92 protein-coding genes (2 of these 92 running past the window's edge) are annotated in these 115,343 nt (G+C 57.3%); 29 read left to right on the top strand and 63 right to left on the bottom strand.

What is annotated here, in order from left to right:
• The 7 genes from hscA to trmJ form a co-directional block, all read right to left on the bottom strand.
• Nucleotides 1-1,123, bottom strand: the 5' portion of a protein-coding gene (hscA, locus tag LC093_RS04555) for a Fe-S protein assembly chaperone HscA (protein WP_226662671.1). 758 nt of this gene lie to the left of the window's left edge; only the first 1,123 of its 1,881 coding nucleotides appear in the window; its start codon is at nt 1,121-1,123; its stop codon lies beyond the left edge, outside the window.
• Nucleotides 1,124-1,145: 22 nt separating this feature from the next.
• A complete protein-coding gene (hscB, locus tag LC093_RS04560) occupies nt 1,146-1,670 on the bottom strand; it encodes a Fe-S protein assembly co-chaperone HscB (protein ID WP_226662673.1) in 525 nt (174 codons plus the stop codon).
• Between the two features lie 75 nt (nt 1,671-1,745).
• Nucleotides 1,746-2,069: an iron-sulfur cluster assembly protein IscA gene (gene iscA / locus LC093_RS04565; protein WP_226662675.1), complete on the bottom strand. Its 324-nt coding sequence runs from the start codon at nt 2,067-2,069 to the stop codon at nt 1,746-1,748.
• A 36-nt stretch (nt 2,070-2,105) separates the two neighbouring features.
• Nucleotides 2,106-2,510 carry a Fe-S cluster assembly scaffold IscU gene (gene iscU / locus LC093_RS04570; protein ID WP_226662676.1) on the bottom strand — a complete coding sequence of 135 codons (405 nt, stop codon included), beginning with the start codon at nt 2,508-2,510 and terminating at the stop codon, nt 2,106-2,108.
• Nucleotides 2,511-2,608: 98 nt separating this feature from the next.
• Complete coding sequence (locus tag LC093_RS04575; protein WP_226662679.1) at nt 2,609-3,823, bottom strand: IscS subfamily cysteine desulfurase; 1,215 nt, start codon at nt 3,821-3,823, stop codon at nt 2,609-2,611.
• A gap of 120 nt (nt 3,824-3,943) precedes the next feature.
• Nucleotides 3,944-4,423, bottom strand: a complete 480-nt coding sequence (gene iscR, locus LC093_RS04580; RefSeq protein WP_226662681.1) for a Fe-S cluster assembly transcriptional regulator IscR — start codon at nt 4,421-4,423, stop codon at nt 3,944-3,946.
• Nucleotides 4,424-4,600: 177 nt separating this feature from the next.
• Nucleotides 4,601-5,422, bottom strand: coding sequence for a tRNA (cytosine(32)/uridine(32)-2'-O)-methyltransferase TrmJ (gene trmJ / locus LC093_RS04585; protein WP_226662683.1), 822 nt, complete (start codon nt 5,420-5,422; stop codon nt 4,601-4,603).
• Between the two features lie 170 nt (nt 5,423-5,592).
• Here trmJ and LC093_RS04590 point away from each other — a divergent pair, with 170 nt between their 5' ends.
• On the top strand, nt 5,593-6,399 hold the full coding sequence (locus LC093_RS04590) for an inositol monophosphatase family protein (protein ID WP_226662684.1): 807 nt from the start codon (nt 5,593-5,595) through the stop codon (nt 6,397-6,399).
• 39 nt (nt 6,400-6,438) lie between these two features.
• On the opposite strand, the gene LC093_RS04595 is transcribed toward LC093_RS04590, so the two are convergent.
• On the bottom strand, nt 6,439-9,867 hold the full coding sequence (locus LC093_RS04595) for an EAL domain-containing protein (protein ID WP_226662686.1): 3,429 nt from the start codon (nt 9,865-9,867) through the stop codon (nt 6,439-6,441).
• Nucleotides 9,868-9,942: 75 nt separating this feature from the next.
• The gene (locus LC093_RS04600; RefSeq protein WP_226662689.1) at nt 9,943-11,940 is read right to left on the bottom strand and encodes an ATP-binding protein; all 1,998 of its coding nucleotides are present in this window, start codon (nt 11,938-11,940) and stop codon (nt 9,943-9,945) included.
• 608 nt (nt 11,941-12,548) lie between these two features.
• On the opposite strand from LC093_RS04600, the gene LC093_RS04605 reads away from it, so the two are divergent.
• Nucleotides 12,549-13,694, top strand: a complete 1,146-nt coding sequence (locus tag LC093_RS04605; RefSeq protein ID WP_226662697.1) for an acyl-CoA desaturase — start codon at nt 12,549-12,551, stop codon at nt 13,692-13,694.
• Between the two features lie 57 nt (nt 13,695-13,751).
• On the opposite strand, the gene LC093_RS04610 is transcribed toward LC093_RS04605, so the two are convergent.
• From LC093_RS04610 to LC093_RS04640, 7 genes are all read right to left on the bottom strand, one after another.
• Nucleotides 13,752-15,890: a TonB-dependent receptor gene (locus LC093_RS04610; protein ID WP_226662699.1), complete on the bottom strand. Its 2,139-nt coding sequence runs from the start codon at nt 15,888-15,890 to the stop codon at nt 13,752-13,754.
• Between the two features lie 117 nt (nt 15,891-16,007).
• Nucleotides 16,008-16,994: an alpha-L-glutamate ligase-like protein gene (locus LC093_RS04615; RefSeq protein ID WP_226662701.1), complete on the bottom strand. Its 987-nt coding sequence runs from the start codon at nt 16,992-16,994 to the stop codon at nt 16,008-16,010.
• Nucleotides 16,994-18,526, bottom strand: a complete 1,533-nt coding sequence (locus LC093_RS04620; protein ID WP_226662703.1) for an inactive transglutaminase family protein — start codon at nt 18,524-18,526, stop codon at nt 16,994-16,996. The genes LC093_RS04615 and LC093_RS04620 overlap by 1 nt, the downstream gene beginning before the upstream one ends.
• Nucleotides 18,527-18,704: 178 nt before the next feature.
• Nucleotides 18,705-19,388 carry an ATP-dependent zinc protease gene (locus tag LC093_RS04625; protein ID WP_226662705.1) on the bottom strand — a complete coding sequence of 228 codons (684 nt, stop codon included), beginning with the start codon at nt 19,386-19,388 and terminating at the stop codon, nt 18,705-18,707.
• A 292-nt stretch (nt 19,389-19,680) separates the two neighbouring features.
• Complete coding sequence (locus tag LC093_RS04630; protein WP_226662707.1) at nt 19,681-20,007, bottom strand: YqcC family protein; 327 nt, start codon at nt 20,005-20,007, stop codon at nt 19,681-19,683.
• A 47-nt stretch (nt 20,008-20,054) separates the two neighbouring features.
• Complete coding sequence (gene dinG / locus LC093_RS04635) at nt 20,055-22,190, bottom strand: ATP-dependent DNA helicase DinG (protein ID WP_226662709.1); 2,136 nt, start codon at nt 22,188-22,190, stop codon at nt 20,055-20,057.
• Between the two features lie 113 nt (nt 22,191-22,303).
• Nucleotides 22,304-23,479 carry a 1-acyl-sn-glycerol-3-phosphate acyltransferase gene (locus LC093_RS04640; RefSeq protein ID WP_226662716.1) on the bottom strand — a complete coding sequence of 392 codons (1,176 nt, stop codon included), beginning with the start codon at nt 23,477-23,479 and terminating at the stop codon, nt 22,304-22,306.
• 433 nt (nt 23,480-23,912) lie between these two features.
• Here LC093_RS04640 and nhaC point away from each other — a divergent pair, with 433 nt between their 5' ends.
• The 3 genes from nhaC to pgi all read left to right on the top strand — a co-directional run bounded on the left by nhaC (nt 23,913) and on the right by pgi (nt 29,158).
• Nucleotides 23,913-25,397, top strand: coding sequence for a Na+/H+ antiporter NhaC (gene nhaC / locus LC093_RS04645; RefSeq protein WP_226662718.1), 1,485 nt, complete (start codon nt 23,913-23,915; stop codon nt 25,395-25,397).
• 126 nt (nt 25,398-25,523) lie between these two features.
• A complete protein-coding gene (locus LC093_RS04650) occupies nt 25,524-26,603 on the top strand; it encodes a DUF3549 family protein (RefSeq protein WP_226662720.1) in 1,080 nt (359 codons plus the stop codon).
• Nucleotides 26,604-27,544: 941 nt separating this feature from the next.
• On the top strand, nt 27,545-29,158 hold the full coding sequence (pgi, locus tag LC093_RS04655) for a glucose-6-phosphate isomerase (RefSeq protein WP_226662722.1): 1,614 nt from the start codon (nt 27,545-27,547) through the stop codon (nt 29,156-29,158).
• Nucleotides 29,159-29,621: 463 nt separating this feature from the next.
• Here pgi and LC093_RS04660 read toward each other — a convergent pair whose 3' ends face one another.
• From LC093_RS04660 to LC093_RS04690, 7 genes are all read right to left on the bottom strand, one after another.
• Complete coding sequence (locus LC093_RS04660; RefSeq protein WP_226662724.1) at nt 29,622-30,383, bottom strand: slipin family protein; 762 nt, start codon at nt 30,381-30,383, stop codon at nt 29,622-29,624.
• 37 nt (nt 30,384-30,420) lie between these two features.
• Nucleotides 30,421-31,863: an NfeD family protein gene (locus tag LC093_RS04665; protein ID WP_226662725.1), complete on the bottom strand. Its 1,443-nt coding sequence runs from the start codon at nt 31,861-31,863 to the stop codon at nt 30,421-30,423.
• A 105-nt stretch (nt 31,864-31,968) separates the two neighbouring features.
• Nucleotides 31,969-33,654 (bottom strand): lysophospholipid acyltransferase family protein, encoded by a 1,686-nt coding sequence (locus LC093_RS04670; RefSeq protein ID WP_226662727.1) that lies wholly within the window; start codon nt 33,652-33,654, stop codon nt 31,969-31,971.
• Nucleotides 33,651-34,442: a UDP-2,3-diacylglucosamine diphosphatase gene (locus LC093_RS04675; RefSeq protein ID WP_226662729.1), complete on the bottom strand. Its 792-nt coding sequence runs from the start codon at nt 34,440-34,442 to the stop codon at nt 33,651-33,653. The genes LC093_RS04670 and LC093_RS04675 overlap by 4 nt, the downstream gene beginning before the upstream one ends.
• 140 nt (nt 34,443-34,582) lie before the next feature.
• The gene (locus tag LC093_RS04680; protein WP_226662731.1) at nt 34,583-35,368 is read right to left on the bottom strand and encodes a hypothetical protein; all 786 of its coding nucleotides are present in this window, start codon (nt 35,366-35,368) and stop codon (nt 34,583-34,585) included.
• Nucleotides 35,368-36,741 carry a hypothetical protein gene (locus LC093_RS04685; protein ID WP_226662732.1) on the bottom strand — a complete coding sequence of 458 codons (1,374 nt, stop codon included), beginning with the start codon at nt 36,739-36,741 and terminating at the stop codon, nt 35,368-35,370. Before LC093_RS04685 ends, LC093_RS04680 begins: the two co-directional genes overlap by 1 nt.
• Nucleotides 36,742-37,100: 359 nt before the next feature.
• The gene (locus LC093_RS04690; protein WP_226662734.1) at nt 37,101-37,433 is read right to left on the bottom strand and encodes a DUF1820 family protein; all 333 of its coding nucleotides are present in this window, start codon (nt 37,431-37,433) and stop codon (nt 37,101-37,103) included.
• A gap of 182 nt (nt 37,434-37,615) precedes the next feature.
• On the opposite strand from LC093_RS04690, the gene miaB reads away from it, so the two are divergent.
• The 6 genes from miaB to LC093_RS04720 all read left to right on the top strand — a co-directional run bounded on the left by miaB (nt 37,616) and on the right by LC093_RS04720 (nt 45,124).
• On the top strand, nt 37,616-38,998 hold the full coding sequence (gene miaB / locus LC093_RS04695) for a tRNA (N6-isopentenyl adenosine(37)-C2)-methylthiotransferase MiaB (protein WP_226662736.1): 1,383 nt from the start codon (nt 37,616-37,618) through the stop codon (nt 38,996-38,998).
• 723 nt (nt 38,999-39,721) lie between these two features.
• Nucleotides 39,722-40,786, top strand: a complete 1,065-nt coding sequence (locus LC093_RS04700; RefSeq protein ID WP_226662739.1) for a PhoH family protein — start codon at nt 39,722-39,724, stop codon at nt 40,784-40,786.
• A gap of 73 nt (nt 40,787-40,859) precedes the next feature.
• Entirely contained in the window at nt 40,860-41,381 is a 522-nt protein-coding gene (gene ybeY / locus LC093_RS04705; protein WP_226662896.1) for an rRNA maturation RNase YbeY, read from the top strand.
• A gap of 8 nt (nt 41,382-41,389) precedes the next feature.
• Nucleotides 41,390-42,286, top strand: a complete 897-nt coding sequence (locus tag LC093_RS04710) for an HlyC/CorC family transporter (protein WP_226662741.1) — start codon at nt 41,390-41,392, stop codon at nt 42,284-42,286.
• Between the two features lie 84 nt (nt 42,287-42,370).
• On the top strand, nt 42,371-43,942 hold the full coding sequence (gene lnt / locus LC093_RS04715) for an apolipoprotein N-acyltransferase (RefSeq protein WP_226662743.1): 1,572 nt from the start codon (nt 42,371-42,373) through the stop codon (nt 43,940-43,942).
• Nucleotides 43,943-44,194: 252 nt separating this feature from the next.
• Nucleotides 44,195-45,124: a TIGR01777 family oxidoreductase gene (locus LC093_RS04720; protein WP_226662746.1), complete on the top strand. Its 930-nt coding sequence runs from the start codon at nt 44,195-44,197 to the stop codon at nt 45,122-45,124.
• A gap of 62 nt (nt 45,125-45,186) precedes the next feature.
• Here LC093_RS04720 and LC093_RS04725 read toward each other — a convergent pair whose 3' ends face one another.
• The 3 genes from LC093_RS04725 to LC093_RS04735 all read right to left on the bottom strand — a co-directional run bounded on the left by LC093_RS04725 (nt 45,187) and on the right by LC093_RS04735 (nt 47,186).
• Nucleotides 45,187-45,576 carry a hypothetical protein gene (locus LC093_RS04725; protein ID WP_226662748.1) on the bottom strand — a complete coding sequence of 130 codons (390 nt, stop codon included), beginning with the start codon at nt 45,574-45,576 and terminating at the stop codon, nt 45,187-45,189.
• Nucleotides 45,577-45,807: 231 nt separating this feature from the next.
• Nucleotides 45,808-46,590: a YdcF family protein gene (locus LC093_RS04730; protein ID WP_226662750.1), complete on the bottom strand. Its 783-nt coding sequence runs from the start codon at nt 46,588-46,590 to the stop codon at nt 45,808-45,810.
• A gap of 86 nt (nt 46,591-46,676) precedes the next feature.
• Complete coding sequence (locus LC093_RS04735) at nt 46,677-47,186, bottom strand: zinc ribbon-containing protein (RefSeq protein ID WP_226662752.1); 510 nt, start codon at nt 47,184-47,186, stop codon at nt 46,677-46,679.
• Between the two features lie 100 nt (nt 47,187-47,286).
• On the opposite strand from LC093_RS04735, the gene leuS reads away from it, so the two are divergent.
• From leuS to holA, 3 genes are all read left to right on the top strand, one after another.
• Nucleotides 47,287-49,884 (top strand): leucine--tRNA ligase, encoded by a 2,598-nt coding sequence (gene leuS, locus LC093_RS04740; RefSeq protein ID WP_226662754.1) that lies wholly within the window; start codon nt 47,287-47,289, stop codon nt 49,882-49,884.
• Nucleotides 49,885-50,084: 200 nt separating this feature from the next.
• Complete coding sequence (gene lptE, locus LC093_RS04745) at nt 50,085-50,603, top strand: LPS assembly lipoprotein LptE (protein WP_226662756.1); 519 nt, start codon at nt 50,085-50,087, stop codon at nt 50,601-50,603.
• A 13-nt stretch (nt 50,604-50,616) separates the two neighbouring features.
• Nucleotides 50,617-51,621 (top strand): DNA polymerase III subunit delta, encoded by a 1,005-nt coding sequence (holA, locus tag LC093_RS04750; protein ID WP_226662758.1) that lies wholly within the window; start codon nt 50,617-50,619, stop codon nt 51,619-51,621.
• Between the two features lie 128 nt (nt 51,622-51,749).
• Here holA and LC093_RS04755 read toward each other — a convergent pair whose 3' ends face one another.
• On the bottom strand, nt 51,750-52,949 hold the full coding sequence (locus LC093_RS04755) for a glycoside hydrolase family 18 protein (protein WP_226662759.1): 1,200 nt from the start codon (nt 52,947-52,949) through the stop codon (nt 51,750-51,752).
• A gap of 277 nt (nt 52,950-53,226) precedes the next feature.
• On the opposite strand from LC093_RS04755, the gene LC093_RS04760 reads away from it, so the two are divergent.
• On the top strand, nt 53,227-54,885 hold the full coding sequence (locus LC093_RS04760; RefSeq protein ID WP_226662761.1) for an acyl-CoA dehydrogenase family protein: 1,659 nt from the start codon (nt 53,227-53,229) through the stop codon (nt 54,883-54,885).
• A gap of 9 nt (nt 54,886-54,894) precedes the next feature.
• On the opposite strand, the gene LC093_RS04765 is transcribed toward LC093_RS04760, so the two are convergent.
• Genes LC093_RS04765 through LC093_RS04775 form a run of 3 tightly spaced genes read right to left on the bottom strand, consistent with a single transcriptional unit; the run spans nt 54,895 to nt 57,204 of the window.
• Nucleotides 54,895-55,866 carry a ribose-phosphate diphosphokinase gene (locus tag LC093_RS04765; RefSeq protein WP_226662763.1) on the bottom strand — a complete coding sequence of 324 codons (972 nt, stop codon included), beginning with the start codon at nt 55,864-55,866 and terminating at the stop codon, nt 54,895-54,897.
• Entirely contained in the window at nt 55,866-56,540 is a 675-nt protein-coding gene (locus tag LC093_RS04770; RefSeq protein ID WP_226662765.1) for a prolyl oligopeptidase family serine peptidase, read from the bottom strand. Before LC093_RS04770 ends, LC093_RS04765 begins: the two co-directional genes overlap by 1 nt.
• Nucleotides 56,533-57,204 carry a phosphoribosyltransferase gene (locus tag LC093_RS04775; protein WP_226662767.1) on the bottom strand — a complete coding sequence of 224 codons (672 nt, stop codon included), beginning with the start codon at nt 57,202-57,204 and terminating at the stop codon, nt 56,533-56,535. Before LC093_RS04775 ends, LC093_RS04770 begins: the two co-directional genes overlap by 8 nt.
• An 80-nt stretch (nt 57,205-57,284) precedes the next feature.
• Between LC093_RS04775 and LC093_RS04780 the strand changes: the two genes are divergently transcribed.
• Entirely contained in the window at nt 57,285-58,310 is a 1,026-nt protein-coding gene (locus tag LC093_RS04780; protein WP_226662769.1) for a hypothetical protein, read from the top strand.
• 136 nt (nt 58,311-58,446) lie between these two features.
• Here LC093_RS04780 and LC093_RS04785 read toward each other — a convergent pair whose 3' ends face one another.
• From LC093_RS04785 to LC093_RS04800, 4 genes are all read right to left on the bottom strand, one after another.
• Nucleotides 58,447-60,078, bottom strand: coding sequence for a PepSY-associated TM helix domain-containing protein (locus LC093_RS04785; RefSeq protein WP_226662770.1), 1,632 nt, complete (start codon nt 60,076-60,078; stop codon nt 58,447-58,449).
• Between the two features lie 22 nt (nt 60,079-60,100).
• Complete coding sequence (locus LC093_RS04790; RefSeq protein ID WP_226662772.1) at nt 60,101-60,412, bottom strand: hypothetical protein; 312 nt, start codon at nt 60,410-60,412, stop codon at nt 60,101-60,103.
• Complete coding sequence (locus LC093_RS04795) at nt 60,409-60,690, bottom strand: hypothetical protein (RefSeq protein ID WP_226662774.1); 282 nt, start codon at nt 60,688-60,690, stop codon at nt 60,409-60,411. The genes LC093_RS04790 and LC093_RS04795 overlap by 4 nt, the downstream gene beginning before the upstream one ends.
• Before the next feature lie 332 nt (nt 60,691-61,022).
• Nucleotides 61,023-63,269: a TonB-dependent siderophore receptor gene (locus LC093_RS04800; RefSeq protein WP_226662775.1), complete on the bottom strand. Its 2,247-nt coding sequence runs from the start codon at nt 63,267-63,269 to the stop codon at nt 61,023-61,025.
• 265 nt (nt 63,270-63,534) lie between these two features.
• Here LC093_RS04800 and LC093_RS04805 point away from each other — a divergent pair, with 265 nt between their 5' ends.
• Nucleotides 63,535-64,566, top strand: a complete 1,032-nt coding sequence (locus LC093_RS04805; protein ID WP_226662784.1) for a helix-turn-helix transcriptional regulator — start codon at nt 63,535-63,537, stop codon at nt 64,564-64,566.
• On the opposite strand, the gene LC093_RS04810 is transcribed toward LC093_RS04805, so the two are convergent.
• The 6 genes from LC093_RS04810 to LC093_RS04835 form a co-directional block, all read right to left on the bottom strand.
• Complete coding sequence (locus tag LC093_RS04810; RefSeq protein ID WP_226662786.1) at nt 64,563-65,336, bottom strand: ATP-binding protein; 774 nt, start codon at nt 65,334-65,336, stop codon at nt 64,563-64,565. The two genes, LC093_RS04805 and LC093_RS04810, sit on opposite strands and share 4 nt — an antisense overlap.
• Before the next feature lie 16 nt (nt 65,337-65,352).
• Nucleotides 65,353-66,093: an SDR family oxidoreductase gene (locus LC093_RS04815; protein WP_226662788.1), complete on the bottom strand. Its 741-nt coding sequence runs from the start codon at nt 66,091-66,093 to the stop codon at nt 65,353-65,355.
• A 35-nt stretch (nt 66,094-66,128) separates the two neighbouring features.
• Nucleotides 66,129-68,141: an aminotransferase class I/II-fold pyridoxal phosphate-dependent enzyme gene (locus LC093_RS04820; RefSeq protein WP_226662796.1), complete on the bottom strand. Its 2,013-nt coding sequence runs from the start codon at nt 68,139-68,141 to the stop codon at nt 66,129-66,131.
• A 139-nt stretch (nt 68,142-68,280) separates the two neighbouring features.
• The gene (locus LC093_RS04825; RefSeq protein WP_226662798.1) at nt 68,281-68,685 is read right to left on the bottom strand and encodes an NUDIX hydrolase; all 405 of its coding nucleotides are present in this window, start codon (nt 68,683-68,685) and stop codon (nt 68,281-68,283) included.
• 62 nt (nt 68,686-68,747) lie between these two features.
• Nucleotides 68,748-69,884: a phospholipase A gene (locus tag LC093_RS04830; protein ID WP_226662800.1), complete on the bottom strand. Its 1,137-nt coding sequence runs from the start codon at nt 69,882-69,884 to the stop codon at nt 68,748-68,750.
• 185 nt (nt 69,885-70,069) lie between these two features.
• Nucleotides 70,070-70,807, bottom strand: coding sequence for a hypothetical protein (locus LC093_RS04835; RefSeq protein WP_226662802.1), 738 nt, complete (start codon nt 70,805-70,807; stop codon nt 70,070-70,072).
• Between the two features lie 266 nt (nt 70,808-71,073).
• Between LC093_RS04835 and LC093_RS04840 the strand changes: the two genes are divergently transcribed.
• Both LC093_RS04840 and LC093_RS04845 read left to right on the top strand, forming a co-directional pair.
• Nucleotides 71,074-71,535 (top strand): NfeD family protein, encoded by a 462-nt coding sequence (locus LC093_RS04840; protein ID WP_226662804.1) that lies wholly within the window; start codon nt 71,074-71,076, stop codon nt 71,533-71,535.
• Nucleotides 71,536-71,627: 92 nt separating this feature from the next.
• Nucleotides 71,628-72,473 (top strand): SPFH domain-containing protein, encoded by an 846-nt coding sequence (locus tag LC093_RS04845; RefSeq protein WP_226662806.1) that lies wholly within the window; start codon nt 71,628-71,630, stop codon nt 72,471-72,473.
• A gap of 17 nt (nt 72,474-72,490) precedes the next feature.
• Here LC093_RS04845 and LC093_RS04850 read toward each other — a convergent pair whose 3' ends face one another.
• The gene (locus LC093_RS04850; RefSeq protein ID WP_226662807.1) at nt 72,491-73,021 is read right to left on the bottom strand and encodes a GNAT family N-acetyltransferase; all 531 of its coding nucleotides are present in this window, start codon (nt 73,019-73,021) and stop codon (nt 72,491-72,493) included.
• Nucleotides 73,022-73,387: 366 nt separating this feature from the next.
• On the opposite strand from LC093_RS04850, the gene can reads away from it, so the two are divergent.
• The 4 genes from can (at nt 73,388) to LC093_RS04870 (ending at nt 77,536) form a co-directional block, all read left to right on the top strand.
• Nucleotides 73,388-74,047 (top strand): carbonate dehydratase, encoded by a 660-nt coding sequence (can, locus tag LC093_RS04855; RefSeq protein WP_226662809.1) that lies wholly within the window; start codon nt 73,388-73,390, stop codon nt 74,045-74,047.
• A gap of 154 nt (nt 74,048-74,201) precedes the next feature.
• On the top strand, nt 74,202-75,857 hold the full coding sequence (locus tag LC093_RS04860; protein WP_226662811.1) for an FAD-dependent oxidoreductase: 1,656 nt from the start codon (nt 74,202-74,204) through the stop codon (nt 75,855-75,857).
• A 140-nt stretch (nt 75,858-75,997) separates the two neighbouring features.
• Nucleotides 75,998-76,528, top strand: coding sequence for a flavin reductase family protein (locus tag LC093_RS04865; RefSeq protein ID WP_226662812.1), 531 nt, complete (start codon nt 75,998-76,000; stop codon nt 76,526-76,528).
• A gap of 225 nt (nt 76,529-76,753) precedes the next feature.
• Nucleotides 76,754-77,536, top strand: a complete 783-nt coding sequence (locus LC093_RS04870) for a glycerophosphodiester phosphodiesterase (RefSeq protein ID WP_226662814.1) — start codon at nt 76,754-76,756, stop codon at nt 77,534-77,536.
• Between the two features lie 114 nt (nt 77,537-77,650).
• Here LC093_RS04870 and LC093_RS04875 read toward each other — a convergent pair whose 3' ends face one another.
• The 7 genes from LC093_RS04875 to arfB all read right to left on the bottom strand — a co-directional run bounded on the left by LC093_RS04875 (nt 77,651) and on the right by arfB (nt 88,583).
• Nucleotides 77,651-80,281: a TonB-dependent receptor plug domain-containing protein gene (locus tag LC093_RS04875; protein ID WP_226662815.1), complete on the bottom strand. Its 2,631-nt coding sequence runs from the start codon at nt 80,279-80,281 to the stop codon at nt 77,651-77,653.
• A 309-nt stretch (nt 80,282-80,590) separates the two neighbouring features.
• Nucleotides 80,591-81,799 carry a pyridoxal phosphate-dependent aminotransferase gene (locus LC093_RS04880; protein WP_226662817.1) on the bottom strand — a complete coding sequence of 403 codons (1,209 nt, stop codon included), beginning with the start codon at nt 81,797-81,799 and terminating at the stop codon, nt 80,591-80,593.
• Nucleotides 81,796-83,238: an amidase gene (locus LC093_RS04885; RefSeq protein WP_226662818.1), complete on the bottom strand. Its 1,443-nt coding sequence runs from the start codon at nt 83,236-83,238 to the stop codon at nt 81,796-81,798. Before LC093_RS04885 ends, LC093_RS04880 begins: the two co-directional genes overlap by 4 nt.
• Before the next feature lie 150 nt (nt 83,239-83,388).
• Nucleotides 83,389-84,279: a hypothetical protein gene (locus LC093_RS04890; RefSeq protein WP_226662820.1), complete on the bottom strand. Its 891-nt coding sequence runs from the start codon at nt 84,277-84,279 to the stop codon at nt 83,389-83,391.
• Between the two features lie 62 nt (nt 84,280-84,341).
• The gene (locus LC093_RS04895) at nt 84,342-86,924 is read right to left on the bottom strand and encodes a TonB-dependent receptor (RefSeq protein ID WP_226662822.1); all 2,583 of its coding nucleotides are present in this window, start codon (nt 86,922-86,924) and stop codon (nt 84,342-84,344) included.
• Nucleotides 86,925-87,062: 138 nt separating this feature from the next.
• Nucleotides 87,063-88,118 carry an Ldh family oxidoreductase gene (locus LC093_RS04900; RefSeq protein WP_226662824.1) on the bottom strand — a complete coding sequence of 352 codons (1,056 nt, stop codon included), beginning with the start codon at nt 88,116-88,118 and terminating at the stop codon, nt 87,063-87,065.
• A 48-nt stretch (nt 88,119-88,166) separates the two neighbouring features.
• Nucleotides 88,167-88,583 carry an alternative ribosome rescue aminoacyl-tRNA hydrolase ArfB gene (arfB, locus tag LC093_RS04905; protein WP_226662826.1) on the bottom strand — a complete coding sequence of 139 codons (417 nt, stop codon included), beginning with the start codon at nt 88,581-88,583 and terminating at the stop codon, nt 88,167-88,169.
• A gap of 124 nt (nt 88,584-88,707) precedes the next feature.
• On the opposite strand from arfB, the gene LC093_RS04910 reads away from it, so the two are divergent.
• Complete coding sequence (locus LC093_RS04910; RefSeq protein ID WP_226662828.1) at nt 88,708-90,693, top strand: BCCT family transporter; 1,986 nt, start codon at nt 88,708-88,710, stop codon at nt 90,691-90,693.
• A 38-nt stretch (nt 90,694-90,731) separates the two neighbouring features.
• Nucleotides 90,732-91,253 carry a GNAT family N-acetyltransferase gene (locus LC093_RS04915; protein WP_226662830.1) on the top strand — a complete coding sequence of 174 codons (522 nt, stop codon included), beginning with the start codon at nt 90,732-90,734 and terminating at the stop codon, nt 91,251-91,253.
• A gap of 145 nt (nt 91,254-91,398) precedes the next feature.
• On the opposite strand, the gene LC093_RS04920 is transcribed toward LC093_RS04915, so the two are convergent.
• The 3 genes from LC093_RS04920 to LC093_RS04930 are packed head-to-tail and all read right to left on the bottom strand — an operon-like array spanning nt 91,399 to nt 94,793.
• Nucleotides 91,399-93,105, bottom strand: a complete 1,707-nt coding sequence (locus tag LC093_RS04920) for a sodium:solute symporter family protein (RefSeq protein ID WP_226662832.1) — start codon at nt 93,103-93,105, stop codon at nt 91,399-91,401.
• Between the two features lie 9 nt (nt 93,106-93,114).
• Nucleotides 93,115-93,432: a DUF4212 domain-containing protein gene (locus LC093_RS04925; RefSeq protein WP_226662833.1), complete on the bottom strand. Its 318-nt coding sequence runs from the start codon at nt 93,430-93,432 to the stop codon at nt 93,115-93,117.
• A 29-nt stretch (nt 93,433-93,461) separates the two neighbouring features.
• Nucleotides 93,462-94,793 (bottom strand): DcaP family trimeric outer membrane transporter, encoded by a 1,332-nt coding sequence (locus LC093_RS04930; protein WP_226662835.1) that lies wholly within the window; start codon nt 94,791-94,793, stop codon nt 93,462-93,464.
• 238 nt (nt 94,794-95,031) lie between these two features.
• On the opposite strand from LC093_RS04930, the gene acs reads away from it, so the two are divergent.
• Both acs and LC093_RS04940 read left to right on the top strand, forming a co-directional pair.
• Nucleotides 95,032-97,002: an acetate--CoA ligase gene (gene acs / locus LC093_RS04935; RefSeq protein WP_226662838.1), complete on the top strand. Its 1,971-nt coding sequence runs from the start codon at nt 95,032-95,034 to the stop codon at nt 97,000-97,002.
• A 212-nt stretch (nt 97,003-97,214) separates the two neighbouring features.
• Nucleotides 97,215-97,943, top strand: a complete 729-nt coding sequence (locus tag LC093_RS04940) for a response regulator transcription factor (RefSeq protein ID WP_226662839.1) — start codon at nt 97,215-97,217, stop codon at nt 97,941-97,943.
• A gap of 77 nt (nt 97,944-98,020) precedes the next feature.
• Here the strand turns inward: LC093_RS04940 and LC093_RS04945 are convergent, their stop codons facing one another.
• Nucleotides 98,021-99,490: a catalase gene (locus LC093_RS04945; RefSeq protein ID WP_226662840.1), complete on the bottom strand. Its 1,470-nt coding sequence runs from the start codon at nt 99,488-99,490 to the stop codon at nt 98,021-98,023.
• 201 nt (nt 99,491-99,691) lie between these two features.
• Nucleotides 99,692-103,219 carry a PAS-domain containing protein gene (locus tag LC093_RS04950; protein ID WP_226662842.1) on the bottom strand — a complete coding sequence of 1,176 codons (3,528 nt, stop codon included), beginning with the start codon at nt 103,217-103,219 and terminating at the stop codon, nt 99,692-99,694.
• A gap of 240 nt (nt 103,220-103,459) precedes the next feature.
• Here LC093_RS04950 and LC093_RS04955 point away from each other — a divergent pair, with 240 nt between their 5' ends.
• Both LC093_RS04955 and LC093_RS04960 read left to right on the top strand, forming a co-directional pair.
• Entirely contained in the window at nt 103,460-103,750 is a 291-nt protein-coding gene (locus tag LC093_RS04955) for a DUF1540 domain-containing protein (RefSeq protein WP_226662845.1), read from the top strand.
• Nucleotides 103,751-103,865: 115 nt separating this feature from the next.
• Nucleotides 103,866-104,582 (top strand): 4'-phosphopantetheinyl transferase family protein, encoded by a 717-nt coding sequence (locus LC093_RS04960; protein WP_226662846.1) that lies wholly within the window; start codon nt 103,866-103,868, stop codon nt 104,580-104,582.
• Between the two features lie 115 nt (nt 104,583-104,697).
• Here the strand turns inward: LC093_RS04960 and LC093_RS04965 are convergent, their stop codons facing one another.
• The 10 genes from LC093_RS04965 to rodA form a co-directional block, all read right to left on the bottom strand.
• Nucleotides 104,698-105,945, bottom strand: coding sequence for a sugar MFS transporter (locus LC093_RS04965; RefSeq protein WP_226662848.1), 1,248 nt, complete (start codon nt 105,943-105,945; stop codon nt 104,698-104,700).
• Between the two features lie 302 nt (nt 105,946-106,247).
• Entirely contained in the window at nt 106,248-108,428 is a 2,181-nt protein-coding gene (locus LC093_RS04970) for a prolyl oligopeptidase family serine peptidase (RefSeq protein WP_226662850.1), read from the bottom strand.
• 187 nt (nt 108,429-108,615) lie between these two features.
• Entirely contained in the window at nt 108,616-109,470 is an 855-nt protein-coding gene (locus tag LC093_RS04975; protein WP_226662851.1) for a DMT family transporter, read from the bottom strand.
• Nucleotides 109,471-109,691: 221 nt separating this feature from the next.
• Nucleotides 109,692-110,699: a lipoyl synthase gene (gene lipA, locus LC093_RS04980; protein WP_226662853.1), complete on the bottom strand. Its 1,008-nt coding sequence runs from the start codon at nt 110,697-110,699 to the stop codon at nt 109,692-109,694.
• Nucleotides 110,692-111,402, bottom strand: coding sequence for a lipoyl(octanoyl) transferase LipB (gene lipB / locus LC093_RS04985; RefSeq protein ID WP_226662854.1), 711 nt, complete (start codon nt 111,400-111,402; stop codon nt 110,692-110,694). The genes lipA and lipB overlap by 8 nt, the downstream gene beginning before the upstream one ends.
• A complete protein-coding gene (locus tag LC093_RS04990; protein ID WP_226662856.1) occupies nt 111,402-111,677 on the bottom strand; it encodes a YbeD family protein in 276 nt (91 codons plus the stop codon). Before LC093_RS04990 ends, lipB begins: the two co-directional genes overlap by 1 nt.
• A 184-nt stretch (nt 111,678-111,861) precedes the next feature.
• Nucleotides 111,862-113,010 (bottom strand): D-alanyl-D-alanine carboxypeptidase family protein, encoded by a 1,149-nt coding sequence (locus LC093_RS04995; protein WP_226662858.1) that lies wholly within the window; start codon nt 113,008-113,010, stop codon nt 111,862-111,864.
• Nucleotides 113,011-113,131: 121 nt separating this feature from the next.
• Nucleotides 113,132-114,037 carry a septal ring lytic transglycosylase RlpA family protein gene (locus LC093_RS05000; RefSeq protein WP_319004905.1) on the bottom strand — a complete coding sequence of 302 codons (906 nt, stop codon included), beginning with the start codon at nt 114,035-114,037 and terminating at the stop codon, nt 113,132-113,134.
• A gap of 141 nt (nt 114,038-114,178) precedes the next feature.
• Nucleotides 114,179-115,168, bottom strand: a complete 990-nt coding sequence (gene mltB, locus LC093_RS05005) for a lytic murein transglycosylase B (protein ID WP_226662859.1) — start codon at nt 115,166-115,168, stop codon at nt 114,179-114,181.
• Between the two features lie 109 nt (nt 115,169-115,277).
• Nucleotides 115,278-115,343, bottom strand: partial view of a rod shape-determining protein RodA gene (rodA, locus tag LC093_RS05010; protein ID WP_226662861.1) — the 3' portion only. It continues 1,080 nt past the right edge of the window; the window shows 66 of its 1,146 coding nt (coding positions 1,081-1,146); its start codon lies off the right edge, out of view — the gene reads right to left on this strand; it ends in the stop codon at nt 115,278-115,280.

Here is a 115,343-nt window from a genome sequence, read left to right on the forward strand (position 1 = left end):
CAATCGCCACCACCTGATCGGGATCGATATCCGCATGGGGCTTGCGCCCGAAAAACTCTTCAACCTTTTCCCGCACTCGCAACGTACGTGTAGAACCGCCCACCAGAACCACCTCAGCAATATCTTCAGCGGTCAGGCCGGCGTCGCGTAATGCGCGCTTGCAGGCGCGCAGGGTCTTGCTGATGAGTGGGTCCAGTAGCTCGGCCAGCTTTTCGCGGCTCAGCGCACCGGACCAGCTACCGTATTCAATGGCGATGGAGTCGGCCTCTGCCAACGCTTCTTTCGCAGCACAGGCCGTATTCAGCAGTTTGCGCTGGGTGGCAGCGTCGAGATCGGACCCCAGGCCAGCCTCTGCCGCGATCCATTCACCCACTGCACGGTCAAAATCGTCCCCGCCGAGGGCGCTGTCGCCACCAGTGGAGAGCACTTCGAATACACCACGGGACAGCCGCAGGATCGAAATATCGAAGGTGCCACCGCCAAGGTCATAGACAGCCACGGTCCGATCGGCAACATCGCCGCCTTCGTCAGACTTGTCCAGCCCGTAGGCCACGGCTGCGGCCGTGGGCTCATTCAGCAGGCGCAGTACTTTGAGGCCTGCCAGCTTGGCCGCATCCTTGGTTGCCTGGCGCTGGGCATCGTCGAAATAGGCAGGCACAGTGATCACTGCACCATCCAGCTCGCCCCCAAGAGAGTCGGCGCCGCGCTTGGCCAGCACCTTCAGGATCTCGGCAGAAACCTGCACAGGGTTCACAGCCCCTGCGACGGTCTCGATAGAGGGCATACCGCCGGTATCTTCGCCAAAGTGATACGGCAACTGGTCGCCGAAACTTTTCACATCGGCCAGGCCACGCCCCATCAGGCGTTTGATGGAGATGAGGGTGTTGAACGGATCGTCGCCGGCAGCGGCGCGCGCAGCCAATCCGACTTGCACACCAGACTCGGTGTAGCGCACCGCCGAAGGCAGGATGACACTGCCATCTTCCGCCGGCAGGGCTTCCGCGGAACCACTGCGCACGGACGCCACCAGCGAGTTGGTGGTTCCCAGGTCGATCCCTACCGCACGCTTGCTCTGGTGGGGCTCGGGTGTCTGACCGGGTTCAGAAATCTGCAGTAAAGCCATAGTCATCAATCAACATTAACAATCAGTCAAATAAATCTTCTTCCAGCGCTTCAAGCTGGGACTGGAGCTTGGCGAGAAACTGCAATTTCAGCAGTGCACCCTTGGCCTCGTCCAGCGCATTGGCAGCCAGTGCCGAGGAGAAAGCCTGCTCTTGCGCTTTCAACAGCTCACCGGCTTCAACGGAAAGCACCTCGAGCTCTGACTCCGGATTCGACGCATCGCGTACCTCTTCCAGACGTTCGCGCAGGATCATCTGCTGCATCAGGAATTCGCCGTCGGCCGTGGTCTGCTCGGGGTTAATTTCCACCCCGGCCAACTGCAGTAAGTAGGCGGCCCGCTGAACAGGATCCTTGAGGGTGTTGTTCGCCTCGTTGATCTGTGCAGCGTACTGCATGGAGAGCATCTGCTCACGCTCCGACTTTGCAGCAAAGCGGTCCGGATGGAATTCCTGCTGCAGCTCCCGGTAGCGCTTTGCCAATGCCTGGCGATCTACCTCGAAGGCTACCGGCAGACCAAAAATCTCGAAGTGATTTTGTTGCAGTTTCATTCCGCTCGCCCAGATAACAAAAAGGCCGGTATGCACTCGCGCACCCGGCCCTTCACTGCCAGCATACATTCACGCTTATACGTGAAAGCTCTCGCCGCAGCCGCATTCATTTTTGACATTGGGGTTTTTGAATGCAAAACCTTCATTCAACCCCTCTTTGACAAAGTCCAGCTCAGTGCCATCGAGATAGGCGAGACTCTTTGGGTCGACGATCAGTTTCACCGCCCCGGCCTCGAATACCTGATCTTCAGGGTCTGCCTGATCCACAAACTCCAGAACATAGGCCATACCCGAGCAACCGGCGGTTCTCACACCAACGCGAATGCCGATTCCTTTGCCGCGACTGGCCAGCTGCTTGGCAACGTGGGCCCGGGCCGCTTCGGTCATGGTAATTGCCATGTCGATCGCTACTCCTTACCGCTCCAGAGGTCGCGCTTAGCCCGCGGCCTCTTCAGTCTTTTCACCACGTTTTTCACGAACATTGCGCACGGCAGCCTTGATCGCATCTTCCGCCAGCACAGAACAGTGAATCTTTACTGGTGGCAGCGCCAATTCTTCGGCGATTTCGGTGTTTTTGATCTGCGCAGCCTCATCCAGGGTCTTACCCTTCACCCACTCGGTGAGCAGGGAGCTGGACGCAATCGCAGAACCACAACCGTAAGTCTTGAACTTGGCGTCTTCGATAATGCCGCTATCGTTCACCTGGATCTGCAGACGCATAACGTCACCGCAAGCCGGTGCGCCAACCATGCCGGTCCCCACATTGTCCGATTTCTCGTCCAGGCGACCCACATTGCGCGGATGTTCATAGTGGTCAATTACTTTATCGCTATAGGCCATGACTGTACCCTCTATTCAATTCTCTATTTCCGTCCACGAGCGCTTTTGTTTGACTAAAGCGTCGCGAGCGGGCGCCGCCAGACGCACGCGCAGTAGCTTTAATGCGCCGCCCATTCGATGGTGCTCAGATCAACGCCATCTTTGTACATATCCCAAAGCGGGGACAGTTCACGCAGTTTTTCCACTGCCTGCCTTACTTCTTTGGCCGCAATATCCACATCCTGTTCCGTAGTGAAACGACCAAAACTGAAGCGCAGGGAGCTGTGTGCCAGCTCATCGTTCACACCCAGCGCACGCAGTACGTAGCTCGGCTCCAGACTCGCGGAAGTACAGGCGGAACCCGATGAGATTGCCAGATCCCTTAGGGACATGATCAGACTTTCACCTTCAACAAATGCGAAACTCACATTCAGGTTACCCGGTACACGCTGCTCAACCGAGCCGTTGATATGCACCTCTTCCATATCCTTGATCTGGTCCCAGAAGCGGTCGCGCAGCGCGATCAGACGCTTGCCCTCGTCGACCATTTCTTCCTTTGCAATACGGAAAGCTTCGCCCATACCCACAATCTGGTGGGTCGGCAGGGTACCGGAACGCATACCGCGCTCGTGACCACCACCGTGCATCTGGGCTTCAATACGCACGCGCGGCTTGCGGCGCACGTACAGCGCACCAATCCCCTTGGGACCGTAAACCTTGTGTGCAGAAAAGGACATCAGGTCGACCTTGAGTTCAGCCAGGTCGATTTCGATTTTGCCAGCACTCTGCGCCGCGTCGACATGGAAAACGATTTTGCGTTCACGGCACAGCTCGCCGATCGCGGCAATATCGTTGATCACGCCAATCTCGTTATTCACGTGCATCAGGCTCACCAGAATGGTGTCCTCGCGCAGGGCCTCAAGCACCTGCTCCGGATAGACGATACCGTCTTCTTTCGGATTCAGGTAGGTGACCTCGAAGCCTTCGCGCTCCAGCTGACGGCAGGTATCGAGCACCGCTTTGTGCTCGATCTTGGAGGTAATGATGTGCTTGCCCTTACCCTGGTAGAAGTGCGCCGCACCCTTGATTGCCAGGTTATCGGATTCGGTGGCACCGCTGGTCCAGACAATTTCACGGGGATCCGCGTTCACCAGCTCTGCAACCTGGCGACGAGCCTCTTCAACCGCCTCTTCCGCTTTCCAGCCGAACAGGTGGGAGCGGGACGCCGGGTTCCCGAAATTGCCGTCCATGGTCAGCTGCTCCGCCATTTTGCTGGCGACGCGCGGGTCCACCGGGCAAGTTGCCGAATAATCCAGATAAATGGGAAGCTTCATAATCTCTTGTCTCCACTCGCTGGCTACCCGCCAGCACCTTACTGCAATACGCTTGATCGCCACTCTTGATGCCGGTATGGCCGTCAATTTCGCGCCACACCCGACCGAGCGGCCGGCACCTTACTGCAAGCCGCCGATAATCGCTACTTTCTCTTCTGCCCCGCCGCGGATGTCCTGCCGGCGAGCTACCTCCTGCACCTCGGCGCGTTGCACCAGATCGGCGAGGGTAATGCCATTGAGAAAACTGTGAATCTGGCGGCTCAGGTCCGTCCACAGGTAGTGGGTCAGACACTGCTCGCCGCCGGAGCAGTCACTGTTGCCACCACAACTGGTGGCATCCACAGATTCATTGACTGCATCAATGATTTCCGCCACGCAAATCTCAGCGCCGGAACGCGCGAGGCGATATCCGCCCCCGGGACCACGCACACTGGAAACGAGGCTGGATTGACGGAGACGGGAAAACAGCTGCTCAAGATACGACAGCGAAATATCCTGGCGCTTTGAAATATCCGCCAGACTGATAGGGCCGCGCTCAGCGTGCAACGCCAGATCCAGCATAGCTGTCACTGCATACCGCCCTTTAGTTGTTAAACGCATATTCCCCTCCTCCCAGGCCCCGGTTGCGGGCCGGGTGGCACCCTCTGGTACCACTGAATCGGGGCGCGAGTATGAAATAACCCACTACTTCAGTCAAGTATATAGCCGAGCATTCTGGTCGGGTATTGGACCGGGAACCCTCACCAAGGACTCAATCCTCTTACCTTCCGGGCGCCCTTATTCCGAACGATCCTGATCCGGGCGACCCTGGTCCGGGCGACCCTGCCCACCAGTCCGGTGGATATGATTCTGAATCGCAGTCAGCATGCCGCGCAGAATACCCAGTTCCATGTCGTCCGGGCGGACCCGACTGAACAGTCGACGCAGGCGGGTCATAGTCTGACGGGGATTGTCGGGGTCGAGAAAGCCGAGCTCGGCCAACGCCAGCTGCAAATGCTCATAATACATTTCCATGTCACTGGCTTTTGCCGGAGGCCTGTCCCAGTCCGAATAGCTCAGCGAACCGCCCTTCTCCGCTTCCAGCGCCGCCATACGCGCCTCATAGACCAACACCTGCACCGCTGTGGCCAGGTTGAGCGAGCTGTACTCCGGGTTTGAGGGGATGTGCACATGGAAGTTACATGCCTGCAACTCTTCATTGGTCAGCCCGCGGTCTTCACGGCCGAAGACCAGCGCAACCGGATGCGTCTGGGCTTCTACCACAGCGCGCTGACCACATTCGCGGGGTGTCAGCAAGGGCCAGGGTATACGGCGCTCACGGGCACTGGTAGCGACTACCAGTCCACAGTCTGCCACCGCCTCCTCGAGGGTTTCCACCACAACCGCGCTATCCAGCAGCTCAGCGGCCCCAGCCGCTCGCCACACCGCGTTGGCCGCCGGGAATTCACGCGGTTGCACCAGATAAAGCTGGCTTAAGCCCATATTTTTCAGGGCCCGGGCGGCACCACCGATATTGCCCGGGTGGGCACTATTTACCAGCACCACACGAATATTGTTCAGTGCCTGCAGGGGAGTCGAGTCAGTCGCAGAAGTAGACATGTACGATATTTCCGGATCGAGTGGAGATGACTGTCATCACCACCCTACACTAGCCAGTTACAAAACGGTCGCGGAGTGTAGCAAAATTGCATTGAAATCCCTACAATCGCGACCGCCCGGCAAGCCCGGCACTGCTTTTTAGAAAAACTCAACTGATCCGCGGAATCGCTATGGAACCCATGCTGAATATTGCCCTGCGCGCGGCGCGCAAGGCCGGTGAACTGATCGAGCGCGCCTGGGAGCGCGGCGACCTGATGAAGTTCGAAGAGAAGAGTCGTAACGATTACGTGACCGAGGTTGATCGCGCCAGTGAGCAGGAGATCATCTATCACCTGCGCAAGGCGTTCCCGAAGCACAGTATTCGCGCTGAAGAGAGCGGCCTACAGGAAGGCGCAGAGCCCGAGTACGAGTGGATCATTGACCCCCTCGACGGCACCACCAATTTTATCCACGGCTGCCCGCATTTCGCCGTATCCATCGCCTGCCGCTACCGCGGCCAGATCGAGCATGCGGTTGTACTGGACCCGATCAAGCGCGAAGAATTCACCGCGAGTCGCGGCCGCGGCGCGGCACTCAATGGTCGCCGTATTCGCGTATCCAAACGCCAGGGCCTTAACGGCGCGCTGATTGGCACCGGCATCCCCTTCAACGGCGACTCTCTGGAAAATATCGACGCCTATCTGGCAGCGATGAAGGAGATTGCCGGGCAGACCGCGGGCATTCGTCGCCCGGGCGCAGCGGCGCTGGATCTGGCCTATGTCGCAGCTGGTCGTTTCGATGGTTTCTGGGAAATGTACCTGAACACCTGGGATATCGCGGCCGGCTCACTGCTGGTTAAAGAAGCCGGCGGCTTGATCAGTGATTTCCGCGGTGGTAACGATTACCTGGATTCAGGCAATCTGGTATGCGCCACGCCCAAAACCTTCAAACCTCTGTTGCAGATTGTCGGCAAACACCTGGGCAAAATCCGTCAGTAAGCCGCTTTCTCGCAACCACCGAAGCAGCGGCCCTTCCCGCTAGACTTCGACTTCCAACGGCCGCGCGTCGAGCGGCCGCTTGTCACCGGGTGGCAACACCCGGTTGCCACCCGGTGACAACACCTCATCCAGGGGCTTAGGCCTGCCAATGTAGTATCCCTGTACGAAATCGACGCCGATAGCGTTAAGTCGCACTGCAGTCGCTTCATCTTCCACAAACTCGGCAATCGTACGGGCGTTGAGTCGATGGGCAACCTGGTTGATCGACTCCACTATCATCAAGTCGACGAAGTTAGACTCTACGTCCCGCACAAAGCTGCCATCAATTTTGATGTAATCTATCGAGAATGCTTTGAGATAGTTGAACGAGCTGAGGCCATTGCCAAAATCATCCAGGGCGACGCTGCAACCCATGCTCCTGAGATCTGAGACAAACTGGCTGGCACTCTCCATCTGGTTGACCATCGCCGTCTCGGTAATTTCAAAACCGAGCCGCGCGGCCGGCATCGGGGAGTCGTTAAGCTCGGAGATCAGCTGACGCTGAAACGCCTTGTCCCCCAATGCATCAGCAGAAATATTGAGCGCGAAACTCAAACCGCTTGCCGCCGCCCGACTGCCCCAGCGGCGGAAAAATTCCTGAGTAACCCATTGGTCCACCTGCAGCATCAAACCATACCGCTCTGCAGCAGGTATGAATGCGCCAGGCAAAATCAAATTTCCCTCGGTATCCACCATCCGCACCAGCAACTCAAAATGACTGATACGCTGCACATCGCCAGCGCGCACAATCGGCTGGGCAAACAGTTTCAACCGGTTTTCATCCAACGCCTCACGAATAGTGGACGCCATATAAATCTGCCGGTGCTGGTCGGCCGCGGCGCTACTGTCCATCTCATAGATCACCACCGCTCCGCGACCGGCGTGCTTGGCGGAATAACAGGCCACGTCCACTTGACTCATCAGGTCTGCCAGGCGGTTGTTGTTCCGATGAATTTCCGTGATTCCCACACTGGCACCGACATCAAACACGCGTTTGTTCCAGCGAAAGCGTAATGCACCGACCTGCCGCACCAGTTGTTCACAGCGCAGGCGAGCCTGGTCCTTGCCACAGTCACGCAACAACAACCCGAACTCATCGCCACCCAGCCGCGCCACACTATCGGTGGTACGCAATTGGTCGCGGAGGAACTTGGCCACGATCTTCAGGAGCGCATCGCCCGCCTGATGCCCGGCACTGTCATTGATCACCTTGAAGCGGTCGAGATCAATGTAGGCCAGAACATGCACGTCATCGCTATCCCGAACGCTCTCCACCGCCTCGTTGATTTCCCAGCGAAACGCCTCACGATTCGGCAGATGTGTCAGGTCATCGTGACTGGCCTTGTAGCGCAATTGCTTAATCAACTGCCTGGTTTCGGTAACATCCTGAAATACGAGAACACATCCGAGTAGCTGCCCAGTACCCGCCCGTAGCGGCGATGCGGAGCACTTGATGTCGTAACTGTCACCGCGCCGGTCGTGCAATACCGCCCCCTCACCGGAAGCAACCGGCTCGCCGCGTGCCAGACTTTCCTTGATCGGACTGGGAATAGACACGCCCTGCCGACCATTGGAGAGCTGGAAAACCTGCGCTATGTGCAGACCTTTCGCCTCCCCCAAATGCCACCCCGTCATCTGCTCTGCAACGGGGTTCATAAAGGTAATTTTCTGCTGGGGGTCAGTGGCGATCACTGCATCGGCGATGGCAGTAAGGGTAACCTGGAGGTGTTCCTTTTCTTCCGCCAATGACTTGGCCATATCCTTGTTTTCGGTAATATCCCGTAAAATTCCAATGGAACGCAGAGGTTCACCTCGTTCTCCACGCTCCATGATCCGGGCTACTTCATGAATCCAGCGGTAGCTACCGGTGTCCGTACGCACCCGATACTGGCAATCAATATTTTTTCGACGACCGTCAAAATGCGCCCGCTGCGCATCCAGCAATTGCGCCCGATCTTCTTTGTGAATGCGGGCCAGCCAATCGTCACGAGTCCCCAACAGCCGATGATCGATACCAATATCGCTCACCAACCACTTGGAAAAAAAAGTCTTGCCGGAAATCAGGTCCCAGTCGTAAACCCCCTGGCCGGTGACCGTGAGGGAAAACTTCCAGCGCTCTTCTGCGCGAGCCAGCTGCGCCTCACTACGTTTGCGCCAGTCGATGTCTTCCACCTGAACAACCGCATACAGAGGTTCGTTGCACACACCGCGCGCCAGACTACTTGCCCAATGCCCCCAGACGATATCTCCGTTTTTACGCACAAAGCGCCATTCCGGCCCGCGGCTTTCAGGAGCACATTGATCGTACAGGGGCTCACCAACACTTACCGCCACCAGCGGAGGTCTGTCCCCCGAAAATATGATTTCCTGTATCTGCAAACCTCGCAGCTCCACCTCCGTGAAGCCGATAAAGCGACAAAAACTTGCGTTGGCCTGGATAATTCGGCTGTCCATTGAAACCAGTAGCATCCCCACGCGGGAGTTTTCCATCGCCGCCCGGAAACTGCTCTCTACTTCAATAATACGCTGGCTACGCCTGCGCTCGATCGTGGAAGATACGGCCATTGCATACGCGGGAATAAACGCAGCGTAAACCGGCAGGAAATCCGCCGGTGACGAAAGAACACCAGCAAACTGCGGAACCAGTAGAAAACTGCCAGCGGTAAACAGATACAGGACCTGCACGATCGCCAGAAAAATCACTACCAATGCCTGAGGGAGCTCCAGACGACTAGCCGCCCAGATAAGCGGTAACGTAATGAAAACAAAAGGATGGGGGAGCACCCCAAGGATGAGCCAGATGCTGCCCAACGATACTCCGGCAACGAACGCCAGATGACTCAACGTGCCGGAGGTAAGCATCTGACCTATACGCTGACGGTCCAGCAACTGAATAAGCGGCAGAAATACACAGATACCGGCTACGTCAGCAAGATACCAGGAAGCAAATACCGCACCGAAAGGCGCGCGACCAAAAGCCTCTGCGATACCGGCACCAATCCCAGCACCCACCACGGTCGGTATACAGGCACCGAAGCAGATAAAACGCAGCCACTGCGACATACTGTCGAAAAACTGCCCGCTGCGACAGTAACGACGCAACAAGAGTGCGGATACCAACACCTCAAACGCGCCAGCGCTGGAGTACAAAAAACTCAATAGCGGTGAAAGGTGACCAGTGATGGATGCCAGAGCATTACCAAAGAGTGAAGCGCACAATAATAGCGGCCACTGTCTCATGGTATAGCGAAGTAAAAAGGCAATAGCCAGGGCGTCGGAAAACCAGATAGAGGCGATGCCGCCTTCTAAAGCCAGTACGCTCTTGCAGAAGTACGCCAGAAAAAAGCTGCCAAGAAACAGCACGGCGACAGTCTGTAGCTGCGGCCAGTAGCCGGGATAATTATTTTTTGTTTCCTCGATTGCGGCCATCGCACACCGATTCCCTGTTACTTCCCTGTTGTATTGGGAGCAGAGCATTTCTTAAATACTCTGCTATTAAAATACTCAATTCGCGCCTTGCTCATCGATTTCCGGACGACGCAGGCAAAAACGCAGCTTTTCAGCGAGAACATTGAGCTCATACGTTTTGGGCAACCAGGCATCCGCACCACCACGGTGCATATCGTCAATAATGATCAGGGGCACCCGGCAGGTGGACGGATCGGCACGCAAAATAGTGACAAAATCGTTGGGTGCCATACCGGGAAGATCGCCATCGTAAATAATGACGTCCGGTGGCGTAGTACGCGCACTAAAAATCCCTTTCATCGCATCGCCCACCGAGCATACCTCCACCTGCTCCACAGCCGACAATACGGTTTTCAGGTATCCGGCAGCCGATGCCCGGCTGGTAACATAAAGCACCGTGCAGGGAGGAAGCATACGGCTGTAATCCGGCCGCGCGGCCATTTGCAGAACTTCGTCTGGCGCATCGATCATCAGGAATTCCACCCAGAAGATAGACCCCTGCCCCTCCTCACTATGGAAGCCGATACGCCCGCCCATCGCCTCAGTCAACTGCCTGGCAATGGCCAGCCCAACGCCCGTGCCCTCAATTTGCCCGGCTTCCGCTCCCAGGCGATTAAAAGGCTCGAATACCTGCCCTTGCTTGTCCGCCGCAATCCCGCGCCCGGTATCCAATACCGAGAGTCTCAACCAGCCTTCCGCCTGCGGCGCGAAGTTAATGACCACCCGACCATTGTCCCGGTTATATTTGATCGCATTGCCAACCAGGTTCAACACGACCTGCTTGAATCGCATGGGGTCGGCGAGTATGTATGCCCGCTCCCAGCCAAGTGGCTCAAAGATCAGGCTGACTTTGCGTGTTTCCGCAAGCGGGTCGAGCAATTGACGGCAATCGGCCACAAGTGTCGCCGGCTGTACGGGTTCAATTGAAGGCGCCAGCCGGTCGCTGTCGATGCGCGCCAAATCGAGAACATCGCCCACCAGGTGAAGAAGATGCTGGCCCGCCTTGCGAATCTCCACCAGACGCTGGCGCTGGTCGGGATTGAGACTCAGATCCATTTCCACCATTTGGCTGAAGCCAAGAATCGCGTTCAGTGGAGTGCGCAGCTCGTGGCTCAGACTGGACAGCAGACCGGCTCGTCCGCGGCTTTCCGCACGCAGACGCCCCAGCTCCAGGTCCCGCTTTTGCTGCCGCTTGCGATCCTCCGTGACATCCTGCATGGTGCCCAGAACCCTCAGCGGCCTGCCGGCATTGTTGCGCTGCAGGCTACCGCGACAGCGAACCCAAACCTCCCCGCCGGCGCGGTGTTTAAGGCGGAACTCTATATCCAAAGGCAGCGCCTCTCGCACCAGATCATCCATCGCCTGACGGACTCGCGGGTAATCTTCGGGAATCATGTGCGCCTTCCAGCGCACCAGGGCCGCACGCACATCGCTGTCCCGCTGCCCGCGGGCATATCCGAGCATCCGCCAGCAAGAGCTGTCCAGTACCACCTCATCCACGCGCAGATCCCACTCCCACAGGCCATCACCCGCCGCTTCCAACGCACAGTGGAAACGCTCACCGGAAAAATACGAAAGTGAGCGGGAATTGAGGGAATCACTGTAATCGGTACAGCCTCCGATAAAGAAGCGCCGCCCAAGGTGATCAACCTGTGCCCTCGCCCAGAGCCGCAGCCATATTGGCTGTCCCTCGCGAGAATAAGCACGAATCGTGGTATCCACGAAACTGCCCTGCTGGGAAAGGCGGTTACGCAGTGCCTGGAGACTCTCGCGATCTTCCGCGTGGACCTGGCTCAGATCGCCAGTCCAAATATTCGACAGGGCCAGCTCGGGATCTTTATGCAGGAGCATCCATATATTGCCTGTCGCCCGCTGTACACCGGCGTGCGGCTGCCATTCCCAGAGACCGCGGTTCGCGCTCAACAATAGACTGTGCAGATATTGGGCCTGTTTGAGCGCCTGCGACGGCTCCAAATCTTTTAACTCGTCAGGGGTAGCGAGCTGCGGGCCGGTATCAACCGAATTTGGGTTCACTGGATTCGACACTGGATATAGACGCCGGGACTACGGATTATGGTTATGCTTTGTCCAGTAGCTAGTGAATCACTAAATGCAGAATAAAAAAAGGCCCCGCAAAGCGGGGCCCAAAATAGCGATGATGAGAGAAAACGGGAAGTCACGCATTATTAACATTTGCCATAACCCGTGACGGTTTCCCGGAGCGCAGGCCATTGGCCTACGCTTTAGATAAAGCACAAGGCGTGCCAACTTTTAAAAACGTTCTAAATTTTCTTTTTTTGAGCAAAAAATAAACTATCTGGCGACCCAAAGTAGCCCGGCATCCAAAAACAGAAGCACACCTAGTCCATATTGACAGCAAAATGACAGCGCTTGCCCCAACAGATGACGCAAAACTCCCTCCGGGCACCAAAATGGTGCGCTAGCCGCATTTTCGTGGATTTACTGACTAACGGTTCTCGCTTTGGCCATTTCTGTCCCATCTAGAAGATGCCTCCGGCACACATCTGGGTTAGGATTTATCCTTTGTTGCGGCCAAAAACCAATAACCGGATTCCATTAACTTTGGCCAAGCGCGTATTTTCGCCGTAGCAACGACTCAGGCTCACTTAAGGTTGTAACGTATGAAAGCTGTTCCCCAAGAAGCCCCCCGCATATGGCTGACCACCATCCTGTTCGCCAGCACAGCCCTTGTGGCCATAACCCTGGTGCCTCTGTACGGGATTATGGTCGGATACCACTGGTACCAGTGGCTGGCCTTTGCGGTAATCGGCGCCTTCTGTGGACTCTCCATTACCGCGGGGTACCACCGTCTGTGGTCGCACCGTACCTATGAAGCACACTGGTCTCTGCGCCTGTTCTTTGCCCTGTTTGGTGCAGCGGCGTTGCAGAACAGTGCGCTGATCTGGTGTTCCGGCCACCGCCGCCACCATCGCCACTGCGATGACAACGACCACGACCCCTATTCCGCCAATCGTGGCTTCTGGTTTTCCCACATCGGCTGGATGCTGCGGGAATACCCGAGCGGCGCCGTGGACTTTGACAATGCCAAAGATCTCCAGCGCGACAAGATCGTGATGTGGCAGCACAATCACTACGTACCCATCACCGTTGCCATGAACGTGGGCCTGCCTCTGGTACTGGGCCTGCTTACCGGCGATGTCATCGGCATGCTGCTTCTCGCCGGCGTACTGCGCATCGTGGTCAACCATCACACCACGTTCTTCATCAATTCGCTGGCCCACATCTGGGGACGCCGCCCGTACACCGATGAAAACACCGCCCGGGACAACGACCTGCTGGCATTTTTTACCTTCGGCGAGGGTTACCATAACTATCACCACATCTTCCAGACCGACTACCGCAACGGCATTCGCTGGTACCAGTGGGATCCAACCAAGTGGCTGATCAAAACCGCCAGCTGGTTTGGCCTGGCGCGCAACCTGAAAACAGTACCGGCCATGCGCATCCAGCGCGCCATGCTCACCATGCAGTTCAAACGCGCCGAGCAGAAGCTTGAAAACTCCCGTCACAAGGAGAGCTGGAAGGAACTACTGGAACGCGAAGCTCAGGACTTTTCCGAGGCATTGGCCGAGTGGAAAGAGCTGCAGCAACAGCGCTACGAAAATGCCCGCGAGCGCCTGTTGTCAAAGTGGGAAAACGCCACAATCCGCACCCGCGTAAAAGAGCTGGAATACAGCCTGAAGATGCAGCGCAAGCGCCTGCAAATCATGATGGAGCAATTTCACATGGCTCCAGCTGCCGCTTGAGCAGTGAACCCAGCCAGAAAGGCGGTCTTCGGACCGCCTTTTTTATTACCCCGCCACTTAAAACTGGAAGCGTACATCAGCAAACAGGCTTCTCGGTTCGCCGATAAAGTACCTGTCACCACCGCCAAGACTCGAATAATCCGCGCGCTCCGCATAGTCCTTATTGGCCAGATTGTTTACCCTGAGCCCCAAACGAACGCGCTCCCCAAGGTCCCGATAGATACGCACATGCGCGAGGGAATGGCCAGCGTACTCGTGCTGGTTTTCAATATCGGTGTAGTAGCGCCCAGTGAACTGCCACTGCAGCTCCAGCCGCGTCGCCTCCGACGTCCACCCGAGTATCGCGCCGTGCAGGTGACGAGGCGCGGTATCAATGTCATTTCCGGCTGTGGCCACCAGGGTTGACGTGCCCGGCTCGCTCACGTCGCTCGTATATTGATGTTTCGCGACGGTACCATGGACCCCCAGATCCCAATCCTGCCAGTGCCAGGACAACTCGTACTCCAGTCCATAGTGGCGAGTTTCACCCTCATTGAGGTTTAACCGATCGGACGACAGGAAAATCACATCGGCCTTTTCCATGGCGAATACCGCAATATCGAAAGCCACGGCCTGCTCCTGCCCACGCAGACTAAATTCAACACTGTTGATGGACTCAGAATTCAGGTGCGCCTCCATCTGCCCGTTCTGCAAACGATAAAGCTCTGCGGCCTGCGGTGCGCGGCTCCCCCGAGCCAAGCGCATGCTGCCGGTCAATTGCGTACTGAACTGGTGTTGCAGGCTGGTATCGAAAGACAGGTTTTCGAACTGATCACGAGAGTTTCCCGGGCGGGTGTAACGGCATCCGGGCGCGCCGGAAAAGCTGTTGATACAGATAGACCCATCTTCCGCGGTATTCCCACTACGCATCCGATTGCGGTAGGTATAGCGGATCGACTCATATCGGGCTCCAAGCGTAAAGCTGCTGTTATCTGCAAGGGTGTATTTGCTCTCGGAAAACACCGCAGTAACGGCGGAATTGACCGTGTAATCGTATTGCTTACCCGCGGGGAAGGAGGAAAAACCCTCTTGCTGCGTTTGCTTTAACCAGGCATCCATCATTTCCAGGTCAACACCGCTCGTCATCGACCAGGCATCGGTGACGCGAGACTGATAGCGCCCTCTCAATCCAGCACCGGTCTGGCCGTTTTCCTCGAGTGGAGTGCCCGGCAGAAAGTGCATCAAAAACGCCATATCCGTATAGCGGGCATAGGGGATTAGCGACCACTGGCGACTATCGGCGCCTCCCCATTGCAGTCGGGACTGCACGCGCACGGCCTGACTGTCTCGAAAGGCTTCCGGGTTCGGGTTTTCGCGCTTGCGCGCCGCATCTTTGTAGGCATCTTTACCGGTTACATAGCCAGCGGTTTCCTGGTTCAGGTTACTCAGGCTGAGCAGTGTCCGCACTGATGCTCCCCCAAGGTCTACATCGTGCCGGGTGGTCAATTTCTGTTGATCAAACCCGGAGTCCCGCTTAAAGCCGCCATCCTGCACGCCGTTAAAGCTGAGGCGGTACCCGTGATCGCCAGTAACACGGCTGTGCTCGGCGCTCAGCCTGCGATAATCATTCGCACCGGCCTCCAGCGCCATCCGATCAAGACGCTTTTCGGGAGCCTTGCTGAGGATATTGATAACACCGTGCTGCGCATCAGAACCGTACAGGACCGAACCCGGGCCACGCATAACCTCTATCCGCGCCGCCTGCTCACCGTTTAAATCGAACAGTTGGTTTACGTTGCACAAACCCGCCCCCCTCACCGGAACACCATCTTCCGCAATGCCGAACGATCCACAACTGCCGGACCCGGTGAGAACCGGGGAACGGATGGCGGTGAGGTGCTCCTGTCCGTTGCCGCGACTGATCCAGACACCGGCCACCCGGTTGAGAATTTCACTGGGGTGTGTCGCAGCTACCTGTTCGATCGTATCGCCATCGACCACGGCGACACTGACTGGCGATTGCAGTAGCCGCAGCCCGGTTACACTGACGGTGTCGATCGCGTGAGCCTCGTTAGAGGAAGGCTCAGAGACATGAACTTCTGAAGAAAGGGTCTTGAGGGTGTAGGTGCCACTGGATTCGGTGTCGGCACCGAAACACGCCAGTTGCATACCGGCCAGTGAAATCCCCGCAGCAAATGACAAAAAATAGGAGCACATTTGGAAACGTCACCAAGCGACGGAGAGATCAACAGGAAAAGTCGACAACCCGTCTGTTGCCGACCGTGGGGAGTCTGAGAGAAAGCATCAGAAAAGGGCCGCCGGAGCTAACTTTGGCTAAGCGATGCTTTCGGCTGCGAAGTAGTCCATCGAATAATTCACCCGCTCTTCCACATTTTTTTCCAGCTGTTCGAGGTCCATGGCTTCGATATGCTCCAGCCGTGTGCGCAGGCCAATCCCGTTGGCGATCTGAATCGCGAGCCCGGGGCGCGCATTGGCTTCCAGCAGCAGCGGTCCCCGTTTGCGGTCGAGCACGATATCGCAGCCCAGATAACCCAGGCCGGTCATCTCATAGCAACTGGCAGCGAGGCGCACCAGATCGCCCCAGTCCGGAACGACCAGGTCGGAAAACGGCATTTCCGTATCCGGATGCTTTTCGATCCGCACTCCCCGCTGAACCGCGTGGCAGGACTTTCCTGTCGAAAGGTCAATGCCGACCCCGACCGCCCCCTGGTGCAGATTGGCCTTGCCGTCAGAAGCGTGAGTAGAGCAACGCAACATCGCCATTACCGGAAAGCCACGAAAAACGATCACTCGGATATCCGGCACACCTTCAAAGGAGTAGCGGTCGAATACCGGATCAAAGTCCACCAGGGCCTCGATCATTACCCGGTCCGGCTTACCACCGAGACTGTAGAGCCCGCTATGGATATTGCTCACATGCCGCTGGATATCCAGCGCCGTGACTTTATTGCCCGACGGCTTGAGGTAATCGTCGCCGTCGCGACCGGTGATCACCAGGATCCCCTTGCCTCCGGAACCCCGCGCCGGTTTGATCACAAACTTCTGCAGCGGAGTGATTACCTGCATGACCCGGCTGCGGCTGGGCTGGGTTTCAAATGCGGCTATCAATTCCGGTACCGGGATGCGATATCGCTTGGCGGCACGCTTGGTATTGAGCTTGTCATCGACGACCGGATATTTGTCACGGTCGTTGTAGCGCGCAATATAGTGCACGTTGCGCGCATTCATACCGAGCACTCCCAGCTTGCGCAACGTGAACGGCGAGACCAGCCCGCCGCGTAAGAATGAAGGCAGTTGCATCAGCGCACCAGCTGGCGGAAGCGTGCCAGTTCACCAAGCCGGAAGCCGGTGTAGTTGCCGACAATCATGATCACGCCGAGCAGTACCAGCAACAGTTCCGGGAAGTTGAAAGTCCAGTGTTCGATAAAGCGGTTGGTCATCACCCACCAGGCAAGCACCGCAACCAGCAAGCTGCCGCCGGCCTGCACCACAACCTCATAAGGGCCATCTTCCTCCCAGACGATGGACATCCGCTCAATCGTCCAGGCGAGAATAATCATCGGGAAGAAGGTCACCGTCAGCGCCTGCTCGATACCGAGCTTGTAGCTGACCACACTGATCGCTCCCATTAAGATCACCACCGTAACCACAACGGCGGCGATCCTCGCCACAAGGAGCAGGTTAAGTCTGCTGAGATAAAACCGCACCCACAAGCCCAAGATCAGGATCAGTACAAAAATGGATAGTCCGGTCAGCAGTTGCGTTTCGATAAAGGCGATCGCCAGCAGAACCGGCATGAAGGTACCGGATGTACGCAGGCCAACAAACACACGCAGCAACACAACCACCAGCGCGCCCACCGGCACCAGCAGGATTAACTTGAAAATACTCTGTTGCTCGATCGGCAGGCTGTAGATGGAGAAATCCACCAGCGCTTCTTTTTCCTGGCTGGTACTCAGCATCGCCACATCCCGGGCCGGGACGTCATTGGAGATCACGGAGAAGGTCACACCGGAATCGCGTCCACCCTCCACATCAAGCAGACTCTTGCCGCCGCGCTGCCAGATGAAGAAGTTTTTCGGCACACCGGGCGAGCCGCTCACCGGCTCGAACACCACCCAGCGTTTGCCGTCATAGATTTCCAGCAGGTCTTCCGGATCCAGACGGCGGCGGTCGTCTTCGAGGTAAAGGCCGCGAATCCGGTGGGCCGGAATATCTGCAGCGGCCAGTACCAGCAGCGCCACATCCACCAGCGAGCGGTCTTTGTAGAATCCGAAGATCAGGTTGCGATCCTGGTTGCGTTTGTCCCCCAGCGCCGTGAGCAGTTCCGTGGTAAAGGTTTTGGTATCCGAGGAGCGCTCGCGGGCTGAATCCACCAGAGAGTAAATAGCCAGGCGCACCGCTTCCTGCTCCCGTGCGCCGAGGAACGGTTTGGTGACCTCAGTGCTCAGGTCCAGCGGTTGTTCCAAAGCCGCACCCGGTGTCTGGTGCACATCGAGCTGATAAAAAAGCGACTGTGCGCCAGAAGCCGCCCGCCGCGCCCAGACCGCACGGTATTCGTCGTCTTCATGAATGATGTTGAAGCCGTAGCCGGAAGAGCTGAAGGTCTCACCCAGCACCTCCATGTTGCGTTGTGCCCGCGGCAGGGTCAGCGCCGCTTTCACTGGTCCGCCATCGGCATTGAAGCGGACTTTGGCCTCAATGGTCCAGACAGTGCGGTATTCTCCAGGAAGCAGGGGAAACCCCAGTTCGAAATGCTTGTATGCAGTCAGGCCGGCGCCCATCAGTGCGAGCAGCGCGGCGAGGATATAGACCTGAGCCCGTGGCGACATTCGCCATCCCCCATTTGGTAATTTGTAACAGCTTGTGACTGCCTATTTTTGCCGGTTATTGCGGAGCCTGCCAGTGCACAGGCCCGGTTTCAGCACATTGGTCAGGATAATCAGGACAATAAGGCTGGGGCAATCGCCAACGCGACTACCCGCTCAGGCAGCAAGGGTCACTGAAGGTTCACTTGCTGAAGGAAGGCAGCTGCGGTTTGCCCTGTACCTGCTTGCGGCTTACGTCCACCACAGCGGCATCTTTGAGGAAGTTGCGCCCTACCAGCAGCGGGAATTCGAATTCCCCTCGCTCAACCAGGTTGACCTCCACCATGTGGGTCACTTCACCCACCGTCAGGCTCATGGCAACCACCGGGCGCCGCTGCCGATCAAAGCCCGGACGGGCAACGCGCACATGCCGCTTGATGGGCAATTCTATGGTAACGGGCTTTCCTTCAGGGCCGTCCGGCAGTTTGAAACGCACCCAGTCGCTACCGTCGCGTTCGAATGGCTTCATTTCCACCACGCTCAGTGAGCAGGTGGCAGCACCAGTATCAATCAGCGCGCGCAGGCGAACACCACCGGGCTCTACCGTAAACAATTCTTCCGAACCCAAAACCAGCTTGTCCTTGGCTACAGGCACTTCCACAACTTTTTCATAATTGCGTTCGATTACCCGCTCTACCACCTTCACCTCGGGTTCGGCGCAGACGACAGTCTCCACCGGCGGGCATTGGCCGGTTTCTACAGGTGTACCTGAAGACACCTGGGTAGGATCAACCGCCGATGTCTGGGTATCGGGATGCGGCAGGGATTCGCAGCCAGCCAGCTGGTTAAGCGCCAGCGCGAGAATGATGTAAGGCAAAGACCGCATTTGTTTATTACTACCTTAGAGCCAATTTCATCAGCCCTGTGCAATGTTTATCAGTATTGTTCTGGCGGCATTTTAAACCGGCCATCCATGGTGCCCGTTATTTCAATCGCCGGATGTTACCCCATCCAACGCACATCTGCACCGTGGCCCAAGCCACATCCCGTGAGGAACCAGGAAAGTTTCGGAAACAAAATAGTACCAACTGGTCACAATCAATCAAGCGCCATTGTCGCTCTCATCACCGAATTGCCACACGCTGAGCAGCTCAAATGCCCCGGATCAGAGCCAGAAATCACCCACGCGCAAGGCGCTGGTCAATTTCACCGAGCTTGGCCACGAGTCCCGAAAATGGCAGAGCACTGCCACGGAAAAATTCTTCAGCCATAGGCGCAATACCGCATTCACCGGGCAGCGGAAGCTCCGCCTCCACCAGTTGGCTCATCCGCGGCAAAAATACAAACTGCAGCCACTGTGGCAATGTCAGGGTATCCACACAAAATGGCTGAGTACTGGCCAGGGCCTCCGCTGACGGCCATTCGTCCTGCCAGAGTTCCAGCACGCGCATCTCAGCTTCAAGTTCCAGCAACAGGGTGGCGATATCGGGATAAATCGACTTCATGGAGATAAATTAGTTCAGTTTCTATGTATCTGGTGTCAGGGGCGCTGCTACTGGATATCGCGGCGAAAAGGCGGCAGTGAATCCAGCATTGCGCGGCCGTAGCGCTTGGTGACGATGCGCCGGTCAAGCAATGTGATGGTGCCGCTGTCAGACTCGGTGCGCAGCAACCGGCCACAGGCCTGCACCAGTTTGAGCGCCGCATCCGGGACCGTGATCTGCATAAAAGGGTTACCCCCTTTCGCTTCAATCCACTCTGCAAGAGCAGCCTCAATCGGGTCATCGGGCACAGCAAAAGGCAGCTTGGCGATGATCACGTGGCGACAGTAATCGCCAGGCAGGTCGAGACCTTCGGCGAAGCTGGCGAGGCCGAACAGAACACTGTGACCGCCGCCATCGATACTCGCTTTATGCGCATCCAGAAGCTGCTGCCGGGACTGCTGCCCCTGCATCAGGATGCGGTTGCGCCAGGTGCCCGGCAGGGATTCGTAAACCGTTTCCATCTGCCTGCGGGAGGCAAACAGCACCAGCGAGCCACCGGGGCTATCGAGCAGCGTCGGCAACGCTTCAATCACCGCATTGGTATGCAGGTCGGCGTTGTTCGCCTCCACCGCGTCCCTCGGCACGCAAAGCTGGGCGCGCGAAAAATCAAACGGGCTGGGAACAATTTCATAACTGGCATTATCCGGGGTGCCAGCACGCATCTTCAACCGGTCAAAGCGGCCGAGCGCTGTCAGCGTGGCGGACGTCAGTACGGCGCCGTAGCAGCGGCGCCAGAGGCTGTACTCGAGGGTTTTACCGGCGAGAATCGGCGAGCTGCAGACTTCAAAATCAAACGAACCACCCCAGTCTACCAGCGTCACCCAGCGGGCCTGGGGCACACTGCCCTCGTCCACACGGGAGTAGTTGGCCCACAACTCCAGATTACTTTCGGCGCGGCCGTGCCAGCTGCCCAGCAGCGGGTACCAGCGCTCCAGGTCCACAACCGGCACCGGGCTGTGGGCGTCTTCCATCATGCGCTGTGCAGCCTGCACCATCTTGCCCAGCAGGGATTCAAGCTCGTCAAAATCTTCCCTCAGCTGATCGGCCAGCTGCATCAGGGACTCTGGCACCACACCGCCTTCAAAGCGGTGCCGCTGGGTGCGGCCGCGCTCATCTTCAAATTCGCACAGATCCTCCAGCAGTGGCCAGGCCATTTCCAGCTTCTGCTTGGCGGAGGTAAACAGCGCAGGTAACTCTTCGCCGGCTCGCTCCAGTTCGCCGCCATCGCCGATTTCACTCAGCAACTGACCGAGATTCTTGTTGGCCTGATCCAGCCAGCCGGTGGTGGCACCTACACGGCTGTGGTGGGCGAAGTGGTTGAGCGCCTTGTCTGGCAGGTGATGGGCCTCGTCCAGTACATAAATGGCGTCTTCCGGCGCTGGCAGAATGGCACCACCACCCAGCGCGAGGTCAGCCAGCAACAAGTCGTGGTTGGCGACGATGACGCGGCTCTTGCCGAGGCTTTCCCGAGCGCGGAAAAAACTGCAATTGGAAACATGCGGACAGCGCCGGCCGCTGCATTGACGGTGATCCGTCGTGACCAGACTCCAGTCATCCGAGGCAATGGTTTCCGGCCAGTTGTCGCGATCACCATCCCATTTACCGACGGCGAGCTGATCGGCCATCTCCCGGTACAGCTTGATGCCAGTTTCATCCACCTGCGGCTTTTCGTCCTCGTACAGGGCCATCGAGGCCCCGACGCCACTGGAGGTAAGCTCGGTAAGCAATTGATCCAGTTTGGACAGGCACATGTAACGGCCGCGCCCTTTGGCCAGGGCGATATCGAACTTGAGGCCGGAGTGACGGATGACTTCGGGCAGATCCTTGTGGATGATCTGTTCCTGCAGGGCCACCGTGGCCGTGGACACAACCAGGGTTTTGTCGTGGGCGATGGCCAGGGGAATGGCGGCGAGCAGGTAGGAAACAGTCTTACCGGTACCGGTGCCCGCTTCCACCACGCAGATATGCTGGCCGTCAGTTTTGCCGTGATCCCGCTCGCCGGAACCATTGCGGTGGATACCGCCAATACTGCGGGCAATCGCCGCGATCATCAGTTTCTGGCCATAGCGCGCTTTCAGCTCGCGGCCGTTGAGAAACTGGCGATAGGCGTTCTGGATGGATTCTTTGTCTTTTTCGCTGAGCACAGGGAACCGGAAGGAGTTGCAGAGAAGTTATATCAGCCGGGCATTATCCACGGTTGTTCAGGGGTTAGCCAACCTGAATCTCCTCCGTACTCCATTCAAAGCGGGGATTGCGATCACAGCTCAAAGGCCAACCGCGAAACCACCGGGTTGGCATACGCCTGGATCGCCTTGTCTCGCCAGCGCTCGTCAATAGCCGCCATGCGCTTTTCAAACTGCTCGCGGATTTCCATATGCTCATCGGGGTGCCAGGGTTTGGCCGGGTAACCCACGGGCAATGCAGGCGCCTCACCGTAGATCATCTGATAGGCAATCAGGTTGGTGGGATGTAATACATAGTTGCCGATGATCTGCCGGTCGATTTCGTCGGCCAGTGCAGACACATCTGAAAAATCGTTCTCGATCGGGGTGCCAAAGGCCGCGTGGACATGCCCTTTCTTCCCGACCACCCCCTTGCCGATACTGCCGAGATCCTCATGAGCCTCTTTCTGGTACTCATCCTGATGCTCGGTAATGTACAGTTCGCGGGCTTTGGAACGGTCGCAGGGATCCCACTCGTAGGAGATGGACAGCGGCACAATATGCAGCTCGCGCCAGAATTCCTCAAACGGCTGCTCCTTGGGCTTGGCCATGGCGAACATCGCCGCCAGCGCCGGATTCGTGCGATCCAGGCCATCTTTGGCACGGCCGGCACGCTGCGCAATCCACACATGCTCGTTTTCGTTCACGATCGAGTGGTGGATATAGCGCGACAGCGTCATCGCGGCCTGCAGCTTCTCACGGCGGCTACCGGAGCTGCGCTTGACCACAAAGCACTTGTTCAGCTTCATGATATCGGTCGCAAACTGCTTGGAGAGAAGGTTGTCTCCGATGGCAATTCGCGAGGTCTCGTGCCCTTCCTTGTACATGGCAAGAATTGCCAGGGCCGGATCCATTGCGATATCGCGGTGATTGCTCACAAACAGACAGGCGCGATTCTTCGGCAGGGTGTCCAGACCGGAAATCGACAGGCCACAGCTGGTACGGTTAACCGCCTTTTCAAGATACTTGGCGATGACATCCTGAACGCCGCGCACATTTTTAGCGTTGCGAAACTCAAAGCGCACAAACTGGCGAACCAGCCACGCGAGCGGGCGTTCCAGCTTGCTCGCCATACTTGGCAAAAGGAAGTGCGCCACGACCCTGGACATATCCGGGTCTTCAACCAGGCGCTTCAGTACCGCGCGAACTTCGTCATCGCGATAAGGACGGATTTCATCAAACTGACTGGGATCCAAGTTACTTGCACTCATTGACTTTCGCTTCTTGCCTACAGCGACCTCTCACCTGAATATCGTCTCAGGTGACCGGATCTGGCTCATTCTTATTGTGGCCCCGCGCGCTGACCGCGAGACAAACCGGCGCAGAACATACCGGATGCGGGCGCGAACTGCCAGCGCCACAGCCGACCGGACAGTAATACCCGGCAGGCCAGAACTGCCCGGCCACCCGGCTTACCCCCGAGTAAAGGGTGAGAAGGAGCGCTTTTAAAGGATACCTGCGACACGCGACCAGCCGGCCTACTATAGACATCTGTATGGGCTCGCCGGAGAATAGTGCGCTTTGCGACGAGAATGCCCGGTCATAAGCCCTGGCGCTCCGGCCGCCTCACGGCACCGCCGAAAATGATAACAATCCGATGCAGCCCCGCTCCAGCAGCGGGCGCCAGACAAGCAGGAGTACACTTTGAGCCAAGCCAGTACCAGTCCAACCAACGACCCTCAACGAAAACCCAGCCTGTTTGACGCACTGATCCCGCTACTGATTCTGATCGCCATGCTGTCACTGTCAGTCTATTTCTACGGCGCCGACTCGTCGTACGGCCCCAACCAGATTGCTCTGCTGCTGTGTGCGGGCATCGCCGCCATGGTCGGCATGAAAAACGGGTTTACCTGGAACGAGATGGAAGGGGGCATGCTACACGGCATCGGGCTAGTGTTCGGCGCCATCCTGATATTGCTGGCGGTCGGTGCCCTGATCGGCAGCTGGATTCTCGCCGGTACTGTCCCGTCAATGATTTATTACGGGGTTCAGATACTCTCTCCCCAGTGGTTTTACGCCGCAAGCTGCGTGATCTGTGCCATCGTTGGCCTGAGCATCGGATCCAGCTGGACCACGGCCGGTACCCTGGGCGTGGCGCTGATGGGTATTGCCGGTGCACTCGGCCTGGATCCCGCGATCACTGCCGGTGCGGTCATCTCCGGGGCCTACTTTGGTGACAAGATGTCGCCGCTGTCCGACACCACCAACGTCGCCGCGGCGGTCACCTCCAACGACCTGTTCCTGCATATCCGCCATATGTTGTGGACCACAATCCCGGCATTTGGCCTCGCGCTGGTCATTTTTGCGGTCATTGGCCTGAACACCGATACCGGACATGCATCCGCTTCCGACATCGACCTGCTGCTGGGTGCGCTGCAGGAAGAGTTCAACATTTCCCTGATAAGCATGTTGCCACTGGCACTCCTGCTGTTTATGGCCTGGAAGAAAATTCCCGCCTACCCCACGCTGATCATTGGCTCCCTCGTAGGCTGCCTGATCGCGATCATCTTCGAGCCCAATGCGACGCGCCAACTGGCCGGCGGCGAAGGTCCACTCAGCCTGATCAAGGGTGCATGGCACAGCCTGTTCGATGGCTACAAGTCCACCTCCAGCAACGAAGCCGTTGCCTCGCTGCTGTCGAAAGGCGGCATGAGCAGCATGCTCAACACCATCTGGCTGATCATCTCTGCGATGGCGTTTGGCGGTGTAATGGAACGCGCCGGATTCCTTGAGCGCATCGTCAACTGGGCGCTCGCCGGTGTGAAGACAGTGGGCGGCCTCGTCACCACTACCGTTCTGACCTGCTTCGGCATGAACGCCGCTGCCGGGGACCAGTACATGGCCATCATCATTCCCGGGCGCATGTTCCGCGAAGCATTCGAAGACAAGGGCCTCCACGGCCTGAACCTGTCGCGCACCCTGGAAGACTCCGGCACCATCACTTCAGTGCTGATCCCCTGGAATACCTGCGGCGCTTATATGAGCGCCACTCTGGGCATTGCCACTTTCACCTACGCACCGTTTGCGCTATTCAATATTCTCTGCCCACTGTTGGCCATCGCCTACGGCTGGCTGCATTTCAAACAAATGCCGCTCGGCAAGCAAAGCACGCTGCAGACTGCAGACTGATCGCACCAGCGCCCGGCCAAGCGGGACAGCATAGCGGCGCCCATATCGAAATGGGCGCCGCAACTAATGCCTCGTCACGGTGAAACAATCTGCGCCGTGCTCCCTCAACCAATACCGACGACCACCGTGACCACTTCAGATACCACCCCGACTCCCCCCGCGACCATTTCCGAACTCATCAACAGTGCAGAGTTCAACGTCCGCTGGTTCGACCTTGGCCGGCGGGTAAGGTTATTGCCCGGTAGCGCTGCAGAAAGCTTCGAGGCCGGTGCCAGCCCCTGGCCTTCCCCATACCTTCGCCAGGCCTGGTGTGGGCTATTGTTATGGCCGCGCGCCGAGGAAAATGCAGAACCGGTCGTCTGGTTCCTGCGCCTGCCGCTCGACGAGCAGGGAAAACTGCTCCTGCCCATCCGGGACCGCTTTCTGCGCGACCTGACCAAAGCGCTGGCGCCGCAACACAGCAAACCGCATAACGGCCACGATCCGGCGAAACGATTACAGGAAGCCCTGGAAGGCAGCGAACTGATATACACGCCTCCCGCGGACCGCCGCGCCGTATTTCACGCCAAAGCCGCCAAAGTGCTCCAGCGGGCGCCCACGGACCATTTCATCGCAGCCGCTACTTATGCGAAAGATCCCACCAGCACCCCCTGGGAGAGCCTGGCCCTGCAGGGAATCGCCGATCTCGCCGTGCGCTGGAAGGAGCAACGGAAGAACCTGGAGCTGCAAATGGCGAACTACGCCGAGCCGGTTTTCAATGCTCTCTGCCAATGCCTGGAAAGTGAAGCCATCGATCACCATCTGACGACGACCATCATCGATCGCGCCTCCAGCGAGTTCGCCGCTGAAAAGCCGGATTTTGCACTGTTAACCGCAGCCATTCGCGGTATCTCTCAATCCAGCGCCACCGGTATGCGCCAGGACTTCCTGCTGCGACTGCTTGAATCTCCCCTGGGAACAAATGGCGAACTTCTCGCGGCGATTGGCAGCCGCTGTTGTGATGATCTGAAAGAAACCGAAATCGCGCACCTGTGGCTTGCTAACCTGAGCGCCAGTCAACCTCAGGAAACATTCAACCTTCTGCTGACAGACATGCTGTTTCTACCAGAAATTCGCAACATCCTACTGGACCTGCTACGCAACCCGGAAAGACCAGAAGCTGTTGCCCGAGCCTTCGGAAACTTCCTGCACCCGGGCGACAAATAATTTTCCCAAAAAATCACTCCTGGTTGTGCCGGCTTCCGCCGCCACAACCAGGCCTTACCCAACTAAAAATTGCACTTAAGCACAAGCAGAACACTAAGCTTGCCGAAATAAACAAGGAAGCTTTGGCGCCATTTTTATTAAAAAACCACCAACTGTAAAAAAATAAAAATATTTTTAACGGCCAAGCAGAAACCATTTTCCCGCCACGCAATGGCTGCACCATAAAATTGGCAGAAAACCCTTTTTATCTAGACCTTTTAGAGCGACAAAGTGGCGGCGATTTTATCCTGAATTCATGTGTGGCAGCTATTTTAACCGCGTGCCTATTACACTCCATTGGGCGGTATGTTTGTAGAAAATATTTTTACAAAGCACACCAAACAGGTGACGTTTTATTGTCTATGCTATTGACTGACATCAACGGAAAGGAGTTAGGGGATGAATTTCACTCCAGCAAAGTACTTAACCGGAATTATATGTGCACTAGTCCTCGCAGGTTGCTGTGCGCCGGCTCCGATGCCGGCCGCCTGCCCTCCGGGCTCTGAACAGATTCCAACTTCCATGGCCTGTCCTGCGGACGCGGATTGCTGGATGGCATCCGATAACGTTCGTTGCATGAAGGTGGTTAAATAATCACATTCATATAGGTCCATGCAAAATGCCGCTCCCCGGAGCGGCATTTTGTTTTTTACCCCAGCCGGAACACAAAACACTCCCCGTCTGTCTCCGCTTGTTTTTCCCCTGTGCGTCACTCCCACCCTGCCACTGTATTCAACGCATTATTTTTCGCTACACCGGCTCAACGACTGCTCCCACGCTAATGCCTTCTTTACCTCGCGAGGCACTACGATAGTCCGCACTGGCCGCTAATGGCTTTTCCCGCTAATATTTGCGCCAATCCAGCACATATTTTTTAACTAACAAAAAAGCACGGCAAGACCATGGACGCTCTCCCTCTCGCAGCAGCAATCGCCCATCTGAAGCAACACAAAGACCAGTATCACTGGTCCCTGCGCGAACTTTTTGCCAGCGCACCTCAGCGCGCGGAAACATTCAGCGCCAGTGCTGCTGGTATCTATCTCGACTTCAGCAAAAACCTGTTGCGGCAAGATACCCTGGAGTTGCTGCTGCGATACACCGAAACCGCTGGGCTCAAGGAGCGAATTGAAGCCCTGCTTGCCGGTGAGAGTATCAACAATACCGAGCACCGACCGGCACTGCATACGGCGCTGCGCTTTCAGGGCACACCGAAGACCGAGCATGAACAGGCCGTGGCCGACTGCCGTGCGCAAATGCAAAGCTTCGTTCAGAAAGTCCACAGCGGCGACTGGACCGGCTTTTCCGGCAAGCCCATCCGTCATGTGGTCAACATCGGGATTGGCGGCTCAGATCTCGGCCCGCGCATGGTATGCGAAGCGCTCCGCCCATGGCATAAAGCGGGATTGACCGTACACTTTGTCGCAAATATCGACGGCGCAGACCTGAGCGACACCATTGCCACACTGCCTGCCGACGAGACCTTGTTCATCGTCGCTTCCAAGTCCTTCTCCACGCTGGAAACCCGCCAAAACGCCCTTTCGGCACGCCGCTGGGTACTGGAAGCCGGCTGCCCGGAGAATGCGCTGGAAAAGCATTTTGTCGCTGTCAGCAGCAACATCGTTGCCGCACAGGATTTCGGCATCGCAGCGCAAAATATCTTCCCGATGTGGGATTGGGTAGGTGGTCGCTATTCTCTGTGGTCGGCAATCGGGTTGCCGATTGCCCTCGCCTGTGGATTCGAGGCATACAGCGAGCTGCTCGCCGGCGCCAATGCGATGGACACACATTTTGCCGAGACATCATTCGAGCAAAATCTGCCAGTACTGATGGCACTGATTCACTTCTGGTATCGCCAGTGCTGGGGGGCCGGCTCTCTGGCGGTTCTGCCTTATGCACAGCGCCTGGCAAAATTCCCCGCCTGGCTGCAGCAGCTGGATATGGAAAGCCTCGGCAAGAGTGTTGATGTCGAGGGCCAACCACTGAAATATCCCAGCGGGGCAGTAATCTGGGGCGCAGAAGGCAGCAACGGACAGCACTCGTTCCACCAGCTCCTGCACCAGGGCACTGATATGATCCCGGCAGATTTTGTTGCGATCAAAGAGCCCACCTCAGAGCTCGCAGAACAGCACAAGTGGCTGCTCGCGTGCTGCCTGAGCCAGAGCCAGGCACTCCTTCAGGGCAAATCCCTGGCGGAGGCACGCAAGGAACTGGAAGCCTCAGGCCACACGCACAAAGAAGTCCACAGGCTGGCCCCGCATAAAGTTATCCCCGGCAACCGCCCCAGCAACACACTGGTTGTGGATAAACTCGACCCTTACCACCTGGGTAGCCTGTTGGCTCTATACGAGCACAAGGTGTTCACTTTTGGCTGCCTGCTGGACATCAACCCCTTCGATCAATGGGGCGTGGAATTGGGCAAGGTACTGGGCAACGCGGTTTACGATGCCATTGAAGGGGAAATACCGGCTGAGTGGGATGGTTCTACTGCCCACCTACTTAAACTACTCCTTAAGTAAAATTTGAGCTGGGTGGACTCCGCTAGGTAGCGCTGTGGCGGCGGAGCACCGGGTGTGGGTTTTCAGGACCGAGCTAGGCGCCCCCCTGTGAATACATCCCTGGGCGCTGCGTCGCAAACTTCCTGTTTGCGACGATCCTGAAAACCCGCCCCCGCCACTTTACCTTCTCGTGAAACTCTCAGCTTATCCCAGTACGTTCTAGCCAAAACGCTACACCACGAAATCAAGGTAGAGCATTAGGATTCTGTTAAGTAATCTGCACTTGCGGCGAAGGTACCGATACCGGGTATAGCTTTGTGAGACCGTCTGCTGCCAGGACGGCCGCAGCCGAGCCCCCTGGGATGGGTTTACGGCGTGTCTCACAAAGCTATACCCGGTAGCGGTACCGCAACGGTGTTATTTAGTGCGCAGTACCAGACAAAGCTGGAGCACCATCACAACGGCTTTTTATGGCCGCAGAAAATCAGCCACCACTCTTAGCCTGCTTCTCCAACAACGGCTTTATCAAATCCATCGGCAACGGGAACACAATCGTAGAATTCTGCTCACCGGCGATATCTATCAATGTCTGCATGTAACGCAAGGTAATTGCATTGGAATTTTTCGATAGCTGATCCGCCGCCTCGGTAAGCTTGAGAGCCGCCTGCGCCTCACCCTCTGCGTGAATCACCTTCGCGCGCCGCGAACGCTCCGCCTCCGCCTGCTGTGCTATCGCCCGGATCATGCTCTCATCGAGATCAATATGCTTGATCTCGACATTGGTCACCTTCACCCCCCAGGCATCCGTCTGCTCATCAAGAATCTTCTGGATATCCACATTCAATTTATCCCGCTCGGAAAGCATCTCGTCCAACTCGTGCTTGCCCAATACCGAACGCAACGTTGTCTGCGAAAGCTGGCTGACCGCCTCATGGTAGTTTTCCACATTGATGATCGCCGACTGTGGATCAATCACCCGGTAATACACCACCGCATTTACCTTCACCGAAACGTTGTCGCGGCTAATGACATCCTGGGTCGGTACATCCATGACCACCGTGCGCAAGTCCACCCGCTCCATCGTCTGGATCACCGGAATAATGATGATCAGGCCCGGCCCTTTTACCGCCTGGAAGCGCCCCAGAAAAAACACCACCGCCCGCTCGTACTCGCGCAAAATCCGGATCGCATACATCACCAGCATGACCACTGCCAGGATCAGCAGGCTCGCGAAGTAACTGATCATAAGACTTCTCCTTTAGCTGGAATTCACCAATTCCGGATTACTCCGGCTCCACCATCAACAGCAATCCTTCTTCTGCCACCACCGTCACCAACTGGCCTTCTACCAGGCTCACAGAAGATCGCGCCCGCCAGAGTTCTCCATCGATTTTCACCAACACTTCTGGCTCAGAGGTCGAAACCACAGCCGTACGCCCGACCATCGCCTTATTGCTCACAACCTTTGGCTTGCGCAAACTGTGCCCGACGGCATACAGCAAACCGAGCAACCCCAAACCGCTCACCGCGGCAATCGAACCGATCAAGGTTCGGGATACCTGCATACCCGGTACATCGCTGTCGATAAGCATCACCGAACCAATCACCAGGGCCGCCAGGCCACCAATACCCAATGCGCCGAAACTCGGCACAAACAGTTCCGCCGCGATCAGCAGTGCACCGACCACAATCAGGGCCAAGCCCGCGTAGTTAATTGGTAATACCTGTAGCGCATATAGTGCCAACAACAGGCAGATAACACCGACAATACCCGGCACCATCGCACCCGGGCTGTAGCCTTCAAAAATCAAACCGTAAATACCCACAAGTAACAGCATGTAAGCCACCTGGGGGTTGGTGATGATGCCAAGTATTTCGTTGCGCCAGTCCGGGGCATAGCTGATAACCGGTAACGTGGCGATATCGGCCGCTATTGTTTTTTTTCCGGCGTCGGTCACCACTTCACGCCCCGGCAACTGCCGCAGTAAGTCCGCGCGGTTCTCGGCAACGATGTCCACTACGTTCTGCGCCAACGCCTCCCTTGCCGTCAATGTAGCGGCATCACGAACGGCTTTTTCCGCCCATTCGGCGTTGCGATTGTGACGCTGGGCCAGACCGCGAATGTAGGCAACGGAGTCATTGATCACCTTGCGCTCCATTGCCGAACCGGGCTCTGGCGCTTTTTCAGGCGGTTTATTCGAATCATTTCCATCATCGCCTGCGCCGCCTTTTGTATCCCCTTGTCCGGGAGTCTCTGAAGGACTCTGCGCGGGTTTCGGGGGCTCCTGCGTTCCCGGCATACCGCCAATCTGCACCGGCGTGGCCGCCCCCAGAGTCGTGGAAGGCGTCATGGCGGCAACATGACTGGCGTAGAGAATATATGTCCCGGCACTCGCAGCACGCGCGCCAGCGGGTGTAACGTAGGTCACAAAGGGGGTATCGGAAGCGAGAATATACTGAATGATGTCCCGGGTAGCGGCATCGAGCCCGCCCGGCGTGTCCATGTCAATAATGAACAAACGTGCACCCTGCTCGCGGGCTTTATCGCTGGCACGCACCAGATAATCGGTGGTTGCCGGCCCTATGGGGCCGGTGATCTTCAATTCAGCAATATGCGCGCGCTCTGCGGCCTCAGAAGCGTCCTGCGCAAAAGTAAAATTGGACAGCGTCTGCGCCAAACTAAGCAACAGTGCAATCAATACCCCTTTCGAACACCACTTTTTCATTTGTGATTTCCCGGGTGCGAAAGTCAGACGGAGAAGTCACAAGCGTAACAGAAGGCAGGCCGGGCAAAAGGAAAATAGCGCCCGAGTAACACGGGCGCACCCGATTCAGGCGGGAGTATTTACACTGAGGTAGCGCCGAGCGAATTTTGGATCCATTTTTTCCAAATCAACGACCACCAGACCATCCACCGAATCACAGAAATCCGGATCGACATTGAACGCGTGGAAGCTGGTGCCGCCCGGTACCGTCACCGCCGTATATTTTTTGAAGAGCGGCGGTAAAACGGCATTTTCTTCTTTCAAAATTTGCTTCAACTGCAACATATCCTGATGGGCGTTACCGCAGAGGCCAGGCAAGTCGCCCCGCTCTTCCACAAACGGCAGGCGCGCATCACCCAGAGGGTTGCCAGTAGCAAAGTGATGTAAAAAATAACGCACGATGGCAGATTTGGCACGACGGGAAAAGTTGCCAGGCATGGAAACTGGCCCGAACAGGTAGCGACAATCATTGCGCAGAATCCACTGTCCGATTCCACTCCACAACAGATCCAGCCCTCGGCTGCGCCAGTAATCCGGCAGCAGAAAGCTGCGCCCGAGTTCCGCCGAGCCCGGCAGGCACTGCTGTGGCGGACGCGAGTAATTAAACAATGTACTGCTGTAAATTTTGTCTACAGCAAGGTCATCGGTTTTCACCAACCGGTATGCGCCGGCAATTCGCTGCTGGTCCCGGTCCCACAGGAGCAGGTGGTCGTAGTAGGCATCAAATGCATCCCAATCCCGACTGCTGCCAGTGCCCTCTCCCACGGCCCGGAAGGCGATCTCACGCAACCTCGACAGCTCACGCATTACCGCGCAGTCCGCTTTCTGGCGATATAGCTTCACCGTAAACTCACCCTGCTCCGCCAGGGTCTCACACTGCGCAATCACAGCCGCGACATCGGCAACAGGTTCAGCCGCGGCTATGGGTTCCGGAGCAAGGGATGGCGGGTTTCTGTGCAGGCGGTAGACCTGCTTTTTCCACAGCTTCGCCTGTGCACGGGGTGCCATGGGCCACGCCCGGTAGTGCTCCGGTGCCACCGGCGTCCCGATGCGTATATCAATTCCTCGGCGGACCTGCTTGAACATTTCCCTTACCAGCCACAATGTGGACAGAGGCTTGTTCAGCATTGACAAGCCATACCACCACAGGGAATTCCTGCCACGCACCTGTACCGGGAGAATTGGCGCATCGGTCTTGTCGGCAAAGCGCAAGAATCCCGGATTCCAGCGCCCGTCACGCACGCCCTGCGGGGTCAACCGTGAGACTTCACCCGCCGGGAACACAATAGTTGCGCCACCGCTGTTCAGGTGACTGTATATACCTTCCACATCGCTACGCCGGGTACGACCGTTAAAGTTATCCACGGGCAGCAAATATCCACGCAGGGGCTCGATATTCCACAGCAGTTGACTGGCAACGGCCTTAACATCCTTGCGCACACGCGCAACCAGGTCGATCAGGGCCAGACCATCGAGACTGCCCAACGGGTGATTGGATACGATAACCAGAGGGCCACTTACAGGAATGCGCTCCAGTTCCACAGGATTGATGTCGTAGTGGAAATCGAACGAACGGAATACCTGGCGGATAAAATCGCGCCCTCCCAGATGGGGGAAGTCGCGGCCAAATTGCTGCAACTGTTGCTCGCAACAAATTTTTTTCACAGTGGCAGAGACCAGCCTGCGCGCGGGACTTTTTGGCGCTGCACTGTACCAGGGGTTCTGCTGCAGTAGATTTTCCAACTGGATCATGCCGCTACTGCCTCTGTCATGATGTGTGCGATTTTCGGGGTCCGGTGCCAGTGCATGATTTCCATGGTGCCGCTGTGCTGCTCTACCACCGCGGTCATCGAATCCACCCAATCACCGCAGTTGGCATAAGTCACCCCGTGATCCTGATGTGCACTGTGGCGAATACCCGCGCGGTGAATATGTCCACAGATCACGCCATCGAATCCGCGGCGCGCCGTTTCGCGAATAGCCACATCCTCGAACTTCTCCATCATCTTGCGCGCCGCATTCACGCGATTTTTTACATGATTCGCCAACGACCACCACGGCAGGTCCATGCGGCTGCGCCAGTAATTGATCCAGCGATTAAAGCGCAGCATCAGGTAATAGCTCTGGTCACCCAGGTGATAACTGACAGGGTTGATCTCGATATGATGCTCAAACTGGTCACCATGGGTGACCAGGAAGCGTTTGCCATCGACAGCGGTATGCGTCCATTCGCGCTCGACGCGAATGTTGCCCAGGCGCTTGCCCGCCCAGCTGCGCATGGGGGCGTCGTGATTTCCTGGTACATAGATAATTTCAGGGGTACGACTGCTCAACTCGGAGAGCATGCCGAGCAACAGCGTGGAGGCCTCGCACCAGCTGCCCTTGCCCTGGGACAGGGCTTTCATGTCGAAGATATCGCCGACCAAATACACCGTGTCGGCGGAATTCTGGGCAAGGAAATCCGCCAGCCGTTGCGGCTCGCTATCCCGGCTACCCAGGTGCACATCGGAAATCCACAGCGCGCGATATCGGTTACTCATTGGCAAGTCCCGTCTGTTCGTTACAGGAACTTTGCGTGAGTTTTCTTACAAAAAAGGGGCTGTTTCTTGAAAGTTCTATTGCACAGTGCATCCGCACTGGAACATCAGCGTGCCAGAACATGACTTAATGGTAATTTGTACTAATTCCTGACTCTTTGAATCAGGTCAAAGCGCGATACGCTGGCGAGATAATCCTGCCAGCTGGCCGCAAGATCGTCCGTCTGGTACTTGCGGTATTTCTCCCGGTCCAGCCAGTAGACCCGTGTGGTCGCCCGGCGCAGGTCGATCAGGGGCAACTGATCGATGGCTGCCGCACCACTGCTGAATACCGAGCCGGCACGGGAATTCTGGATCATATCGCTGACAATGGTCAGGCTGACGCGCTGTGCCGTCGGGTCAATACGATTCAGGGCGGCGACATCCGACAGCGCCTCGAAGATCGGGGATACCGGCTGCTCACCACCCGCAACCGCCGCGGCAATCGCCTTATCCAGGGGCTGTTCAAAACGCTCGCGGTACAGGGCCTGCACAAACTGACGATTGGCGGTCAGGGCGCTCACATCGTCCGCCGACCGCGGTTTACACAGATCAACCACAGGTTCTGACAGCCCGTGATAGCGTTCATCCAGTACAAAGATCGAAAACCGGTCGTTGACTTCGGCAGACTCCAGCAGCCCGGCCAGATGGGTACGTAAAAAGTGCTGCTGATGTGCCGACAGCGCGTCGGAAACATCGATCACCATCAGATAGTGATTGGACCTTGGCAGGCTGCCATTGCAGAGCGTAACCTGGTCGTAATTCCGCTCCGGTGCGCGCACCGCAAAGAACGCAAATACCAATAGCCCTGACAACAACGCCAATCCAGCGAACAAAACAATGATACCTTTGCGATCTTCTGCCGAGAGACCGCGTCGTGCCCTTCTCATTACGCTTTCCTCAACCCGTGCTCAAGCTCAAGCTTATCGACCAGTGCAGTAAGGTCGGCCTGGGCTACCTCGCTACGGGCGTGCAGGATCGCGAGTGCTGTGTCATAGGTATGATCGAGATCTTCGACCAGGATCTCAAAGGCGTTGAGGTCCCTGCGGTGCTGTTCCAGCCCCGTAGTGTTCAGGCTCGGCAATTTATCCAGCTCAAAGCGCAACAGCTCCCCGAAGTACGCCGCCCTGCGGTTCAGCATCCGCGCAGAATAAGACTGGTAGTAGCGAATCAGTTCATCGAGCAGCCCCTGCGCCTTGGTAATATCCTCCTGATAATGCCGATGGATCTCATCGCTGCGCTCAATGCTGGCCTTGAACTGAATGAACTGAGCGCGAATGGTTTTTTCTTTCTCCGCGATTTCGCTTTCAATATCCTCGGCCGCCTCATTCAGCTCATCGATTGCATTGCCATACTCATCGGCCCAGGCATCCTGCAACCGCCTGACCCGACGGGTAATCGCCGTATAGCCGGGGTACCGGTCATCGACCACAAAAATCTTCGCAGCGAGTATGATCAGGGCAATACTGCTTACCACTACCATGATCCATGAATTGAAATCACGGATGCCGAACGGCTCTGCAAACAGACTTGCAATAGCGACCTGCGAGGCCGTAAAAGGATCTTGCTCCAGAGCTTCCCGGTAGTGGCCGACACCGAATACAAACGTCGCCGCCGCCAACGCAAGCCCCGAAAATGCCAGTACCGAAACCGCTTTGCGCGCGTAGTTCTGATGGAAGCAATTTCGCAATGCAAACGCCAGAAAAGCAGCAAATCCCAGATTCACCAATGTGATAATAAAAGCCTGGAAAAAGCCTCCCACCAGACCCAGCTCACTGCCTTTGGACAGGAAAAAAGCATTGAGTACGGTTTCAAAAATGACGATAAAGAAAATCAGCGAGTAATGCAGGAGGCGCGACTCACGGTAGATCGCCTCCCGGGTCAGGCCATTTCGGTGCCGGAAAATTTCCAGGTCTACACGTACCGCGGAAAGGTCGCTGGCGCAGCGTTTTAGGCCGGCGGCAAGACTGGCAAAATGGCTGATAAACCGCTTTTCAATCAGAGAGTCGGAATTTTTCAATTCCTGATGAAGCTGGCGTACCTCTACCTCACTGCGTGCGGCGATCTCCTCATCGAGTTCAGCCTGCCGGTTCTCGTGTACCCGGCCGATGATCTCCCGGGCCACATAGGAGCGCAGCCCCTCCTCACTTTCGGTATGGCTGCGCCGATCAATTTCAGGAATACCTGCCTTAACATCGCTTTCAACGCGCTGTTCGATTTTCAGGGCAGAGATGGCATTTTTAATCGCGGGAATCGTGGTCATGACTTCACCTAAAAAACATCCACTACATTTTAGGTTTGGGGTCTTACGACATGACTCCGCAGCGAATTCGGCACCAGGTTTGATGCCGCGCTGGGGTCACCGGGGAAACAGTGAAATAGCAGAGTAGGCCTGACCCGTCTGAGGTCCGGGATACAGCGCAATCCATTAGCAGAGTGCTTCCCTTTTCTTAGAATAGCCCGCCATTAGATTTTGTGACGCCAATGCGACAAACGGTGCCTGAAGAAAGAGACGCGCGCCACAATCAGCGCGAAAAGCGCCTTTTGGGGCAATTAGGAAATTATGGACAATAAAAAACGGGCCTCTCGGCCCGTTCTTCAGATTCTGAGTGGCGATCCAGTTTATTCCGAGTCACTCGGCTGGCGCATGGGCGCCGGGAAGGGAAACTTGGCCACTTTGTCGCCCTTGATGTCGACGATCTTTCCGGCACCCTCTTTTTCCACTTCATCAATCCGCACAATCGCGTGCATCGGGATATAGGAGCGCTTTACCGAAGCGAACTCGGTCTTCAGCTTCTCCTCGCTCGGGTCCACAACCAGCTGAGACTTCTCGCCAAATACGAACTCCTCCACCTCGATGAATCCGTACATTTCACTTTGGTAGATCGCGCGAGCATACAGCTCGAACACCTGGTTCTGGTTATGGAAGATGACTTTGTATATAGGGTTGGCCATGTAACTCTCTGGGAAGGGGAATGCCCCTTTGGATTCTAGTGTCGACGCAGGCTGTCTACGGACCCGGGGCCCGAAAAAGCGCGGAAGGTTAGCACTCTCTCCGGCCTCCGTCTATGCAGCCCAGTGGTCCGCCGGTATAATGCCCCACCTTTCAAATTGACCAGTTTTTAACCAGGCGTATTATGTCTTCCGAACTGTCCGAAAAACCGGTGAAAAAGCTCTTCATCAAGACCCACGGCTGCCAGATGAATGAATATGACTCTGCGCGCATGCGGGACCTGCTGGGTGAGTCTCACCAGATGGTGCCTACCGATGATCCGGAGGAGGCCGATGTACTGCTGGTGAACACCTGTTCCATCCGCGAGAAGGCACAGGAAAAACTGTTCCACCAACTGGGTCGCTGGAAGCACCTGAAAGAAAAAAATCCCGATCTGGTGATCGGTGTCGGTGGCTGTGTGGCGAGCCAGGAAGGCGATGCTATCGCCAAGCGTGCGCCCTACGTGGACCTGGTATTCGGCCCACAGACCCTGCACCGCCTGCCGGAAATGATGGAAACCAAGAAGCAACAGAACGGCGCCATTGTGGTGGACGTGTCCTTTCCGGAAATCGAGAAGTTCGACCGCCTGCCCCAACCGGAAGCCGACGGTGTAAGCGCTTTCGTGTCCATTATGGAAGGCTGCTCGAAGTACTGTACTTTCTGCGTGGTGCCGTACACCCGCGGTGAGGAAGTGAGCCGGCCAGTAGCGGATGTGCTGGAAGAAGTGGCGCACCTGGCCGCCCAGGGTGTACGTGAAGTAAACCTGCTGGGCCAGAACGTAAACGCCTACCGCGCGGCGGGTGACGATGGCCAGGTAGTCGATTTTGCCGAGCTGATCACTTACGTGGCAACGATCGACGGTATCGACCGCATCCGTTACACCACCTCCCACCCGGTAGAGTTCTCCGATGCGCTGATCGACGTGTACGCGGAAGTACCGGAGCTAGTAAACCATCTGCACCTGCCGGTTCAGAGTGGCTCCGACCGCATTCTGATGGCGATGAAGCGTGGCCACACAGCCCTGGAATACAAGTCCAAGATCCGCCGCCTGAGGGCGATCCGCCCGGACATCTGCCTGTCTTCCGACTTCATTATCGGTTTCCCCGGCGAGACCGAGCGCGACTTCGAAGCCACCATGAAGCTGATCCAGGACGTGGGCTTCGATATTTCCTTCAGCTTCATTTACTCCCCGCGCCCGGGTACCCCGGCGGCCGACCTGCCGGACGACACCCCGGAAGAGGTGAAGAAACAGCGCTTGCAGCTGTTGCAGCACCGCATCAACCAGCAGGCCGCGGAGATCGCGCGCCGGATGGTGGGCAACGTGGAGCGGGTTCTGGTGACCGGTGTCTCCAAGAAAGACCCGGGCCAGCTACAGGGGCGGACCGAGAACAACCGTGTGGTCAACTTCCGCTTTGACGATATGGCGCTGATCGGCAAATTTGCCGACGTGCTGATCGAAGAGGCCCTGCCGAACTCCCTGCGTGGGACTATGGTGGCTTCTGAGCTGGATGGGCCGCTCGACTCCTGATTCCGTGGTACCCACCCGGAGAGTTTTGTGGCGGCTCTGCTACCGGCAGTTCTTTGCGAGACACGCCGTAAACCCATCCCTGGGGGCTCTTCCGCGAGGTCCCTCTCGCGGAAGGTCTCGCAAAGAACTGCCGGTAGCAGCGCCTTCACCCTAAAGCATGCACCGTTCAATTCGCCCTGAAGCTGTAAAAACACCGAAGTAAAAAGCGGTTCCTTTCCGGGACACGCTACGAGCACATCCCTGTGCACTCGGACGCGGCCATCCATGGCCGCGTACGGTCCCGGAAAGAAACCCCGGTAGAAGGGCCTTCGCGTCTCACTTATGTGCAGTTGCAATACCTGAGCCACTTAAGTGGCAAATAGTTTTGCGCGAAGGTCCTGATACCGATAGTCCTTTGTGAGACCTTCCGCGAGAGGGACCTCGCGGAAGAGCCCCCATGGATGGGTTCACGGCGTGTCTCACAAAGGACTATCGGTAGCAGGACCGCCACAGGAATACCTTACGAAGTACCCTAGAGGCGCTAGGGAGTACCAAAAGAGAAGCCAGGGTATTGGATCGCCTACAAGCAGGCTTCTACATGAAAACCAGCCCCCAGAAAACAAACTGTCATACTCCCCTGTTATAAGCCCTCCAGCCGTTTAGAACCCATTCGTCACACTCCCCCCTTTCCCATATGATCGAAATGGGTATAACCTACAGACTGAATCCCCATACTAAAGGTGCATGGAAACCAATTTGGAAACACAAGCCCTCGCTCACAGCATCACCCTTGAGCCCAACGACGCCCGCCGCCTGGCCAATCTCTGTGGCCAATTCGACCAACATCTGCGCCAGATTGAACAACGACTGGATATCGAAATCCGTAATCGCGGCAATCAGTTTGCCATCTACGGCGATGCCAAGTCCGCCCGCGCTGCCGGTGAGATCCTGAGCAACCTGTACAAGGAAACCGGTGCAGATGACCTGACCCCGGATGAGATTCACCTTGCGCTGCAGGAATCCGGTGTCGAAGAGCTGGTCAGCGGTGAAAAGTCCGGGGATGCGGGCGATCAGGTCGTCCTGATCCGCACCAAGAAGTGCTCTGTACGCCCGCGTGGTGTTAACCAGCGCATATATGTGCGTGCAGTACAGTCCAACGATATCAACTTCGGCATCGGCCCCGCGGGTACCGGTAAAACCTACCTCGCCGTCGCCTGTGCTGTAGAGGCACTGCTTAAAGACTCCGTAGAGCGGATCCTGCTGGTGCGCCCGGCGGTTGAGGCCGGTGAAAAACTGGGCTTCCTCCCCGGTGACCTGAGCCAGAAAGTAGACCCCTATCTGCGCCCGCTGTACGACGCCCTCTATGAGATGCTCGGTTTCGAAACCGTGGGCAAGCTGATCGAGCGCAACGTCATCGAAGTTGCACCGCTCGCGTATATGCGCGGCCGCACACTGAACAACGCCTTTGTGATTCTGGATGAGAGCCAGAACACCACCCGCGAGCAGATGAAAATGTTCCTGACCCGCATCGGATTCGGCTCCACCGCAGTGATCACCGGCGACCCCAGCCAGATCGACCTGCCCCGTGGCGCGGCCTCTGGTCTGCGTCACGCCATCGAAGTGCTGGATAACGTGAATGGCATCAGCTTTACCCACTTCGGAGCCAAGGACGTTGTGCGCCACCCACTGGTCCAGCGCATTGTCGAAGCCTACGACGTGCACGAAGCCGAAGTCGAAGCGGAACGAGAAGCCCGGAAAGCTGCCGCCCAGCAGATGAGCGCCGGTGCCGCAGGGGAAGATGCCGCCTGACCCCGGTCAGGCGCTTCGTACCATGAATCAGATTGATCCAGCCCAGGCTAGCGCTGCGCAGCCGTTCGGCACCATGGCAGAACCCGTGGTCGAACTGGATGTGCAGCGGGCCACCACTTACCCCAACCTCCCCGAAGACCAGGACTTGTTACAGTGGGCTATCGCCGCTGTGAGCGGTCTCCGCGACGAAGCGGAGATATCCCTGCGCATTGTCGATGAAGACGAGAGCCAGGCCCTGAATCTCCAGTACCGGGGCAAAGACAAACCAACAAACGTGCTGTCATTTCCAGCAGATATCCCCGAAGAACTGGGCTTACCACTGCTCGGCGATCTGGTGATCTGCGCCCAGGTGGTGGCCAGCGAGGCGGAACAACAGCACAAAGCACTCGCTGCACACTGGGCACATATGGTTGTCCATGGCACACTGCACCTATTGGGTTATGACCATATCGAGGACGACGAGGCCGAGATTATGGAAAATCTTGAAACCCGCATAATGGCGCGCATGGGATTTAGTGATCCCTACGCGATAATTGAGGAATCCGCACAACAAACCGCGGATTCCCACAAGCTTTCAGACGGAACCGACGAGTAACGCGGAGTATGGCCACATCCATGACCACCGACGAACCCCCAAGTAGCTCCTCCTCCAACCGCCCCCGATCGGGGGAGAAAAACTGGTTGGATAAGTTACTGGGTGCTTTTTCTTCAGAACCCAGATCCCGCGATGAGCTGCTGGACATCATCAAGGACGCTGCCGAAAACAAGGTCGTAGACCCGGAAGCGCTGTCCATCATCGAGGGTGCGCTGGACGTTTCCAGCCAGCAGGTGCGGGAAATCATGATCCCGCGCTCGCAAATGGTGGTAGTCAGCATTGAAGACTCCCCCAAAGAATTCCTGCCCAAGGTCATCGAGTCCGGCCACTCCCGTTTCCCGGTTGTGGGCGAGAGTATCGACGATATCCGGGGTATTCTGCTCGCCAAAGACCTCCTGCCACTGGTACTCAAGGGCGTGGATGAATTCCACCTTGAGGACATTATCCGCCCGGCCAACATCATTCCCGAGAGCAAGCGCCTGAACATCCTGCTGCGGGAGTTTCGCGAGAACCGCTACCATATGGCAGTCGTGATCGACGAATACGGCGGTGTATCCGGCGTGGTCACCATCGAGGATATTCTCGAAGAGATCGTCGGTGAGATTGAAGATGAGACCGACGAGGAAGAAGCGGACAGCTTTATTCGCAAAGTCAGCGAAAACGACTTTGTGGTAAAAGCGCTCACCCCCATCGAAGACTTCAATGAGTACTTTGAGTGCGAATTCAGTGATGAGGAATTCGATACCGTGGGCGGGCTCATCATGCAGTCATTTGGCCATTTACCGGGCCGTGATGAAACCACCACTCTGGGCGAGTTCCGGTTCCGCGTACTCTATGCGGATAACCGACAGATCCACCTGCTGCGGGTCAGCAGGCTGGGTAAGCCTGCGGAAGAGGACGGTTAACGCAACTCATCCGCCAGCACCAGCTGCCCTAGCAGCTGGTGCGTCTTAACGTCAACGTCCGCTATCGGCCAGCTTGAATTTTCCATGCGCAAATTTACCGCTTCCCTTATGGCACCGCTTTTAGCCGTTATTGCCGGCAGCCTGCTAACGCTTTCACTGGCCCCCTATAACTACTGGTGGTGCAGCCTCATTTCACTGGCCATGTTTGCCTGGATCCTTGCTCCCGGCCCTCGTGCCCAGCCACTCAGCACGTGGCGCAGCTACCGCCTGGCCTTTTGCTTTGGCTTTGGCCTTTTCGTTACCGGCGGCTCCTGGGTATATGTTTCCATCACCGATTTCGGCGGCTCATCGGCGATTCTCGGTGTACTGCTGACTGGTGCATTCGTCTCCATACTGGCGGTATTGTTTGCCGTACCTTTTGCATTTATCGGCCGGTTTCGCGGAAGCCCGGTTGCGTTCGCGCTCGCATTTGCCAGCCTGTGGTTTATGGCTGAATGGCTGCGCACCTGGGTATTCACCGGGTTCCCCTGGTTATTTGCCGGTTACGGGCACCTCAACACCTGGCTGGCGGGATGGGCTCCCGTTATCAGCGTTTACGGTATTGGCCTGCTGCTCGCCTTCACCGCTGCGGTGATCGCGCTCGTAATACGGGGTGCACTCGCCCCGCTCAAAGCCCCAACCAGTATCGCATTACTCGTCGCGGCGTTACTGCCCTGGGCCGCGGGCCTGGCAATGCAGAGCGTTAGCTGGACCCATCAGAAAGACACCGAAGTCACCCTTGGCCTGGTACAGGCGAATATCCCCCAGGATAAGAAGTGGTTACCGGAATTTCGCGGCGAGACCATCCGCCGTTACCAGAGTGCCACCGCGAAACTGCGCGAAGAAGGCGTCGATGTGGTGATTTGGCCGGAGGCTGCTCTGCCGCTGCTTTACCACCATGCGCCCAACCTGATGGAAGCCCTGCAACGCAATGCGGAACAAAGCGGCAGTGAGCTGATTACCGGTATCCTTTACGATACCGAGAAGGATCAGCGGCGAATTGTGCACAACTCTGCCGTCGTGTTCGGCAGCCAGCAACAGCTGTACCACAAACGCCATCTTGTGCCGTTTGGCGAATATGTGCCGCTGGAAGACTGGATTCGCGGAACAATCGAATTTTTCAATTTGCCGACATCCTTTATCCGCCCCGGCCCGGATGACCAGGCCCCGCTCAGCGCGGGCAAGCTGAACTGGGCACCGCTGATCTGCTACGAGATCGTTTACCCTCAGCTGGTGGCGGATAGTGCCGGCGGCGCTGATGTACTGCTGACCCTGAGCAACGACGCGTGGTTCGGAAAGTCCATCGGCCCGCTGCAACATATGCAAATGGCCCAGATGCGCGCACTGGAGACCCAGCGCTATCTGGTACGGGCAACCAATACCGGAGTTACGGCACTGGTAAACCCACAGGGCCAGATCGTCAGCACGCTTCCCCAGTTTGAACAGGCCACGCTGACCGGCAAAGTGCGTGCCCGCAGCGGCAACACCCCTTACATGATTTACGGTACCTGGGGTGTACTCGCGCTTGCCGTATTGTTTCTCGTCGTCGCCTGGTTACTGCAACGCACCCCGGCCGTTAGCAGCAATACCGCTTACGCACGGGAACTTGCGGACTGACATCACACATTAGCGCGGCAAAGGACGCCGCGCTTGCGCCTGCTTAAACCCCGAACACCCGAAAACCCAAGACTCACGCCAGCAGTGCCGTTCACGACTGCTATCATCCACAGATATTCACCCGGCAAATCCATTCCGACCCATTTGCATGGTCACAACAATTTGCCGCGGTCGCGCAGAGCCAATTATCCACTCTGCGAACACACCCAATTCCAGCACAGATGATCAATGTGCGGCATGGACGCCTGATTTATGCATTGTTTAATTACTGGCGGCACAGGATTGATAGGCCAGCTGTTTTGCGCGCAATGGCTGGCGCGCGGTAATTCACTGACAGTATTAAGCCGCAGCCCGGATACTGTACATCGCCTGTGCGGGGAATCCGCGCGGGGCGTGAGCAGCCTGCAGCAGGTCGAAGGCCCGGTGGATGTGGTGGTGAACCTGGCCGGAGAAACCATCTCCAAGCGCTGGAATCGCAGCCGCAAGGATGAAATCCGCCGCTCCCGCCTCGAGACCACAAACACACTGGTAAAGTGGATTCTGTCGCAACCCCGGCCTCCTCACTATGTTCTCTCGGGATCTGCCGTAGGGTATTACGGCAATCGCGGTGGCGACCTTCTCAAAGAAACCAGCGGCCCGGGTGGCGGCTTTGCCGCTGAGCTCTGTCGTGACTGGGAAGCTGCCACCCAGCCACTGCAACAGGCCGGAATCTGTGTGGGTACCATGCGCACCGCTGTGGTGCTTTCCACCCGCGGTGGCGCCCTTGCTCAAATGCTACCGGCGTTTCGCCTGGGGCTCGGAGGGCCCATGGGTACCGGGGAACACTGGCTGAGCTGGATTCACGAAGATGACATCGTAGGGCTTATGCTCCACGCCATCGACCGCAATATCTGCCAACCTTTCAATGCCTGCTCGCCCGAGGCAGTCACCAACAACAGCTTCTCCCGCCTGCTTGCCCGCCAGCTACACCGCCCCTGTGTGATGCGCACGCCGGCCTGGATGCTCAAACTGATGTTCGGGGAGATGGCCGAGGAATTACTGCTGGCGAGTCAGAAAATGGAACCCCGCACCGCACTCGATAGTGGCTACAGCTTTGAATACCCCACCCTGGAAAAGGCCCTGGCAGATTTGCTGAGCCCCGGTAGCACCAGCAGGAACACAGCGCATACCAGAACCCGTTGACGCCCAAAACGCATAAAGCCCGCACAAGGCGGGCTCTATGAGGAAGTCCTGGGTGAGCGGTTTCAGGCTGCTGCCGAATTGCTCGTCAATGCCTCGTCCAGATATCCACGTGCCGAATCCGAAGTCACGGGTTCAGCCTTGCACTCCATGGGCGCAGTGCCAACCCATTGAGCGTACCAGCGATACCAGTTTTGCTGCACGGTTTCACTACCCGTACTCTCAAAACGCAGCTCGGCAAAATCGGTCTGCTCTGGGTCCAACTTGAACTCGCGCACAATCTGTCCAACGAATGTCGCGAAGTTTTTTGTAAATTGAGCACCACTCTCACTACCAGCAGAGAGCAGCACCAGTTGGCGTTTGCCACGCCGGGTAAGCTTGAACCCTATCCACACCGGTCGGTTCATCCGGTTATGTAACTGGACAGGGGACAGAGACGCTGGAAATTCCGTCATCAGACATTACCTCTTTTATTTTTTGTTGTTATTCCCGGCATGATCCAGCTTTTCGCCGCTGGTCTCATCCCGGTTGCGAATCCAGTTCGCACTACAGCAATTACCTTCCGTAACCGCTACCGACCCTCTCGGTCACGCCTGGACGCCACCCTAACAGCCGGTTAGTAAGGACGCACATACTAGGTTTGTGATCCCAATTGGGCAACCGCAGTACTGACTGCCCCACTCCGGTCAGCAATTACGCTTCTCCGGCAGGGGATGCCAGCGATACCAGAAGTCACCGAGAATCTCCCGCCAGTACACCTGAGTCCGCAGCAGTGCACCGGCACTCGGCAACCACCGCAGGATCCCACTCTGGCTCCTGGGCAATAACTCCCCGGGAGACCCCACCGGCATTGGCCGCACCTGCAAACCTGCGCGGGCAAACACCTCGGCCGCCCGTGGCATATGCCACCAGTGCGTGACCAGTATCACACTTTCGACCCCAGAGTCGTGCAGAAGTGCCGCCGAGTTAGCCGCATTTTCCGCCGTAGTTCGGCTGCAATTCTCGCGCCAAGTCACCGGTCGGGAGAACAATTGCTCCAAAACATCAGCCATCAAGCCGGCTTCAGAGGCCTTTTCATCTTTATATACACGCCCCCCGGACACCAGAATTGGCAATTCCTTGGGTGCATTGGTAACAGCCCAGGTCACCCGGTCGAGGGTGGTGAGCGATAATCGTTCAGCCCCGCTATCTTCATCCCGGTAGCGCCCACCACCAAGGATCACCACAGCGGTGGGATCTACCGACGGCGTCGCGGGCGTCTGGGCCACCAATTGCCGCCCCAGCCAGCCTGAGAACGCCGGTGTCGCGGATATCCACAAGGTGAGGCCACACAGAATAGCCAGCGGCAGTGACAGTTTTGCGATCAGCGATGAAGCCGGGAAAAAACACAGCACTAACGCCAACAGTAATCCCACCAGGGGGGCGAAAGGGGGCATCAGCAGGGTACTCAGCGCGGTTTGCAGTTCCATATTGCTCTAGTTTGGTGCCTTTTATTGTTCCGTTGTCGTTCCCGAATCTTTGTTATATCGGCCGATATCTGCTGGAAGCAGACGACTCAGGTATCGTGCAAGCCGCCAGTGATCTGGCGAAAACAGCCATAGCCACAGCGGTGACAGGGTGTGATCTGGCTGTTGGCCGGCGGCAGGGCCCGGTACCCACAACCGAGACACTGAAGCTCCTCGCCCTCTCCAACTTCTTCCCCGGCCAAAGCCCAGGGTTCACCGCGCTTGATACAGCGCATCAGGTTTGGCCAGGCGGTTTTGGTTGGATCCGCAGCGTCCAGGAGCCAATCGCCGGTACGCTCTTCCAGCGTCTGCAGCTCGCCGCCCAGCCCCCGTATATAGTCCGCAGCCCGGTGCAGGTCATCTTTGAGCCACGCGCGCAGGAACGCCGCCTTGCTGGCGGTCAACTCCTCCACGGCCAGTTCACCTTCGACCAGCTTTTCCAGGTCATGGCGCAGCTCGGAGGAAAGATCCCCATCTTCCATGGGCAAATCCGGGCTTGCTGAATTCTCATTCCTTTTCCCCGCACCTTCTTTCCCTGCGCCTTTAGGTTCCTTACTCACCCCATCCCTCCTATAATTCGCCGTTTTCCGGCCGAACCGCGAATAGCTCCCGGCCAGAACATACCCATAGATCGAGTCACAGAGTATAGGTTCCCCACAGATGGAAGAGCAGTACAACCCCTCCGCAGTCGAAGCCGCCGCCCAGCAACACTGGGACGCCGAGAAAAGCTTCGAGGTAAAGGAAGACCCCAGCAAGGACAAGTTCTACTGCCTGTCGATGTTCCCCTACCCCAGCGGTAAGCTGCACATGGGGCACGTGCGCAACTACACCATCACCGACGTAATCTCCCGCTACCAGCGCATGCAGGGCAAAAACGTGCTGCACCCCATGGGCTGGGATGCCTTCGGCCTGCCCGCGGAGAACGCCGCGATCCAGAACAAGACCGCGCCGGCCAAGTGGACCTACTCCAACATCGACTACATGAAAGGCCAGCTGAAAGCCCTCGGCTTCGGCTTTGACTGGTCCCGCGAGCTGGCCACCTGCCAGCCGTCCTATTACCGCTGGGAGCAGTGGTTCTTCACCCGCCTGTACAAGAAGGGCCTGGTATACAAGAAAAACTCCGCGGTGAACTGGTGCCCCCACGACGCCACCGTACTCGCCAACGAGCAGGTGGAAGACGGCTGCTGCTGGCGCTGCGGCACCACCGTAGAGCGCCGCGAGCTGGCACAGTGGTTCATCAAGATCACCGACTACGCGGAAGAACTGCTGAAAGACCTGGACCAGTTGCCGGACTGGCCGGAGCAAGTGCGCACCATGCAGCGCAACTGGATCGGCAAGAGCAAGGGCGTAGAACTCGCCTTCGCCCTGCCGAAAACCATTGCCGGTGTCGACCACTTTGACGTGTACACCACTCGTCCGGACACCCTGATGGGCGTCACCTACGTCTCCCTGGCCGCCGAGCACCCGATCGCTTTGGAACTGGCCGACAGCAACCCGGAACTGAAAACCTTCATTGCCGAGTGCAAGAAGCAATCCATGTCCGAAGCCGATATGGCCACCATGGATAAAAAAGGCATGGACACCGGCCTCAAGGCCATCCATCCGCTCACCGGCGAAGAAGTACCGGTTTGGGTCGCCAACTACGTGCTGATGGATTACGGCAGCGGTGCCGTAATGGCTGTACCGGCGCACGACCAGCGCGACTGGGAATTTGCCAGGAAGTACGCTCTGCCGATCAAGCAGGTCATCGCACCTGCCGGTGACGAAGTCATTGATCTGGAAAAAGAGGCCTTCACAGAGAAAGGCAACCTCGTGAACTCCGGTGGTTTCGACGGCCTCGACTTCGAAGCCGCGTTCAATGCCATCGCCGACGGCCTGGAAGCCGCCGGAAAAGGTCGTGTCACCACCAACTACCGCCTGCGTGACTGGGGTGTATCCCGCCAGCGCTACTGGGGCGCACCGATCCCCATGTTCAACCTGGCCGACGGCAGCGAGATCCCGGTACCGGCGGAAAAACTGCCGATCCTGCTGCCGGAAGACGTAGAACTGGACGGCATCACCTCCCCGATCAAAGCCGATCCGGAATGGTGCAAAGACGAATACAACGGCGAAGCGGTCGAGCGCGAAACCGACACCTTCGACACCTTCATGGAATCCAGCTGGTACTACGCCCGTTACACCTGCCCGGATTTTGAAGAAGGCATGCTCGACCCGGACCGCGCCAACTACTGGCTGCCGGTGGACCAGTATGTGGGCGGTATCGAACACGCCATCCTGCACCTGCTGTACGCACGCTTCTTCCACAAGCTGATGCGCGACGAAGGCCTGGTGAACAGCGACGAGCCCTTCAAGCGCCTGCTGTGCCAGGGCATGGTGCTGGCCGAGTCTTTCTACAAAGAAGTCGACGGCCACAAAACCTGGATCGCCCCGACTGCCGTGGACGTCGAACGTGACGACAAGGGCAAGCCGATCAAAGCCATCGAACGTGCCACCGGTGAAGAAGTCGTTGCCGGCGGTGTGGTGAAAATGTCCAAATCCAAGAACAACGGCATCGACCCCCACGCCGCGGTACAGGAATACGGTGCCGATACCGTGCGCCTGTTCACCATGTTCGCCGCGCCCCCCGAGCAGACCCTCGAGTGGCACGACTCCGGTGTAGAAGGTGCCAGCCGCTTCCTGCGCAAACTGTGGAAAACCGTACATGGCCACACCGAAGCCGGCGACGGCAGTGCCGCGATTGACGTGAACAACCTGAGCGACAAACAGCAACAGCTGCGCCGCAAGACCCACGAAACCATCCAGAAAGTCAGCGACGACTACGGCCGCCGCCAGACCTTCAACACGGCCGTGGCCGCGGTTATGGAACTGCTGAACGAAGTGGGCAAAACCGCTGAACGCGATAGCGTCAACGGCCTCGCCGTAGAACGTGAAGCCCTGCAAGCTGCGGTTATGCTGCTCGCCCCGGTCACCCCGCACATCAGCCACGAACTGTGGAAAGCACTGGGCAACACCGGCGAACTCGTTGATGCCCAGTGGCCACAAGTCGATGAAAAAGCCCTCGTCCGCTCCAGCATCACCCTGGTGGTACAGGTAAACGGCAAATTGCGTGCGAAACTGGAAGTGCCCGCGGACGCCGACAAAGAAGCACTGGAAAAAATGGCTTTGGAAGACGAGAACGTACTGAAATTTACCGAGGGTAAAACTGTACGTAAGGTGATCGTGGTGCCGGGTAAACTGGTTAACATCGTCGCCAACTAAGCGTCCTTTCACTTCTAACGAAGCACAAAAACCCGACGCGAAGGCCAGGTAGCGGGTACGGGTTTTCAGGAGCGTCGCAAACAGGATGTTTGCGCCGCAGCGCCCAGGGATGGGTCTACAGCGGTCCTGAAAACCCGTACCCGGTACCTGGCTGCCACAAGACTCCAAAAAGAACGCAACGGACCAAGATGAAAAGCACCATGCTTCGCACCCTGACAATAATTCTGGCCGTCACAATTTCAGCTTGCGGCTGGCACCTCCGCGGCGCACCGAAGAATTTCCCTCCGGGCAGCACTCTGTACATCACCACAGAAGATCCCCGCAGCGATATCGCCGAAAGTATCTCCCGCCTGTTGCAGACCAGCGGCCTGCCACTCGCAGAAGAACCTGCGCAAGCCGACTTCCTGTTAACCATCCACCGCGAAATCGAACAGAAGCGCACCGTATCCGTGGATGCCAAAGGCCGCGCTTCCGAATACGAGCTGACCACCAGCGCCGAATACAGCGTGCGCGATAACACCGGCCGCCAACTCCTCACCGAAGCCCGCGCCGACGTCTATCGCACACTCGAATGGAACGAAGGCGAAGTCGTGAGTAAAGGTGAAGAAGAACGGATTTTGCGGGAAGAAATGCGTCGCGAACTGATCAGCCGCATCATCGACCGCCTGCGCCGCATCGACGTGCGTACCCCGGTTACCGACAGCCCCTCAGCGCCATAAGGGCAACGCACTCATGGCACGAATCAACCCCCGGCAACTCGCCCAGAGCCTGCAACGCCACCTCGCCCCGATATACGTCATTACCGGCGACGAACCACTGCTGGTCCAGGAGTGCTGCGACGCAATTCGCGAAGCCGCAAGCAAACATGGATTCAACGAGCGCGACCTGCTGCACGGTGAAAACAACTTCGACTGGGGCCAACTTCTCTCGGCTGCCGGCAGCCTGTCGCTGTTCGCAGACAAAAAGCTGATCGAATTGCGCCTCCCGGGCGGTAAACCCGGTGACAAAGGCAGCAAAGCCCTACAGCAATTTGCCACCACCGCCAGCGAAGACACCCTGTTGATGCTGGTATTACCAAAACTTGACCGCTCCCAGCTCAACAGCAAATGGGTCAAGTCACTGGAAGCCAACGGCGTACTGATCCAGATCTGGCCCGTAGACGCCAGCGAAATGCCACGCTGGATTCACCAGCGCCTGCGGACCGCCGGACTCGACGCCGAACCGGAAGCCATCCAGATACTGGCCGAGCGGGTGGAAGGCAACCTGCTTGCTGCCAGTCAGGAAATCGAAAAACTGAAACTCCTGGCCCAGGACTCGGTAATCACCGCTGAGACCATGAGCAACGCCGTCGCCAGCTCTGCTCGCTATGACGTATTCGGCCTGATTGACAAGGCACTGGCTGCCGATGCCGCCGGCGCCGTCAAAACCCTGCAAGGGCTGCGCGCCGAAGGTGTCGAAGCACCGGTGGTATTGTGGGCAATTGCCAGGGAACTCCGCTCACTACTGGAAACCCAGCAAAAACTCGACGAAGGCCAGCCCATCAATCGCCTGGTGCGCATCCAGAAGCGCCAGCCACTGGTACAGGCCGCCTGCCAACGACTGCGACCACGCCAGTTGGAAAGCTTGCTGCTGCGCGCTCGCGCTGTAGATAACGCCATTAAAGGCGGCCGGGAAATGGATCCGTGGGCGGGTTTACTGGAACTGACGCTTAACCTGTCGGGCAAGCGTAGTATCTAAGCCTCACACGCCCTGTAGGAGCCTGCTTGCAGGCGAAGAGCGAACACCGCCCGCTGCTAGTTTATTGCCAGGCTATTCGCCTGCAAGCAGGCTCCTACAGAGCGGCACTATAAGAAGAATTAAAAAATTTATTCGGCGATTTTTGCGGAGTAAATAGCGTCTACCAGATCTCCCTCGTCCGTATCACCGGGCAGCTCCCAGAACATGATGCCGCCAAGCTGGTGCTCTTTCGCATAACGGGTTTTCAGGGCAACCGAGCGCGGGTTATCAAACGTCGCGTAGCGCTGCTGCTCCGCGTTATATGCGTAAACCGCCTGCGCATCCTCATCCCAGGACACCTCATAGCCACGCGCTTTCGTGTAGGTATCTTCCAGCTCCGCGTACTTCAGCCCGGCCACATGAGTGCCCTTCTGGTAGCGGCCCGTGTTATCCGAAGCGACCTCCTCCCAAACCCGGGAATAAAACGCCGCACCAATCACAATTTTTTGCGCAGGCACACCCGCATCCAGCAAATAGCGCACCGCATTGTCGGTGGACTGCTTCTGCGAATCGGTTGAGTAAATCGGCGAGTGGTGGCCAGTGACCGTGCTGAAACCGTTGACCAGGTCGTAGCTCATCACGTTGATATTGTTGACCAGTGGCGTGATCGCCTGCCAATCGAGGGATTTTTCCAGAAACTCATCAAAGCCACCGGCGGCCACACTCAGCAGCGCGTCCGGCCCGAGCGTATCCCGCAGGGTTTTCACCAGTGCGGTAAAGTGCTCGCGATCCTCCGCTCTGTAAGGGTGACCAGGGTGGCCCTCGATTGCCGGATACTCCCAATCCAGATCAATACCGTCACCGCCAATACCCTTTAATGTATCGCGTACCGAAACAGCAAATGCCACCCGATTTTCTTCTGTGGAAAACACATCGGAACAGGTTTCACAACCACCCCATCCGCCCAGCGCGATCAGAACCTTGAGGTGTGGGTATTGCTCTTTAAGAGCCAATAAGCGGGCGTAGGCTTCTTTGCCCTCCTGTCCGTCTTCACCCGCCCCCCTGGCAAAGGAAAGTTGGTTCCCATCCAAAAAAACAAAGCTGTAAATAACGTGGGTGAGCTTGTTAAAGTCGTAACGCGCCAGATCCTTGCCATCCCCGGTGTAGTAGCCGATCACCGCCAGCTCATCAGGGCTTACCGGTGCAGCAACAGCCTGTTTCACCACAGCGCCAACTTCTCGCCCGTGGTTCCTGTCACTCGCATTGCTTACGAGGAAGGTACAGGCAACCGCCACGATTGTTGAATAAAACGCCAGCTCCGCACCAAATCGCCAAATCTTGTTCAACATGGAATCCCTCTCACATTTTTATTCCCATATCCCATGCTACCCGCTATGCGGACAGCATGACAACGCTGTCACAACTGATTATTCAACCTTGCGGCAGCTTTCCTCCGCTTTTGCCGGGCTTTTGGGCACCCCGGCAAAGAAGGGGGTCATAAAAAGACAAGTCACTGTGAAGACAAAGGCACTAGGATTAGCTTCAGACCTCGCCGACCGTCATAAGATATGCGAGTACTACCCTGGCGCATCCAGGGACGAATGTAGAAAAAAAGAGAGAAACATCATGGCCGACAAGCCCGCCGACTTTGATCTCGCCAGTACCCATACCGTTTTCAACCAGCCCAAACCGCTGTCCGGCCACAACCTCTACGCCGGCGATGCCGCGCTCCGCGATGCGGTGATCCACAACGGCGGACACTGGGCAGAAGACGACCTGCAGCGATACGGCGAAGTCTGCGGGCGGCCGGAGATGATCGAGCGGGGTTACCTCGCTAACGAACACAAACCGCAATTCGAGTCCCACGATCGGGTTGGCAATCGCATCGATCAGGTGAACTACCACCCCAGCTATCACCAGCTGATGCAGCTCGCACTCAGCGAAGGGCTGCACAGCAGTCCCTGGACGCATCCCAAGCCCGGAGCGCACGTGGTGCGCGCTGCCAAATATTATCTGCACTGCCAGCTGGAAGCCGGACACGGTTGCCCGGTCACCATGACATTTGCCTCGGTGCCATCCATCAGGCTAAACCCCAAGCTCGCGGAAGAATGGCTCCCCAAAATAACCGACCGCGGCTACGACCCCAGCAATCGCCCGTTCACGGAAAAATCCGCGCTCACCATCGGTATGGGCATGACCGAAAAACAGGGCGGTTCCGATGTGCGTGCCAACACCACAACGGCCACCCCCATGGGCAACGGCAGCTACGAACTGGTGGGGCACAAATGGTTTACCTCCGCCCCGATGTGCGATGCATTCCTGATGCTCGCGCAAACCGATGTTGGTCTCAGTTGTTTTCTCGTACCCCGCTGGCGCCCCGACGGAACAAAAAACCCGATCCAGGTACAGCGTCTTAAAAACAAGGCCGGCAACGTGTCCAACGCTTCTTCCGAAATCGAAATGCGCGGCGCGCTGGGCTGGCTGGTGGGTGAGGAAGGCCGCGGTGTACCCGCGATTATCGAGATGGTCTCCGCCACCCGTTTCGACTGCATGATCGGCTCCTCCGGCGGCCAGCGTCAGGCCACCCTGCAAGCGATCTACCACGCCTCCCAACGCAATGCTTTTGGTATAACCCTGATCGACCAGCCGCTGATGCAGAATGTGCTGGCTGATTTGCAGCTGGAAGTGGAAGGATCCGTGGCCCTGACCATGCGCATGGCGCAGGCGTTCGATCACCTGGAAGATGAAACACAACAACTGCTGATGCGGTTGGGGACCGCGGTGGGCAAGTACTGGATCTGCAAACGCACCCCGCACCACGCCTATGAGGCCATGGAGTGCCTGGGCGGTAACGGCGTGATCGAAAACTTCATTACCGCCCGCCTGTATCGCGACGCCCCGATCAATGCGATCTGGGAAGGCTCCGGCAATATCCAGGCCCTCGACGTTTTGCGGGCCATTGCGAAAACGCCGGCCGTGATCGAAAACTGGTACAACGAACTGGAACAGAGCAAGGGTAACGATCTGCGTTACGACCATGCTTTGACACATCTGAAGAGCACCCTGTCCGGCACCGACGACATCGAATACCGCGCACGCCACATCGTCGACCAGATGGCCCTGACCATGCAGGCACACCTGTTGATGCAGGGATCCAGCAGTGCGGTAGCGGAAGGATTTATCGCCTCGCGTCTGGGCAGCCGCGGCGCCTGCAACACCGGGACACTGCCGCAGCATGTGGATGTAAAGACCATCATCGCACGGGGCAATCCGCTGGTTCTGTAATCTTGGCCTCTACCCCTGGCTCAACTGCGCCGCAGGGCCACCGCGGTGTAGAAGACCGATGGCTTCGGCCAGCAGTGGCGCGCAATCGATGATCTGGAACATGCTGGTATTCGCCCGCTGTGGCAGCGAATTGGTTACGGCGATGGCCTCGAGTGACAGCTGGCCAAGCTTCACCGATGCGTCGCCACAGAATTGCCCGTGGCTCGCCAGCGCCCATACACGCGCGGCGCCACCGCCCTGAATAGCACTGGCTGCACGGGTAATGGTGCCACCGCCGGCAATCAGATCATCGACGATCAGCACGTTCGCATCGCGCACATCGCCAACGAGAGTGCCACCGGATAGCTGATCCGCACTGCGGTATTTCTCTACGAAAGCACGACCAATTTCCCGGCCCAATCGCTCAGCCAGTGCCTGGCGCAGGGCTTCGGCACGCTTCACCCCACCCACATCTGGCGAGGCCACAACCAGCGGGCGGTCATCACCCTGTAGCTGCTGAACCGTAAAATCGACGAATAGAGGCTGCGCCGGCAGGTGCAGGGTGCGGCAGCGAAACGCGTTCTCAAACGCCGCCTGGTTGTGCGCATCGAGGGTAAGCACCGCGTCCGTGCCCATGGATTCGAACAGGCTCGCCAGATAGCGGCTCGACAAAGGGTCGTGCAGTTTGGTGCGGCGGTCCTTGCGGCCATAACAGAGATAGGGAATGACGGCGGTAACCCGTGCAGCGCCAGCGTCTTTCAATGCACCGATAAAAAACAGTACGCGTATCAGCTTGTCATCCACGCTGCTGCCCTCGTCGCTATACAAAGACTGCACCAGGTAGACATCAGCCCCCTCGACATCTTCAAGTGGACGGATCTTGTGTTCGCCGTCGACGAAATCGCGCTCCTCGTGGGCAGCCGGCAGTTGGCCAAGAGCCGCGGCCACTCCCCCGACGAAACCCGCACCCGCGTCGAGGCTAAACAGCTTGAGCCGGCTCATCACCCGGATACCTTTTCCAGGTACCGCACAAACCAGTCAATAGCGAGTCCCACCACCTGTTCCAGAGTGCCCGGCTCCTCGAAGAGATGCGTTGCCCCGGACACAATCGCCAGCTGAGGCCCATTTCCCTCCCGTTGCAAACGCTCCATTTGCGCCGCGGCCTGCTCATTCAGCTCGATCACCTGGTAATCGTTGCCGCCGACAACCAACAGCGTCGGCGCCTGTACCAGCGGCAAAGCCGAATCGGCCAGGTCCGGGCGGCCACCCCGAGACACCACGGCCTTCACCATATGTGGGCGCTCGGCGGCGGCAATCAGTGACGCAGCGGCGCCGGTACTGGAACCGAACAAGCCAATATTCAGGGCCGCGGTTTCCGTGCTCCGCGCCGCCCAGTCCACCGCCGCAGCCAGGCGCCGCGCCAACAGGCCGATATCGAAGCGATACTCGCGGGTAATCTCGTCGACCCGGTGCTCTTCGGCGGTGAGCAGGTCAAACAGTAAAGTGCCAATACCGGCGCGGTTCAGCTCCGCGGCCACGGCATTGTTGCGTGGACTGAAGCGGCTGCTGCCGCTGCCATGGGCAAAAAGGACCAGCGACCGTGTACCTGGCGGCAGGATAAGAAAGCCCTCAAGCTGCTCACCGGCAGCATCCACCAAGACCTCACGTTTATCCACGCTCATCCCCCTGCAGGCGATCCGCCTCGCGCATCATCGCGATCACCTGCTCGTCGTTCAGCTGGGAAAAGTCCTGGTACCAGGCGCCGATGGCCCAGAAAGACTCCGGTGTCATCAGGCACACAATTCTGTCCACAAGGGGCGTGAATCGGTCCAGGGTGGACGGTGGCGCGACCGGCACCGCAAGGACAATGGCGGCCGGCTGCTGAACACGAACGGCGCGCGCCGCCGCCTCCATCGTCGCGCCGGTAGCGATACCGTCGTCCACCAGGATCACGCAACGGTCTTTCAGCGCCGGCCAGGGTTTGTCACCGCGGTAGCGCCTGGCGCGGCGCTCCAGCTCCGCTTGCTCCTCTCTCGCCACCGCTTCGAGGGCCTCATCGCTGATGCCACAACTTTGGATAACGTCGGTATTCAATACCCGCGCGCCACTGGTGATGGCGCCCATCGCCAGCTCCCGGTGCCCCGGTACCCCCAGTTTGCGCACCAGCATAAGATCCAGAGGTGCATGTAATGCGCGTGCTACTTCCAAACCCAGCGGCACACCACCGCGGGGTAGCGCGAGGACGATCACATCTTCGCGCTCCAGCAAATCCGGCAGAGACGAGCGCAGGGCCTCTGCCAGCAGGCGGCCCGCGGCAACGCGGTTAGGGAAAGGCGTCATCACAACATGGACCTCGATGACTTTTGCAACTGGGTGCGTTCGACACAGGGCTAATAAAACTAGACTAGCAAACAGGCACAGTGACAAAGCGCGACATGACCGACCCTGCCGTCAAGATACCGAGCCTGGAAGAGAAGACCCGTTTCCTGCTTGCGCCCGCCAGCTACCCGGAGGGCACAGCAAGCGTGCGCCTCGAGGAAACCCATATGGCGCGGGTCTTTCTCACCGACCATTTCGTCTACAAGATGAAGAAACCAATGCGCTCCAGCTATCTCGATTTCAGTAGCCTCGACAAGCGGTATACGGTCTGCCGGGAGGAGCTGCGCCTGAACCGGCGCCTGACCGATGGCACCTACCTGGATGTGATACCGCTGCGTGTCGATACGCACGGCCAATTGACCCTGGGCGAGCAAGGAGTGCCTGTGGAATGGCTGGTTCAGATGCGCCGCCTGCGAGAAGAGGCTTCCCTGCCCCACCAGATCGACAACGCAACCCCACAGACACTGGCACCGCTGCTACAGCGGCTGTGTGACTTTTACCGAACCGCGGAGACTATTCCCCTCGCACCCGATGAATACCTGGAGAACCTGCGCAATCGCTGCAGTGAATTACGCACCCAGCTAAAAGCGTCTGAGTTGTTACTGGATACTGCAGACATTGACCAGATTTCAGACGCTCTACTGAACTTTATCCACAGCGAGGCCGAACTGCTGGGCGGGCGCGTCGCGGAAGGACGGATTATTGAGGGGCACGGCGACCTGCGCCCGGAGCACTGCTTCCTCACACAGCCGCCCCAGATTATCGACTGCCTGGAGTTCAACTACGCCCTGCGCTGCGTAGACCCGGTGGACGAACTCAGCTATCTGGCGCTCGAGTGTGAATTACTGGGGCGAAAGGACCTGGGGGAGGCCTGCCTTGAATTTTATTACCGGGCGAACGGCGACCGACCGCCACCGACCCTCGCGCAATTCTACCGCGCCGAGCGCGCGCTACTGCGCGCCCAACTGGCCGCCGCACACCTGCTGGATGGCGAAGTTAAAGACCCGGGCAAATGGCAGCGCAAGACCCGCATTTACCTTGATGCCGCTCGTCGTTATGCCCTGTGAGCTTCAAATTCTGTGCATCACACGAATTTTTCCGAACAAAAAAAGGGACTCTCTGAATGCAGAGTGTCCCTTTTAAGTCTTCCTTTTAATCTTTATCGGTCTTGTCGTCTTTACGCGTCAAGCGCCGCCGATGTACTCAGGCACCGGACGCATTTTCGGCAACTTGTTGCGGGTGCGGCTGACTAGCTTCAGGCACGACCTTCCCTACGTACCAGATACTGTCCTCCGGCGCACTGTGAATCCGCTTCAGTGTCTTGCGCGCCAGGAATACAAAACATCCCGCACCAACAATCGCCACGATATCGATCAGGTAAGTACTGCCGCCGTGGTTCCAGCCAAAGCCGGGCACAATAGCGGACAGTACACTTGCAGCGGGAATCAGCAGTGTCGCCAGCGCCGACGCGTACAGAAGATCCACAGCACCTTTTGCGGCACCGCGATAGAAAGCCCAGGCACAGGCCAGGAAAAATACCGCGTAGTAAATCCCGGTGTGCCAGGTGGCTACAGCCTCTGTCCACAGCGGCAGCGCTTTAGCTGAGGCAATGGTCGCGGAGATACCGGCAATACAACCGAAGGAAATACCTACCGTCAGTGCACCGAGGAATTTTGAGCCGCCAGTCTGTTTGACCTCGAGATGCTCATAGCCCTTGCGGCGTTTTTTGCGGTGGGTCTCGATCCACAGCAGGTTGCCGGTATAAAACAGCACCGCACCGGCAAGACCGAGCAGGAAATAGAGCCAGCGCACCGGACTGCCGCCGAAGTTACCGAAATGCAGGGAGAAGAAACTGGTCAGCGTTGCAGACCAGCCGTTCTGCTCACCGGGCATATAGTCGGTCACCGTGAGGTCACCGGTATAGGGATCGACTGCTGCGATGCCATAGTTTGGAGCGCGGGTGCCGTGGCGAGGGTTGTTACCAGACACGAGCAGTTCCATTCCATGGTCTTCTTCATAGTGGAATTGCATGTACAACGGAATGAACCCCGGTGCCTGCTCTTCAAGGCGCGCAACAATTTGCTGCGGCGCCAGTATTTCCCGGTGCTCGTGGACCTCTTCGTGTACTTCCGGTCGACCATTCTTTTCCAGCAGCGTCCACTGGCTTATGTAGAACAGGTCGTGAAAGGCAAACACGACCGCAGTCAGCGCCATGATGATATGAAACGGCAGACTGAACAGGCCGAGCGCGTTATGGAAGTCCAGCCACATCCGCTTCAGGTTTTTGCCGATACGCAGGATGAATAGATCTTTAATCAGGGTCGGCAGCAATACGATCACACCGGAAACCAGTGCAATAAAGTACATAAGGGACACAATGCCCACGATGGGCATGGCAATATCGTGATCCAGAAGAATACCCACCTGCTGGTGAATATCATCCACCAGCTGCCCTGCCGCAGACGGGCCCTCGGTATGCACCTGAAGCGAACCATCCTCGGCCAGTTCTGCGTAGTAAGTGGTTGCAGCCCCGCGCGGGCCGACGTTCCACATTACCCGTGCAGGTCGGTCTACCAAGCCAGCGTCCAGAGTAATCTCATAACGGTCCGCTACCTGCGGATATTCGGCCAGTACCTTTTCCACCAGCTCCGGCGTTTTTTCCAGTGGCGTGTGCTCGGCAAAAAGCCTGGGTTCTGAAGCCCAGCGGTTTAACGGCCCTTCGAACATGGTAATGGCACCGGCGTAAAACGCGATAAACAGTCCTAGCCCGCAGACAATACCTACCCAGCTGTGGATATCGCGGTACATGCGGACGATGTCGCTACGTATTTTCATGATGTTTGCCCTATTACCCGCATTAACCGATTACAAATCTGCTCAGCAAAAGAATGCCCCACAAAACAACATTGGCACCGCCAAGCCAGGCCCAGGCGCGGACACCATTGCGGAACATAAAGCAGAAACTCAAGATCACCGCCCATAAGGGCGCCACCAGCCACATATTGATCTGCGCCTGGGCGGAGAAGCCCCCCACCTCAAGCGGACCAAAACGGGAAAAAATACCGCAAATGGCAATAGCCAAAAAATATCCGGCAATCGCCCCGGCACTCGCCTTGCCGACCCAGTTGCTACTGGAAAGCTGTTGTGCTTTAGGTAGCCTTTTACTCACGACTGCTCCCCCTTTTTATGTCTTAAATACGCGATCACCATGGGCGGAATCGTCCACACAAACATCATTCCGGTCAGCAGAATAAATACTGCGCTGCCCGAGCCGGAATATTGCAGCAACAGGATCAGGGCAAACACCAGTACCAGCAGCCCCGTCCACGCAAAGGCGCGAGTGGGCAGCGCGGTGGAAAACAAGCGCTGGTTGGTACTCGCCAGATACAGCAGCATGGAACCCAGTGCGACAAGCACTGCGGCAGAAATCAGAAGTAGCGCGGTCACAGGATTTTCTCCGTGTTAAATCGCCGAAATCTCTAACGAAGGTTAATCGCCAGAATTGAAGGGAAAGTGCCGGGTATCCGTTTTCAAAAGCGTCGGCAACAGGGAAGTTGCCGACGCAGCGTACAGGGACGTATCCACAGCGGTTTACTGGGCACCTCCCTGTGCCCCGCCCTTCGGGCAGCTTCGCTGTGTCAAATTGCTCCCTGCAATTTGAATGAAAACGGATACCCGGTGCTTTACCGCCACCGAACGTGAAAAAAGTTCAGTGCTGATGCCCCAACGAGAGAAGGCCCGCAGCGCGGGCCTTAGTGTTTCGCTGGGAAATAAACCGCTTACCAGCTGTATTGCAGGCGCGCAGTAACTACGCGGCCCTGGCCATAGAAGCAGGACTGGGTAGTAGTACAGGTCACCAGGTAACGTTCGTTATTCAGGTTGCGCGCGTTCAGGGATACAGACACACCGTCCAGCTCCGGGCGGGCCACGCCAAAGTCATAGCGGGCCAGCAGGTCGAACAGGGAGTAGTTATCGATTTTCAGCGTGTTGTTGGTATCACCGTAGCTCTCACCGGTGTAGCGCATACCAGCACCAAAGCCAAGACCCGCCAGCGCGCCCTGCTCGATGCGGTGATCCACAAACAGGGAGCCCAGTACATCCGGCACCTGGGTCAGCTTGTTGCCAACAATCGGATCAGTGGACTTGGTCACTTCCGCATCCAGGCGCGACGCCGACGCAATCAACGTAGTACCGGTGGCCAGGGAGGCACGCGCCTCCAGCTCAAGACCGCGTACCTGCGCTTCACCGGTCTGGATCTGGCACACACGACGACCACACATTTCACCGTTAGGATCCGATGCGGATACATTTTCCTGAGTGATATCAAAGGCACCAAAGCTCAGGTAAATATTGCGGCCACTCTGGTAGCGCACACCGGCCTCGATCTGATCACCCGTGGTGGGTTCAAACAGCACCCCACCCAGCGTCTGCGAAGGATCGACCACCTGCGGCAGGAAAGACTCGGAGTAACTGAAGTACGGTGCTACACCGTTGTCGAACAGGTACACCGCACCGGTGCGCCAGGTGAACTCGTCCGCTTCCGTGGAGAAGGTTTCGCCAGTCTGGAGGTCTTCACTGTTGTCCTCAGCCCAGTCGTAGCGACCGCCGATATTAAAGCGCAGGTTGCCAGCGCTGATCTGGTCTTGCGCATACAGGCCGGTTTGCTTACTGGTGGACGCGCCGTAAATCTGCGGGCCCATATTCTCGAGGTAATCCTCTGCCCCACGGTATTCCGGGTTGAAGATGTCCCACAGCGGATCCACCTGACCACGGGGCGCGTCCGGCAGGCTTACCAGGTCACGGTAGTGTTCCCACTCGGTGTGGAAGTAGTCCAGTCCGCCCAGCAGGGTGTGGCTCAGGCCAGCGGCCTCAAAACGCCCTTCCAGCTGGGTATCGATCGCGTAACCGTCACTCTCACCGTCGCCCTGTACCGCACGGCGGCCAATGGTCTGCCCGTCGATGCACTGTTCACCGTAGACGGAAGCCGCACAATCGGTAACGGTGTCGCCAGACAGCACGGTTACCCGGTACAGCGTATCGATATGGGTGTAACGGGCATTGTTACGGATGGTCAGGTTGTCGCTGATGTTGTGCTCAAAGAAGGAGCCAACCAGCAACTGGTCGCGGTCAAAGGTATTCCAGTCCACTTCACCGATATTGGCGTCGTTGTCGATGTACTGTCCGTTGGACGGCGTCAGCGTACCCAGCGCCGGCAGGAACTGGAAAGTCGCACCACCCTCGTCGCGCTGGTACTGGGTCAGGAAAGTCCAGGTCGTGTCGTCGCTCGGAGTCCAGGTCACGCTCGGGGAAACGTAATAACGGCTGTTGGCAACGTCATCCACCTGGGTGTCGCCGTCTTCAGCGACAGTCACAATACGGCCGTGCAGGGTGCCCGCCTCGTTCAGGGCCGCACCAAAGTCACCGGCGATACGGCCAGAGAAACTGTCCAGGTCGGTGTAACTCTGCCCCTGTACCTGCAACTGCTGTTGCGCATCGGCACCGGCGCGTTTGGTGACCATATTCACCATACCGCCGGGCGCGGCCTGACCGTATAGGACACTGGAAGGCCCCTTCAGAACCTCGATCTGCTGCAGGCCAAACGTATCGAAACCAAAGCGGGTCCACTGGCCACCGGCGGGCAGGCGCAGGCCATCGACGAAGTTGTTGTTGGAGGAGAAGCCACCGGCGCCGAAGCCGCGCACGGAGATCTCATCAGTACGGCTGTCGATACCGGAAGGCTCCGGTTGCACACCTGCAGTGTAGGAAAGCGCGTCGGCAACCGTGGTGGCCGCGCGCAATTCGATTTCTTCCCGGCTGATCACCGAAATGGTCTGTGGCGACTCGATAATCGGGATACCTGCCTTGGTGGTAGAGGTTGCGGTCGACAGGCCGGTCGCCGTCACAATCACTTCTTCGAGAGCCTCTTCTCCCTTGCCCTGCACCTGGGCATTCGCTTGAGACACGGCGAGTGCCAGTAGTGAAGAAGCTGCCAGCAGGCAGGAATGCTTTGGAAAGCGGACGGCCATATATCCCCCAATTGATCATTTATCAAGCAGAAATTGCGAGACCAACCCGCTTGCAGCTGGCGTGGTAAGCTCGCAGAACAAACGCAGTTGATATCCATTATCATTAGCGTTTAAATTGGCGGCAGATCTTAGAGAGACAGGTGCCCACTGGCAACGGCGAAACCTTTGCAAAACAGTCTTATTCGTTTGCGCAGCAACCAAGCATCCAAAAACGCAAAAAAGACCACCCTTCCGGCAAGGTTTTAGCGCCATCAGAGCTTTTGATATGACCATGGAAAACAACGGCATGCGGACATCCCCCGCCCCTTTAACCGTAAATAACCGGGGGAAAAACAGCTTCCTTCACCATGCGGTAAAAGTAGAGGAGATTGCACGGCGCCCGGGCGTCAGCCTGCGACTGGCGGATCCCGCACTCGCTCCCGACAGCGTCATGATGCGTGGCCAGTTTCAGCTACAAGAGTTCGGGACAGGGTTACTCCTGCGCAGTGGCGATAGCCATGAAGACTGCGCCTACGCCGCCAGCGCAACCCTGGCGGCAGGGCTCTCGTGTATCATTTTCCTGCGCGGCGATATCGAGTTACGGGTCGGTGACCAGTCGCACCGGTTTACCGTTCACCCGGACACCGGGATAGAAATCCTCAGTGTGCACACGAGTGCGGCGCAACCTTTTCAACGCATCTCACGATGCGCCCAACCCGTACGCTATCTCGCCATCACCGCGACACCGGAATGGCTGCAGCAACGCTTTGGTCATAGCGACGAGCCAACCCTTCGCATTACGGCCGAGCGGCTTCCGCGCCGGCTGCGGGTACTGGCCTGGGAAATATTTCGGCTACAGGAAACCGCCTCCACAGCCAACACCTTGCAACTGGAAGCCAAGGTCATTGAAGTTCTTGCCAACAGTTGGGATTCGATTGGGTCGGCGGGTTCAGAGCTCAGTGCGCTTTCCCTGCCCGCGGAAACTACCCCGCGGGAAGTCCAGTCATTTCAGCGTGCACGAGACACGATCCGCCAGAACCTGAGTAACCCACTGAGCGTTAACCAGATCGCACAGGCGGCAGGCGTCAGTGCCAGCGGGTTGCAGCGGCTGTTTCACAAGTTCGAAGGGGTCAGTGTGATTGAATTTACGCGTCAGCTGCGCTTGCAGCTGGCGCTGGATGCACTTCGCTCCCACTCGGTAAGCGTGCAGGAAGCGAGTGCGCTGGCGGGGTATTCCAGCGCGGCCAACTTTGCCACCGCATTTAAAAAGCTGTTCGGGTTCAGTCCCCGGGAAGCGATTTCCCGGAGTGAATGTTAGTTGGCCGCCTGGTTGATATAGTCCTGATAAAACTGCTGCGCAGTACGGCCACTGTGGCTGGCGCGAAGCATCGCGAACTGCTTGGCGGCCGTGTGCAACGCGGTACGGTCGCCGTCGAAGTCACCAAAGTGCTGATCGACCATCTGCAAATACATTTCCCAATTCGCAGGATAAAAGCTCAACCACAGACCAAAACGATCCGCCAGCGACAGGGTTTCCTCAACCTGATCCCCGTGGTGCAGCTCACCATCGACAATGCGGGTATCACGGTTTGCCGCAGAATCTTCCGGTAATAAATGACGGCGATTGGACGTCGCATACAGCAACACATTTTCCGGCGGTAGCTCCAGCGAGCCCTCGAGGATACTTTTCAACGCCTTGTAACGGGCGTCGCCCCGCTCGAATGCAAGATCATCACAGAACAGGATAAACCGGTATTCCCGTGCATCATCGCTGTCGAGCAGATCGATGATCTCCGGGATATCGTTCAGGTCGTGGAAATTGACTTCCACACAACGTAAACCGTCATCGGCATATGCATTCAGCAGTGCCTTGATCAGGCTGGATTTACCGGTACCGCGGCTTCCCCACAGCAGTGCGTGATTGGCAGGCTCACCGCGTAAAAAACGGCGGGTATTCTCAAAAATCTGCTGTTTCTGTGTATCGATGCCCAGCAGTTGTCCGGCAGACACCGGGTCCAGCCGGCGTACGGGTTTGAGCGCCGCCGTTTTTGGTCGCCAGATCGCCGCGCGATATTTTTTCCAGTCCACTACCACCCGTCTCCATTTACCAGGGAATATGCGTACCATCCCAGAACAGCAGCTTGCCGTTGTCGGCCTCGCTCAACTGCTCGAGAACGGACACGATTCTATCGGCGCTTTGCCCCGGTGGGTACAGTTTGTCTGCGGGAATATTTTGCTGGAAAGGTTTGGACAGCGCCGTGTCGGTGGTACCGGGATGAATGGCAACCACCCGGCATGTATCCAGTTTTCGCCCCCACTCGATCGAGAGATTCCGCACCAGCATATTCAGTGCGGCCTTGCTCATGCGGTAGCTGTACCAGCCGCCGAGTTGGTTATCTTCAATGCTGCCGACTTTGGCCGAGAGCGATGCCCAGGTCAGCGGCGAGCGTCGCTGCAACAGCGGCGCCAGCGCCTGGGCCAGATGCAGGTGGGTTAATACATTGATCGAGATACTGTGTAACAGCGCCTCGTCCGTACACTGCTGGAGGTTTTTTTCGGGTCCGTGTCCCTGCCAGTGCAGAACGCCGCTGCAATGGATAACCCAATCAGGCAGCGGCTTTGATCGCAACCAGTCGGTGACATCACCAATGGCGCTCGGCTGGGCAAGGGAAGCCTCGAGATGGCATACATCCGCACCCGGGCGGAAAGTTTCCGTGTGACTGATGGTAAGCAGTTGCGCCCGGGGAAAACGCCGGGACAGTTCCTCGTGCAGTGCCATACCAAGGCCACCGCCCGCACCGGCGAGCAGAATACATTCTGGCGGAGTATGTTCGGCTTGCTGCATCGGCTTCCCTGCCCGCTTGCCTTGGTGCCAGAATATTATTCCGGCGCTTTCGTTTTCCCGGTAGCCGCAGGCGGGCTACTGTTCTTGACCACCCGCAACATCGGCTCGTCCGAACGGAATATCAGGCCGTGTATCTCGGTTGTCGACTGGCCCTGTAACAGCTGCTGAAGAAACTGCACGATCTGCGCAGAAATTTCCTGCCCCGGCACCAAAACCGGAATCCCCGGGGGGTAAGGCACAATTTCATCAGCGCAGGTACGCCCCACCAGTTTTTTCTCTGCCAGTATGCCGTTGTCCATCAGTGGCAACTCTTCCGTATCAGCAAAGTAGGCATCGGCCGGCAGGCAGGTCAGGCGGGTGAACTCAGGCAACTGCCGCGCACTGCCTACATGGCTGCGGCGGCGCGGCTGGCGCGCCAGTTGTTTTATCGCATGTACCAGACGCAACAGCTTGCTTTCAGTACTGCCTAGGGTCACCAGTACAGTAATCGTGTTGTAGGTGGTTTTCTCTACCTGGATTCCGAACTGGTCGAACAGTTTGACCTGTATTTCCTTGCCCGAATAACCACTTGCCGTTACGTCTATGGTCACCTTGGTCGGGTCGAGGCGGATATTGTCATTGGCCAATGGCGCCGGGATCAGGTCTTCCAGCGTCAGCGCACGGAACACGCCCGTCGCATTCACTTCGCGGCGCAGGGTTTCCACCATTTTCAGGCAGTGGCGCAGGCGGCCGAAGCCTTCCATCACCATCTGTTTACGCGCCACATCCAGACTCGCAATGATGGCGTACTGGGGGCTGGTGGACGCGTACATATTCAGGTTTTCGCGGAACCGGTACTCGTCAAAATCCGGATCCTGGACATGGATCATGCTGGCCTGGGAAAACGCCGACAGCATTTTGTGCGTACTCTGGGTCACATAGTCTGCCCCGCACTCCAGCGCGGTGGGCCGCAGTTCGGTGTGAAAATACCCATGTGCGTACCAGGCTTCATCGATCAATACTTTGACGCCGCGCTCGTGGGCGAGGTCAATGATCGGTTTCAGGTCGTAACGCAAGCCGTCGTAGGTACAGGAAGTAATGACCAGCAGCCCGGCATCCGGGTTTTCATCCAGGGCGCGTTCGATATCGGCACGGCACACGGGGCCGTAAATGCCAAATTCCGGATGCAGCGTCGATTTCAAATACACCGGCTCGCAGCGGTTCATCACAATCGCGTGGTGCACCGACTTGTGACAGGCCTGATCGACGATGATCTTACCGCCACCACCGAGAATCTGCTGGATCACCACCTTGTTGGCGGTGGATGTACCGTTGGTAAGGAAGAAGGTGTGCTCTGCGCCAAACGCCTGTGCGGCGAGATCCTGAGCCTCCTGGATCACCGAGTGCGGCTCCAGCAGGCTGTCGAGTACCTGCACCGATACGGACAGATCGGCATTGAACACATGCTCGCCCATAAAGCGGTAGAAGTCCCCTACCCAGGGACTTTTGCGCAGGCTGTCACCGCCGGAATGACCGGGGGTGTGCCAGGCATCGCGGGCGGTGAATACATACTCCTTGAGCGTATCGGCGAAAGGCGTGGAGGCGCGGCGGGCGATAAACGCCTGCACCAGCCGGAAGATATGGTTGAAATTGCCTTCCCGGCGGTCAAACAGCTCGTCAAAGCGCTTGCGCACCGACGCCGGCGCACCGCCCTGATTGTCTAGAAAGGAATCCTGCGCCACCAGAAATACATTCAGCTGCGCCCGCAAGGCATGCATGCGGTCCGACAGTTCTTCGGCATCCTTGAGTTCGCTGGCGCTGCAACCGCCATCGATAATCAGCGCCTGCAGGGGATCTTCTTCACGCAGGCGTTTTTCCAGTGCTGCGGTATTCACAGACTCGAAACGCAGGCCGTAGGGGTTCTCGTGTTGCGCGGCCGTGGCATTGAGTGCACTGACCCAGGAGTTACTCAGGTCGCGGTCGTTGCTGACCAAAGCGACTCGGCACTCCAGAGGTTGGCGATGTTCAGTCAGGTTGCCCAGGTCAGGCATCTTCAATTCCAAGCCCATAACATTTCTTCTTATATTTCAGCATAGAAGCCCGATACTAAAGGAGGCGACAGGTACTGCGTAGCGCCCGTCGAGAATCAGAGATTACCACTAAAAAGTGATCACAAAAAAGGCGTGACTGTCGGGAATGAGAAAAACGTCAGAACTTCGCGCTCTGAACTTCGCCATTGAAGTTAAGGCAGTGCTGCACACGCACCTGCTGTACCGGGGAGAGGTCCTTGACCGGGAAGTACTCGAAAGCCGAGTGTTCTGACGACAGACAGATAGCACCGTTGCCCTTGAAGTGCGCGCGGAAGATGAAGACATGGGAGTTGTACACCCGGTGGTAGTAGACGCCACTGAGGTAATCGATCACGATCTCGCGCCCCAGCTCTTCCACACACTCCCGGTACAGCGCCTCGTGTACCGTCTCGCCGATATCCAGCGCCCCTCCCGGCAGCCCCCAACTCTTATCCGCGTAGGTGGCGCGCAACTGCAATATCTCACCGGCCTCATTGGCGATGACGGCGTGCGCGCTCAACTTGTAAGTGTCGTCAAATCCCATCCCCAAACCCCGTTCAAAGTTTCAATCACGACATCGGGTATTTGACGCGCCAACCGTGGAAGTCAGCCTCCAATGCCTCGGGCCAGCTCAATCCCAATGCCCAGTGTTTGTACCGATTCATCGTAGTCGATCAGGCTCTCGCCATAGCCGTTGAAGTACTTCACGTACCCCCGCACTCGCCGCCCCATCGGGAAACTCCAGCGTAGCTCGACGGCCCCTTTATTGTCGGAGCGCAGGTTATTGCGCAACATCATCGAGTAATTGTGATCGCCATTTTTCATCCCACCAGTAAATTCAAAATGGCCAAGATAGAATTCGAGGTCCGGGTTGTCGTCGTCTTCCTTTTCTTCGGGGATCCGGTACCAGGGCTTCAGCGAAAAGAAATAGCGATCCTTTTCAAACAGGAAATTGGTATAGATCCGGTTCCAGCTGCGCGAGGCTTCGCCGCTGCGACCGTTTGACTGGTGGTTGATGGCAACCTGGTTGGCCACGTTCTGGAAGCCGAGAATGGTCCAGTCGTTGAGCCAGGACATGATCAGCTCCGGCTCGTGATTGGTCTCGCGAAATGGCGAGGAGTTGTCCGAGTTATAGGCCTGCCAGTACGACCGGTTGGTATATGCCAGGCTCATAAACGATGCCTTGCCCAGGAAACCACGCCACACAGGCACCTGCACCGACAACTGGAACTGTACCTCCACGTTATCCAGGTCCACCGGTTCCCCCTCTACTGGCAAGTCTTCATAACCGGCCTTGTCCGGTGCCGGGTTATAAGTCAGGGGCAGAAGGTAATTGGTGTGGTGAGACGCCAGGGTAAACGGATTATTGGAGGCATCGCGGATAGCCTGGGCGCGCGCGCTCACCTTGGGCTCACCTACCGCGGCCGACGTAACCTCGGGAACAGACGCAAACAGTGGTGTCTCGCTGGTGGCCTGGGCGCCACGGATCACCTTCAGTTTGCAGCGGATGCGCATTTCTTCGAGAGTGATGTTGGCCGGTGCAGTCAGCAACTGTTCGCGCAGACAGTTCTCCTGTCTTCTCGCCTCGCTCTGGAGGGAATCATCCATCTGCAGCAACTCGATTTCATCCCCCAAATCGCCTACAGCCCTGTCACCGTCAACCGCCTGCAGCTTCGGGGCCGGTTCATCCTGGGTCTCCTGTGCGCCCTGTGCAACGAGCAGTGGCGATACGGCCAGCAGCACCACGCAAGCCTGTGCCCGGAGTACAGAATGGGGAAATTTCGAAAAAAGAAAACGGGAATACAAGTGCGACGCTCCTGAATGGGTTCAGGGCGCCAGTGTACACGTTTGAATAGCTGGAAATGTGGTGTCGGTCAGAATTGCCAACGCCTGTGAGCCGAGCCTCCAGTGGGCTCGGCGGCGAGAACTCAACAAAAAACGTCCAGATCCGGGGACCACTCCAGGTCCCTCAGGCGCACTTGCCACAGGCGACCGGTGCTACTGGGCCAGTCATACCCCACCAGCAAGCCCCGCTGATCGACGAAGCAGTGGGCGTCCCGCTCCGCTTCATCACCCTGATAGGAGAACACACGCACATCGGCACCCAAATCATGCACCCCCTGAATGTTGGCATCACTAGCCACAATCTGTGCACGGCGGTGGCTGACCCGGGGAGCGAGAAGCTTGCCCCGCTGTGAAGGGTCAACAATATCTGGCGCGACGACATCGCAGCCAAACTCCATATCGCAAAGCCGCAGCAGCAGCGGCCCCATAAAAATTCGCATCAGCGGGAACAGCAACCGGTTCTGCCCTTCGAGCACACTGTGCTGCAAGCCGTTCGGGCCCGTCCACTGCGCTTCAATAGGGTGTCCCATGGCTGCCATTTCGCCATCCGGTGCAGCCACCCGGTAGTGGGCACTTACCTCGGCGACTTCGTCTTTCCAGAGCACTCGACACTCGCGCACAAACCCCGAGGCCATTTGCGCCCAGACTTCGACGCCGTGCCCCTGCTCGCCAACAAGCCGCCGACTGACCACAATCTGGCGCCCCTCGTCATCTCGTCCCAGTTGCCATTCATCCTGTACCGGCATGTCGCGGCCATCGCAGCTGTATTGGTAGCGCCCCTGGGCCAGGGTTGCGGTCAATCGCATAAGATCTTCGTCCATGATTTCTCTTGATGCTGAATCGGTGTTGAACAGTGCAAACGCACAAACTTGATGCATAACAATTTTGGCTCTGCATAGGCGCACTCGCCTGCCAAAAGTATTGCACAGCCCCCCGGATTTGCTGCGGATTTATGACTGAATCTGGAATTTTTCGTGAGTGCTGGTATAGCGGGTAAGCGCAAGACTGCTACACACCCTGTACTTATTGTTTTAAGGCATAATCACACACAGTATTAATTGGCAGTCGTATAAAGGAGAAAGCCATAATGCTCGAATGGCTAAACACACATATCGCCTACTGGCACTGGCTGGTGTTCGGCTTACTGCTGGTCACCGCGGAGATATTTGTCTCCGGGTTTATCCTGTTCTGGTTTGGCCTCGCGGCACTGGCTATCGGTATCGCGTTAATGGGAATTGATATGCCGTTCACCGTCCAGCTATTGCTCTGGGCTCTTCTTTCGATCGGCCTGGTTCTGTTTTGGCTGAAAGCGATAAAACCTAAATGGAAAGACCGCACGACCTCCGGGATGGCTTTTGAAGCCCTTACGGGACAGGTAGGCTCGGTAATCGAATCCAACAGTGGAAAGACCCGTGGTCGCTTGCGATTTCCCGCCCCGATTCTCGGCGAGGATGAATGGTCTTTCCTGTGTGATACCGAGATCGCCGTCGGGGAGCGGGTTCGGGTCAAGGATATTTCCGGGAATACCCTCGTGGTAAGCCCACACTAACGCCGCAAAATTCTATAGCGGTATTTTTCGGGTGCGGCCGCAACCCATTCTATACAGGCCGCAGTACCCAGATTTAAAGGGGGAGTTTCAAGATGGAAGGATTGTACGTAGTCATCGCGCTGGTGTTACTGGTTGTTATCACCGTCGGCAAAGGGATTCGCATCGTGCCCCAGGGCTCAAAACATATCGTGCAACGACTGGGGAAATACCACACCACCCTGAACCCGGGCATGAATGTCATTATTCCGTACATCGACCAGGTGCCTTACAAAGTAACCACCAAGGACATCGTGCTGGATATCCCGTCGCAGGAAGTCATTACTGAAGACAACGCGACGATCATTGCCAATGCTGTCGCTTACATCAACATCGTATCGCCGGAGAAAGCAGTATACGGGGTGGAGGATTACGAGGTAGCCATCCAGAATCTGGTACAGACCGCCCTGCGTTCTATTGTGGGCGAAATGTCTCTGGACTCGGCGCTGTCGTCCCGCGATCTGATCAAGGCCAAGTTGAAAGAGGCCATCTCAGATGACATTTCTGACTGGGGCATCAACCTGAAGACAGTGGAAATCCAGGACATCAACCCCTCCCCCACCATGCAGAAAGCCATGGAAGAGCAGGCCGCCGCCGAGCGCCAGCGTCGCGCAACGGTAACCCGTGCCGAAGGTGAAAAACAGGCGGCGATTCTGGAGGCCGATGGCCGCCTGGAAGCCTCCAAGCGTGATGCCAAAGCCCAGATCGTACTGGCGGACGCCAGCCGGGAGGCCATCGAGCGGGTCACTCAGGCCATTGGCGACCAGGAAATGCCGGTGATGTATTTGCTGGGCGAGCGCTACATCAATGCGCTGTCCGAGCTTTCCACATCCGATAATGCAAAGAACGTGATCTTCCCGGCCGACCTGCCCAACGCAGTGAAAGGTCTGTTAAGCCGCTAATCCGAAACCGGCAGCGCTCACAGGTAGCGCTGCCAGAATTCCGCCTGTCCAAACTCCTCGTCCAGCGCATAAGGTTTGAAACCGCACTTGAGGTAGGCCGCCCGCGCCGGGTGGTTCTTTTCCAGTACCTCCAGGGTGATTTTGCAGCAGTCCCTTTCCCTGGCCACTTCTACGACTTTTTCCAGCATGGCGGTACATATTCCCGCCCCCCGCGCCGCTTCACTTACCGCCACATCGTGGATATTGACCAGCGGCTTGCAGGCGAAAGTGGAGAACCCCATAAAACAGTTCACCAGCCCTAGTGGCTGCTCCCCACGATAGGCAAGTACCGAAAACGCACCGGGAAAAGCAGCCAATCGCGCTGGTAGCTCACGGTGACAGATCTCGGGCAGTGGCTCGCCGCCGCCAAAAGGATCCCTGGAATATTCCTCCAGCATCGCCAACAGGTCACGTCCGTCTTTTGGGTTCGAATAGTCGGCTAGACGAATTTCCACATCCACGGGGACTTCGGTCGTGCTGTTTCGGTTCGGCTGAGGGGAAATATTCACGATGGACTGCTCTCGTTACTGTCGGTGTTACTTTCTGGTTCTGGAGAGGAAGATGGATCTGTGGGGTGCGAAAAAAAGCGTCGATAGTTACGCACTCTCGTACGCTGCGCCAACAGCCAGCGCACTTTACTGCGCCGCTTGCTCAATGGTGTCGCGTGCCGGTTCAAGCGCCGTTTGCGGCGTATAACAGAATTGCGAATACCCATGATCCACTCCGATGGATTTAAAGTGCGCAGCAGGTTAGCAGAAGGAAGCGAGGTTTACAGGCTTTCTCACAACGCGCACTACATACAGGCTGGCAAATGTTGGCGACGATTGCCAAACCGGCTATTCTGCTCACTCGAATCCAGCTTGGGAACGATTACTTTGTCTGAACTGCAAGACCTGATTCAAAAAAACCGCGCGTGGTCCGAAGCCACCCGCCGGGAAAAGCCCGACTTCTTCCTCAACTTGTCGGAACAACAATCCCCCGAGTATCTGTGGATAGGCTGCGCCGACAGCCGCGTGCCGGCCAACCAGATTGTCGACCTGCTGCCCGGTGAGCTATTCGTTCACCGCAATGTGGCCAACGTGGTGGTGCACTCGGACCTCAACTGCTTGTCTGTCCTGCAATACGCAGTCGAAGTACTCAAGGTAAAACACATCATGGTGGTTGGGCACTACGATTGCGGCGGGGTGCGCGCAGCACTCGAAGACCAACGCCTGGGCCTGATTGAAAGCTGGTTGCGTCATATCAAGGATGTGCGCGACAAGCACCACACCCTGATCAAACTGTTCCCCGAAGAGGCGCAGGTCGATCTGCTGTGTGAACTGAATGTGCTCGAACAGGTCGTGCACGTGTGCCAGACCACTACCGTGCGCGATGCCTGGGAGCGTGGCCAGGACCTTTCCGTACATGGCTGGGTTTACGGCCTGAACAACGGTCTGGTCAACGACCTGAAAGTGACTGTCGACGGCACCGAGCAGCTGAACGACATCTATCACCACGCGCTGACCGCCATCGCACAGCGTTCAAGCGAAGCCTGACGCCAGCGCTATCCTCTGCCGCCCACCGCAGTTCACTCTGCGGTGGTGCCCGTTACAAGTTAACTTTCCCGCGCTTTTTCCCTAAACTCCCTCCTCAACTTTCACCGGCTCGCCGAGCCGATCTCCAGAATATAAGCTGTTTCCAGGGGTATCCATGTCCGACTATCGCGTTTGGGAATGCCAGATTTGTGGCTGGGTGTACGACGAAGCCAAAGGATCACCAGATGACGGTATCCCCCCGGGCACCCGCTGGGAAGATATCCCGGACGACTGGGTCTGCCCCGAGTGCGGAGCCACCAAAGACGAATTCTCAATGCTGGCGGTCACCACTGCGGCCACGCCATCCGCAACAGCCCCACAACGCCAGGACCAGCCAGTAGCCGAAGCGGCTCCGCGTTCTTCAGCGCCTGGCACTGCCCACCGTATCTGGGAGTGCATGGTGTGCGGCTGGGTATACGATGAGGCAAAAGGTGCGCCGGAAGAAGGCATTCCCGCCGGAACCCGCTGGGAAGATATTCCCGACGACTGGACCTGCCCCGAGTGCGGTGTCGGCAAGGAAGACTTCGATATGGTGCTGGTCAGTGAACCGGCAACCGAAGCCGCTGTGGAAAAAAGCCCGGAACCCGCAGTACAGCTGAATGACAGTGATCCACTGGTCATCATCGGCAGCGGCCTCGCCGGTTACCATCTGGCCAGGGAGTTCCGCAAGCTGGACCGCGAAACCCCAATCGTCATCGTCACCGGCGACGATGGAGTCTTCTACTCCAAACCCTTGCTGTCGGCCTCTCTGGCCCATGGCAAAACACCGCAACAGCTTGCCAGCAGCAGTGCCGAAGAGATGGCACGTGAGCTGTATGCCGAAATTCTTGTCTACACCCATGTCACCAATGTCGACCGGGAAGCACAGCTTCTCACTCTGGTGACAGACAGTGGCGGCATCCGCTCCGAACTGCGGTACAGCCGACTGGTATTTGCCACCGGCGCCAGCTGCGCCGCATTACCGCCAATCGAGGGCGATGGCCTGTCGCGCCTGTTCCGGGTCAACAGCCTCGCGGACTACCACCGCTTCCGCACGGCACTAGCCAACAAGAAGCGGGTTTTGCTGATTGGCGCCGGCCTGATTGGCTGTGAATTTGCCAACGACCTCACCCAGGCCGGTTTCGAGGTCGACGTGGTCGACCTGCAACCCTGGCCGCTGGCCAGCCTGTTGCCGGAAGCCGCCGGCCGCGATATTCAGCAGGCCCTCGAGCAGTCCGGTGTACACTTCCATTTTGGTGCAGGCGTTGCCAAGCTTGAGCGCCAGGGGATGGGCATCCGCGCGACCCTGGCCGATGGCAGTGAGATCGTCGCCGATCTCGCGCTCGCCGCTCTGGGGCTCACGCCAAACACCGGCATCGCCGCTGCGGCAGGTATCGCGGTCAATCGCGGTATCGTCACCAACCGCCAGCTTCAGACCAGTGACGCCAATGTGTTCGCCCTGGGGGATTGTGCGGAAGTGGACGGTCACAGCCTCTACTTTGTTGCCCCCCTCACCCAGAGCGCCCGCGCGCTGGCCCGCACCCTCTGTGGTGATGTCAGCGAAGTCCGCTACGGCAGCCTGCCGGTAGCTGTGAAAACAACACTGCGCCCGACCGTGGTGTGCCCACCAAAAGCCGGCGCCGAAGGGCAATGGCAGCTCGCGACCAGTGACGCCGGTGTACGCGCGGAATTCCGCAATGATGAAAACCGCCTGCTCGGGTTCGCCCTGACCGGCGATGCCATCACCGAACGCGACCGCCTCAGCACCGAGTGTCTGCCACTGATGGATTGACGAAGAGGTCAGGCAAAAAGGGCTCTCAACGCCAGAGAGCCCCGCAGTAACGCCCCGCCAGCTAAGAAAATGGCGCAGAACCGCGCATTTTCCCGTAGAATGGCCACCCGCACATTTTTTAGACAAACTTTGATCGAACTATGACGGTAACCAGCAAGTCAGCCACCGCCGAGACCGGCACTACAGCCACTTCCGCCGAGCGCAGCCGCGCCCTGCGCGACACCCTGGGCCAGTTCGCCACCGGCGTCACTGTAGTCACCACGGTAGACAGCAATGGTCAGCCGGTGGGTATGACCGTCAACAGCTTCAATTCCGTATCCCTGGATCCAGCACTGATCCTGTGGAGCATCGACAAGTCGTCACTCAGCTACAGCGCCTTTACCGAGGGCGAATTCTTCGCGGTACACATCCTCAAGGGCGATCAGCAAAATGTTTCCAACCTGTTTGCCGGTCGTGGCGCCGACAAGTTCGGCCAGGTGAAATGGCACAAAGGTAACGGCGGCGTTCCCCAACTGGACGACTGTGCCGCCCTCTTCCACTGCCGCCGCGCACAGAATATTGAGGGCGGTGATCACACTATCCTGTTGGGTGAGGTGCTCGAATTCTCCGCCAGCGGTGGCGAGCCGCTGATCTTTCACCGTGGGCGCTACCGCGCCCTCGCCGGCGAATAACGGATATCCAGGCGGGGGCAAAGCCCCCGTCTTTCCATCACGGCCACCAGTAGCTTCTCCCTTCTCACTCCCCTGCCCTGACACGCTCCAAAACCCGGCGCTATAAAAAGCTCGACGCCGTGAAATAAACAATATAAAAACGCCCGTGAAATTGCCGGCCCCGGATTGTGCAGCTGTCACTCGCCGGTCATACTTTTAGTACATCTTTGGGAGTCGTTCCTTCTAGTGGCCGTCGATATGTATACCACCGACCACATGTTTTGCTTCGCCCACCGGGGCTACCCCAAGCGCGCGACGGAAAACACCCTGCAAGCCATTACCCATGCGCTGGAATTCGATATCGATGGTGTCGAAATAGACGTGTGGAATGTGGGCGGAGAACTGATCGTTAAACACGATCGGCGCCTGGGGCGTCTGCTGCCAGGACAGGAACTGCTGACCGAAATAGCCCCTGCCGCACTGCGTAATATGCTGCTCCCTGGCGGCGAGCAGGTACCTACCCTGCGAGAGGTTCTGGAGCTTATCGGCAACAATGTGCAGCTCAATATCGAATTAAAAGGACCCAACTGTGCGGCACTGGCTGCACAGGAAATCGAAGCTTATGTGAGAGATCACGGCGCCAGCTATGAGCAGTACATCCTGTCGTCATTCGACCACCGCCAGATTTTTGAATGCATGCACCTGATACCCCAGGTCCGCCGCGGTGTGCTTATTGATGGCGTACCTCTGGATCTTGCTGCCTGTGCTGAGCCCTTGCAGGCCTACTCCCTGCACCTGAGCCTGGATTTTGCCTGCCCGGAAATTATCCGGGACGGGCACCAACGCGGCCTTAAAAGTTACGTGTTCACAGTCAATAACCCCCATGACCTGCAACTGGTTGCAGACATGGGAGCCGACGGCGTATTTACCGATGAGCCGCGCTTGATCATGGACTACAACACGGCCAAAAGCGCCAAGGTACTGGCGCAGCGACTTCAGCAACGCGGCCGTGACACAAGGCAGCCCTGAGGCGGGGAGCGTGAGATAAGGATTGCCCGTGAACCTCGCCCGCCACCACATCGTAGCCCTGAAATACTCAGCAAAAAAACCTCCCGAATGGGAGGTTTTTTTGCTTCTGTATTTTCAGAACTCAGCGCTGGCTCGCAGATACCAGAAACCACCGTTGAATCCGAATGGTGAAGTCAGCGCCTGACGCACGCCCAGATAGCGCAGCGTGGGATCCGCTTCATCATCTGCTTTCTCGTCGAAAATATTTTCGCCACCAATAGACACACGATAATTCTCGCCAAGCTCGAACGACGCTTCCACATCTACCAGAACCTCGGCACCGTAACGGCTGGCATCCGAAGCATCACCAGGCCCGAACAGGCCAAAGGTAGATTCCCAACCACTGTAGCGGTTGAGACGTACATAACTGGAGAACATTTCGCCAGTCGCGTAATCAAACGTTAACGTCGTGCGATCACCTGGCACCTGGTTCTCCAGGTCGAATACCCGCGATGCGTTAATCGTATTCGGCGCAACCTTTTCAACTTCCTGTTTATTGTGGTTGTGGCGCAGATCCACCGTCAGCAGGCCGGACACCACCTCGAAATCGCTGGTCACGGCGAGATCGATACCGGTTATCCGTGAATCAAACGCGTTCACAAAATAATTGGCATTGGTGTTCAGCAGCAGTTCGGCATCCGGCACGCCGGCACTTTCAAGAGCGGCCACATCGCTGGCGTTCAGCGTGTTGTTACGCAGCGCCAGGCGGTCATCGATACGAATGGAGTAATAGTCCACCGTCACGCTGGTATTGGAGAACGGGTTAATCACGGCCCCAAGACTCAGGCTGGTGGACTCTTCGGGGGTCAACGCCTTGGCCCCCAGCGCCGTCGCTACGGGATGATCGACCGGATAGGTACCGTTGGGGATCAGACCGTTCGCGGTCGCGGTCGTGGTGACATTCAGTGTGTTTACCTGGCCCGGAGTTGGCGCGCGGAAACCGGTATTCGCAGTACCCCGCAGCGCAAAGTACTCATTGAAATCGTAGCGACCACTGATTTTCCAGTCGAAGGTGGAACCAAACTCTTCAAACTCCTCTACCCGCAGTGCGCCACCGAGGGTGAACTCGTCGGTAACATCTGCCTCAAGGTCGAGATACGCCGCGGTGCTCACGCTGCTGTAGCTGCCGGCAGCGTCTGTCGGGAAGCCCTGAAAACCATCGGAGCCGACCCCGAACTGAGCCGCAGTGGGGCCCACGGCAATCGAGGCTGTATCACCCGCGCCGATCTTGTACGTCTCTTCACGCCACTCCATACCAAACGCAACGTTCAGTGGCGAGACCAGCCCGGCAATATTCACCGGCTGTACAAAATCCGCGTTTACACTGGTCTCTTCCTGCGTCAGGGTGCCGGGATTAAAGCTGGTGGGGGACAGCACACCGAGGCTCGGGTTGATGGAGTCCTTGAGTACATAAGACACCTCGTTTTCCGCGGCGCGGCCGCGGATATCCCAGGTCATACCGGAGGTAAACTCACCGCGGGCACCAAACACCGCCGAGATATCCACAATGTCCGCACCAAACTGCGGGTTGTAACCGCCGGGGAACTGCGAGTAAATCGGATTGCGTAATACAAAGCCGCTGGGGGTATCCATACCGACATCCGCCGCCGCAGTCAGGTAGTCCGCCGGATTCAATCCTTGCGCAAGGATATCGTTTACCAGCTGCTGCGACGCTGGGTCGGGCAGGTAATCCCAGGTCGAAGGATCAGCGGGGTTTCCATCCGCCTGCAGGGTTTCACGCGCGCGGATTTCCAGGCTCGGATCCAATACCGGACCGCGATAGAAAAAGTCGGAAATCGTTTCATTCTTCGAGTAACCGAAGTTGCCGTAGAGCTCCACTTTGTCATTGAGGTCGAAGCCGGAATTGATGAACAGCTTGGTGGCCTCCACTTCCGGGTCACCCCAGCGCTGTCCCAGTCCATCCAGAGGCACGTTCTCGGTCCCCACTACGGATCCCACGACCTCGGCATCCGGACGCGCGCCACCGCGCCAGGTCTTGTCGGCGGTGGAGCGTTCAATAGTGGTATTCACAAAGCCGCTGTCACCGAGGGCGAAACCGGCGTTGGCTGAAAGGCTGGTGCGCGTACCATCTCCTTCGAAGTATTCACCAGTCTGCGCACTGACACTGATGCCCTCGGCATCATCCTTCAGAATCACATTGACGACACCGGCGATAGCGTCAGAACCATACTGCGCAGACGCCCCATCGCGCAGAACCTCGACGCGCTTGATTGCCGCCGATGGCAAAGCCGCGAAATCAACTGCCTGCGCGCCCTGATTGACAGTGCCCAGAGGTGCCACCTGTAGGTTCACCAGTGCAGAGCGGTGACGACGGTTACCGTTGACCAGAACCAGGGTCTGATCCGGAGAGAGGTTACGCAGAGTGACCGGGCGAATAAACGCCGTGCCATCCGCGATGGGAAAGCGTTGCGTATTGAATGAGGGAGCGACTTTTGACAGGGATTCAGTCAAATCGAAATTGCCCTGATCGGCAAATTGCTTGCCACCGAGCACATCGACCGGCGAGAGGGTTTCGGTCGGAGACACCCCCTCTTTACGTGTACCGGTGGTGATGACCTCTTCGATCACGCCGTGATCATCGCCAACGTTCTCATCATCGGCCTGCTGCGCCATCGTGTACCCAGCTGGCATCGCAGTAAGGAATGCTATGGCCAGTGGAAGCGCCTTGAACTTGAAGGAATGCATAGTTACCCGTCCTAATTATTGTTATGAAATCGGGGTCAACCGCTTTTACCACTTCGATTCACGGTAAAGGCCGTGCCCGAAATTCATTATTGTTATCCAGATAAAGCCGCACCAGATTAGGGCAAATATGAAAAGGCATCAACCAGCCTTGCACAAAAATGGGACCTTGAAGATCCGTGGCTCAGCCAGAGAAGGGAATGGGGACTATCGTGCCAAAATAAATAATAAAGTAGACAAAAAAAATCTATTTATAGAAAGGAAGAAATAACACCGGCTCACATAGACACAATGAATAGAACCTTATCCCACTCAACCGAACTCCTGTTTTTCCATCCAGGGAATAATTCGTTCGAAGGCCCGCTCGATATTTTCTATAGACGTTGCATAACTGAAACGGAGGGCATTGCGGCTGCTATCACCAAAGGTATCACCCGCGATAGTACAGACGCCGGTTTCACGCAATAAGCGCAAAGCCACATTATTACCGTTGACCCCTTCAGGTAACGAGGGAAACATATAGAACGCCCCTTCCGGAACGTACCCTTCCAGAAAAGGCGTTTCGTCTACAAGCTCGACTAATCGATTGCGGCGCTTTTTGTAGGTATCCACCACATCAGCGATGAAACTGCGATCGCCTTTCAAGGCGGCAACCCCGGCCCATTGGCAAGGGGTATTGGCAACAGTGGTGGTAAACATGTGATAGCGGCGCAGTTTGCGAATGGCACCCTGGCTTGCGATCAACCAGCCAATGCGCATTCCCGCCATACTGAATGTTTTGGAAAAACTGCTCATCACCATGACATGATCGAGATCAGAGCAACAGGAAAGCGCACTGGCGTAATTGGCCGCGCCTCGCTCGTCGTAGATCAAGTGATCGTACACTTCATCACTAATGACATAGATACCGCGATAGGCAGCTTCCTGCACAATCATTTCCACGGTTTCTCTGGGGTAGACAGTCCCAGTCGGGTTACTGGGTGAATTTAAAATAATTGCGTGAGTATTACTGTCGATAGCATCAATCACTTCCTGGGGATCCAGCTGGTGATTGTTTTCGGCCCGCGTCGGAATATATTTTACTTCTCCGCCATTCATCCGGATTAGCGGTGCGTACAGCATGAACGACGGATCGGGCACAATAAACTCCCGTCCGGGTGCAGATACGGCAGTCAGCGCGAGATAGATTGCTTCGGTGGCCCCGGTCGTAATCAGAATATTTTCCGGAGAAAGATAGCGCCCGGAGCGCGCACTGTAGTATTCCGCCAGGGCTTCCAGTAATTCCGGCAACCCCGCATCCATGGTGTATCCAGTCTGCCCCGCATTCAGTGCATCCACTGCCGCATTAATAACGTGTGGCGGAGTCGGTGCATCCGGCTGGCCGATGGAAAGATGAATCACATCCTCCATAGTCGCCGCGAGATTAACCATCTTGCGAATTCCCGGCACCGGAATCGTAAGTAGCGCCGGATTCCAGACCGGATCTTCTGATTCGTAGAAGTCGAAGTCGATCCGGCTCACGCGTTTTCTTCCTCTGGCGAGTTTTCAAAGAACAACTGCGGCCGAACATCGGTCAGCGGCGCCGCCAGTTGGTATGCCTGGGCCGCGCGCAGTACTGCCCGGTCGTCAAAGCGCGCGCCGACAAGTTGCAGGCCGATAGGCAAACCACTCGTGGAAAAACCGCAGGGAACAGAAATGGCGGGTTGCCCGGTGAGATTAAATGGATAGGTATAAGGCGTCCACGATGGCCAGCGGGTACTCGGCCAGTCTTCCGGGACTTCCCTGCCCGCCGCAAACGCAGTAATGGGCAGCGTGGGTGTGAGCAACAAATCGTATTTTTTGTGGAACAGCGCCATGCGTTCACACAATGCCATACGTTCGTTGACGGCCTCGAGGTAATCCAGCATCGATAACTGAGCCGCTTTTTCCGAAACAGATACCAGCTGCGAATCCATCAACATGCGCTGCTTCTTGCCGATCGTTCGCAGCGCGTTGGCTGCGCCACCGTAAAACAGGTGGCCAAATGCCGCCAGGGGATCATCAAAGCCCGGAGCCACTTCCGTAACGTCGGCGCCGAGTGACTCTAATTTCAGCGCAGCGGCACGCACGGTTTCCTCGATTTCGCGATCCACCTGCACATAACCCAGTGTTGCACTGAACGCGATTTTCACACCTTTCAGTAGCGATTCCGGCTCGCCCTGGATAGCGGCCAGATAGTCGATATTGCGCCTCGGGATCGCGTTTGTATCGCGGCAATCCGCTTCGCGGAGTACATTCATCAGCAAGGCACAGTCGGCCACTGTCCAGGTCATCGGTCCGGCGTGGGCAAGCGTGCCGAATGGACTGGCGGGCCAGTGTGGCACCTCACCAAAACTCGGTTTAAGCCCGACAAGACCACTAAAACCAGCTGGGATACGAATAGAACCACCGGCATCCGTGCCCAGCGCCAGAGGCCCCATACCCAATGGTACAGCGGCGGCACTGCCACCGCTGGAGCCACCCGCCGTTTTACTCGGATCCCAGGGGTTTCGGGTAACCCCATCGACCGGGTTGTCCGTTACGCCCTTCCAGCCAAACTCCGGCGTTGTGGTTTTACCCAGCGGCACCGCCCCATGGCGATTGAGCGCGGCCACACTGGGGGCTTCTTTGCCAAGAGTCGACTGAGGATCAATAGTCTTTGAGCCCTTGATCGTGGGCCACTGGGGCGTCAGGAATACATCCTTGATTGCGACAGGAACACCATCCAGCGTTCCACGGGTTTCCCCAGACTGGTAGCGGGACTCGGACTCCCGCGCGGCGGCAAGAGTAAATTCTTCATCCACAAGGTTGTATGCGTTTACCACGGGGTTACAGCGGGCGATCTGAGAAAGCATGGCTTGCGTCACATCAACCGGCGAAAATTGTTTTTCTCGATAGCCGTTCAATAACTCCAGTGCAGTCATGCGAACCAGATCATCCATAGCCAGCACACTCCTTTTTGGCCGCTACCTCTGTTTATGTGACGGTTTCCCCCTATCCTAGACCGTTTTTGCGCCTGAACGACGAAATACACGTGGAACAATACGCCCCGATTTCACTACGCAAGCTATCCCGAGGACAAAGCGGTGATATCAATCCCTGGCAAACTCACCATCAGCGCGGATCACACTGCCCGGTTTACGCGCGTCCACAGAGGTAATATCAGGCATCCGCCAACGGAATACCTTCCGATCCTTTTTCAGAATGCCCCACAGTTGCCGGCCCCCGCCACTTCGATCCCAGGCAATACCCTGACCATTCAATTCCGGTACCTGTATCGTTGTGACCCACTCCAGCTCCGATCCGTACTGCGGTAATTGCAATACATAAATTTCCGGGTGGTCATGTCCGGTAACGTACAGATAACCATCTTCAGACCAGCTACCACCGGAATTACTCATCGGGCGCATACGTTGCAATATCTCGGCTGGCAAGGTCCAGGCCTCGAGGATATTGAATGCATCATCCATCTTCACAACCTGGGTGTTGCGTGTTTCTCCATAGGGTTTGTCCTGCCCCCGCTGTACTTTGTCGTAATTGCCGAAGGCGCCCCACCAATGCTGCTGATAGCGATCCAGCCAGGTGAAAGAGCCCAATGCAATACCTAAGCTATGGGAACCAATATGTTGCATGGTTTGTGTATCCCAGATTTCCACCGAGCTTGTCATCGGCCAACTGGGATAGTTCGAATGCGCGGCAAATAACTTGCCCTCCCATACCACCGCACTGTCGAGATGGATCAGTGTTTCACCTTCTGTAATCCCATCCCACTGCAACAGCGGCTTACCGCTGTTTTTTTCGTGCTTGGTAATCCGGAAATTATTCACTGCGTAAAATGCGTCCCGGTCCACTGCCACAGCCTGACGCGCGTCGAAAGTTTCAAATTCGGCTACTTTATCTGCCTGCAAGTACTCGGAAGACTCACACAGGATGGAGAACAGCCCGCAGCAGAACATCAAGCCGGCACCAACAAATTTATTCATACAGGTTACCCAGAAATAAAAAGGGCGTCGCACAAGCGAGGCCCGGAAATCAGACTCGAGTATCAGAATGCGTAGGTTGCGCCGAGATAGTAAGTCGCACCTACATATTCATATTCGGTGTTCCAGCGTTTGTTGCCGCCTTGGAACTCGGTCGTAGGTTCGTTATTGAGGTTGTTGATATCCAGGTACACGGACAGATTGTCGGTCGCCGTGTAGGAGGCCCGGAAATCCCAGCGGCCGAATTCACCCTGGTCGATATCATCAGACTTGTCTTCCAGACTGTTAATATCCGTCAGGAAGGACGCGTTGTAGTTATAGGTAAACCCGGTATAGAAACCGTAGTTTTCATAAAACAGCGTGAAGCTCTGAATTTCTTCCGGTTGCCCTTCCAGCTTACGGGTAACACCTAGGTTACTGTCAAAGAAGGTGGCATCAATGGCGGTATAAGAATAGCTGGCCCCGAGGCCGTCGAAAGGCTGTGGCAGGTTCGAGAATTGGTGCTGCAGGTTCAGCTCATAACCCCGCACTTCAGCGCTGTCGGAGTTAATCGTAGTGCGTACCGTCAGTGCATCAACGCCGTAGTTAGTGCCCAGGTACTCACCACCCGCGATTACCTTCTCGTCGCTGACGATGATGTTATCAATATCTTTGCCGAACCAGGCCAGTGAAACCACACTAGCATCCGAAGGATACCACTCCAGCGAAACATCGTAATTGTCCGCTTCGTAGGGCTTGAGATCCGGATTGCCAATCGCGAGAATTGCATCGCCCTCCTCGTCGATTGAGAAAGTAGACGTCGCACTGAGGTCTGAATAGTTCGGGCGGCCCAGGCTGGCAGTGTAGGACGCTCGCGCAATCAGGTCGTCACGTAACAGGTATTTGGCGATAAGGGACGGGAGCACAACACTGCTGTTCCCTGTCACGCTCAATTTTTCATAATCACCATCAGCATTCAACTGATTGGCCTGGGAGCGGACATCGGTCTGCTCGTAGCGCAGCCCCGCAATCAGGTCCAGGCGGTCAAAGCTAAAGGTGTTCATGGCGTAGACCGCAGCGGTAGATTCTTCCACTACCCGGTCGCTGCCCAGCAGGCTGGCCAAATCGTCAGCCGGCGAAAACATTTCCGGATTGCTGGAAAACAAGCCGTTCATCGCCGCCAGGTCAAACCACAGGTTATCCCGCTTCTGTCCATCCACGTCATTATTGAAACTGCCATCGGTGACGTCATAGACAGAAAGGTTTTCGCGCACTACATCGTAACTGCGATTATTGAAGTCGAACGTTTTTTCGTTGGCCGTATATTTAATACCCATTTTCAATGTGGAGTCAGTACCCGCGATGTTGTAGACGTGCTCTGCATCCAGCTTGAACGAGTGAATATCCTGCTTCGCACGGTCATTCTGGTAGTCAACGGAATGGAAACGCAGATTCTCTGCCAGGTTGTGTTGCAGGCCACCGGCGGTGAGTTCCATGATGCCGTCACCATTGATGGTGAATACATCCGAACCGAGCGACTGGGCGGAATCCTGACGGAATCCCCAGTCGGAATTTGTCTCGAGAATCTCGCTGCGGCTGATATTAAAGCCGTAGTCAAAACGCCAGGCATCCAGCTCGGTATTGGCGATGAGACTGAAGTTGGCCAGCTCTTTTTGAATATCTTCCCGGCGCAGGTCGGCACGGATATACGTTGCGTCTTCAGCCATGGTGACTTCATCGCCATCCACGGATTCAATCAAATCTGCGGACGGCTCCACCCCCTGCCGGAAACGGTTTCGATGCTGGAATTCATCGAATTCACTATAAAATCCCTGAGCGAGTACACTCGTGCTGTCATTCAACAGGTACTCGAGGCCACCGACCATGGTCACGCGGTCGCGACCAACAACGTAATAGTTGTTTTTGGTCTGTTCCGGATAGGCCAGCCCTGCAACCTGGAACCAGTCATCCTGATAAATTCCCTGCGCAAGATATTGACGGCTGGTGGAGGAAACGCCCAGGTTCCAGCCCAGCTGTTCGGAAATCTTACCGGATACAGCCAGATCGAAATTCTGTGGATTCTCATTGTCATAATACGGGCTGGATTGATCGGCCTCTTCCAATCCCATACGGACATTGGCCGTTCCCTCAAAGTCCTCGCCGGCCAGAGGACGCTTGGTAACGATGTTGACCGCACCGCCGATACCCTCGCCGTCCATATCTGCGGTCTTGGCCTTGTATACCTCTACCTGCTGTAACAGCTCACCACCGAGCACATCCAGCGGCATGGAGCGGCCACTGCCATCTTTTTCCGGAGACCCGGTAACGAAGCCATTAACATTCACCCGGTTCCAGTCCGGTTTAATACCGCGAATTGCGGCAAACCGACCTTCACCTTTCTCGATCAGAATGGAAACGCCCGGCAGTCGATTGAGTGATTCCGCTGCATTCTTGTCCGGCAGACGTCCGAGGTCATCGGTGGCCAGAGAGTCCATGATCACCGGTGCATTCTTTTTGACATCCAGTGCCCGGGTACGGGCGAGACGCTGGCCAGTGACCGAAACCTCTTCCAGTTGAGTATCCGTATTCTGAGCCAGAGCCGGTTGTGTTGCCGCTGAGATGGCCAGTGCCAGTGATGAAAGCGCGAAGAGTGAACGCGAGGCTGCCATGTTTCCCCCAAACTATTAGTATCTGTTTCGTTTTTCGCATTGCGCGGCTATCGCCGAATGCGGGGCCGATACTAAAAATGTGGGGTTACAAACAGACGTCGCTTTAGTGAAGCTCGGGTTGCTAAAGTATGACAGCGGTTAAAAACTCAACCCATCGGGGAATGTCAGGCCGTATTCGTGGGCAAGCGCGCGCAGGTCTTCTTCAACAGAGGGATATAGCTGCACACCACCCGCAAGCTGGGTCCTGCGCAATTCCCAGGCACGTTTTCCCGGAACTCGCACTGCATCGCCGTCGTCCCCCTCAGCGGATTCCCACAACTGGAGCAACGCGGAGGTCTGCCTCAAGAAGTCATTTTTTGAACCGAAAGCATTCGGGTCGATTATCTGTAGAAAGACCGAATTGGCCTCATCGTCGGAAGCCACGTCGTCGGCACGTCCATAGCCCCCCAGGGACATTGACAACACTTCCAGCATGGCGGATAACGCAGCCCCTTTGTATCCATGGTCTGCGCCTCCCACCGGCAGAATACTGCCGCCGTCAGCAAACGCTGCGGGATCATCCGAAAGTTTGCCTGCGCGATCTTTCAGGTACTTGTGCGGTAATTTCCTTCCCTCGCGCCTGGCCCGTGAAACATAGCCACCGGCAGTGGCAGACATGCTGATATCAAACAGCAGGGGGTATTCCCCGGCCGGTGCGCAAAACGCAATTGGGTTTGCCGAAAACAGCGCGGTTTTGCTGCCCTGAGGCGCGACCGTGTTTTCAGCGGGTGTAGAGCACGTCAGGATGCCGACGCAGTTGTGTTCCACAATTTTTGGCAGATAGGCCGCGAGACAGGCGATATGCTGGCTGCGGCGGATCGTGGCGCTGACAACACCATATTCCGCAACCCGCGACAGAGCCTCATCAATTGCTCTGGTCACAACCCAGGGGCCAGGTAGAAAATCCGCATCCCAGTTAAAGCAATTGCCTCGATCCGACAACACATTTGGCTCGCCGTTTTTTTTCGAGGCGCCGCTCTCCAGCCAGTGCAAGTTGCTGGCTACCCGGTTAAGGCCATGAGTGGTAAACCCCATCAGGTCCGCCTGCAGGAATACATCAGCCATTACCTCCCCCCGAGACGGGTCGATGCCGCTGGTAGCAAACAGCGCACTGGCAAGTTGTTTCAATGCCTGTGCGTCGTAGCGAGTTGCCATGATGATCTCCTTGTAGACAGTACTGCGGTGAAAAGGGGGAATTCGGAATCAGCGGTCTACGACCTTTCCACGCATGGATTTGATTTGGGAACGCCGTGACTTGCCTTGTAAGCGCCGCTCTTTTGAACCTTTCGTGGGTTTGGTCGGCACGCGCTTTTTGGGTGTTCTGAGGACGCCGGTAATCAGGTCCCGCAGGCGCTCCAGCGCATCTGCTCGGTTTTTTTCCTGGGTGCGAAACCGCTGCGCCTTGATCACAACCACACCGTCAGAGTTAATACGCTGGTCGCGCAAGGCTAGCACACGCTGCTTGACCTCCTCAGGTAGGCTGGAGGCGTTTACATCAAAGCGCAGGTGGATCGCTGAAGATACCTTGTTAACATTCTGGCCGCCGGCACCCTGCGCGCGCACGGCACTGAGCTCGAATTCATCATCAGCCAGCGCGATCTGGTTAGAAATAATCAACATGAAGAGTTCTCTCGATATTCACTGAAAGACTAACGCTTTTGATCAGCTATGCTCAAATAGATCGGTGAATTTCCCGCCCACAGTAGCCGATGTTACCGGCTCACAGCTGTTAAAGGCCCTGACAATGCAACAACCCCTGACCACGACCAAGGCGCACTTCAACCCCCCGGTGTTCTATACCGCAACCGGGTTTCTCGTCTTGCTGGTCGCCTATTCCGCTTTTTTTGCCGAAGACGCGACCGCCCGATTCCAGGGACTGCAGGCATTCATCGTTCAAAACCTCAGCTGGTATTACGTGCTGGTGGTGGCACTGATACTGATGATGGTCATCTTCATTGCCATTTCCCGCTTCGGTGACATCAAACTGGGGCCCGAGCACTCCAAGCCGGATTACAGCTACGGAACCTGGTTTGCGATGCTGTTTTCCGCCGGCATGGGCATCGGTCTCCTGTTTTTCGGCGTCGCCGAGCCGGTAATGCACTACCTCAATCCACCGGACGGTGAAACCGGTACGGTAGCCGCGGCGCGCGATGCCATGGTACTGACCTTTTTCCACTGGGGTTTTCACGCCTGGGCCGTGTATGCCATTGTCGCGCTGATCCTGGCGTATTTCAGTTACCGCCACAAACTGCCGTTAACGTTGCGCTCCGCGCTGTATCCGGTTATCGGCGATCGGATTTATGGGCCCATTGGCCACGCCGTCGACGTGTTCGCGATAGTCGGTACGGTCTGCGGTGTCGCAACAACTCTGGGCTATGGTGTTTTGCAGATCAACTCTGGCCTAAACCACTTGTTCGGCCTGCCAGTCAGCCCCGGCGTGCAGGTGGGATTGATCGTCATTACCACAATTTTTGCCACCATCTCTGTGGTTGCCGGCCTCGACACCGGCATCAAGCGGCTCTCACAACTGAATATGGGCCTTGCCCTCACCCTGCTGTTGATGGTGTGCATATTGGGGAGTACGGTCTATCTCCTGCAAGCTTTCGTACAGAACTTCGGCAGCTATTTATCGGTCATTGTAAGCCGCACCTTCAATCTTTACGCCTATCAGCCTACGGACTGGCTTGGGGGGTGGACAATCCTCTATTGGGGCTGGTGGATGTCCTGGTCGCCCTTTGTCGGATTGTTTATTGCCCGCATTTCCCGCGGCCGCACCATTCGTGAGTTCGTGATTGGCGCCATGGTCGTACCGGCCACGGTCACCCTGTTATGGATGACCGTGTTCGGCAACTCAGCCATTGATATGATCCTGAATCAGGGCCTGGACTCCCTGGGTAAAATTGTCAGTGAAGACCAATCACTCGCCCTGTTTCAATTTCTCGAGCAGTTCCCGTTCTCGGGCGTATTTTCTCTGGTCGCCGTGATTATGGTGATTGTATTTTTTGTCACCTCGGCAGATTCGGGAGCCATGGTGGTCAACATGCTCTCCTCTCATGGCCGCGACGACACCCCGCTGTGGCAGCGGGTGTTCTGGTCCGGGCTTATCGGCGCGGTCGCTATTGCGCTGCTGCTCGCCGGTGGCCTCAGCTCGCTGCAAACTGCAGCCATCGCCAGTGCGCTGCCTTTTTCCGTCATTTTACTCGCGGCCATTTACGGCCTGCTGACCGCCCTGCGCACCGAGAGTGCCAAGCGCGATGCCCAGGCAGCTCCGGTCGCACCAGTAACCGCACGCAATCCCGTGCCCTGGCAGCGGCGCTTGAGAAACCTGGTGCGTTTACCCGGCCTGGACGAAGTTAAAGAGTATATTTTCGAGGTAGGCGAACCGGCACTGAAAGAGTTTGCCAGCGAAATGGAAAAAAATGGCTTCTCCGCACGGGTGTCGCATGGTGAAAAGAATTACGTCTACCTGGAAGTCTTCCACGGTGAAGAAATCGATTTCACCTATGGAATCCATCCCAAAGCGCACCTGAAGCCGGATGCGGCCCCCAGAGATGAAGACCTGGACGATACCGTGGACGAGGGCGATCCGGAGAAGTACTTCCGTGCGGAGGTGTACCTGACCGAAGGCGGCCAGGACTATGACGTTATGGGCTGGACCAAAGACCAGCTACTGAGCGACATACTCTCCCAATACGAACGGCATATGCAGTTCCTGCACACAGTGCGCTGACTGACGTATGATCCCCTGGAGCCATTCAGGGGATCGCCATGTATTTTTTGACCACAGAACGCCTGCAACTGCGCAAACTGACCGGCAGTGACGAGGATGCGCAGTTTACCCTCGCGCTGCTCAATGACCCGGACTTTCACCGGTTTATCGGCGATCGCGGTGTGCGCACAATTGAGGACGCCCGCGGCTATATTGAGAGCGGCCCTCTGAGCATGTACCGCCAGCACGGTTTCGGTATGTACTGTGTGGAACGGAAAGACGGCACCCCCATCGGCCAGTGCGGACTGGTTTGCCGCGATGGCCTGGACGATATTGATATCGGCTTTGCGTTCCTCCCCGAATACCGTGGCAATGGTTACGCCAGGGAGGCGGCAGAAGCCGTTATGGACTGGGGAAAGCAGGCACTCGGTCTATCGCGGATAGTCGCTATCGCCAACCCGGAGAACGCGGCATCCATTCGCCTGCTGGAGAAGCTCGGTCTGGAGGCTGAGGGTCATGTCAGCCTGCCGGGAAGCAATGAGCAGCTCCTCTTGCTCGGCTGGCAACACTCCGCCTGCTAACAAACTGTCCGTTCAATCCACCGCCCGAAGCTCTCCACGGCACGAAACGAAAAATGGCGAGCCCGGTTCGCCGGGTCTCGCCAAAGACTGAGTGGGATTGTACCGGCCGCAAGTGCAATCACTTGCGGCCTCAAGAAAGGTCAGATCAGTGCGCGCTGGCCTCACCCGCCCCTTTCGGGAAGCGAATATTGGCCACCAGCTGCTGTACGTCCTTCGGTGCATCGGCGGTGTAGCGGGCAACCACGATGGCCACGACAAAGTTCAGCACCATACCCAGGGTACCAATACCCTCAGGGGAGATACCGAACAGCCAGTTCTCTGGAACATTGGCCGCGGGGTTGATGAACTTGAAGTAGATGATGTACAGCGCGGTGAAACTGATACCGGAGATCATGCCGGCAATAGCGCCTTCCTTGTTCATCCGCTTGCTGAAAATACCCAGGATGATAGCGGGGAAGAACGACGAGGCCGCAAGCCCGAAGGCAAACGCCACCACCTGTGCCACAAAGCCCGGTGGATTGATACCGAGGTAGCCGGCAATACAGATGGCTACCGCTGACGCAATCCGCGCGTAACGCAACTCCTGCTTATCCGTAATATTCGGCATCAGGTTCCGCTTTAACAGGTCGTGGGAAATCGATGTCGAGATCACCAGCAGCAGACCTGCAGAGGTGGACAGTGCCGCGGCAATACCACCGGCAGCCACCAGCGCGATTACCCATGCCGGGAGGTCGGCAATTTCCGGGTTGGCCAGCACCATGATGTCGCGGTCGATCTTCATCTCGTTGCGCTCGTCACCGGAGTAGAACATCTTGCCGTCGCCGTTCTTGTCTTCCCAGGAGATCAGGCCAGTGCTTTCCCAGTTGCTGATCCAGCTCGGTGCCTGCTCATAGGCAGTACCCTGGGCATCCGGACCGTTGATGGTGTCGATCATGTTCACCCGCGCAAACGTGGCGATCGCCGGTGCAGTTGTATACAGAAGCGCGATAAACAGCAGCGCCCAGCCCGCCGATTTACGTGCGTCGCGTACTTTGGGCACGGTGAAGAAGCGCACGATCACGTGCGGCAGACCAGCAGTACCCACCATCAGCGCAGCGGTAATGAAGAACACATCAATGGTACTTTTCGTTCCCGAGGTGTACTCGGCAAAGCCCAGTTCCGTTGATAGCCCGTCCAGCTTGTCGAGCAGGTAGGTTCCGGAACCATCCGACAGTTCAGCACCAAAGCCTATCTGCGGAATCACATGACCGGTCATCATGATGGAAATAAAGATTGCCGGAACCAGGTAAGCACAGATCAGCACGCAGTACTGAGCAACCTGGGTGTAGGTGATGCCTTTCATGCCGCCGAGTACGGCATAGAAGAACACGATCGCCATACCGATGATCACACCGCTGGTGATATCCACTTCCAGGAAGCGCGAGAAGACCACGCCTACACCGCGCATCTGTCCGGCCACATAGGTGAAGCAGACAAACACCGCACAGATCACAGCTACCGTGCGCGCGGTATTGGAGTAGTAACGGTCACCGATAAACGCCGGCACCGTGAACTTGCCAAATTTGCGCAGGTACGGTGCCAGACACAGCGCCAGCAGTACATAACCACCGGTCCAGCCCATCAGGTACACGGCACCGTCATACCCCATAAAGCTGATCAGGCCCGCCATGGAAATAAACGAGGCCGCCGACATCCAGTCCGCCGCCGTCGCCATGCCGTTGGCTACCGGGTTGACGCCACCACCGGCCACATAGAAGTCATGGGTTGAGCCGGCGCGGGCCCAGAGCGCGATACCGATGTACAGCGCAAAGGTCACGCCGACAATCAGAAAAGTAAGTGTTTGGATATCCATGGTCTGCTCCTATTGGCCGAACTCTTCTTCGAGTGCTTCTTCAAACTCTTCCGGTTCTTCGTGGTCCTCGTGCACGTTGTACTTGCGATCAAGCTGATTCATCTTGATCGCATAGATGACAATCAATGCCAGGAACACGTAGATGGAGCCCTGCTGGGCAAACCAGAAACCAAGCTTGAATCCGCCGAGGCGGATTGCATTCAGCTCTTCGACAAATAAGATGCCGCAACCGAAAGAAACCACGAACCAGACACACAACAGCGTAAGCATCATGCGCAGGTTTTCTTTCCAGTAGTCGTCGGCGTGTTGTTCACTTTCGAAACTCATCGCGAATCTCCACAGTTATTGTTATGGGTTTAGAAGACGTATTTCATTGAGAACTGCAACCGCTGCAGGTCACCACTGTCATCCGCCAGCAGCCCACTGCCATTCTCAATTTCTTTTTGTGCATAAATGTACTCGCCGCCGAGACTGAGTTTCGGTACCGGCGAATACATCAGGTTTACTTGCGCACTCTGGTAGGCGGTGGGTGTGGTGTCAGAGACAAAGCCCGGGTTGTCCGCACTGGTAGCCGACAGCACCAGGTTGCTGCGCCACTGGTCACTCCAGAAGTGGCGGAGGGCCACAAAACCACCGTGCTGGTCGATCAGCTCGATATCGCCATCGGCATCGATGATACCGGCGCGATAGCTGTTCAACCCCAAGTAGCGGCCAAGCGCGTTGCCATAGCTGTACATAAAGCGGATATCGTCGCGGCCAAGCTGCAACTTACCGGCAAGACTGATGGCATAACCGCGGCGGGAATCGTCCATGCCAGTACCGCTTTCATACGCCAGCTCACGGCTCATGGACGCAGCGGAATAGCTCAGGTCACCAATACTGTTGTTGTAACGCACCACAAAGTCCGGGGTCGCGTTATCGTCGTATGGGTTTTCGGTACCGTTGTAGAGCGTGCTTGCGGGGTTTTCCGCCGCAAACTGGATCTGTCCACTGCCGATTTTTTGTGAGTAACGCACCTGCGGCTGACGCTCGAAGATTGTGCCCACAGGGCCGACAAAGTCCAGGCCTTCCGGCAACGCACCCACGTTGAAGAAGGTGGACCAGCTCTGGCCCGCCAGCAGGCTGCGGTTTTCATCGATCTGCCAGTCTACATAGGCATGGCGCAGGCGCTGTGCGTAGGAGTTACTGATGCGCTCATCACCCTGGCCACCGGCCATGGCATCAATTTCCAGATGCGTGTTGATGGCTCCGGTACCAAACTCTGTATGGGACTTGATAAACAGCCGCGAAGCCTTGGCGTGAGAATGGTATTTGGTATCACCGCCCTCACCGCCAATCGGAATCGTGGACGGTACCAGGAAGTCCTCACCGATACTCGCGGTGGCCGAACTGCCGTCGGAATACTGACTGAAGGCGCTATCGACTTTAACAAAGCCGCCGATCTGGATTTCCGTTTCGCCGAAGGTTTTCTTTTCCGGTTCGGGGTTATTGATTTGCGCGGACTGGGCGAGGCGATCCACCTGTGCCTGCAATTCGGCAATGCGTTGCTGCAGTTCCGCAGCGCTTGCCGCTTCTCTATCTGCAGAAGAGTTTTCCTGTGCGGATACCGCCATCGGCAGTCCACCCATCATCGCTACCAGCATGATTGCACGGCTGAGGCCGCGCTTATTTATTGTTATGACCGACATAACGTGTTCCTTTGAAGGTTGGTTGTCGAGTACTGCTGGCAACGATAAAACTCCCTTCCGGTCCCGGTTGGTATTAACCATTGGTCTAAGTCGGGGGTGAACCTCGACTAATGTCTATGCGGCCAATGAGTTTTCTGCCACACACACCGCATTTCGACGTTTGTCTAATACGCCCCGGCTAAACGCCAGTGCCAGAATGCGCGCCTGTGAGAGAAAAACGAGCACCGAGGGCCTGTAAATGCATAACGAGACCGATTCCAAATCCTCCGTCTATCCGGTTCCCGCCGCCTACGCGCGCAAGACCCTGACCAACGAAGACCAGTATTTCGCGATGTATAACCGCTCCATTGCGGACAACGAGAACTTCTGGCGCGAGCAGGCCCAGCGCCTCGACTGGATCGAGCCGTTTACCCAAGTCAAGGATGTGTCTTTTGCCCGCGACGACCTGCATATCCGCTGGTTCGCCGATGGCAGTCTGAACGTGGCCGCCAACTGTCTCGATCGCCACCTGGACAAATACGGGGATACCACCGCGATCCTGTGGGTTGGCGATGAACCCGGTACCTCGCGCAACATCAGCTATCGCGAACTGCACCGCGATGTGTGCCGGTTTGCCAATGGCCTGAAAGAACTCGGCGTACAGAAAGGCGATGTGGTCACTATCTACATGCCGATGATCCCGGAAGCCGCGGTAGCCATGCTCGCCTGCGCGCGCATCGGCGCGGTGCACTCGGTGGTATTCGCCGGCTTCTCCCCCGAGGCTCTGGCCGGGCGCATGCAGGACGGCCAGTCGCGCACGGTCATTACCGCCAATGCCGGCCGCCGCGGCGGCAAAACAGTGCCGCTGAAACAGAATGTCGATAAAGCGGTGGCCCTGTGTGGCGAATCGGCGGTCGATCATGTGGTCGTGGTCAATTACACCGAAGACAAGGTGGCATGGAACCCGAAAATCGACCGCGACTACCGCGAGCTGGTTTCCGCCCAGGACAGTGACTGCCCCGCGGAAGCCATGAATGCCGAGGATCCGCTGTTTATCCTCTACACCTCCGGCTCCACCGGAAAACCCAAAGGTGTGCTGCACACCAGCGGTGGCTACCTGACTTATGCCTCCCTGACCCACGAATACGTGTTCGACTACCGCCGCGGCGAGCGCTACTGGTGTGCGGCCGATATCGGCTGGATCACCGGCCACAGCTATATCATCTACGGCCCGCTGGCGAATGGCGCCACCACCGTGATGTACGAGGGCGTCCCCAACTACCCGGACGTGACCCGCGTGGCCCAGATCATCGATGACCATGACATCAACATTCTCTACATCGCGCCCACCGCCATCCGCGCCCTGATGGCGGAAGGGGACAAACCCGTCGCCGGTGCCAGCCTGGCGAGCCTGCGTCTGCTGGGCACCGTGGGTGAACCCATCAACCCCGAAGCCTGGAAGTGGTACCACCGGACCTTTGGCCGTGGACAGTGCCCGATCGTGGATACCTGGTGGCAGACCGAAACCGGCGCCGCCATGCTCACTCCGCTACCCGGCGCCACGGCCCTCAAGCCCGGCTCCGCCACCCGCCCGTTCTTCGGTGTACAGCCGGCTCTGGTGGACAATGAAGGTAACTTCCTCGACGGCGCCGCGGAGGGCAACCTGGTACTGATCGGCAGCTGGCCGGGGCAGATGCGCACCGTTTTCGGCGATCACCAGCGCTTTATCGACACCTATTTCAGTACCTTCGACAACCTGTATTTCACCGGTGACGGTGCGCGGCGCGACGAAGACGGTTACTACTGGATCACCGGACGCGTGGACGATGTACTGAACGTATCCGGGCACCGCATGGGCACCGCTGAGCTGGAAAGTGCACTGGTAGCGCACGAAGCGGTAGCCGAGGCCGCTGTGGTGGGTTATCCCCATGACATCAAGGGCCAGGGCATCTACATCTATGTGACCCTGAACAGCGACCAGGAGCCCAGCGAGGACATGCGTAAAGCCCTGTGCAACTGGCTGCGTGCTGAAATTGGCCCCATCGCCACTCCGGACGTTATCCAGTGGGCCCCGGGCCTGCCGAAAACCCGCTCGGGTAAAATCATGCGCCGTATCCTGCGTAAGATTGCCGCCGATGAATGCGACCAACTCGGTGATATTTCGACCCTCGCGGACCCGGCCGTTGTGGACAACCTGATCGACAACCGCGCTGCCGCAACCGTGGCATAACCAAGCGAAGTTCCCCGCACGGCGCCAGATGGGCCGTCGCGGGGTAACATCGACCACTCCTACTCGAAAGACTTTCTTTGAAGGCCAGCCTTAAACGCAGTAAAGTCATCCCCGCCTGCGTGTAAAAGGTGTATAAAAATTAATAATAAGAATCGCGGGCAATTTCCATGTACATTGGGAAAACCGCCCTCGCCTGGAAGGGATGAATAGCGATGAAAAATCACAACGACCCCACGCAAGGGGCACACCAGTTCATTATTGCGGACGACCATCCGCTGTTTCGCGGCGCCCTGCGACAATCCATCGCGCAGACGTTTCCCGATGCGGAAATTTTTGAAGCGAGCGACCTGCAAAGCCTGCAGGACTGTGTTGCCGCACATCCCGACTGCGACCTGTTGCTGCTGGACCTGCACATGCCCGGCGCCCACGGCTTCAGCGGTTTGATCTTCCTTGCCGGCCAGTACCCGCAATTGCCGGTGATGGTGGTATCCGCCAATGAAAAGCCGGAAGTCATGTGTCGCGCTATCGACTATGGCGCCTGCGGCTTCCTGCCAAAATCCGCCCCAGTCGATCAGATGGGCGAAGCTCTACGCCAGGTGTTAAGCGGAGAAATCTGGCTGCCACAGGAAATTGCCGAGCGCTACAACGCCGGCGACACCGGTGACAGTGAAAGCGGCGTGGCCGACGTGATCGCCACCCTCACACCACAGCAGTTCCGGGTCGCCACCATGCTGGCAGAAGGCTTGCTCAACAAACAGATTGCCTACGAGATGCAGGTGACAGAAGCCACAGTGAAAGCCCACCTGACCGCCCTGTTCCGCAAGCTCGAGGTAAACTCCCGTACCCAGGCGGTACTGGCACTCAGCAGCCTGGATGTGGAACAACCCGGACAATTCACGCCGCCACAAAAGCCGATGAATAAATCGAAACAGCTCAACTGAATTCCAGATCAAGTTATCCACACACAAAAAAAGGCGGGTAACCGCCTTTTTTTGTATGTGGATAAAATGCCGAAAAATTACTTTTCTGCAAGGTCCGCCAACGCCGCTTTCACCTTGTCGCAGTAAGCCGGATCCGCCTTGTAAAACTGCTCCAGCATCCGCGCCTGAATGGAGACATCCGCCTGCGACAGGCCGCCCGCAATGTTGTCCACCAGCTGCTGTTGCCGGTCCTCATTCATCAAGCGGAACAGCGCACCGGCCTGGGAGTAATAGTCTTCTCCCTCCTGGCTATAGGGTTTGACCCACGCATCCTGTTCCAGGGGCATCGGCGGCTCTGTCACTTCCGGCACCGGCGCGGGCGCGCCCTGGTTGATGCGGTCGTTGGGGTAGAAATTCACTTCGCGCCCCTGGTTCGGCACTCTGCCGGTTACCGGACACATGCCGGCAAATGCGCCATCGCGCTGATAGTGGTTTACCGGACACCTGGGTGCATTCACCGGGATATTGTTGACGTTGGCACCGACGCGATAGCGGTGCGCATCCTGATAGGCGAACAGGCGCGCCTGCAGCATTTTATCCGGCGAAGCACCAATACCCGGCACCAGATTGCTGGGCGCAAAGGCGGCCTGCTCGGTTTCCGCAAAATAGTTTTCCACATTGCGGCTCAGCTCCAGCACACCGATTTCCTGCAGCGGGACCTCGGCGTGCGGCCAGACCTTGGTGAGATCGAACGGGTTTACCGATAGCTCTTTGGCCTGCGACTCGCTCAATACCTGCAGCTTCACCAGCCACTTTGGATAATCCCCACAGTCGATCGATTCCACCAGATCCTGCTGCGCACCATGCGCGGGATAATTGGCCGCTTCATCTGCGCGAACGGTCTTGACGCCCTGCTGGGATTTCAGGTGCCACTTCACCCAGAAGCGCTCACCGTCTTTATTCCAGAAACTCAGGGTGTGGGATCCAAACCCGTGCATATGACGGTAACTGAGCGGAATACCACGGTCCGACATCAGTATGGTCATCTGGTGCAGCGACTGCGGATGATTGGCCCAGAACTCGAACATGGCCGCAGGATCCGGCAGATTCGTACGCGGGTTTTTCTTCTGCGAGTGTACAAAGTCGGGGAATTTGGCCGGGTCGTTCAGGAAGAACACCGGGGTGTTATTCCCCACCAGGTCGAAATTGCCTTCATTGGTGTAGAACTTCACCGCAAAACCGCGCGGATCCCGCGCGTAGTCACTGGAATCCTGGCCACCGCCCACGGTGGAAAAGCGCACGAATACCGGTGTTTCAGTGCCGGCCGATTGCAGGAAATCAGCAATGGTCAGGTGGGAAAGATCCTTGTTGAGACGGAAGGTACCGTAAGCACCCGTACCGCGGGCGTGTACTACGCGCTCTGGAATCCGCTCGCGATTGAAGTGCGCGAGTTTTTCAAACAAGCGGAAGTTATCAAAGGTGAGTGATCCGCGCTCACCTGCAGAAATACTGTTGTTATCGTCGGCAATCGGGGCGCCGGCGGAAGTCGTCAACTTGGTTGCTGCCATATAGTTTACCTCTAGACGTTGCCGTCTTTTGAATTGGCTAACGCGAGGCATTCTTTAAGCGGTCAAAAAGTGACCATTGATCCAAGTCAAAACGACAACCCAACCGGATTCCGTCGGGCAAATTGAACAAAAAACAGCCGGTTATTTCGGTTTCTCAACCTTGCCAAAAACAATCCGATGTATGCAAAGCTGTATACAAATCTACATCGGCACCCGGCGCACCAGCCGCCGGATCATATTGCGCAGTGCCGCCGGTTTGACCGGTTTAGGCAGGTAGAGCCAGCCACGCGCCGCCGCGGCGTTACGCACTTCTTCCGAGATATCGGCACTGACCAATATCCCCGGCACAGTTTCACCCCAGTGCTCACACAGCCGGTCCAGCGCTTCGACCCCGGTGGCCTCCCGGTCCAGGTGATAATCCACAATCGCCAGTTGCGGCGGCTCCGATTCACCCCAGTTTTGCAGCGCCGCCTCCAGCGAAGTGGCAGTGACCACGCGGCATCCCCAGCCCTCCAACAGGCTCTGCATACCGCGCAGGATGGCGATTTCATTGTCGATACACAGCACGGATACAGCGGAAAGGTTACCGCCCCCCGGCACACTCTGCGCCTGGGTCACCGCCTGGCTTTGCGCCCGCCCCAGCGGCACTGAAATACTGAACATGGACCCGCGCCCCGGCACCGAGGCCAGGCGAATCTGGTGACCGAGCAGATCCGCACTGCGCTTGGCAATCGCCAGTCCCAGCCCCAGTCCCTTGTCGGCACTGCGCTCGCTGCCACCGAGGCGCACGAACTCGTCGAAAATCTGCGCCTGTACATCGCCCGCGATACCAGGGCCGGTATCCCACACCTGAATCTCCAGAACCTTGCGCCCCGTATCCACATCCGCCGCACGGTGGCGCGCACCCAGCAGGACTCGGCCGCGCGCGGTGTAGTGCAGCGCATTGCTGAGGAAATTTTGCAGGATGCGGCGCAACAGGTGCCGGTCACTGAACACCCACGCATCGGTAGCGACATAATCGAGCCGCAAGTCGCGCTCACTGGCGATGACGGAGAACTCCGCATTGAGTCCGTCCAGCAGCTGGCGCAGCGGGAAATGTTCCCGCTTGGGAGTCAGGTTACCCGCATCCAGACGGCTGATTTCACGCAGCGCACCAATCAATTGCTCCGCCGAGGTCAGCGCACTGTCGATATAATGAATGTCGTCGCCCATTTCCCGCCAGCTGCCCCGTGCCGCTTTCTGCTGCAGCGAGGCAATAAACAGGCGTGCGGCGTTAATCGGCTGCAACAGGTCGTGACTGGTATGGGCCAGGAAGCGGGTTTTGGCGCCATGCAGTTCACGGATTTTCGCCTCCACTTCCCCACGCCGGCGGTTCTCTTCCTGCAGCGCCCGGTTGCTTTCCAGCAATTCCGCCGTGCGCTGCTCTACCCGGTCTTCCAGGGTGCGGCGGTTATCTTCCAGAGCGTCCACAGCGGCACGGTATTCGCTGATATCGGTAAATGTGGTCACGAAGCCGCCACCGGGCATCGGGGTCCCGCGCACTTCCACGATGGCCCGACTGGGCAGGCGGCGCTCGAAGCGGTGCGCACTGCCGTGGCGCAGCAGATCCAGGCGTTTCTGCACCTGCGCCTCCAGCTCGTCGGGGTCATCGATTGGACCGTAGAGCCCGCGCTCGGCATTGTGGCGGTAGAGGTTTGCCACCGGGCAGCCGATATACAGCAGGCGCTCCGGGTAATTGAATAGTTCAAGATAGTGCTGGTTCCAGGCCACCAAACGCAGGTCAGCATCCACTACGCTGATGCCCTGGCTAATGGTCTCTACCGTGGTCTGCAACAGCTCCTGGCTGAAACGCAGGCGCTGTGACGTGCTGTCCACCAGCCGCGCGATGTCTTCCAGCTGCAGCGGGCGATTGCTGTGCAACAGTTCCATCACCTGATGCGCCGCCGCCGAACCGACAATACCCGCCAGCGTGCGCTCGGCTTCGGCCACCACAAAGCGCGGCGCGGTATCGTCCGGCAACAGGCGCTGCTGGCTGCGCTGCTCGAAACTGTTCCAGATCTCGTCCAGCCGGTGGGAGCCCACAAACGGTTGCAGCAGGCTGCGCACCTGCCCCATGTGAATGGCCGTTGGTACCAGATCTGCCGCGGCTTCAGTGCCGGTTTCGGGATCCATAAACAGCTCGGCCTGATGGCGGTCACTGCTCTGCTGACGCGACAACAGCGATACGGAAACAAATAGCCCCAGGTTGCACAGCAGACTCCAGAAAACCCCGTGGCTGAGGGAATCCAGCCCGGTAATCCCGAACAGCTGCTGCGGTCGCAGCCAGTCGATACCAAAGGCACCAAAGGCGGTAATCGGATGCTGCGGGAAGATGGCTGGCAGCACCAGGCAATACCCCCAAAGACCATATCCCGCAATCAGCCCTGCCCAGACACCGCGTCGGTGTGCGCGACGCCAGTACAGCGCCCCCACGATTGCCGGCGCCAGCTGCGCCGCGGCGGCAAACGACAACAGGCCAATGGAGGCCAGAGCCTCCATCCCGGTAATCGCCCGGTGCACGCCCCAGCTCATCAACATCAGTAACAGAATGCTGACACGGCGGATCAGGCGTAAATGGTTGCCAAGGGAAATGGCAGACAAGCGCGTGTAGCGGGAGAGATAGAGCCAGATCGGCGCCACCAGTTCGTTCGACACCATCACCGCGAGGGTCACCGCCGCCACGATCACCATACCCGTGGCGGCGGAAAACCCGCCAATATAGGCCAACAGGGTCAACACATTGTTGCCGCTGCTCAGCGGCAGGGTCAGCACCAGGCTGTCCGGATCACTCAGCCCCATCGCTGCGAGTGGCTGCCCCGCGAGGGCAATGGGAAGAATCAGTACGGAAAACAGAATCAGGTAGCTGGGCAACAGCCAACGCGCAGTGTGCAAATCGCGCTCATCCTGGTACTCCACCACCGCCATGTGAAACTGGCGCGGCAGGCAGATGATCGCCGCCATCGCCAACAGGGTCTGGGTAACAAAGTTGATGTCCGGGGTCAGGGATTGCCAGTGCCAGTACTCCGTCGACAGACCGCTGCTATCGGTGGCCAACAACCACAACGCCAGCGCGGCCACCGCGCCAAACGCAAACAGCTTGACCAGTGACTCCAGTGCGATGGCTGCCACCACCCCGCGATTGCGCTCGCGCCCTTCCAGATGGCGGGTACCGAACAGAATTGCGAAAAGCCCCATCAGCAATGCCGTGGCCAAAGCCGTATCCAGGTTCAGAAAGGTCTCGCTGACCGACTCGTTGCCGATGGCCTCCCAGCCCATGGTGACAGCCCGCAACTGCAGGGCGATATAGGGCAGGCTGCCCACGATCGCGAGCAACGTCACCAATGCCGACAGTCCCCGGCTCTTGCCATAGCGGGAGCCGATAAAGTCCGCCACCGAAGTGACTTTCTGTCGCTCGCCCGCCAGCATCAGTTTACGCAGGAATCCGGCGCCAAACAGGAACAGCAGAATCGGACCCAGGTAAATGGGCAGGTAGCTCCAGGTATCACTGATCGACTGCCCCACCGCGCCGAAGAAGGTCCATGAACTGCAGTAAACCGCCAGCGTAAGCCCATAGATCAGCGGTCGAAATCGCAGCAACCACTGCTTGCGCTGGTCAGCACGCCAGGCCACCAGAAACAGCACCGCGACATAGAGGAGGGCGAAAAACAGCAGTAACGGCTTACCGATCATGAACAGAAACCTGTTTTTGGTCTCGCGAGCGCGAAATTCATTTGCACAAATTGGCCACTAGTTAACCGGTCCCGCGCCGGGAATGCAATTAGCGAAACGTCGCGGCTTGCCCGCCCCTTGCCCTGTTCCTGCCCCCAACAAGGAGAAGAGTCTGCCGCCAGCGGTTTGACAGCGGGAAGCCGTGAACTAGGCTCATCGGTGGGGTTCCATCCTTCCACACCAAACAACGAGAAACGCGTCATGATCATCGCAACCGACATGCCTGAAGTCAGCCGCTGTGCCGCTACCGAGTGCACCTACAATACCGATTCCTCCTGCCACGCCCGCGCCATCACCATCGGCCACGGCACTGACCCGGATTGCGACACCTACTTCAGCAACAGCCTGCATACCAAGCGCGAGCGCATCGCCGGTGTCGGCGCCTGCAAAATCTCGGACTGTACCCACAACGAGGACTTCGAGTGCGCGGCGGAAAAGATCGAACTCGGCTACAGCGGTGATACCGTTAACTGCCTGACCTACGCGCACTAAACCAGCCCGCTCCCCCCTTTTTCCAAGGTCGGCCGCCCCCATGCGGCTGGCCCACAGCTGCCCTTTGCCGCACAATCGCTCGAATACAAACCCGAGCAACCCGGTTCCAGCGTCGATGACCACCGCCGAAACGAGCAGCCTGTTTATCCTCAAGTACCACGACCTGCCTCTGGATGGCTTCAGCGGGGAGGCGCGGCTGCTGGCGTTTTCGCTGGAACACTACGACGACGGGCTATTCGCACACTTCGGTATAACCTTTCCTCCGCCGCTGGCCAGGGCCGTGCACAAACGCCGCGCAGAGTTTCTCGCCGGCCGCCGCTGTGCCCAACAGTTGTTGCTATCACGGGGAATCCCCAGTGCTGCCTGCAGCCATATCGCCAGCGGAGAAGACCGCTGCCCAATCTGGCCCCGGGGTATTAACGGAGCCATCAGCCACAGCGACGATCTGGCTATTTGCGCCGTGAGCGATTACCCCGTCGGTATCGACTACGAGCCCCTGATCAGCCCCGCCAGTGCGGAAAATGTACGCTCCCTGATCATGACACCCGGGGAAACCCGACAGGGCTCACCTGCCCCACTGACGGATAACCAGTGGCTTACCCTGGTGTTTTCCGCAAAGGAAAGCCTGTTCAAGGCCCTGTATCCGCAGGTGCGACACTACTTCGACTTCCAGGACGCAGAGGTCCGCGTACAACACATCAGCGATGACAGTGGCAGACTGGAACTGGCACTACTGAATGACATAGGCGCGGGCTTTGGTCCACCGCAGAGCTTCACGGCGCGCTACCGACTACTGGATAAGGGCTACCTGACCTGGCTGGAGATCACGTAAAAGGGAGTACGGGAAAGGTAACGTAGGGAAAAGAAAAAAACGGGAAAGCAAGCGAAGCCCGGAGTACTGCCGGCGGGGGAACCGCCGGCAGTGAAAAGATGGTTCCAGGGATGCGTCAGTGCGCTGCCGGACGGGAACCCTTGAGACCGTAGAATACGATGTACATGTAGCACACCACCGGCACCAGGAAAGAAATCTGCAGGCCTGCGGTATCCGCAACCACGCCCTGCAGCAACGGTACCAGCGCGCCACCAACAATCGCCAGACACAACACGCCGGACGCCTGCCCCGCCTGCTTGCCGAGGCCCTGCAGTGCCAGGCTGAAAATGGTCGGGAACATGATGGAGTTGCACAGGCCCACCAGCAGGATCGCCCACATGGCCAGGCTGCCAGCACCCATGATCGCCAGCAGTACCAACAGGATTGCCGCCGCCGCATTAAATGCCAGCACCAGCCCGGGGGTAACGCGGCTCATGACCACCGCGCCGATAAAGCGCCCGACCATCGCACCACCCCAGTAGTAAGCGATGTAATGTGCTGCCTTGGCTTCCTCCAGACCCGCTACAGTATCAAGGCCGAGGAAGTTGACCAGGAAGCTACCGATGGACACTTCCGCACCCACATAGACGAAGATACCGAGGGCACCCAATACCAGATGGCGGTGAGACCATACCGACTCGCCTTCAGCAGCGACAGTGTCATCGCCATGATCATCGATTTTTGGCAGTTTGAGCTGGCTGAATACCAGCGCCAGGAAGGCCAGTACACCGGCCAACATCAGGTAGGGAACCTTCACCGAGGCCGCTTCCGCCTCCGGGCTCAGCGCATCGGCACCGACGGTAGCCGCAGACAGGATCAGCACACCGCCAAACAAAGGCGCGATCGTGGTACCCAGGGAGTTAAATGCCTGGGTCATGGTCAGGCGGCTGGAGGCCGTCTCCGGCTTGCCCAACGCGGTCACATAGGGGTTCGCGGAAACCTGCAGCAGAGTGATGCCCGAAGCGAGCACGAACAGTGCCCCCAGGAATACCGGGTAGGAGTGGCTCTCTGCCGCCGGGTAGAACAGCGCACAGCCCAGCGCCGCGACCAGCAGACCACCGACGATGCCCTTCTGGAAACCAATCCGCTTCACCAGAGCACCGGCGGGCAATGACACCAGGAAGTAGGCGCCAAAGAAACAGAACTGGATCAGCATCGCCTGGGTATAGTTCAGGTCGAATACTTTTTTAAGATGTGGGATCAGGATGTCATTGAGACAGGTCAGGAAGCCCCACATAAAAAACAGCACGGTGAGTGCTGTCAGCGCAAACCTGAAATTGCCCTCTGCGCCGACCGTTCCGGTACCGGCTTTGACACCCTTCATAGAAACCTGGATTCCCGCCATAAGTCACCCTTTATGATAGTTATTCACGGCTATGCGGTTCGGACTATCGCACCTGGATTCGTACCGGCGCGACGGTCTTTCCCCTCATACAAAGCTGCCGGCGAGACTACCACGGGCGGCATCACAGCAAGCGTGCCAGTTTCCCCCCTGGCGTCTCACTTTATAAACTGGGAAATCGGGAATATCGCTGGATACCACGCGGTCCGGCGCACTGCGAAACTCGGGCAATAAAAAAGCCCGGCACATGGCCGGGCTTTTAACAGTTGGTGAAGCGGTTAGTGTCAGCCTTTAGGCAGGGCCTTAACCCCCATGTTGTACAGGGTAAAGCTGAACAGGTCTGCGTACTGCTCAATGGTTTTCGATACCGGGGTACCGGCACCGTGGCCCGCATTGGTTTCGATGCGGATCAGGGTCGGCGCGGCACCGGCCTGTTTCGCCTGCAGCTCGGCAGCAAACTTGAAGGAGTGCGCCGGTACTACTCGGTCATCGTGGTCCGCAGTGGTCACCATGGTCGCAGGATAGGCGGTGCCCGCCTGCACGTTGTGCACCGGGGAGTAACCCAGCAGGTACTCGAACATTTCCTTGCTCTGCTCCGCAGTGCCGTAGTCGTAGGCCCAGCCCGCTCCGGCAGTGAAGGTGTGGTAACGGAGCATATCCATCACGCCCACCGCTGGCAGCGCGACCTTCACCAGATCCGGACGCTGGGTCATCACTGCACCGACCAGCAGACCACCGTTGGAGCCGCCACGAATGGCCAGGTAGTCGCTGGAGGTGTAACCCTGTTCGATCAGGTACTCACCGGCGGCGATAAAGTCGTCGAACACGTTCTGCTTCTGCAGCTTGGTGCCCGCATCGTGCCAGCGCTTGCCGTACTCACCGCCGCCGCGCAGGTTCGGCACCGCGTACACGCCACCCTGCTCCAGCCACACCGCATTGGCGATGCTGAAGGAAGGCGTGAGGCTCACATTGAAGCCGCCGTAGCCGTAAAGGATGGTCGGGTTCTTGCCGTTGAGCTCCAGGCCTTTCTTGTAGGTGATCAGCATCGGCACCTTGGTACCGTCCCTGGAGGTGTAGAACACCTGCTCGGACTCGTAGCCGGCCGGATCAAACTGGGCCCCGGACTTGCGGTACACACTGGACTCACCTTCTTTCACATCAAACGCGAAGATGGTGGCCGGTGTCTTGTAGTTGGTGAAGGAGTAGTACAGCGTGGCATCTTCACGCTTGCCGTTCAGGGAGCTGGCACTGCCCGGTCCCGGCAGCGCGATCTCGCGTACCTGTTCACCGCTGTAGTCGTACTGGTAGACCTTGGAAAGGGCGTCCACCATGTACTCGGCGAAAATATAACCACCGCCGGTGGAAGCGCTCAGTACATTGTCGGTCTCAGCAATAAAGTCTTTCCAGTTCTCTTCCGCCGGTGCTGCCGCGTCAACGGTGACCACCTTTTTGTTCGGCGCATTGCGGTTGGTCACCAGGTACAGGGTGCTGCCCTGGTTATCCAGCACATAGGTGTCGGAATCGAAGTCGCCCAGGATCTGAACGAGAGGCGCATCCGCCTTGGTCAGGTCTTGGATGTAGAGGTCGTTGCCGGAGGTGGAGGTCGCACCGGAAATCACCAGGTAGCGATCGTCTTCCGTCACCGAGCCGGAAACATAACGGCGCTTTTCTTCCGGCTTGCCGCCGAAAATCAACGCGTCATCGGACTGGGGCTCGCCCAGTTTGTGGAAATACAGCTTGTGCTGGTCCGTCTTCGCAGACAGCTCGCTACCTTCCGGCTTGTCGTAGCTGGAGTAATAGAAGCCTTCGTTGCCCACCCAGGAGATACCCGAGAACTTCACATCTACCAGCGGCTCTTCGAGTACCTGCTTGGTCTCGGCGTCGATGATGATGATCTTGCGCCAGTCGCTGCCGCCCTCAGAGATGGAGTAGGCCGCAATGGAGCCGTCTTTGGAGAAGCGCAGGCTGGCCAGTGACGTGGTGCCATCTTCGCTGAAGGTATTCGGGTCGAGGAAGATTTCCGCTTCGCCGTCGCCCTTCTTGCGCCACACCACGTACTGGTTTTGCAGGCCGTCATTGCGATAGAAGTAGGTGTAATCCCCTTCCTTGAACGGGGAACCGACTTTTTCGTAGTTCCACAGCTGCTCCAGGCGCTGCTTCAGGGTTTCCCGGTAATCAATCTGGTCCAGGTAACTGAAAGTCACTTCGTTCTGAGCCTTCACCCAGGCTTCCGTTTCTTCGCTACGGTCGTCTTCCAACCAACGGTACGGGTCAGCTACGTCAGTACCGAAGTAGCTATCAACCACGTCGCCTTTGCGGGTTTGCGGATAGCTCAAACCGGATACAGCGGCTTCGGCAACAGCGGCGGACTCAACTTCTGCATTCACGTTTTTCTTACTCTCTGGAGATTCGCCCGCACAGGCGGCGAGCACACTTGCCAGTGCAAGCACAGGAACTTTTTTCATCAATTCTTCACTTTGCTGTTTTGGACTTTTAGCGATAGTACCACTCCGCCAGACCCGGGCGGCTGAGACTAGCTCACAAGATCACAGAAAGAAATTCAACCCCTAAATTTATTGCCTGCAATAAATATTTTTAGCCACATATTCTGTGACCAATATTGCTATTTGCAGATTTAAAATCTTAAAAAACTTACCTTCCACTGACCTTCCCCGAGTCAGCTCCTGCCAGAATGAAAGCCATCAGCCCGCCGAGAATCATCAGCGACGCTAACCCAAGCCGCGGGGTAATCGGCTCTGCGAGAAACATCACACCACCCAGCGCAGTCAGCACCGGTACACTCAGCTGAATCGTTGCAGCACTGGTTGCTTTCAGTGCGGGCAGCACTGTGTACCAGATGGCGTAGCCAGCCCCGGAGGCGAGAGCTCCGGAGGCTATCCCGTAGACAACCCCCGCCGGATCCAGAGCCATAGTGGAAATGAACAGAATACTGGTCAGCAAAGCAAGCGGCACAGCGCGAGCGAAATTTCCCGCGGTATTTCCCAGCGCATTGGTAACACCTCTGCCGCGCAAAGAATAAATACCCCAGGCAACACCCGCGACAATCATCAAAATTGCACCGCCGAACGGTGGCGACGACAACCCCGGCAACATCATCACTACAAGCCCCGCCACCGCGACCAGCACTCCAATCCACTGAAAAACACTCAGCCGTTCACCACGAATGAAACCCCAGAAAATCATTGTGCACTGCACAGCGGCAAACAGGAGCAATGCGCCAGTGGCGGCACCGAGCTGCAGATAGGCAAAGGAAAAGCCGGCCGCATACACAAACAGCATCAGCGCCGAGGGCCAACTGCCTTCGGTGCGTACTGTGCGTGGGCCCACGAGAAGCAACAACACACAAGCACCGGAGAGTATTCTGACGCAGGTGAAGCTGGCGGCATCAATGTCAGTAGTCAGGAATGCCTGCCGGCACAGCAGCGAATTGGCAGCAAAGGCGAGCATCGCCAGCAACGCCTGTGCGGATAATCGAAGTGTCGGCATGGTTTTCCCCTGATAGCGGCCAGCCGAATCCGGCGGCCAATACGAAAGATTCTACGCTGCCAGGGAACAGAGCCAAACCACACAAGCTCGCAGAATCAATTCAGGCGAACAGCGTAAGCAACAAAGGAAGAATGGGCGGGGCAAGAATGAGGGAAATGAAGGTCTTCGGGAAGAAACCCCCGGCGCCTTAGCGCCAGGGGGAGAGTGCACGGGAAAAGCCGTCAGCTGACTTCTTCGCCGTGCGCCTGCTTGTCTGCGTGGTAACTGGAGCGCACCATTGGGCCACAAGCCGCGTGCTTGAATCCGATCTGTTCCGCATAGCGGCGGTACTCTTCGAACTCATCAGGGTGCACATAGCGCTGTACCGGCAAATGCTCTTTACTCGGCTGCAGGTACTGGCCGATGGTGAGCATGTCGATATCATGCGCACGCATATCGTCCATCACCTCAAAGATTTCCTCTTTGGTTTCACCCAGTCCAACCATCAGGCCTGACTTGGTCAAAACATCCGGACGACGCCTCTTGTATTCCTGCAGCAGCTTCAGCGACCACTTGTAGTTGGCACCGGGGCGCGATTCGCGGTACAGGCGCGGCACGGTTTCCAGGTTGTGGTTGAACACGTCCGGGGCTTCCGCCTCAAGGATGTCCAGTGCCACATCCATACGCCCACGGAAGTCCGGGGTCAGGATTTCCACCTGCAGGTTCGGCGACAGTTCGCGGGAGCGCTTGATGCACTCGGCAAAATGCTCGGCGCCGCCATCGCGCAGGTCATCGCGGTCCACCGAGGTAATCACCACATAGCGCAGGCTCATGGCCGCGATGGCTTCCGCCAGCTGCTGTGGTTCATTCGGGTCCAACGGGTTCGGCTTGCCGTGGCCCACATCGCAGAAGGGGCAGCGACGGGTACAGATTTCACCCATGATCATAAAGGTGGCGGTACCGCCGCTGAAACACTCACCCAGGTTCGGACAGCTGGCCTCTTCACAGACAGTGGCCAGCTTCTGTGAACGCAGAATGCTCTTGATGCGTTCAACTTCCTTGGAAGCCTTTACCGATGGCACTTTGACCCGAATCCAGTCCGGTTTGCGCAGGGTCTGGTCGCTGGCAATCACCTTGACCGGGATACGCTCTACCTTTTCACCATCGCGCAGTTTTTCGCCCTGCTGCAGACGACGGGTACGTTTTACCGGGACGATCTCCGGCTTGTCAGCGTCAATTCGTTCAGACATTCGTTGTTCCTGATTCGATGCCGGGCACCGCAAATAAATTCTCGTCGACCGGTTGCCAGTTCGCAGCCGGCAATTGCAGAGCCTTCAACAGCTCTGCAACAAAACTTTCCGCCACCTCGCGCCAGGCGGGCACCGGCTGAATCACTTCCGCCATCTGCACCATCTGCATTCCCGCATAGCCACACGGGTTGATACGCAGGAATGGCCCGAGGTCCATATCAATATTGATCGCAATTCCGTGGAAACTGCAGCCACGGCGCACCCTCAGACCGATAGAGGCAATCTTGTTGCCCGCGCGCGGCCCATCGGTGAGATACACACCAGGGGCATCCGCCCGCGGTGCTGCAGCGATACCAAATTTCTCCAGCATTGCCACAGTGGCCTCTTCCAGCGCCGTCACCAAATCGCGGACGCCCACTTTGGCGCGACGCAGGTCCAGCAAGGGGTAGACCACCAACTGGCCAGGGCCGTGGTAGGTGACTTGGCCACCACGATCCACCTGTACTACCGGAATATCACCGGTATTCAGCAGGTGTTCCGCTTTGCCCGCCTGCCCCTGGGTAAACACCGGGGGATGCTCGACACACCAGATCTGATCCTGGGCCTCTTCACCGCGGGTATCAGTGTAGTGCGCCATAGCGCGCCAGACCGTTTCGTAGTCCCTTCGACCCAGGTTACATATCGCCAAATCCGGTGCCGGCATCACAGCACCATGTGTACTTGGGGATGGGCTTTGAGTTCGTCGAACAACGCCTGCAGCTGCGGTTCTCCGGTCGCCAGAATGAAGAAGGTGACCGAGGTGAACCTGCCGTTGCGACTGGGCGTGTGCTTCATCTTGGCTTCATCCAAATCCGGGGCATGGCGGCGCATGACCTCCATGACGAATTCGTGCACTTCGTCGTCCGACTCGCGCACAACTTTGACCATGTAGTCAATACAGGGAAATTCAATCTTGGGAGGCTGCTGCTCTTGGGTCATACCACTCTCACAGGGCCGCAGGTCTGAAATGAATCCGGGAATCCGGGGTATGCGGCCGGGCCGCGATTATACAGTGATGATCAGGGAGTGGACAGGGAGAAGGCGGTAAGGGAAAAACCGCGGAGGAAACGGGTAGGCCAAGCCCCGGGCCGGAGAAACCGGATCCGGGGCAAGCGTCAGAATTTTACTCGAAGAATCCCATCACGAATCGCTTGATGGCGTCCCACAGACGCTTGAAGAAGCCCGCTTCTTCCACATCTTCTGCGACTACGGCAGCGACATCAGCAACCGTCTCCCCATCCAGAGTCACGACCACTTTACCGACCTGCTGGCCCTTGGCCAGTGGTGCTTTCAACTCACCATCGACGATCAGGTCAGCCTTGATGCTGTCTTCGCCGCCACGCGGAATGGTGACAAATACGTCGTTTTTCACCGCGATACCGACGGTATCAGTTTTGCCGCCCCAGACACGCTCGGTCTGCAGTACATCGTTGCTGCCGTAGACTTTGTGGGTCTGGTAGTAGCGGAAGCCGTAAGCCAGCAGTTTCTGGGTCTCGGCCGCGCGTTTTTCGTCGCTGTCAGTACCGACAACCACAGAAATCAGGCGCATGCCGCGCTTCACCGCAGATGCCACCAGGCAGTAACCCGCCTCTTCGGTGTGCCCGGTTTTGATGCCGTCTACCGCCGGGTCGCGCCACAACAGGCGGTTGCGGTTGGGCTGGTTGATACCATTGAACTGGAAGTACTTTTCGGAATAGAGCGCGTAGTGACTGGGATGATCATTAATCAGCGCGCGCGCCAGTTTGCCGAGGTCGCGGGCCGTGGTCACATGCCCTTCGGCCGGCCAGCCGGTCGCGTTCATGAAATGGGTATCGTTCATGCCCAGCAATTGCGCCTGCTGGTTCATCACCTCGGCAAAAACTTCTTCGCTACCGGAAACAAATTCCGCCAACGCGATGCTGGCATCATTGCCAGACTGCACGATCACGCCGCGCAGCAGGTCGATAACCGGCACCTTTTCACCCACTTTGACGAACATCTTCGAGCCGCCCTTGCGCCAGGCTTTCTCGGAGATGTTGACCATATCCTGCTCTTTGATTGCGCCTTTATCCAGCTCCTCGGACACGATGTAGCTGGTCATCATCTTGGTCAGACTCGCGGGCGGAATCTGCTTGTCAGCATCGTGCTCCACCAGTACCTGACCGGTGTGTGCATCAATCAGCAGATAAGCCGTCGCCGCCAGTTGAGGCGGCGCTGGAATCAGCGGTTTATCGGCCTGGGCCACACTGGAACAGACGATCAGGAGGAGGCAGGCAAATAAGCGTTTGAACATGGGTATCTCTTTATTCCTTGCGTTCAGTTGGTATCAAAACCCGGCTCCTGCCGGGGGGTGCGCAAAAGGGTTTGGGGAGAGTAGACCCCGGCGCCTTGTGACGGTTCAGTCGATACTGGCATCAATTGCCGTCGTCGACCACCACCTGGGGCTGCCCGAAGGACTTCTTCTCGATCGACTCCCGCAGCGAAACCAGCGCACGCTGCTGGGCAATTGGCCCAATACGCACCCGATAAAGACTTTTACCGCCACTCTCAACCGGACTGACGGATACAGGATAGCCGAATGCAGCGGCCAGCTGGGTGCGAACCTCTTCAGCCTGTGACGAAGAGCTGTAAGCGCCTACCTGCAGATAGGTATGGGCCGGGAGTTTGAAGCTGGCGTCCTGCGGTAACGCCTGGCGCGCAGCGGCATCTTTTTCAACCGCCAGTGTCTCCGAGGCGGAGGGCAGGGATTCCGGATCCAGTGCCTCGACCACTACACGCGCCACACCCTTGTCGATGTAACCGAGCTTTTGCGCGGCAGTGTAACTCAAATCGATGATCCGTCCCGGGACAAAAGGTCCGCGGTCATTTACGCGCACGATCACACTGCGGCCATTGTCCAGGTTGGTCACCTTGGCGTAGCTGGGCAGCGGCAACGTTTTATGGGCGGCAGACATGGCGTACATGTTGTACACCTCGCCGTTGGCGGTTTTGCGGCCGTGGAATTTGGTGCCATACCAGGAAGCCTGCCCCTTTTCCCGGTAGCCTTTGACCCCCTGCAGTATCCGGTATCTAACGCCATTTACCACATAGGGCGACTTGTTGCCGGCAACACCGATCGGCTCGCGCACCGGCGTCACTTCCGGAGTAGCCATCATATCTACCGGAACAGCGGGACCGCTGTCTCGCACCTGATCAAACGGAACATTATCACCCGCTGACTTATCCCCACCCTGCCCTTTGGGCGATAGCGGGACAGTAGTGCAGGCACTGAGCATGGCCAGGGTGCAGGCTGCCCCCAGCGTCGAAATTTTCTTATACATGACTTCCCCCCGGCGCAGCCCCAAAACAACAGGCCGCAACCGCGCGCTTTATTGCCGGATTATTTCGCAGATATCCGGACTATTTTCAGGATTCGATATGAACCAACTCTGAACAGCTGTATCAGGCCGGCTGTCCAGAGGTCAGGAGCGCCCCCCGCGGGCCTTGATAATCTCCTGCCCCAATTCGTAGACCGCCATGGCATAGAGGCGGCTGTGGTTGTAGCGGGTAATAACGTAAAAATTATTCAGGCCAATCCAGTACTGCTTGCCGTTATCGGTCTCCAGCGAGAATACATTGGCCGGCATATCCTTGGTGACCTGCGCTGTCGTCGGAAAGCCCTTCTCTTCCAGCTGCCCGACAGTCCATTTCGGTTTCAGGTCGTCGTTAACCACGGTCATATCGGCATTCGGGCGCGGTTCTGTAATCACCGCAATCGGTTCTTTTGGCCGCCAGCCGTGCTCGGCAAAATAATTCGCGACGCTGCCAATGGCATCTTCCGTGTCGGTCCAGATATCGATGTGGCCGTCGCCGTTGAAATCAACCGCGTAGTGGCGGTAGCTCGATGGCATAAACTGGCCAAAGCCCATCGCGCCCGCATACGAGCCTTTCAGCGTCGTGGGGTCAATCTTTTCATCCCGGGTCAGCAACAGGTAATTTTCCAGCTCTTTGGTGAAAAACTTGGCGCGCCGGGGATAGTTGAATGCCAGAGTGGACAGCGCATCAATCACCCGGTAATTACCCGTATTACCGCCATAGCGTGTTTCGACGCCAATAATGGCAACGATCATTTCCGGTGGTACACCATATTTTTCCTGTGCCGCCTTCAGGGCCTCAGAGTTTTTATCCCAAAAATCCACACCACCGCTGATGCGGGAACTGGTCAGGAAAATCTTGCGGTATTCGTACCAGGGCTTGGCTTTTTCTGCGGGGCGCTTGATCGCTCGCAGGATGGAGTCTTTGCGCTTGGCTTCGCGCATCAAAAGGGTCAGTTCGTCACGATTGAAGTTGTGCTCGGTGGCCATGTACTCAATGAAGGCTTGCGCCTGGGCATTCTCTTCGTGGCCCTGTTCCTGGGCGCAGGCACTGAGAACCAGTCCCAAACCTGCCATCAATCCTGTGGTCCACTTCAAGGCAACCGCTCCTGTTTTCATAGAGTGCTATCCAACTGCTGGGGAATTATTAGATTCGTTCTCTTGCTGTGACTGCAAACGCGCCAAAAAGTGGCATCTTCACGGCAATTTAAAACAGCACTCTGCGTTTTTCCGTACTGATGGCCATCAATATACCGAAGCCTGCCATCAGGGT

Origin of the sequence: Microbulbifer aggregans (genome assembly GCF_020524005.1) — a bacterium.
Lineage (GTDB): Bacteria > Pseudomonadota > Gammaproteobacteria > Pseudomonadales > Cellvibrionaceae > Microbulbifer > Microbulbifer aggregans_A.

Coding starts and splice junctions, on each gene's coding strand:
- LC093_RS04840 (WP_226662804.1), top strand. CDS start 71,074: ATGCTCGAATGGCTAAACACACATATCGCCTACTGGCACTGGCTGGTG.
- LC093_RS04680 (WP_226662731.1), bottom strand. CDS start 35,368: ATGAGAAGGGCACGACGCGGTCTCTCGGCAGAAGATCGCAAAGGTATC.
- LC093_RS04915 (WP_226662830.1), top strand. CDS start 90,732: ATGTATTTTTTGACCACAGAACGCCTGCAACTGCGCAAACTGACCGGC.
- LC093_RS05000 (WP_319004905.1), bottom strand. CDS start 114,037: ATGTATAAGAAAATTTCGACGCTGGGGGCAGCCTGCACCCTGGCCATG.
- LC093_RS04720 (WP_226662746.1), top strand. CDS start 44,195: ATGCATTGTTTAATTACTGGCGGCACAGGATTGATAGGCCAGCTGTTT.
- LC093_RS04920 (WP_226662832.1), bottom strand. CDS start 93,105: ATGGATATCCAAACACTTACTTTTCTGATTGTCGGCGTGACCTTTGCG.
- LC093_RS04725 (WP_226662748.1), bottom strand. CDS start 45,576: ATGACGGAATTTCCAGCGTCTCTGTCCCCTGTCCAGTTACATAACCGG.
- LC093_RS04800 (WP_226662775.1), bottom strand. CDS start 63,269: ATGGCCGTCCGCTTTCCAAAGCATTCCTGCCTGCTGGCAGCTTCTTCA.
- LC093_RS04765 (WP_226662763.1), bottom strand. CDS start 55,866: ATGAGCCGGCTCAAGCTGTTTAGCCTCGACGCGGGTGCGGGTTTCGTC.
- acs (WP_226662838.1), top strand. CDS start 95,032: ATGCATAACGAGACCGATTCCAAATCCTCCGTCTATCCGGTTCCCGCC.
- LC093_RS04945 (WP_226662840.1), bottom strand. CDS start 99,490: ATGGCAGCAACCAAGTTGACGACTTCCGCCGGCGCCCCGATTGCCGAC.
- lptE (WP_226662756.1), top strand. CDS start 50,085: ATGCTTCGCACCCTGACAATAATTCTGGCCGTCACAATTTCAGCTTGC.
- arfB (WP_226662826.1), bottom strand. CDS start 88,583: ATGTTGATTATTTCTAACCAGATCGCGCTGGCTGATGATGAATTCGAG.
- iscU (WP_226662676.1), bottom strand. CDS start 2,510: ATGGCCTATAGCGATAAAGTAATTGACCACTATGAACATCCGCGCAAT.
- LC093_RS04860 (WP_226662811.1), top strand. CDS start 74,202: ATGTCCGACTATCGCGTTTGGGAATGCCAGATTTGTGGCTGGGTGTAC.
- trmJ (WP_226662683.1), bottom strand. CDS start 5,422: ATGTCTACTTCTGCGACTGACTCGACTCCCCTGCAGGCACTGAACAAT.
- LC093_RS04670 (WP_226662727.1), bottom strand. CDS start 33,654: ATGATCCAGTTGGAAAATCTACTGCAGCAGAACCCCTGGTACAGTGCA.
- LC093_RS04820 (WP_226662796.1), bottom strand. CDS start 68,141: ATGGGCTTGGAATTGAAGATGCCTGACCTGGGCAACCTGACTGAACAT.
- LC093_RS04605 (WP_226662697.1), top strand. CDS start 12,549: ATGAAAGCTGTTCCCCAAGAAGCCCCCCGCATATGGCTGACCACCATC.
- leuS (WP_226662754.1), top strand. CDS start 47,287: ATGGAAGAGCAGTACAACCCCTCCGCAGTCGAAGCCGCCGCCCAGCAA.
- LC093_RS04970 (WP_226662850.1), bottom strand. CDS start 108,428: ATGAAAAAAGTTCCTGTGCTTGCACTGGCAAGTGTGCTCGCCGCCTGT.
- miaB (WP_226662736.1), top strand. CDS start 37,616: ATGTCTTCCGAACTGTCCGAAAAACCGGTGAAAAAGCTCTTCATCAAG.
- LC093_RS04660 (WP_226662724.1), bottom strand. CDS start 30,383: ATGATCAGTTACTTCGCGAGCCTGCTGATCCTGGCAGTGGTCATGCTG.
- LC093_RS04575 (WP_226662679.1), bottom strand. CDS start 3,823: ATGAAGCTTCCCATTTATCTGGATTATTCGGCAACTTGCCCGGTGGAC.
- LC093_RS04950 (WP_226662842.1), bottom strand. CDS start 103,219: ATGATCGGTAAGCCGTTACTGCTGTTTTTCGCCCTCCTCTATGTCGCG.
- LC093_RS04785 (WP_226662770.1), bottom strand. CDS start 60,078: ATGAAAATACGTAGCGACATCGTCCGCATGTACCGCGATATCCACAGC.
- LC093_RS04865 (WP_226662812.1), top strand. CDS start 75,998: ATGACGGTAACCAGCAAGTCAGCCACCGCCGAGACCGGCACTACAGCC.
- LC093_RS04615 (WP_226662701.1), bottom strand. CDS start 16,994: ATGCAACTGCCTTCATTCTTACGCGGCGGGCTGGTCTCGCCGTTCACG.
- LC093_RS04690 (WP_226662734.1), bottom strand. CDS start 37,433: ATGGCCAACCCTATATACAAAGTCATCTTCCATAACCAGAACCAGGTG.
- LC093_RS04815 (WP_226662788.1), bottom strand. CDS start 66,093: ATGCAGCAAGCCGAACATACTCCGCCAGAATGTATTCTGCTCGCCGGT.
- LC093_RS04610 (WP_226662699.1), bottom strand. CDS start 15,890: ATGTGCTCCTATTTTTTGTCATTTGCTGCGGGGATTTCACTGGCCGGT.
- LC093_RS04900 (WP_226662824.1), bottom strand. CDS start 88,118: ATGGCAACTCGCTACGACGCACAGGCATTGAAACAACTTGCCAGTGCG.
- LC093_RS04665 (WP_226662725.1), bottom strand. CDS start 31,863: ATGAAAAAGTGGTGTTCGAAAGGGGTATTGATTGCACTGTTGCTTAGT.
- LC093_RS04775 (WP_226662767.1), bottom strand. CDS start 57,204: ATGACGCCTTTCCCTAACCGCGTTGCCGCGGGCCGCCTGCTGGCAGAG.
- iscR (WP_226662681.1), bottom strand. CDS start 4,423: ATGCGTTTAACAACTAAAGGGCGGTATGCAGTGACAGCTATGCTGGAT.
- LC093_RS04995 (WP_226662858.1), bottom strand. CDS start 113,010: ATGTTCAAACGCTTATTTGCCTGCCTCCTCCTGATCGTCTGTTCCAGT.
- lnt (WP_226662743.1), top strand. CDS start 42,371: ATGCGCAAATTTACCGCTTCCCTTATGGCACCGCTTTTAGCCGTTATT.
- LC093_RS04760 (WP_226662761.1), top strand. CDS start 53,227: ATGGCCGACAAGCCCGCCGACTTTGATCTCGCCAGTACCCATACCGTT.
- LC093_RS04910 (WP_226662828.1), top strand. CDS start 88,708: ATGCAACAACCCCTGACCACGACCAAGGCGCACTTCAACCCCCCGGTG.
- iscA (WP_226662675.1), bottom strand. CDS start 2,069: ATGGCAATTACCATGACCGAAGCGGCCCGGGCCCACGTTGCCAAGCAG.
- LC093_RS04825 (WP_226662798.1), bottom strand. CDS start 68,685: ATGGGATTTGACGACACTTACAAGTTGAGCGCGCACGCCGTCATCGCC.
- ybeY (WP_226662896.1), top strand. CDS start 40,860: ATGGCAGAACCCGTGGTCGAACTGGATGTGCAGCGGGCCACCACTTAC.
- LC093_RS04990 (WP_226662856.1), bottom strand. CDS start 111,677: ATGACCCAAGAGCAGCAGCCTCCCAAGATTGAATTTCCCTGTATTGAC.
- LC093_RS04835 (WP_226662802.1), bottom strand. CDS start 70,807: ATGGACGAAGATCTTATGCGATTGACCGCAACCCTGGCCCAGGGGCGC.
- LC093_RS04630 (WP_226662707.1), bottom strand. CDS start 20,007: ATGAAGTCGATTTATCCCGATATCGCCACCCTGTTGCTGGAACTTGAA.
- LC093_RS04685 (WP_226662732.1), bottom strand. CDS start 36,741: ATGACCACGATTCCCGCGATTAAAAATGCCATCTCTGCCCTGAAAATC.
- LC093_RS04710 (WP_226662741.1), top strand. CDS start 41,390: ATGGCCACATCCATGACCACCGACGAACCCCCAAGTAGCTCCTCCTCC.
- holA (WP_226662758.1), top strand. CDS start 50,617: ATGGCACGAATCAACCCCCGGCAACTCGCCCAGAGCCTGCAACGCCAC.
- lipB (WP_226662854.1), bottom strand. CDS start 111,402: ATGCCGGCACCGGATTTGGCGATATGTAACCTGGGTCGAAGGGACTAC.
- LC093_RS04895 (WP_226662822.1), bottom strand. CDS start 86,924: ATGGCAGCCTCGCGTTCACTCTTCGCGCTTTCATCACTGGCACTGGCC.
- LC093_RS04700 (WP_226662739.1), top strand. CDS start 39,722: ATGGAAACCAATTTGGAAACACAAGCCCTCGCTCACAGCATCACCCTT.
- LC093_RS04595 (WP_226662686.1), bottom strand. CDS start 9,867: ATGGCCGCAATCGAGGAAACAAAAAATAATTATCCCGGCTACTGGCCG.
- LC093_RS04620 (WP_226662703.1), bottom strand. CDS start 18,526: ATGTCGCCACGGGCTCAGGTCTATATCCTCGCCGCGCTGCTCGCACTG.
- LC093_RS04890 (WP_226662820.1), bottom strand. CDS start 84,279: ATGAATAAATTTGTTGGTGCCGGCTTGATGTTCTGCTGCGGGCTGTTC.
- LC093_RS04885 (WP_226662818.1), bottom strand. CDS start 83,238: ATGGATGATCTGGTTCGCATGACTGCACTGGAGTTATTGAACGGCTAT.
- LC093_RS04925 (WP_226662833.1), bottom strand. CDS start 93,432: ATGAGTTTCGAAAGTGAACAACACGCCGACGACTACTGGAAAGAAAAC.
- LC093_RS04975 (WP_226662851.1), bottom strand. CDS start 109,470: ATGCCGACACTTCGATTATCCGCACAGGCGTTGCTGGCGATGCTCGCC.
- LC093_RS04965 (WP_226662848.1), bottom strand. CDS start 105,945: ATGAAGGGTGTCAAAGCCGGTACCGGAACGGTCGGCGCAGAGGGCAAT.
- pgi (WP_226662722.1), top strand. CDS start 27,545: ATGGACGCTCTCCCTCTCGCAGCAGCAATCGCCCATCTGAAGCAACAC.
- lipA (WP_226662853.1), bottom strand. CDS start 110,699: ATGTCTGAACGAATTGACGCTGACAAGCCGGAGATCGTCCCGGTAAAA.
- LC093_RS04590 (WP_226662684.1), top strand. CDS start 5,593: ATGGAACCCATGCTGAATATTGCCCTGCGCGCGGCGCGCAAGGCCGGT.
- LC093_RS04755 (WP_226662759.1), bottom strand. CDS start 52,949: ATGTTGAACAAGATTTGGCGATTTGGTGCGGAGCTGGCGTTTTATTCA.
- LC093_RS04730 (WP_226662750.1), bottom strand. CDS start 46,590: ATGGAACTGCAAACCGCGCTGAGTACCCTGCTGATGCCCCCTTTCGCC.
- hscB (WP_226662673.1), bottom strand. CDS start 1,670: ATGAAACTGCAACAAAATCACTTCGAGATTTTTGGTCTGCCGGTAGCC.
- LC093_RS04805 (WP_226662784.1), top strand. CDS start 63,535: ATGACCATGGAAAACAACGGCATGCGGACATCCCCCGCCCCTTTAACC.
- LC093_RS04955 (WP_226662845.1), top strand. CDS start 103,460: ATGATCATCGCAACCGACATGCCTGAAGTCAGCCGCTGTGCCGCTACC.
- LC093_RS04875 (WP_226662815.1), bottom strand. CDS start 80,281: ATGCATTCCTTCAAGTTCAAGGCGCTTCCACTGGCCATAGCATTCCTT.
- LC093_RS04845 (WP_226662806.1), top strand. CDS start 71,628: ATGGAAGGATTGTACGTAGTCATCGCGCTGGTGTTACTGGTTGTTATC.
- LC093_RS04930 (WP_226662835.1), bottom strand. CDS start 94,793: ATGTCGGTCATAACAATAAATAAGCGCGGCCTCAGCCGTGCAATCATG.
- LC093_RS04625 (WP_226662705.1), bottom strand. CDS start 19,388: ATGCGGTCTTTGCCTTACATCATTCTCGCGCTGGCGCTTAACCAGCTG.
- LC093_RS04940 (WP_226662839.1), top strand. CDS start 97,215: ATGAAAAATCACAACGACCCCACGCAAGGGGCACACCAGTTCATTATT.
- LC093_RS04675 (WP_226662729.1), bottom strand. CDS start 34,442: ATGAGTAACCGATATCGCGCGCTGTGGATTTCCGATGTGCACCTGGGT.
- LC093_RS04960 (WP_226662846.1), top strand. CDS start 103,866: ATGACCACCGCCGAAACGAGCAGCCTGTTTATCCTCAAGTACCACGAC.
- LC093_RS04640 (WP_226662716.1), bottom strand. CDS start 23,479: ATGAGTGCAAGTAACTTGGATCCCAGTCAGTTTGATGAAATCCGTCCT.